Raw genomic sequence first — 110,855 nt, forward strand, 5'->3', positions numbered from 1 at the left:
ACCCCCCCCCCCCTCCCCCCCCCCCCCCCCCCCCCCCCCCCCCCCCCCCCCCCCCCCCCCCCCCCCCCCCCCCCCCCCTCCCCGTGCTCGCTCGGACGCCTGAAGTTCATCCAGATGATCGAGTTCACGGGCTGCGACGTACGGGAGATGACAGAGACGACAGAACTGAAGTAGCGGGGCTCCGGTGCCCGGTGCAGCATCGAAGGCATGATCACTCGGCTCCGGGGACTCGCCACACAGTGGACGGCGGCCGTGCCGGTCCTGGCCGTCGTGCTGCTCGTCCTCACCTGGGGACGCGATCTGCCGGGCGTGGTCGTGGCCCTGGTGACGCTCGTGCTCGCCGGGGCCGTGCTCGCCGCCGTGCACCACGCCGAGGTGATCGCGCACCGGGTCGGTGAACCCTTCGGCTCGCTCGTCCTCGCGGTCGCCGTGACGATCATCGAGGTCGCGCTGATCGTCACGCTCATGGCCGACGGCGGTGACAAGAGTTCCACGCTGGCCCGTGACACCGTGTTCGCCGCCGTGATGATCACCTGCAACGGCATCATCGGCCTGTGCCTCCTCGTGGGCGCCCTCCGCCACCGCGTCGCCGTCTTCCAGTCCGAGGGCACCGGCGCCGCCCTCGCGACCGTCGCCACGCTCGCCACCCTGAGCCTGGTCCTGCCGACCTTCACCACGAGCAAGCAGGGCCCGGAGTTCTCCACGGCGCAGCTCACCTTCGCCGCCCTCGCCTCGCTCGTCCTGTACGGCCTGTTCGTGACGACCCAGACCGTGCGCCACCGCGAGTACTTCCTGCCGATCACCCGCAAGGGCGAGGTGATCGATTCCGAGGAAGCCACAGGTCCCGCCACCCGCACCGCCCTGATCAGCCTGGGCCTGCTCGCCCTCGCCCTGATCGGGGTGGTCGGCCTCGCCAAGGGGGTCTCACCGACGATCGAGTCCGGCGTGGAGAGCGCCGGCATGCCGCACTCCGTGGTCGGCGTGATCATCGCGCTGCTCGTGCTGCTCCCGGAGACCATCGCGGCCGTACGCGCCACCCGCCGCGACCGGGTGCAGACCAGCCTCAACCTCGCCCTGGGGTCCGCGATGGCCAGCATCGGCCTGACCATCCCGGCCGTCGCGGTCGCCTCCGTCTGGCTCTCCGGGCCGCTGGTGCTCGGGCTCGGCCCGACCCACATGGTGCTGCTTGCGCTCACCTTGATCGTCGGCACGCTCACGGTCGTGCCGGGGCGCGCCACTCCGCTGCAGGGCGGCGTCCATCTGGTGCTGTTCGCGGCGTACTTGGAACTGGCGGTCACGCCGTGACGGGCGGCCCCAGGGGGCTACGGAGGCGCGGTCCGCTCCTCAGTACGCTGACCCCATGACCCGCACCCTCGCCACCGCCCCGATCATGATCCTGAACGGCCCCAACCTGAACCTGCTCGGTCAGCGCCAGCCCGAGATCTACGGCTCCGACACCCTCGCCGACGTCGAGGCGCTGTGCGCCAAGGCCGCGGCCGCGCACGGCGGCACCGTGGATCTCCGGCAGAGCAACCACGAGGGGCAGCTGGTGGACTGGATCCACGAGGCGCGCGAGCACCACGCGGGCATCGTCATCAACCCCGCCGCCTACTCGCACACGTCGGTCGCGATTCTCGACGCGCTCAACACCTGTGACGGCATGCCGGTGGTGGAGGTCCACATCTCCAACATCCATCAGCGCGAGGCGTTCCGGCACCATTCGTATGTCTCCCAGCGCGCCGACGGTGTCATCGCGGGGTGCGGTGTGCAGGGGTACGCGTTCGCGGTGGAGCGGGTGGCGGCGCTGGTCGCCGGGGCCTGAGCCCCGGCGACGTACGGCGGTTCACCAGCCGACGTACCCCAGTTCACCAGCCCCGCTGACGCCACTCCGCCAGGTGCGGGCGCTCGGTGCCGAGCGTCGTGTCGTTCCCGTGGCCGGGGTAGACCCAGGTCTCGTCGGGGAGCGTGCCGAAGATCCTCGTCTCGACGTCGTTCAGGAGGCTCGCGAAGGCCTGCGGGTCCTGGTGCGTGTTGCCGATGCCGCCGGGGAAGAGGCAGTCGCCGGTGAAGACGTGCGGGTGGCCGTGCGGGTCGTCGTACACGAGGGCGACCGAGCCCGGCGTGTGGCCCACCAGGTGGCGCGCGGTGAGCGAGATCCGGCCGACCTGGACGGTGTCGCCGTCCACGAGCGGTACGTCCGTGGGCACCGGGATGCCCACCGTGTCCTCGCGGCCCGCGTAGGTCCGTGCGCCGGTCGCCGCGACGACCGCGGCGAGGGCCTGCCAGTGGTCGCCGTGCTGGTGGGTGGTGACGACGGACGCGATGCCGTCGTCACCGATCAGCGTGAGCAGCGTCTCGGCGTCGTTCGCCGCGTCGATCAGGAGCTGCTCGTCGGTGGCCCGGCAGCGCAGCAGATAGGCGTTGTTGTCCATCGGGCCGACGGCGACCTTCGAGATCATCAGGTCCTGCAACTCGTGTACGTCCGCACCGCCGCCGACCTTCACTGCTCCGCTGTACGTCATGCGCCTCAGCCTATAGCGGGGGCAGGGCGGGCAGGAGGCCGCCTTCGGCCGTCAGCGCGGAGCCGTCGCGACGGCCCGCGAGCCACCCCATCACGTCGGGCGCGGGGCCGGAGACGGTGACCTCGGGCTCGCCGTCCCGGCCGGTGCTCCACGCGTGCGTGCCGTCCGTCACCCGCGTGGGCGGGACGTCGGCGTTCCTTGAGAAACGCCCCGCCAGAAACGCGATCTCCCGCCGCACGAACTCCTCCGGCAGATCCTCCAGCTCATACCCGATGCCCAGGTCTACGTGGTGCAGATCCACCTCACCCCACCGCCGGAACGGCACCCGCGACGCGGAGTCGGTCACCCCGTTGCGCATCGTGATGGTGCGGGTCCAGTCGGCGGACACGGCGGCCTGGGTCTCGAAGCGCTCCGCGGACTCGCGTACGTCGAGGAGTTGCTCGGCCAGTGGCCGGGGCGCGTCCCGCTCGATGTCCGCGTCCCGTGCGTCCGCGCTGACGTACATGGGCCGTCCGGCGAGGACATTGACGAGCGCGTCCGCGTTCCGGGCGAGGTGGGCGAGGACGTGACCGCGGGTCCAGCCCGGCAGGCGTGACGGCTCGGCGGTCGAATCGTTGTTCAGTTTCGCGGCTGCTGTGAGCAGCCGGTCAGTCGCGTCACGTACAGACGCCAGGTCGCGCACATGATCAGTCATGCGTCCGACGATAGCCGCGCCACACGTTCGGGTGAAGGTGTCGGAGCGGCACCGCAAATCGAATGCACGTGCTATATGGTCGGGTGCGGCATCGGGCATTCTTGGCGGTCCGGGTTTGTTATCAACCAGGGCATCCGTCCCGGCGTTGTCAGTGGCTCGCCCTAGTCTGTGAATGACAGGGGTCCCGCCCCTGTCACTTCTCTCAAGAAAGGTGCGGACCGGCGTGGCCGACCGTCTCATCGTCCGTGGCGCGCGCGAGCACAATCTCAAGAACGTCTCGCTCGACCTCCCGCGCGACTCCCTCATCGTCTTCACCGGGCTCTCCGGGTCGGGCAAGTCCTCGCTCGCGTTCGACACGATCTTCGCCGAGGGCCAGCGGCGGTACGTGGAGTCGCTTTCCTCGTACGCCAGGCAGTTCCTCGGCCAGATGGACAAGCCGGACGTCGACTTCATCGAAGGCCTCTCGCCCGCGGTCTCCATCGACCAGAAGTCGACCTCGCGCAACCCGCGCTCCACGGTCGGCACCATCACGGAGGTCTATGACTACCTCCGCCTGCTCTTCGCGCGCATCGGCAAGCCGCACTGTCCCGAGTGCGGGCGCCCCATCGCCCGGCAGTCGCCGCAGGCCATCGTCGACAAGGTCCTCGAGCTGCCGGAAGGCAGCCGCTTCCAGGTCCTCTCGCCGCTGGTGCGCGAGCGCAAGGGCGAGTTCGTCGACCTCTTCGCCGATCTCCAGACCAAGGGCTACAGCCGCGCCCGGGTCGACGGCGAGACGATCCAGCTCTCCGAGCCGCCCACGCTGAAGAAGCAGGAGAAGCACACCATCGAGGTGGTCATCGACCGCCTCACGGTGAAGGACTCCGCCAAGCGCCGCCTCACCGACTCCGTGGAGACCGCGCTCGGCCTCGCCGGCGGCATGGTCGTGCTCGACTTCGTCGACCTCCCCGAGGACGACCCCGAGCGCGAGCGGATGTACTCGGAGCACCTGTACTGCGCGTACGACGACCTGTCCTTCGAGGAGCTGGAGCCCCGCTCCTTCTCCTTCAACTCGCCCTTCGGCGCCTGCCCGGACTGCTCGGGCATCGGTACGCGCATGGAGGTCGACCCCGAGCTGATCGTCCCGGACGAGGACAAGTCGCTCGACGAAGGCGCCATCCACCCCTGGTCGCACGGCCACACCAAGGACTACTTCGCACGCCTGGTCGGCGCACTCGCCGACGCCCTCGGCTTCGCCACGGACATGCCCTGGGCCGGCCTGCCGCAGCGCGCCAAGAAGGCCCTCCTGAACGGGCACAAGACCCAGATCGAGGTCCGCTACAGGAACAGGTACGGCCGCGAGCGGGTCTACACCACCGCCTTCGAAGGCGCCGTCCCCTTCGTCAAGCGCCGCCACAGCGAGGCCGAGAGCGACGCGAGCCGCGAGCGCTTCGAGGGCTACATGCGCGAAGTGCCCTGCCCCACCTGTGAGGGCACGCGTCTGAAGCCGATCGTCCTCGCCGTCTCGGTCATGGGGAAGTCCATCGCCGAGGTCTCCGCGATGTCCATCAGCGACTGCGCGGACTTCCTCGCCGAGCTGAAGCTGGGCGCCCGCGACAAGAAGATCGCCGAGCGCGTCCTGAAGGAGGTCAACGAACGGCTGCGGTTCCTGGTCGACGTCGGCCTCGACTACCTCTCGCTGAACCGCGCCGCCGGCACGCTCTCCGGAGGCGAGGCCCAGCGCATCCGCCTGGCCACCCAGATCGGCTCGGGCCTCGTCGGGGTCCTCTACGTACTGGACGAGCCGTCCATCGGTCTGCACCAGCGCGACAACCACCGCCTGATCGAGACCCTCGTGCGCCTGCGCGACATGGGCAACACGCTCATCGTCGTCGAGCACGACGAGGACACCATCAAGGTCGCCGACTGGGTCGTCGACATCGGCCCCGGCGCGGGGGAGCACGGCGGCAAGGTCGTGCACAGCGGCTCCATGAAGGAGCTCCTGGCCAACGACGAGTCGATCACCGGTCAGTACCTCTCCGGCAAGAAGTCCATCCCGGTGCCCGACGTGCGCCGCCCGGCGGACCCCACCCGGCAGCTGACGGTGCACGGCGCCCGGGAGAACAACCTCCAGGACATCGACGTCTCCTTCCCCCTCGGTGTCCTCACCGCGGTCACCGGTGTCTCGGGCTCCGGAAAGTCGACGCTGGTCAACGACATCCTCTACACCCACCTGGCGCGCGAGCTGAACGGCGCCAGGTCCGTCCCCGGGCGGCACACGCGCGTGGAGGGTGACGACCTGGTCGACAAGGTCGTGCACGTCGACCAGTCGCCGATCGGCCGCACACCCCGGTCGAACCCGGCGACGTACACCGGAGTCTTCGACCACGTCCGCAGGCTGTTCGCGGAGACGATGGAGGCGAAGGTCCGCGGCTATCTGCCCGGCCGCTTCTCCTTCAACGTCAAGGGCGGTCGCTGCGAGAACTGCTCCGGTGACGGCACGATCAAGATCGAGATGAACTTCCTCCCGGATGTGTACGTGCCGTGCGAGGTCTGCCACGGGGCGCGCTACAACCGCGAGACGCTGGACGTCCACTACAAGGGCAAGTCCATCGCCGAGGTCCTGGACATGCCGATCGAGGAGGCGCTCGACTTCTTCGAGGCGGTTCCGGCCATCTCCCGCCACCTGCGCACGCTCAACGACGTGGGTCTGGGGTATGTCCGGCTCGGCCAGTCCGCGCCCACGCTCTCCGGAGGTGAGGCCCAGCGCGTGAAGCTGGCCTCCGAACTGCAGAAGCGCTCGACGGGACGGACCGTCTACGTCCTGGACGAGCCGACCACCGGTCTGCACTTCCAGGACATCAGCAAGCTGATCGCGGTCCTGTCCGGCCTGGTCGACAAGGGCAACACGGTCATCGTCATCGAGCACAACCTCGACGTCGTCAAGACCGCGGACTGGGTCGTCGACATGGGCCCCGAAGGCGGCAACGGCGGCGGTCTCGTCGTCGCCGAGGGCACGCCCGAGGAGGTCGCGGGGGTCCCGACGAGCCACACGGGCAAGTTCCTGCGGGACATCCTGGCGGCGGACCGGATCAGCGACGCGCTGCCCTCGCAGGGACGTAAGCCGGTGCGGAAGGCCGCCGCCAAGAAGGCGGTGACCGCAGCTCCGGCGGCGAAGAAGTCGGCGACGGCTGCCGCGAAGAAGGCAGCTCCGAAGAAGGCTGCTGCGGCCACGAAGAAGACGGCCAAGGCTCGTAAGGCCTGACGGAGCGGCGTGCTTCCGCGGGTGCGTCGTGGCTGGGCGCGCAGTTCCTCGCGCCCCTTCGGGCGCTCCTGCGAACGGGCCGCCGGACAAGGGATACCCCTTGTCCGGCGGCCCGTTCCCGTGGTCGCCTGGGCGGCATGACCGTACGTACGGAACGTGAAGGCCCCGTCACCACCATCGTGTTGTCCCGGCCCGGCGTGCGGAACGCGGTCGACGGGCCCACCGCCCGTGCGCTCGCGGACGCCTTCCGGGACTTCGACGCCGACCCCGACGCGTCCGTCGCCGTGCTGTGGGGCGAGGGTGGCACCTTCTGCGCCGGTGCGGATCTCAAGGCCATCGGGACGCCGGCCGGGAACGAGGTGACCGAGAAGGGGGACGGGCCCATGGGGCCGACCCGGATGTGTCTCTCCAAGCCCGTCGTCGCCGCGATCTCCGGGCACGCGGTCGCCGGAGGCCTGGAGCTGGCGCTCTGGTGCGACCTGCGCGTGGCCGACGAGGACGCGGTGCTCGGAGTCTTCTGCCGCCGCTGGGGCGTCCCGCTCATCGACGGCGGTACCGTGCGGCTGCCCCGGCTCATCGGGGAGAGCCGGGCCATGGACCTGGTGCTCACCGGCCGCCCCGTACCCGCCGCCGAGGCGCTGGCGATGGGCCTGGTCAACAGGACCGTACCGCCGGGCACGTCCCGCGCCGCGGCCGAGCGCCTCGCCGCGGAGATCGCCGCGCTCCCTCAGACCTGCCTCCGGAACGACCGGCACTCCGTGCTTGACCAGGGCGGCCTGACCGAGGAGGAGGCGATGGCGGGTGAACTGCGCCACGGCCTGCGGTCCCTCGCCGAGGCGGCGGACGGCGCGGCCAGGTTCGCGGCGGGGGCGGGGCGGCACGGGGCGTTCACGGGCGGCGAGTGAGGCGCTCGGCCGCCTTCGCAGAACTGGCCTTCGCGGAACTGGCCTCGGCAGAACCGGCATCGCTAGAACCGGACTCCGCAGAACCAGCCTCCGCAGAACCAGCCTCCGTCGAACTAACCTTCGGCGGGCGCGGCCTCCGGCTCCAGGAACTGCATGTCCAGCTGGATCTTCACCACGTCACCGAGCAGCCCGGCACCGAAGTCGAGGCCGTACTCCTTGCGGCTGATCTCCCCGGTCGCCTCGAACCCGGCATGCCGTCGCGGGGAGCCGGGGAAGGCCTGGACCCCGCCGAACTCGACGGCGAGGGTGACCGGCTTCGTCACGTCACCGATGGTCAGTTCGCCCTCCAGGGTCCACTCGTCCTCCTTGCCGATGACCCGCGTCGAGCGGAACGTCATCGTGGGACGGCGCTCGACGTCAAGCAGGTCCGGGGCGCGGACATGGGCGTCGCGGTCCTTGTTGCCGGTGTCGATCGACGCCAGGTCGATGGTCGCCGTCACCGATGAGGTCTCGACGCTCTCGCCCACGACGAGACCGGCCGTCACCTCGCTGAAGCGGCCCCGCACCTTCGAGATCCCGAGGTGGCGGATGGTGAAGTTGACGGCGGAGTGGAACGGGTCGATCTCCCAGCTGCCCGCGGGCAACGGCAGGGCGCCCGAAGCGGTCGTGGCGGTGGCTGTGCTGTCAGAAGTGGTCATGCGCTCCACTCTGCGCGGCGGGACGGAGGCGAGGAAGGCCGAGCTGAGACTGGTAGTGACAGGGCCACGATCCGGTCCATCGGCAGCTGGTACGTTCGGCCGGTGAGCGACAACGAGCTGGGCACCTTCCTGCGCACCTGCCGTGAAGCGGTCACACCCGCCGAAGTCGGCCTTCCCACCGGCCCCCGTCGCCGCACGCCGGGCCTGCGCCGCTCCGAGGTCGCCACGCTCGCCGGGGTCAGCGTCGAGTACCTCGCCCGGCTCGAACAGGGCCGGGACCGCCACCCGTCGCCGCAGGTGATGGGCGCGCTCGCGGACGCCCTGCGGCTGACGGTGGAGGAGCGCTTCCACCTGCGCCGCCTGGAGAAGGAGACGAGCGGCGACCCCTGCTGCCCGACGGCGAGCGTGCCGTCCCGGTCGGTGCGCCCCACCGTGCGGGCACTCGTCGACCGCCTGGAGCCCACGCCCGCCGTCCTCTTCAACCGGCTCGGCGACATCCTCGCGTACACCACGGGCTACGAGCGGATCGTGAGGCCCTTCGGTCTGCTCGACGACGAGCGACCGAACCTCATCCGGTTCCTGTTCACAGACGGGCGGGCCCGCACCGCCTACCCCGAGTGGGACGCCGTCGCCGACGAGCAGATCGCCTTGTTCCGGGGCCAGTCCATGCTCGACGACCCGCACGCCGGGGGATTCGCCGACGAGTTGACGGTCATCGCCGGTGCGCCGTTCGCCGACCGTATGACGGTCGTGCCGCGGCTGCCCCGGAGCAGTGGCGTCGAACGTATGGCGCACCCCGAGGTCGGCGCGATGAGACTCTCGTACGAGACGCTGACGCTGCCCGACGCCGACGGTCAGCGACTGGTCGTCCACCTGCCGGCCGACGAAGCCTCGTCGGCCGCACTCGACCGCCTCAACGGCCGCCAGCCGGGCGGTCTGCGCGCGGTGACGGGCTGACCTGCCTCACCCCAACTCCTTCGCGTACGGCGGTTCCGCCCCCGCGCGGGACACGGTGACGGCCGCGGCGCGTGCCGCGAAGTCCAGGACCTCGCCCCAGCTGTCCGCGCCGAGCCCCGCGAGGGACTCCGTGGAAAGGGCGTCCCGTGCGCAGAGTCCGTGCAGCAGGGCCGCGTTGACCGTGTCGCCCGCGCCGATGGTGTCCACCACGTCGACCCGCTCGCCCGGCACCGACCACTCCCCGCCGTCCCGTGTGAAGACGGTGAGCCCCTTGCCGCCCCGCGTGATCACCACCGCGCCGGGGCCGGAAGCGAGCCACTCCCGCGGCGTGCCGCCGAGCCAGCTCGCGTCGTCCTCCGAGAGCTTGAGCAGCGAGACCGACGGCAGCCAGCTCTTGAACCGGGCACGGTAGGCGTCCGCGTCCGGGATCAGGCCCGCCCGGATGTTGGGGTCGAGCGCCGTGAACACGCCCCGCGCCGCCTCCCGGCGCATCAGCTCCTCGTACGCGCTCGCGCCCGGTTCGAGGGCGAGCGAGCACGTGCCGAACGACACCGCCGTCACGTCGTCGGGCAGCCGTTCCGGGGCCGTGAAGAGCCGGTCCGCCGTGCCCTCGACGTAGAAGGAGTATCCGGCGGAGCCGTCCGCGCCGATCGAGGCGACGGCGAGCGTCGTCGGCTCGTCGCCCCGCTGCACGTACGACACCTCGACACCCGCGGCCCGCAACCCGCCGACCAGCGCGTCACCGAACGCGTCCGCCGAGATCCGGGAGAGGAAGGCGACGGGGGAGCCGAGGCGGCCGAGGGCCACCGCGGTGTTGTACGGACCGCCGCCGAGCCGCGGGGCGAGAGGGGGCAGCCCGGTGCCGGTGGACTCCTGCGGGACGAGGTCGATCAGGGCCTCTCCTGCGACGACTATCACGGGTGGTTCCTCTCGGCTCTGCGCTCTCGGCTGTCGACTCCGCGGTCGTACGCCCCGGCTTCCGCCACAGGCTAGGGCTTCCGGGCGGGCTCGGCCCGACACGGGCGGCACTCGGGCACGGCCGCGCCCAACGCGGGCACGCGGCGTCCCACCGGTATGGTCTGATCCGTCACTGAAGCGCCTGACCTGTGGAGATTCCATGCCCGGCACGCCGCCCCCCGCCCGTCGCACCGTGCTGCGCGCCGCCGCCCTCGTACCGGCCGCCGGTCTGGGGATCACGGCCTGCTCGTCCGGCGGCGACGGCGGCTCCAACCGTTCGGCGCCGACCGCGCCGGTGGACATCGGTGCGGCCGACGAGGTGAAGGTGGGTGCCTCGAAGCTCTACACCGACGAGAACGTGGTCGTGAGCCGCATCTCGGACGACGAGTACAAGGCGTTCAGCACGATCTGCACGCACGCCAAGTGCCCCATCAACAAGCTGGAGGGGCACAAGCTCATCTGCCCCTGCCACGGAAGTCAGTTCGACGCCACGAACGGCAAGGTGCTGCACGACCCGGCCGTCAACCCGCTCTCGGAGCTGCCGGTCAAGGTGGCGGACGGCAAGATCATCGCGGGCCGAGGGGCGGCCCAGGGGCGGCTCAGGGGCTGACGGGCTGGGCGGGGGTCCGCTCCCGCTCCCGCGTTCACGTCCACCGCTCCCACCTTCACTCCCAGTCCCACGCGATCCCCAGGATCCCCGCCCGCACCTGGGGCTCCACGAGGTGCACCGACCGATGGCTGCCGCTCAGCGTCAGCTCCTGGCGCCCGCCGCGCGGCGCGGCGGCCGAATGCTGGGTGAAGCGGTGGCAGCGTACGGGCAGCGCACCTTCGTCGAACCGCACCTGGAGCGCGTACTGCCCGCCCGCGAAGGTGAAGCCCCGGAAGTACTCGGTGGCCGTCCCCGCCGTGCCGTCCTCGAAGCCGTACCGGAACAGATGCGTGTCGCCCGTGCGCAGGCGCGCGTCGAAGAGCAGTTCGGCGACGAGCACTCCCGTCTCGTGGTGCCATCGCACACGACCCGTGCGGCAGTTCTCCAGGGCGTGGACGCCGACGCGTTCCGGTGCGCAGCCGGGGTCGCCCCGGTAGATGGCGAGATAGCGGTCCACGGCGTCCCGGTGGGCGCGCACGACGTGCTGCGAGTCGCGGCCGAGCAGCTCGCGGCGCCCGCCGATCCGCACCCGTTCGTGGTGGCCGACGGTGTGCAGGCCGCCGTCGAGCGGTGATCCGAGCCCGGTGATCAGCTCCTGGAGCACGTCGGACCCTTCGAGCAGGGAGCGGTAGGAGCGGGCGGCGGGGCGTTCGCAGGCGGGGTGTTCGGAGGACTTGGCGAGGAGCCGGATCAGTGACTCCTCGGGGAGTTCGAGGATCTCCTCCAGGGCGCGCACGGCACGGAGCGACTCGGTGCGCTGCGGGCGCCGCGCACCCTGCTGCCAGTAACTGAGGCTCGTCACGCCGACGTTGACGCCCTGCCGCGCGAGATGGTGCCGTACGCGTTGCAGGGGAAGACGCCGTGCGGCGATCGCGGCCCGCAGCGCCACGTGGAAGGGGCCGGTGCGCAGCGCGGCCTCCAGGTCAGCGGGTGCGCCGTCCGCGAGCTGTGTGCCGTGCCGCATCGCAAGGCCCTTCTGTGAACATTCACATCGGCCGCCCGGGCATGCGCACCGGTCGGACCGGGCCACCAGGTGGGCGTACGAGGGGTGTTCACATACGTACGCCGCCGTTCACGGCCCAAGTAATCCCGCATTGAACCTTGTTGACCTGCACCGGACAACACTCGATGCTCAATCGCAGCGTCCGGACGCGCTCCTCCACCACCCCACACCCCCCGCTCGGGAGGAACGCGATGCGCCATAGAAGCAGTAAGTACAGCGGACGCAGACGGTTGTCCGCACTCGCCGTCGTGGCGGCGGCCCTGGTGGCCGCACCGGCGGCCACGGCCACGGCCGCCCCCGAAACAGCCTCGCCCTACGCGGTGCGCGCCGTGGCCGTGGCCGATCCCTCGGCCCCCTCGCTCCTCGCCGCCAAGCGCCTGAACATCACGATGCAGGCCCAGCAGAAGACCAACTGGTGCTGGGCCGCTTCCGGGAACACGATCGCCGCCTTCTACGGCAAGAACTACAGCCAGAACCAGTTCTGCAACGCCGCCTTCGGGCGTAACCAGAACACCGAGTGCCCCAACGCGCAGGCCACGCTCGGCGACGTGCAGAACGGCCTGGACCGGGTGGGCATCAGCGCCGGTTCGTACGTTAGCGGCTGGCTGCGCTACCCGACCGTGCAGGCCGAGATCAACGCGGGCCGCCCGGTCGAGACCCGCATCCAGTGGTCGAACGGCGGCGGCCACATGCACGTCCTGTACGGCTATGACGACGCGAGCAGCTGGGTCTACTGGGGTGACCCGTGGCCGTCCAACGACCGCTACAACTGGGCCTCGCACAGCTGGTACGTCAACAACAACACCTTCTCCTGGACCCACTCGCTGTACCGGATCGGGGCGTGAGCGCGATGACCCGTCACCTTCACCTTCCCCTGCCCCATCCTCTTCCCCGACACCTGCTGAGGGCGGCGCTCGCCGGGTCGGCCGCCACCCTGCTGCTCGGCCTCGCGGCGCCGTACGCCTCGGCGGACCCCGGGCCCCGGGACGCTTCCCGGGACGCGGCCCACGAGGCCGCGAGCGCCCCCAGGACCCTCGACACGCTCTCCCGCTTCTTCGCACGCGAGGGGGCCGTCAGCAGGGCAGCGGCGGACCCGCGGGTGCGGGGCGAGGCCGTGCCCGTGCGCTATCTCTCCCCGGAGTTCGTCGCGGGCGAGAAGGGGGCGCCGGTCGCCCGCGTGGAGTTCCTCGCCAGCACGGCGGTCTCCTCCGACGGGCAGAAAGCCTCCTTGTGGATGGTGAAACAGTCAGGCTCCTGGAAGGTCGTGAACATCGCCACCGGGGACGACGAGACGCACTACGCGCGCGTGGGCGCCGACAAGCTCCCCGGGGGCACCGTTTTCCACGAGCCGCAGATCAATGCCTGGTATGTGCGGGGGCGGGGGCGGGTCCTTCCGCTGAACGCGGACGCGGTGCGTGCCGTGGGCTCGGACGGGGTCTCGGTCGCCGCGTATCAGAAGCGTGTGCACGGTGCGTACGCCGACAAGCTGCCCGGCTCGGCGTACGCGAAGTCCGGCAAGGCGGGGGGCTTCGCCCCGAAGGAGCCGGTCGCGCGGCCCCCGGCGGCGCCGACCGAGGCTTCGGCCGAGGATCCCGTCACGGTTGCCTCCTCCGTGGCCGGAGCGGGGGCCCTGGTAGCCCTTGGCCTCTCCGGCCTGGCCGTCCTGCGACGTCGCGCCCGGCAGCGCGGCTGACCTGCCCTCCCGGGCCCCTGCTCCCGGGCCCCTGCTCCTGGCCCCTGCCACCGGCCCTCGCTCCCGGCCGGGAGCTTCCCCACCCACCCGCCCTTCAGGGCGGGTGGGCATGAGGGCGGGGGAGGCGGTGGTCCTGGGTGCGGGGAGCCGGAGTTCCCCGGCAGCGGGCCGTCGGGAGAGGGAGGGGCAGGCCCCCTCAAGACCCTGACTGTCAGCCCCCGCAAGTAGGGTGTGGAGCATGGCAGACCCCTCCAGCTACCGCCCCAAGCCGGGACAGATCCCCGACTCGCCGGGGGTCTATCGGTTCCGCGACGAACACCGCCGGGTGATCTACGTCGGCAAGGCCAAGAGCCTGCGCCAGCGCCTGGCCAGTTACTTCCAGGACCTCTCGAATCTGCACCCGCGCACCGCCACGATGGTGACGACGGCCGCCTCCGTCGAGTGGACGGTCGTCTCCACCGAGGTCGAGGCGCTGCAGCTCGAATACTCCTGGATCAAGGAATTCGACCCCCGGTTCAACGTCAAGTACCGCGACGACAAGAGCTATCCGTATCTCGCGGTGACGATGAACGAGGAGTTCCCGCGTGTGCAGGTGATGCGCGGCCAGAAGAAGAAGGGCGTCCGCTACTTCGGTCCTTACGGCCACGCGTGGGCGATCCGCGACACCGTGGACCTCCTCCTGCGTGTCTTCCCGGTCCGCACCTGCTCGGCGGGGGTCTTCAAGAACGCCGAGCGCACCGGCCGCCCCTGCCTCCTCGGCTACATCGGCAAGTGCGCGGCGCCCTGCGTCGAGCGCGTCTCCCCGCAGGAGCACCGCGAACTCGCCGAGGACTTCTGCGAGTTCATGACGGGCCGCACGGGGACGTACATCCGCCGTATCGAGCGGCAGATGGCGGACGCCGCCGAGGACATGGAGTACGAGAAGGCGGGCCGTCTGCGCGACGACATCGGGGCCCTCAAGAAGGCCATGGAGAAGAGCGCCGTCGTCCTGGCCGACGCCACCGACGCCGACCTCATCGCGCTGGCCGAGGACGAGCTCGAGGCGGCCGTCCAGATCTTCCACGTCCGCGGCGGCCGCGTGCGCGGTCAGCGCGGCTGGGTCACCGACAAGGTCGAGGCCGTCACCAGCGGTGACCTCGTCGAGCACGCACTCCAGCAGCTCTATGGAGAGGAGAGCGGGGACTCCGTACCGAAGGAAGTCCTCGTGCCCGCGCTGCCCGAGCCCATAGAGCCCGTCCAGGAGTGGCTCACCGAGCGCCGTGGTTCGAACGTCTCGCTGCGCATCCCGCAGCGCGGCGACAAGAAGGCGCTCATGGAGACCGTGGCGCGCAACGCGCAACAGTCCCTCGTGCTGCACAAGACCAAGCGCGCCTCCGACCTCACGACCCGCTCGCGCGCCCTGGAGGAGATCGCGGAAGCGCTCGAACTGGACAGCGCCCCGCTGCGCATCGAGTGCTACGACATCTCCCATCTCCAGGGTGACGACGTCGTGGCCTCCATGGTCGTGTTCGAGGACGGCCTCGCACGCAAGAGCGAGTACCGCCGCTTCCAGATCAAGGGCTTCGAGGGCCAGGACGACGTCCGCTCCATGCACGAGGTGCTCACGCGCCGCTTCAAGCGCTACCTCTCCGACAAGCAGCAGACGGGGGAGTGGGACCCCGACGAGTCCGGCGAGACCGGCCAGTCCGGCGAGATCGGCGAGTCGAACGGCGAGTCGAACGGCGAGGTGAGCGCCTTCACCGAGGAGGACGGCCGTCCCAAGCGCTTCGCCTACCCGCCCCAGCTCGTCGTCGTGGACGGCGGCCAGCCGCAGGTCGCGGCGGCCCAGCGGGCCCTCGACGAGCTCGGCATCGACGACATCGCGGTCTGCGGCCTCGCCAAGCGCCTCGAAGAGGTCTGGGTGCCGGGCGACGACGACCCGGTGATCCTGCCGCGCACCAGCGAAGGCCTGTACCTTCTCCAGCGGGTACGCGACGAGGCGCACCGCTTCGCGATCACGTATCAGCGGGCCAAGCGGGCCAAGCGTTTCAAGGCCGGACCGCTGGACGCCGTGCCGGGCCTCGGTGACGCGCGCAAGCAGACGCTGATCAAGCACTTCGGTTCCGTGAAGAAGCTGCGATCCGCGACAATCGAGCAGATCTGTGAGGTTCCGGGCGTAGGCCGCAAGACGGCCGAGTCGATCGTCGCGGCCCTGGCCGGAGCGGTACCCGCGGGACCCGCCGTGAACACGGCGACCGGAGAGATCATTGAAGAAGAGGAGCCCGCGAGCGCGGGAGCCTCGGGCGATGGCGAGGATCCCGTGACCGCGGGCACCTCTGAGGAACGACGGGGGCAGGAGACATGACCACCGAGCACGACGAAGGCGGCGAGCAAGTGAGTACGGGCACGACCATCACGCCAGGTGAGACCGCCGAAGTGGTCCCCGAGCTGGTGATCATCTCCGGCATGTCGGGAGCCGGACGCAGCACCGCGGCGAAGTGTCTCGAGGACCTCGGCTGGTTCGTCGTCGACAACCTGCCGCCCGCGCTGATCCCCACCATGGTGGAGCTCGGCGCCCGCTCGCAGGGGAACGTCGCCCGCATCGCGGTCGTCGTCGACGTCCGCGGCCGCCGTTTCTTCGACAATCTGCGCCAGTCCCTCGCGGACCTGGAGGCCAAGCACGTCACCCGCCGGATCGTCTTCCTGGAGTCCTCGGACGACGCCCTGGTCCGCCGTTTCGAGTCGGTCCGCCGCCCCCACCCGCTGCAGGGCGACGGCCGCATCGTCGACGGCATCGAGGCCGAGCGCGAGCTCCTGCGCGAGCTGCGCGGCGACGCCGACCTGGTGATCGACACGTCCAGCCTGAACGTGCACGAGCTGCGCGCCAAGATGGATGCCCAGTTCGCGGGCGACGAGGAGCCCGAGCTGCGGGCCACGGTCATGTCGTTCGGCTACAAGTACGGCCTGCCGGTCGACGCCGACCTCGTCGTGGACTGCCGCTTCCTGCCCAATCCGCACTGGGTGCCGGAGCTGCGGCCCTTCACGGGGCTCAACGAAGAGGTCTCCGGCTACGTCTTCAACCAGCCGGGCGCCAAGGAGTTCCTCGACCGGTACGCCGAGCTGCTCCAGCTCATCGCCGCGGGCTACCGCCGCGAGGGCAAGCGTTACGTGACGATCGCGGTCGGCTGTACGGGTGGAAAGCACCGCTCCGTCGCCATGTCGGAGAAGCTCGCGGCACGCCTGGTGTCCGAGGGCGTCGAGACCGTCCTCGTCCATCGGGACATGGGGCGGGAGTGAAGTCCTCCCTGCGGCTGAACCGCCTGGGCCGCAAGCGCGGCGCGCAGCCCAAGGTCGTGGCGCTCGGCGGCGGGATGGGCCTGTCCGCGTCGCTGGCCGGGCTGCGGCGCATCACCGGTGACCTCACCGCCGTGGTCACCGTCGCCGACGACGGCGGCTCCAGCGGGCGGCTCCGCGACGAGCTGGGCGTCCTGCCGCCGGGCGACCTGCGCAAGGCGCTCGCCGCCCTGTGCGGCGACGACGACTGGGGCCAGACCTGGGCCCGCGTCATCCAGCACCGCTTCCAGTCCAAGGGTGACCTGCACGAACACGCGGTCGGCAATCTGCTGATCGTCGCCCTGTGGGAGCAGCTCGGCGACCACGTCCAGGCACTCGACCTGGTCGGCAAGCTGCTCGGCGCGCACGGCCGCGTGCTGCCCATGTCCGCGGTCCCGCTGGAGCTCCAGGCGCTGGTCAAGGGGCATGATCCGGAGCGCCCGGACGACGTGGACACGGTGCGCGGACAGGCCACGGTGGCGCTCACCCCGGGTGAGGTGCAGTCCGTGCACGTGGTCCCGCGCGACCCGCCGGCCGTCCCCGAAGCGGTCGCCGCCGTGCTCGACGCGGACTGGGTGGTGCTCGGCCCGGGCTCCTGGTTCTCGTCCGTGATCCCGCATCTCCTTGTCCCCGAACTGCTCGACGCGCTCATCCAGACGAAGGCCCGCAGGGTGCTCTCGCTGAACCTCGCGCCACAACCCGGTGAAACAGATGGGTTCTCTCCGCAGCGTCATTTGGAGGTTTTGGCCCGACACGCCCCTAAACTCGCCCTGGACGTGGTGCTGGCCGACGACGCCGCCGTGCCCGACCGTGAGTCACTCACCGATGCCGCCAAGCGGCTCGGCGCCACGGTCGAGCTGGCGCCGGTGGCCAGGCACGATGGCACTCCGAGGCACGATCCGGAGCTCCTGGCCACCGCGTACGACCGTATTTTTCGGATGCATGGAAGGATCGGCCCATGGCGATGACGGCAGCGGTGAAGGACGAAATCTCCCGGCTTCCCGTCACCCGGACCTGCTGCAGAAAGGCAGAGGTCTCGGCCATCCTGCGGTTCGCGGGCGGCCTTCACCTGGTGAGCGGCCGCATCGTGATCGAGGCGGAGCTGGACACGGCAATGGCCGCACGGCGGCTGAAGCGGGACATTCTTGAGATTTTCGGACACAGCTCGGAGCTGATCGTGATGGCTCCCGGCGGGCTGCGACGCGGCTCGCGCTATGTCGTACGGGTCGTGGCGGGCGGCGATCAGCTGGCCCGGCAGACAGGCCTCGTGGACGGCCGTGGCCGCCCCATCAGGGGCCTGCCGCCACAGGTGGTCTCGGGGGCCACCTGTGACGCCGAGGCGGCGTGGCGCGGGGCGTTCCTCGCGCACGGCTCACTGACCGAGCCGGGGCGCTCCTCCTCCCTGGAGGTGACCTGCCCGGGTCCGGAGGCGGCCCTCGCGCTCGTCGGCGCCGCGCGCAGGCTGCAGATCGCGGCCAAGGCCCGCGAGGTGCGCGGCGTGGACCGCGTCGTGGTGCGGGACGGTGACGCGATCGGAGCCCTGCTCACCCGGCTCGGCGCCCACGAGTCCGTGCTCGCCTGGGAGGAGCGGCGGATGCGCCGCGAGGTGCGCGCCACCGCCAACCGCCTGGCGAACTTCGACGACGCCAACCTGCGCCGCTCGGCCCGCGCGGCCGTCGCCGCCGGTGCCCGTGTGCAGCGTGCCCTGGAGATCCTGGGCGACGAGGTCCCCGAGCACCTCGCGGCCGCCGGACGGCTGCGCATGGACCACAAGCAGGCCTCCCTGGAGGAGCTCGGCGCGCTCGCCGAGCCCGCGCTGACGAAGGACGCGGTCGCGGGCCGCATCCGCCGCCTTCTCGCCATGGCGGACAAGCGGGCGCAGGACCTGGGGATCGCGGGTACGGAGTCCAACCTGAGCGAGGAGCTCGCCGACAACATGGCGGTCTGACCGCCGTCGTACGTCACGCAAGCCGCCGGGGCCGCCGAGGCCCCGGCGGCTTCTTTGCGTCCCTTTCCGTGTCACTCTTCACGCCATATTGACATGATCATGAAGTATCACGAGCCTGGCGTCCGCGCACAAATGTGCCGGACAACCGCAAGGGGGGCTCATGAGACGAAGAGTGAGATCCAGAGCCGGTTTCAGATCGGTCGTCGCCGCGGGAGCGTTACTCGTCGGCGGACTCGTCGCCGTGCCGCACGCCCAGGCCGACAGCGGGGCGAAGGCCCCGGCCACCGGCGATCCGGCGGCCGTGAAGGTCTACGAGGCCCAGGTCACCAAGAAGCAGATCCCGATCCTCATCGAGGCGGGCCAGGACGCCCACGAACTCGCGGGACAGGCCCCCGAGCGCGGCACCGCCCGCGTCGAGGTCTATCTGACCAGGGCGCAGGCCAAGGGCGTCGAGCGTGAGGGCGTCGAGCTCACCGAGCAGAAGGTCTCCGCGAGCACGGAGCGGAAGCTGAAGGCCGCGGGGGACGGCGTCTTCAGGCCGTACAGCGGCAAGGGCGGCCTGAAGGAGGAGATCGTCAAGACCGGTCAGGCCCACCCCGGCCTCACCAAGGTCGTCTCCATCGGCAAGACGCTCAAGGGCCAGGACATCCTCGCTCTGAAGCTCTCCAAGGGCGCGAACAAGTCCAAGGACGGCTCCAAGCCGTCCACGCTCTACATGTCCAACCAGCACGCGCGCGAGTGGATCACCCCCGAGATGACCCGCCGCCTGATGCACCACTACCTCGACAACTACGGCAAGGACCAGCGCATCACCAAGCTCGTGGACTCCACCGAGCTGTGGTTCGTGCTCTCCGCCAACCCCGACGGCTACGACTTCACGCACGCCGCCGACGGCGACCGCCAGTGGCGCAAGAATCTCCGCGACATCGACGGCGACGGCAAGATCGCGGCGGGCGACGGCGTCGACCTCAACCGCAACTTCGCCTACAAGTGGGGTTACGACAACGAGGGTTCGTCCCCCGAACCCTCGTCCGAGACCTACCGGGGGACCGGCCCGATGTCCGAGCCGGAGACCAAGGCACTCGACCGCTTCCAGAAGCGCGTCGGCTTCACGTACGGGATCAACTACCACTCCGCGGCTGAACTGCTCCTCTACGGAATCGGCTGGCAGGTCGCCACGCCGAGCCCGGACGACGTCCTCTACAAGGCGCTGAACGGTACCCCGGAGAAGCCCGCCGTCCCCGGCTACCACCCGCAGGTCTCCTCGGAGCTCTACACCACCAACGGCGAGGCGGACGGCCACGCGGGCAACATCAACGGCATGTCGATGTTCACGCCGGAGATGTCCACCTGCCAGACGGCCTCCGACGTCGACCCGAACGACGCCTGGAAGCCCGAGGACTGCGCCTCCATCTTCACCTTCCCGGACGACGAGAAGCTGATCCAGCAGGAGTTCGCGAAGAACGTCCCGTTCGCGCTCGCCGTCGCCGAGACCGCGCTCCATCCCGACCAGCCGGTCTCCGTACCCGGCATCGAGGCCCCCGACTTCACGCCGGACGCCTTCACCGCCTCCTACGCGCGCGGAGCTGACCAGGAAGTCGCCGTCACCGCCCGCAAGTCGGTGCGCGACAAGGAGCTCAACTACCGGATCAACGGCGGCCGTACACACGACGAGAGCCTCAAGGCCTGGAAGGGCGGCGAGACGTACGGCGGTGAGGACAACCTCCACTTCGACCAGTACCGCGCCGAGGTCGAGGACGCGCGCGTGGGCGACAAGGTCGAGGTGTGGTTCACCGGCCGCAACAAGAAGGGCCGTACCCAGAGCCCGCACTTCACGTACACCGTCACCGAGCGCGCCAAGGCCAGCACCCTCGTCGTGGCCGAGGAGGGCGCCGCGGCGACACAGGCCCAGAAGTACGTCGACGCCCTCAAGGCCAACGGACGTCCGGCCGTGGTCTGGGACGTCGCCAAGCAGGGCGCCCCGCACCCGCTCGGCGTCCTGTCGCACTTCTCCGCGGTCGTGCACTACACCGGTGACCCGGTGCCGGGGGCGGCCACCCAGCTCGCCCTGCGCGCCTACCTCAACGAGGGCGGCAAGCTGATCGAGTCCGGCGAGCGCACCGGCGGAAACGTGGACCTCGGGGGCGCGCTCTCCGACGACTTCGCGCAGTACTACCTGGGTGCGTACGAACGCCTCTCCGCACCCGGCGCCACCAGCTTCGCCGGCAGCGGCGCGCTCGACGGCGTGAAGGCGTCGCTGGGCGCCGCCGACTCCAACCCCCTGGACAAGGCGGGCCGTTTCACCGTCACGTCCGACACCCTGCCCGCCGACGAGTTCCCGCAGTTCAAGAGCGCGGCGGCAGGCAGCTACCCCGGCCTCACCAACCCCTACGCACCCTTCGAGGGCCAGGGCATGGCATCGGCGACCCACGCCGACCAGGACTGGAAGCGGCTGACCCGCACCATCGACCTGACCGGGGTCACGGCCGCGGACAAGCCGGAGCTGCGGTTCGCGCTCAACTGGAACCTCGAGACCGGCTACGACCACGGCGTACTGGAGGCGCACACCACCGGCGCCGACGACTGGACCACGCTCCCGGACACGAACGGCAACTCGTCGTCGGCCGTGCCCGCCGAGTGCGGGGCCGGGTTCTTCATCAACGGCCACCCGTTCCTGCGCCACTACCTGACGCAGTCGGCGACCGGCTGCACGGCGAGCGGCACCAGCGGCGCCTGGAACAGCTTCACCGGATCCTCCGGCGGCTGGAAGCCCGTCGCCTTCGACCTGAGCGCCTACGCGGGCAAGAAGGTCGAGGTGTCGCTCAGCGCCATCACCGACCCCTCCAGCGGGGGCCGCGGATTCTTTGCCGACAACGCGCAGGTTGTGGTAGGGGGCAACGCGACGGAGACCGAGGGATTCGAGGCCTCTCTGGGCACCTGGGCGGTCGCTCCGGCGCCCCCCGGAAGCCCCAACATCACGGGTGACTGGGCCCGCACCGGCGAGCTCTACAAGCCCTATGCGGCCGTCACAGCGCGTGACAGTGTGCTCCTCGGCTTCGGGTTCGAGCATGTACCCAACAGCGCCGAGCGCACTGCTCTTATGGGCGCATCCCTTGCACATCTGCGCCGCTGACGCTGCGTAGTCGGGACCGGAATCCCGGTGGCTCGTACTTCCTACTCGGGGGTACGGGCCGCCGTGCTGTTCGGACCCCCTGTCGATGTCACCCAAAGGCCATCAGAGAGGTAGGGTCGGAGGCGGTCGGGGACATCCCATACATCTCGCCGGCGTCTGAAACCGGCGTACCAACGAGGAGATCGGTTCGTGACGATCCGCGTAGGCATCAACGGCTTCGGCCGCATCGGGCGCAATTACTTCCGAGCGCTGCTTGAGCAGGGTGCGGACATCGAGATCGTGGCTGTCAACGACCTGGGTGACACCGCGACTACGGCTCACCTTCTGAAGTACGACACCATCCTGGGCCGTCTCAAGGCCGAGGTGTCGCACACCGAGGACACCATCACGGTCGACGGCCACACCATCAAGGTGCTGTCCGAGCGCAACCCCGCCGACATTCCGTGGGGCACGCTCGGCGTCGACATCGTGATCGAGTCGACCGGCATCTTCACCAAGAAGGCCGATGCCGAGAAGCACATCGCCGGTGGCGCCAAGAAGGTCCTCATCTCGGCTCCGGCCAAGGATGAAGACATCACCATCGTGATGGGCGTCAACCAGGACAAGTACGACGCGGCCAACCACCACGTCATCTCGAACGCGTCCTGTACCACCAACTGTGTGGCGCCGATGGCGAAGGTTCTCGACGAGAACTTCGGCATCGTCAAGGGCCTGATGACGACGGTGCACGCGTACACCAACGACCAGCGCATCCTGGACTTCCCGCACTCGGACCTGCGTCGCGCCCGCGCCGCCGCCGAGAACATCATTCCGACCACGACCGGTGCCGCCAAGGCCACCGCCCTGGTCCTTCCGCAGCTCAAGGGCAAGCTCGACGGCATCGCGATGCGCGTCCCGGTCCCGACCGGCTCCGCCACCGACCTCGTCGTCGACCTGCAGCGCGAGGTCACCAAGGACGAGGTCAACGCCGCGTTCAAGAAGGCCTCCGACGACGGCGCCCTCAAGGGTTTCCTCACCTACACCGAGGACCCGATCGTGTCCTCGGACATCGTCGGCGACCCGGCCTCCTGCACCTTCGACTCCTCCCTGACCATGGTCCAGGAGGGCAAGACGGTGAAGATCCTCGGCTGGTACGACAACGAGTGGGGCTACTCCAACCGCCTCGTCGACCTCACGGTCTTCGTCGGCGGTCAGCTCTGATCAGCAGAGCAGGCACCTCGATGTGAGCACAGGGTCCGGACCGCGCAATACTGCGTGGTCCGGGCCTTGTTGCACGTCAGCCCTCTAAAGGAGTCCTGGAGTCCAGCCATGAAGACGATCGACGAACTTCTCGCCGAAGGGGTCGAGGGCAAGCGGGTCTTCGTCCGCGCCGACCTCAATGTGCCGCTCGCCGACGGCACCATCACCGACGACGGCCGCATCCGCGCCGTCCTGCCGACCGTCACCAAGCTCGCGGGCGCGGGCGCCAAGGTGATCGTCGCCTCACACCTCGGCCGCCCCAAGGGCGCCCCGGACCCGGTGTTCTCGCTGCTTCCCGCCGCCGAGCGCCTCGGTGAACTCCTCGGCAAGCCCGTGGCGTTCGCCCAGGACACCGTCGGTCCCGCCGCGCACGACGCGGTGGACGGTCTCGAGCCCGGCCAGGTCGCCGTCATCGAGAACCTCCGCTTCAACGCGGGCGAGACATCCAAGGACGACACCGAGCGCGGCGAGTTCGCCGACCAGCTCGCGGCCCTCGCGGATGTCTACGTGGGCGACGGCTTCGGTGCCGTGCACCGCAAGCACGCCTCTGTGTACGACCTTCCGGCGCGTCTTCCGCACTACGCGGGCTACCTCATCGCCACCGAGGTCGGCGTCCTGAAGAAGCTCACCGAGGACGTCAAGCGCCCGTACGTCGTCGCGCTCGGCGGCGCCAAGGTCTCCGACAAGCTGGCCGTCATCGACCAGCTGCTCGGCAAGGCCGACCGCCTCCTGATCGGCGGCGGCATGGCCTACACCTTCCTCAAGGCCCAGGGCTACGAGGTCGGCGCCTCCCTCCTCCAGGAGGACCAGATCCCGCAGGTCAAGGAGTACATCGAGCGCGCGAAGAAGAGCGGCGTCGAGCTGGTCCTCCCCGTCGACGTGCTGACCTCCTCGGAGTTCCCGGACCTGAAGGCCAAGGACCCCGCCAACCCCACCACGGCCGCCGCGGACGCCATCGCGGCCGACCACATGGGTCTCGACATCGGACCCGAGACGTGCAAGCTCTACGCCTCGAAGATCGCCGACGCGGCCACCGTCTTCTGGAACGGCCCGATGGGCGTCTTCGAGCACCCCGACTACGCCGAGGGCACCAAAGCGGTCGCCCAGGCTCTTCTCGACTCCGAGGCCTTCACGGTCGTCGGCGGTGGCGACTCCGCCGCCGCCGTACGGATCCTCGGCTTCGACGAGAACGCATTCGGCCACATTTCCACCGGCGGCGGCGCCTCCCTCGAATACCTCGAGGGCAAGACGCTCCCCGGCCTCGCCGCACTGGAGAACTGACACCTGATGACTACGCGTACCCCGCTGATGGCGGGCAACTGGAAGATGAACCTCAACCACCTCGAGGCCATCGCACACGTCCAGAAGCTCGCCTTCGCCCTTGCCGACAAGGACTACGACGCCGTCGAGGTCGCCGTCCTGCCCCCCTTCACCGACCTGCGTTCGGTGCAGACCCTGGTCGACGGCGACAAGCTCAAGATCAAGTACGGCGCCCAGGACATCTCGGCGCACGACACCGGTGCGTACACCGGCGAGATCTCGGGCCCGATGCTCGCCAAGCTGAAGTGCACGTACGTGGCCGTGGGTCACTCCGAGCGCCGTCAGTACCACGACGAGACCGACGAGATCTGCAACGGCAAGGTGAAGGCCGCCTACAAGCACGGCCTGACCCCGATCCTCTGCATCGGCGAGGGCCTGGACATCCGTGAGGCCGGCCAGCAGATCCAGTACACCCTCACCCAGCTCGACGGCGGCCTGAAGGACCTGCCCGCCGAGCAGGCCGAGACCATCGTCATCGCCTATGAGCCGGTGTGGGCCATCGGCACCGGCAAGGTCGCGACCCCCGAGGACGCCCAGGAGGTGTGCGGCGCGATCCGCGGCCGCCTCGCCGAGCTGTACTCGCAGGAGCTCGCCGACAAGGTGCGCATCCAGTACGGCGGCTCCGTGAAGTCCGGCAACGTGGCCGCGATCATGGCCCAGCCCGACGTCGACGGCGCCCTCGTCGGCGGCGCCGCGCTCGACACGGACGAGTTCGTCAAGATCGTGCGGTTCCGCGACCAGTGAGTATGCGGTAGCGCCGATACGTCGTACCCTTGCGGGGGCCGGGCAGCTTCTCACCCAGAGGCACCGGCCCCCGTCGTCGACAGAGAATCGATTCAGATCCGAGGAAGTTGGTCCAGCTGTGGTTATGGGGTTCTCGATCGCCCTCATCGTCTTCAGCCTGCTGATGATGCTGCTGGTGCTGATGCACAAGGGCAAGGGCGGCGGTCTCTCCGACATGTTCGGTGGCGGCATGCAGTCGTCCGTCGGCGGTTCGTCCGTCGCCGAGCGCAACCTCGACCGCATCACTGTCGTGGTCGGTCTCTGCTGGTTCGCGTGCATCGTCGTGCTCGGCCTGTTGATGAAGGTGAACAACTGACCGCGAAAGCGGCTTGATTGCCACCTTGCGAAAGCTTCGCTTAAAGCCCCATGTACGGTGCGCGCCGCACGGCGCGGATTATCATGGGGCTTGCGTGTCGGGGTGAGGGTGTAACTCCGAACACTGGACGCGCGTTGGGCCTTACGTAGACTGAGGCGCCCGCAGCAGCACCATCACGCAGGGAGTTACGACCGTGGCAAGTGGCAACGCGATCCGTGGAAGTCGGGTCGGGGCGGGGCCGATGGGCGAGGCCGAGCGCGGTGAGTCAGCGCCGCGACTGCGCATCTCCTTCTGGTGCTCCAACGGACACGAGACGGTGCCCAGCTTCGCCAGCGACGCGCAGGTTCCCGATACTTGGGACTGCCCCCGCTGCGGCTTCCCGGCCGGTCAGGACAGGGACAATCCGCCGGACCCGCCCCGCACCGAGCCGTACAAGACCCACCTGGCGTATGTGAGGGAACGGCGCAGCGACGCGGACGGCGAGGCGATTCTCGCGGAGGCGCTGGCCAAATTGCGGGGCGAGATCTAGAGCGTATGAAGGGCCGGACATCGGGCGATGTCCGGCCGCTGTGCTTTTCGCGTGGCGTTTACCGGCGCGTGTCCGGACAGACAGCTTCAGAGATCTCATATCGGGCCCTGATCAATTAGGTTGGAACGTGCAGCGGGGCAAGGTACGTACACAGGTACGAGAGAAGGCTGAAGTCCGAGATGAACGCAGAAAGCCGCGCCAGGCTCAACCAGACGCCCGAATGGGCGGCGCTCAGCAAGCACCGGGAGCAGCTGGGGGAGGTGCAGCTGCGTGAGTTGTTCGCCAAGGATCCGGCGCGCGGCACGCAGTACACGCTCCAGGTCGGTGACCTGCACGTCGACTACTCCAAGCACCTCGTCACCGACGAGACGCTGACGCTCCTGCGCGAGCTTGCCGCGGCCACCGACGTCTTCGGCCTGCGGGACGCCATGTTCCGCGGCGAGAAGATCAACACCACCGAGGACCGCGCCGTCCTGCACACCGCGCTGCGCGCCCCGCGCGACGCGGAGGTCGAGGTCGACGGCGAGAACGTGGTGCCCGCCGTGCACGCCGTGCTCGACAAGATGGCCGCCTTCGCGGACAAGGTCCGCTCCGGCGAGTGGACCGGGCACACCGGCAAGCGCATCAAGAACATCGTGAACGTCGGCATCGGCGGCTCGGATCTCGGCCCCGCCATGGCGTACGAGGCGCTGCGGTCCTTCACCGACCGCGATCTCACCGTGCGTTTCGTGTCGAACGTCGACGGCGCCGACCTGCACGAGGCCGTGCGGGACCTGGACCCGGCCGAGACGCTGTTCATCATCGCCTCGAAGACGTTCACCACGATCGAGACGATCACGAACGCGACCTCCGCCCGCGACTGGCTCCTGACCGGCCTGCGCGCCGACCAGAGCGCGGTCGCCAAGCACTTCGTGGCCCTGTCGACGAACGGCGGGAAGGTCTCCGACTTCGGCATCGACACGGCCAACATGTTCGAGTTCTGGGACTGGGTCGGCGGCCGCTACTCGTTCGACTCCGCGATCGGTCTCTCGCTGATGATCGCCGTCGGCCCGGACGCCTTCCGCGAGATGCTCGACGGTTTCCACCTCGTCGACGAGCACTTCCGTAACGAGCCCGCCGAGTCGAACGTGCCGCTGCTCCTCGGCCTGTTGGGCATCTGGTACGGCAACTTCCACGACGCCCAGTCGCACGCCGTCCTGCCGTACTCGCACTACCTCTCCAAGTTCACCGCCTACCTCCAGCAGCTGGACATGGAGTCCAACGGCAAGTCCGTCGACCGTGACGGCGAGCCGGTCGACTGGCAGACGGGTCCTGTGGTCTGGGGCACGCCGGGCACCAACGGGCAGCACGCGTACTACCAACTCATCCACCAGGGCACGAAGTTGATCCCCGCCGACTTCATCGGCTTCGCCGAGCCCGTCGCCGATCTGCTGCCCGGTCTTGTCGGCCAGCACGACCTTCTGATGGCCAACTTCTTCGCGCAGACGCAGGCGTTGGCCTTCGGCAAGACGCCCGACGAGGTGCGGGCCGAGGGTGTGCCGGACGAACTCGTCCCGCACAAGACGTTCAAGGGCAACCACCCGACGACGACGATCCTCGCCAAGGAGCTGACGCCGTCGGTTCTCGGTCAACTCATCGCACTCTACGAGCACAAGGTGTTCGTGCAGGGCGCCGTGTGGAACATCGACTCCTTCGACCAGTGGGGCGTCGAGCTCGGCAAGGTCCTCGCCAAGCGCATCGAGCCCGCCCTGACCGAGGGCGCGGACGTGCCGGACCTCGACGGTTCGACGACGGCGCTTGTCGCCAAGTACCGCACCCTGCGCGGGCGTTGAGTCGCTGAGAGCAGTTGAAAGCACTAAGGCCCGGCCCGCCGAGAGGCGGACCGGGCCTTAGTGCTGTGCGAGCCGTTCAGGGCCGTTCAGACTGAAGCGGCTCAGGGAGAAGCCGGCGGATACAGATCGCGCGGCAGCTGCGAGGCCGCGGCGGCGTCGAGCAGCCACAGCGTCCGCGACCTGCCGTACGCACCCGCGGCGGGCGCCTGTACCTCGCCCGCGCCCGACAGGGCGATCGCCGCGGCGTTCGCCTTGTCCTCGCCCGCGGCGAGCAGCCACACCTCACGCGCCGACCGGATCGCCGGGAGCGTGAGCGTGATGCGTACGGGCGGCGGCTTGGGCGCGCCGTGCACGCCGACCACCGTCCGCTCCGTCTCGCGGACCGCGGGCAACTCCGGGAAGAGCGAGGCGACATGGGTGTCCGGGCCGACGCCGAGCATCAGCACGTCGAACGTCGGCACCGGGCCGTGGTCCTCGGGCCCCGCAGCCGCGGTGAGCTCGGCGGCGTACATCCCGGCCGCCGCGTCCACCTCGTAGGCGCCGTCCGACGCGGGCATCGGATGCACCCGGGCCGGGTTGAGCGGCACCGAGTCGAGCAGTGCCTCCTTGGCCTGGGTGTAGTTGCGCTCCGGGTCGCCGTCCGGCAGGAAGCGCTCGTCGCCCCACCACAGGTCCAGGCGCGACCAGTCGATCGCGTCCTTGGCCGGGGACGAACTCAGCGCCGCCAGAAGGCCGTTGCCGTTGCGGCCGCCGGTGAGGACCACCGACGCGTAGCCGCGGGCGGCCTGCGCGTCGACGATCTTCGTGATGAGGCGGGCCGCCGCGGCCTGCGCCATCAGCTCCTTGTCGCGGTGGACCACCAGCTGCGGGGCCGCGCTCACTTCGCCGCCGCCTTCTTGGCCGCGGTCTTCTTCGCGGGAGCCTTCTTCGCCGCCTGAGCGGGCTCCTCCACGTCGGGAACCGTGGTTTCCTCGGCGGACTCGCCCAGGCGGTCCACGCCGTACTTCAGCGCGGACGCATAGGTGTCGTCCGGGTCGAGACGGCGCAGCTCCTCGGCGATCAGCTCGGCCGTCTCGCGGCGCTTGAGCGCCACCGCGCGGTCGGGCTGCCCCTGGATGGAGAGCGTGGCGAGCGAGCCGTCGGCCCGGCCGAGCACGATGGGACCGCAGTCGGTGTCCATGCGTACGCCGGTGAGACCGGGACCCGCGGAGAGCGAGCGCTTCACGGGGACGGAGAGCCGGTCGGCGAGCCACATGGCGAGCAGCTCGCAGCTCGGGTTGAACTCCTCGCCCTCCACCTCGACCGAGGTGACCTTGCAGGTGACCTGGTCGAGAGCCGCCGCGAGCATCGAGCGCCACGGGGTGATCCGGGTCCAGGACAGGTCCGTGTCGCCGGGGTGGTAGGCCTCGGCGCGCGCGGTCAGCTCGTGGATCGGCTGCTCCGCGGCGTACGTGTCCGTGACGCGGCGCTGGGCGAGCGCGCCGAGCGGGTCCTTGGCCGGGTTGAGCGGCGCGTTGACCGGCCACCACACGACCACGGGGGCGTCGGGGAGCAGCAGCGGCAGGACGACCGACTGGGCGTGGTTGATGACCTCGCCGTAGAGACGCAGGACCACCGTCTCGCCGGTGCCCGCGTCCGCGCCGACCCGTACCTCGGCGTCGAGGCGCGACGTCGTGCGGTCGCGGGGCGAGCGCGCGGCGCGCTTGATGACGACCAGGGTGCGCGAGGGGTGCTCGCGGGACGCTTCGTTGGCCGACTTCAGGGCGTCGTAGGCGTTCTCCTCGTCGGTGACGATGACGAGGGTGAGCACCATGCCGACGGCCGGGGTGCCGATCGCCCTGCGCCCCTTGACGAGGGCCTTGTTGATCTTGCTGGACGTGGTGTCCGTAAGGTCGATCTTCATGGGCGACGCCAGCTCCGTCCGTCTCGTGCGAGCATTTCGTCCGCCTCGGACGGGCCCCAGGTCCCGGACGGGTACTGCGCGGGCTTGCCGTGCTTGTCCCAGTACTCCTCGATCGGGTCGAGGATGTTCCAGGAGAGCTCGACCTCCTCCGTGCGCGGGAAGAGGTTGGCGTCGCCGAGCAGGACGTCCAGGATCAGGCGCTCGTACGCCTCCGGGCTGGACTCGGTGAAGGACTCGCCGTACGCGAAGTCCATCGACACGTCGCGGATCTCCATCGAGGTGCCGGGCACCTTGGAGCCGAACCGGACCGTGATGCCCTCGTCGGGCTGGACGCGGATGACGATCGCGTTCTGGCCCAGTTCCTCCGTCGCCGTGTGGTCGAAGGGGGAGTGGGGAGCGCGCTGGAAGACGACCGCGATCTCCGTGACGCGTCGGCCGAGGCGCTTGCCGGTGCGCAGGTAGAACGGGACGCCCGCCCAGCGGCGGTTGTCCACGCCGAGCTTGATGGCCGCGTAGGTGTCGGTCTTCGACTTGGGGTCGATGCCCTCTTCCTGGAGGTAGCCGACGGCCTTCTCGCCGCCCTGCCACCCCGCGGCGTACTGCCCGCGGACCGTGCTCTTGCCGAGGTCCTTGGGCAGCCGCACGGCGCCGAGGACCTTCGCCTTCTCCGCCACGAGCGCGTTCGCGTCGAAGGAGGCGGGCTCCTCCATCGCGGTCAGCGCCATCAGCTGGAGCAGGTGGTTCTGGATGACGTCACGGGCGGCGCCGATGCCGTCGTAGTAGCCGGCGCGGCCGCCGATGCCGATGTCCTCGGCCATCGTGATCTGGACGTGGTCCACGTAGGAGCGGTTCCAGATCGGCTCGAACATCTGGTTGGCGAAGCGGAGCGCCAGGATGTTCTGGACGGTCTCCTTGCCGAGGTAGTGGTCGATCCGGAACACCTGGTCCGGGGCGAACACCTCGTGCACGATCGAGTTGAGGTCCTTGGCGGACGCCAGGTCGTGCCCGAAGGGCTTCTCGATGACCGCACGGCGCCAGGATCCCGCGGGGGCGTCCGCGAGCTCGTGCTTCTTGAGCTGCTGGACGACCTGCGGGAAGAACTTCGGCGGCACGGAGAGGTAGAAGGCGAAGTTGCCGCCCGTGCCCTGTGCCTTGTCGAGGTCCTGGATGGTGGCCTTGAGCTGCTCGAACGCGGCGTCGTCGTCGAAGTTGCCCTGGACGAAGCGCATCCCCTGGATGAGCTGCTGCCAGACCTCTTCACGGAACGGCGTACGCGAGTGCTGCTTGACCGCGTCGTGGACGACCTGGGCGAAGTCCTCGTCCTCCCAGTCGCGGCGGGCGAAGCCGATGAGCGAGAAGCCCGGTGGCAACAGGCCTCGGTTGGCGAGGTCGTAGACAGCGGGCATCAACTTTTTACGGGACAAATCGCCCGTGACGCCAAAGATGACCAGGCCCGACGGCCCCGCGATACGCGGGAGCCGTCGGTCTGCGGCGTCACGCAGCGGATTGCTGCTTGACAAAGTGTTCAGCCCTTCGAGGGAGCGAGGCGCTTGAGCTCCGCCTCGGTCGACTTGAGCAGGTCGTTCCAGGAGGCCTCGAACTTCTCGACGCCTTCGTCCTCCAGCAGCTGTACGACCTCGTCGTACGAGATGCCGAGCTTCTCGACGGCCTCGATCTCGCCGCGCGCGGCGTCGTACGTGCCGGCGATGGTGTTGCCGGTGATCTGGCCGTGGTCGGCGGTGGCCTCGAGGGTCGCCTCCGGCATCGTGTTCACCGTGTTCGGCGCGACCAGGTCGTCGACGTACAGGGTGTCCTTGTACGCCGGGTCCTTGACGCCGGTGGAGGCCCACAGCGGACGCTGCTTGTTGGCCTGCGCCTTGTCGAGCGCGGCCCAGCGGTCGGAGGAGAAGACCTCTTCGTACGCCTCGTAGGCCAGACGGGCGTTGGCGAGGGCGGCCTTGCCCTTGGCGGCCTTGGCCTCGTCCGTGCCGATGCCGTCGAGGCGCTTGTCGATCTCGGTGTCCACGCGGGACACGAAGAAGGACGCCACCGAGTGGATCTTGGAGAGGTCCAGGCCCGCGGCCTTCGCCTTCTCCAGGCCCGCCAGGTACGCGTCCATGACCTCGCGGTAGCGCTCGAGGGAGAAGATCAGCGTCACGTTCACGCTGATGCCCTTGGCGATGACCTCGGTGATCGCGGGCAGGCCCGCCTTCGTCGCCGGGATCTTGATGAGTGCGTTCGGGCGGTCCACCAGCCAGGCGAGCTGCTTGGCCTCGGCGACCGTCGCCTTGGTGTTGTGCGCCTGGCGCGGGTCGACCTCGATCGACACGCGGCCGTCCTGGCCGCCCGTCGCGTCGAAGACCGGGCGCAGGATGTCGGCGGCGTCACGGACGTCCGCCGTCGTGATCATGCGGATGGCCTCTTCGACGGTGACCCCGCGGGCGGCGAGGTCGGTGAGCTGCTGGTCGTAACCGTCGCCCTGCGAGATGGCCTTCTGGAAGATCGACGGGTTCGTCGTGACGCCCACGACGTGGCTCTGGTCGATCAGCTCGGCGAGGTTGCCGGACGTGATCCGCTTGCGCGACAGGTCGTCCAGCCAGATCGCGACGCCTTCGTCGGAAAGGCGCTTGAGTGCGTCTGTCATGAGGATTACATCTCCTACTAGGTCGTATGTCGGCGTCAGCGCTGAGCGGCGTCGATCGATTCCCGGGCGGCGGATGCCACGTGATCGGCGGTGAAGCCGAACTCACGGAAGAGCACCTTGCCGTCCGCCGATGCACCGAAGTGCTCAAGGGAGACGATGCGACCTGCGTCGCCCACGAAGCGGTGCCAGGTCAGGCCGATGCCCGCCTCGACCGCCACGCGCGCCTTCACGGACGGCGGAAGGACGCTGTCGCGGTACCCCTGGTCCTGCGCCTCGAACCACTCGACGCACGGCATCGAGACGACACGGGTGGGAACACCCGCGGCCTGGAGCTGCTCGCGCGCCTCGACGGCGAGCTGCACCTCGGAGCCGGTGCCGATGAGGACGACCTCGGGCTTGCCGCCGTCGGCCTCGAACAGGACGTAACCGCCCTTGACCGCGCCCTCGGTGACCTCGCGGTCGTACGTCGGCACGCCCTGACGGGTCAGCGCCAGACCGTGCGGGGCGCCCTTGCCGAACTCCTTGGTGTAGCGCGCCAGGATCTCGCGCCACACGATCGCGGTCTCGTTCGCGTCCGCGGGGCGGACCACGTTCAGGCCCGGAATGGCGCGCAGCGAGGCCAGGTGCTCGACCGGCTGGTGCGTCGGGCCGTCCTCGCCGAGACCGATGGAGTCGTGCGTCCACACGTACGTCACCGGGAGGTGCATCAGCGCGGAGAGGCGGACGGCGTTGCGCATGTAGTCGGAGAACACCAGGAAGGTGCCGCCGAAGATGCGGGTGTTGCCGTGCAGCGCGATGCCGTTCATCTCCGCGGCCATGGCGTGCTCGCGGATGCCGAAGTGGACCGTTCGGCCGTACGGGTCGGCCTCCGGCAGCGGGTTGCCCGCGGGGAGGAACGACGACGTCTTGTCGATCGTGGTGTTGTTCGAGCCCGCGAGGTCGGCGGAGCCGCCCCACAGCTCGGGGACCACGGCGCCGAGGGCCTGGAGGACCTTGCCGGACGCGGCACGCGTCGCGACGCCCTTGCCCGTCTCGAAGACCGGGAGCTTCTCCTCCCAGCCCTGCGGGAGCTCACCCGCGGCGATGCGGTCGAAGTCGGCGGCGCGCTCGGCCTCGGCGGTGCGCCAGGAGGCGAAGCCCTTGGCCCACTCGGTCTTGGCCTCGCTGCCGCGGTCCAGGGCCGCACGGGTGTGCGCGAGGACCTCGTCCGAGACCTCGAAGGTCTGCTCCGGGTCGAAGCCGAGGACGCGCTTGGTGGCCGCGACCTCTTCGTCGCCGAGCGCCGAGCCGTGCGCGGCCTCGGTGTTCTGCGCGTTCGGTGCGGGCCAGGCGATGATCGAGCGCATGGCGATGAAGGAGGGACGCTCGGTCTCCGCCTTCGCGGCCTGGATCGCGCGGTAGAGGGCGGCCGGGTCGAGGTCGCCGTCCTCCTTGGGCTCCACGCGCTGGACGTGCCAGCCGTAGGCCTCGTACCGCTTCATGGTGTCTTCGGAGACCGCGGTCTCGGTGTCGCCCTCGATGGAGATGTGGTTGTCGTCCCACAGCAGTACGAGGTTGCCGAGCTTCTGGTGCCCGGCCAGGGACGACGCCTCGCTGGAGATGCCCTCCTGGAGACAGCCGTCACCCGCGATCGCGAAGATGTGGTGGTCGAACGGCGACTCGCCCGCGGGGGTCTCGGGGTCGAAGAGGCCACGCTCGTAGCGGGCGGCCATCGCCATGCCCACGGCGTTCGCGACGCCCTGGCCCAGCGGGCCCGTCGTCGTCTCGACGCCCGTGGTGTGCCCGTACTCCGGGTGTCCCGGGGTCTTGGAACCCCAGGTGCGGAACGCCTTCAGATCATCGAGCTCCAGGCCGAAGCCGGCCAGGTAGAGCTGGATGTAGAGGGTCAGGGACGAGTGGCCCGCGGAGAGAACGAACCGGTCGCGCCCGGTCCACTCGGCGTCCGCGGGGTCGTGCCGCATCACCTTCTGGAAGAGGGTGTACGCGGCAGGCGCGAGGCTCATGGCCGTACCAGGATGGCCGTTGCCGACCTTCTGTACGGCGTCCATGGCCAGGACGCGGGCAGTATCAACAGCCCGCTGGTCCAGTTCGGTCCACTCGAGGTCTGTGGTGGTCGGCTTGGTGCTCACCCTGAGTCAGGGCTCCTCTCCACATGTCGAATGCCGGCGATGTAGATCTCACCGGCCGATGTCGAGCCTACCGCTGTAAAGACGTGCATTTTTTCGAGTGATTCCAGACTGCCGGGGTGCGCCGGGATCCGCCTCCCGAAAGGGATCCATGGTGTTCACCATGTGATCCCCGAGCCGCTCATCTGGACCTTTAGAACGAGTGCCGCACCGCTCATCTGAATGGGTGTCGGGCCGACTTTCGGGCGGCTCAACACGCCGCCCAACACGACCCCACCCCCGCGAAGGGCGAGGTATGGGCAACGTCTACAGTGGCGTGGTACGCGCGAGCCTTTACCGGATCTTCATTTCTGAACGTCCGACGCGGCTTGCTGGGAAGTCTCTGTCAGGGGTGTGCGTGACGGCCGTTGAATCCCGTCCAGCGGGAGCGATTGGGGCGAGCTCTGGCCCAAGCCACCGGCCGCTCGGGGCCCGTGTCATGGCGTTCGTGGCGCTGACCAAGCCGCGAATCATCGAACTCCTCCTCATCACCACCGTTCCGGTGATGTTCCTCGCCGAGCAGGGGGTGCCCGACCTGTGGCTGGTCTTCGTGACCTGCCTCGGCGGCTACCTGTCGGCGGGCGGCGCGAACGCGCTCAACATGTACATCGACCGTGACATCGACGCCCTCATGGACCGTACGTCCCAGAGGCCCCTGGTCACGGGAATGGTCAGCCCCCGCGAGTGCCTCGCCTTCGGCATCGCGCTCGCGATCGCCTCCACGCTGCTCTTCGGGCTCGTCGTCAACTGGCTGTCCGCGTGGCTCGCCCTCGGTGCCCTGCTCTTCTACGTGGTCGTCTACACGATGATCCTCAAGCGCCGCACCTCGCAGAACATCGTCTGGGGCGGCATCGCGGGCTGCATGCCGGTGCTCATCGGCTGGTCCTCGGTGACCAACTCCCTGTCCTGGGCCCCGGTCATCCTCTTCCTCGTCATGTTCTTCTGGACGCCGCCGCACTACTGGCCGCTGTCCATGAAGGTCAAGGAGGACTACGCCCGCGTGGGCGTGCCGATGCTGCCGGTCGTCGCGTCGAACAAGGTGGTCGCGCGTCAGATCGTCCTCTACAGCTGGGTGATGGTCGCCGTCTCGCTGCTGCTCCAGCCGCTCGGCTACACCGGCTGGTTCTACACAATCGTGGCGTTCGTGACCGGCGGCTGGTGGCTGTGGGAGGCGCACGGTCTGCAGAACCGCGCCAAGGCGGAGGTCACGGGCGGCAAGCTCAAGGAGATGCGGCTCTTCCACTGGTCGATCACTTACGTCTCGCTGCTGTTCGTGGCGGTCGCGGTGGATCCCTTCCTCCGCTAGGCCTGCTGGGCCTGCTGGGCCTCAAGGCCAGGTCGACGGAGTTCACAGCACAGCCCCCTGCCGCCCTTGCGGGCGGCAGGGGGCTGTCTGCTTCGAGAGCGTCGCTGTGCCGCCGCGCCCATGCGCGGCAGCTGCGTGGTCGACGCCACGGCACCCGGCCGTCGCCAGACGATCTACCCATCGGTAGCATCCTGCTCATGGCAGAGACGCAGCAGGTTGAGGACAGCAAGCAGGCCGCTCGCGCCGAGCGGAAGGCCGCCAAGCTCGCCAAGGAGATCGGCGCCTTCGCGAAGGCGCACGGCGGTGCCGAGGGGCAGGTCGCGTACATCGGGTACGAGGGCACCCGCATCGTCCTGGTCGGTGAGGACGGCGGCTGGGGCGACCTGGTGGCGCCCACCTACGCGATCGCGCAGAGCGCTGTCGAGAAGGCCGGGATCACGGTCCACGAGGACTTCGACGGTGACTTCGCGGCCAAGGTGAAGACAGGACCCTACGAGTGGTCGCGCATGGCGGGCATTCAGCTCGGCGGTCCGAGCAACGGCTGAGGGCCGCTGTTCCCGGCACTCTTTTCGGCACTGTTTCCGAGCGCGTCCGAAGGCCACACCTGATGCCCGGGTCACCCGTTAGACCGTAGGAGCACGGTCCGCCTAACGGGAGCCCGGATGATCGAAACGCCGTCCCTGGTGGACCAGTACTGCCACGGTGTGCTCCGTACGGAGCTGGGCCTCGGCACCTTCGAGGCCCACCTCGGCCGGGGCGAGGGGCCTCCCGCGCCCGGCACCACCTTCTTCGACACCCAGACGGGCTTCGCCGTACGCCGCTGGTGCCCCCCGCTGCTCGGCCTCGAACCGCACTGCCCGCCCGCCCGCTACCTCGCCCGCCGCCGCGAACTCGGCGTGCTGGAAGTGGGGCGCAGGCTGCTGCGGGGGAGCGGCATCACGACCTACCTCGTCGACACGGGGCTGCCCGGCGATCTGACCGGGCCCGGCGAGATGGCGTCCACCGGCTGCGCCGACGCCCACGAGATCGTCCGCCTCGAGCTGCTCGCCGAACAGGTGGCCGACACCTCCGGCACGGTCGACTCGTTCCTCGCCAACCTCGCCGAGTCCGTGCACGCGGCCGCCGCGCACGCCGTCGCCTTCACCTCCGTCGCGGGCGTCCGGCGCAGTCTCGCCCTGGCCCCCGAACCGCCGGGGCCCGGCGAGGTGCGGGGCGCGGCGGGCCGCTGGCTCGCCCGGCGGCAGGTGGGCGGTGCGCTCCAGGACCCCGTACTGCTCAGGCATCTGCTGTGGATCGCCGTCGCGTCCGGGCGGCCGTTGCAACTGCACGCGGGGGCCGGGGACCCGCAGGGGTACTTCGGCGGCTTCGCGCGGGCGACCGCGGGGCTCGGCACCGATCTGGTCCTGCTGCACGGCTATCCGTACCACCGCAATGCCGCGGACCTCGCGGGCGTCTTCCCGCACGTGTACGCCGACCTGGGGCCCGCCCTGGTGCGCACCGGCGCCCGCGCGGCCGCCGTACTCGCGGAGATCCTGGAGCTCGCGCCCTTCGGCAAGCTGCTGTTCTCCAGCGGCGCGCACGGTCTTCCCGAGCTGCACGTGGTGGGCGCCAGGCTCTTCGGGGAGGCGCTCGGGCGCGTGTTCGGCGGGTGGGTCACCGAGGGCGCGTGGTCGCTGCCGGACGCGCAGCGCGTGGCGGGCCTCATCGCGGCAGGCAATGCCCGCCGCGTGTACGGACTCGCGGAGGGCTGACGCGCGGAGGGGGAAGGCCTCAGACGGCCGACAGCCGGGAGTCGCCGCTCTGGGACGGGACCTCCGCCGTGCTGTACGGACGTTCACGCAGCGACAGCAGGACGCGCATCACGCCGATCCAGACCACGCACGAGCCGAACATGTGCAGGCCGACCAGGACCTCGGGCAGGTCCGTGAAGTACTGGACGTAGCCGATGGCGCCCTGGGCGAGCAGGATCAGGAACAGGTCGCGGGTGCGGTGCAGCGGGCCCTTGGGGGCGTCGACCGCCTTGAGGACGAACCACAGGGCGAACGTCAGTGTCACCACGATCCACGCGAGCACGGCGTGCAGCTTGCTGACGGTCTCCCAGTCGAAGCCCATGCGCGGCACCTCGCTGGAGTCACCGGCGTGCGGCCCGGAGCCCGTCACCACCGTGCCGACCGCGATGAGGAGCACGGTCGCCGCGACCAGGAACCACACCAGCTGCGCCACGGCCTTGCCGACCAGCGGACGTAGCTCGCCGTCGCCTTCGCGGGTGCGCTGCCACATCGTGACGGCGACCGCGATCAACGCGGTGGAGAGCAGGAAGTGCGCCGCGACCGTGTACGGGTTCAGGCCGACGAGGACCACGATGCCGCCGAGCACGGCGTTGCCCATGACCAGCCAGAACTGGATCCAGCCGAGCCGGGTGAGGCTGCGCCGCATCGGCTTCTGGGAGCGCGCCGTGATGATCGCCCAGCCGACGGCCGCGCACAGCACGTACGTCAGCATGCGGTTGCCGAACTCGATGTACCCGTGGAAGCCCATCTCGTGCGTGGCGGTGAGGGACTCGTCCGTGCACTTGGGCCAGGTCGGGCAGCCGAGGCCCGAGCCGGTCAGCCGGACGGCGCCGCCGGTGACCACGATGCAGACCGTCATCGCCAGCGAGATGAGGGCCGCGCGCTGGACGGTCCGCTGCTGCGGGGTCCAGCGTTCGGCGATGAAGGCGAGCGGATTGCGCACGGCTTGAGCGGCGTCGGCTCGGGTCACGTTTGGCACGGGCCCATCGTAGGGGGCCGCTTGTGCACGGCTTCACGAGGGGGACGTATCCGGTGCTTCTGTGACGCGAGTTACGCCCATCCCCGCTCGATTCACTCCCAGCGGAAGAACTTCCCGGCCGCCCCTAGCCCCAGCACCGCCCAGACCGCCAGGATCCCGAGGTCGCGCCACGGCATCCCCGCGCCGTCCTGGAGCACGTCCCTCAGGCCGTCGGAGAGCGCCGAGATGGGAAGCAGGCCGAGCACCGACTGGGCCGCGTCCGGGAACTTGTCCAACGGCACGATGACCCCGCCGCCCACGAGCAGGAGGAGGAAGACCAGGTTGGCGGCGGCGAGCGTGGCCTCCGCCTTCAGGGTTCCCGCCATCAGCAGGCCGAGCCCGGAGAAGGCCGCCGTGCCGAGGACGAGCAGGAGGAGTACGGCGAAGGGGTTGCCGTGCGGTGACCAGCCGAGCGCGAACGCGATCACCGTGAGCAGGACGATCTGGAGGACCTCGGTGACCAGGACCGACAGGGTCTTCGCCGCCATCAGGGCCCAGCGGGGCAGCGGTGAGGCGCCGAGCCGCTTCAGGACGCCGTAGCGACGCTCGAAGCCCGTGGCGATGGCCTGGCCGGTGAACGCCGTCGACATCACGGCGAGGGCGAGGATGCCGGGCGCGAGGAAGTCGACGGCTTCGCCCTTGCCCGTGTCGACGATGTCGACCGCGCTGAACAGGACCAGCAGGAGCGTGGGGATGACGACCGTGAGCAGCAGCTGTTCGCCGTTGCGCAGCAGCATCTTCGTCTCTAGCGCCGCCTGCGCGCCGATCATGCGGGGGAGCGGGGCGGCGCCTGGCTTCGGTGTGTACGTACCGGCGGCGCTCATCCGCGCAGCTCCTTGCCTGTGAGCTCCAAGAACACATCTTCCAGGGTGTGGCGTTCGACGGCGATCTTCTCCGGCATCACGCCGTGCTGGGCGCACCAGGAGGTGACCGTGGCGAGCAGTTGCGGGTCGATCGTGCCGCTCACGCGGTAGGCGCCCGGCGTGAGTTCGGCCGCTGCGGAGTCCGGCGGGAGGGCCTTGAGGAGGGAGCCGACGTCGAGCCCGGGGCGCCCGGAGAAGCGCAGGGTGTTCTCGGCGCCGCCGCGGCACAGCGCCTCCGGGGTGCCCTCGGCGATGACCTTGCCCGCGTCGATGATCGCGACCTCGTCCGAGAGCTGCTCGGCCTCGTCCATGTGGTGCGTGGTCAGGATGACGCTGACGCCGTCGGTGCGCAGATCGCGTACGAGATCCCAGGTGGCCCGGCGTGCCTGCGGGTCCAGGCCCGCGGTCGGCTCGTCCAGGAAGACGAGCTCGGGCCGTCCCACCACGGCCATCGCGAGCGCCAGGCGCTGCTGCTGGCCGCCGGACAGGCGCCGGTAGGTGGTGCGGCCGCAGCTCTCCAGGCCCAGGCGCTCGATCAGCGCGCCCACGTCAAGGGGGTGCGCGTGCAGCTTGGCCATGTGGCGCAGCATCTCGTCGGCGCGGGCGCCGGAGTAGACGCCGCCGGACTGGAGCATCACGCCGATGCGGGGGCGCAGCGCGCCGGCCTCGCGGACCGGGTCGAGGCCGAGGACGCGGACGGTGCCCTCGTCCGGCCTGCGGTAGCCCTCGCAGGTCTCGATCGTGGTGGTCTTCCCTGCGCCGTTCGGGCCGAGGACCGCGGTGACGGTGCCCGCGCGGACCCGGAGGTCGAGGCCGTCCACCGCGGTCTTCTTGCCGTACCGCTTGACCAGTCCTGTGACCTGGACGACGGACTCATTTCCCATGGCGGGAAGTCTAGAGAGGGGGAGGCGGGCGGCAGGCAGGGGGATGTCAGCCCGCCCACTCGGCCCGTGAGCGGTGGGTGTCCAGCCACTTCTGTGCGTAGGCGACCGCGTCGGCCACCGGGAAGAGCCGGGCCGTCGCCGCGCCCACCGTGCCCCGCACCACGGGGCGGTCCCGCTCGAAGTCCGAGCCGAGTTCGTCGAAACGCTCCTCGGAGATCGAGGTCTCGCGCACCGTGGTCCAGCGGCGCCCCTCGGGTGTCATGACCGCGAAGGAGTTCTCGACCTCGGGAGCCGGAAGCCGGTACTCGGCCAGGTGGAAGGAGGTGCAGGAGTCGAATCCCGCGCCGAGGAGCAGCACCCGGGCGCCCGATTCCTCCAGGCGGGCCAGTGGGCTTCGCTCGCCGAGTCGGCAGTCCAGCGCGTGCCCCTCCAGGAGCGCCCCCGCGCGAGGGCCGATCGCGGCGAAGGAGGTCTGCGGGTGGGCGCTGCGCAGGGCGCCGGGCCAGGTCCGTACGGTCTCGGGGATCACACCCATGGCGCGCGTGGGGGTGGTGCGCGGGTCGTACGCGGGGATGGAGGCGCGGATCTGGGGCCACCAGGACTCGGGGACGGGCGGATTTCCCCACTCGGCCGGGTCGGAATTGTCGCTGGACTGCGTGGGGACGACCAGCGTGCCCTTTTGGCCCAGTGCGTCCAGAAGTGCCTGGACGGCGGCTACGGGGCCGCCGCTGACCCACCCGATGGCGCTCAGCGAGGAGTGCACGAGGAGGGTCTCCCCGGGGCTCACGCCGAGCTCGCGCAGGTCGGCCGCGAGGGAAGCGCGCGTACACAAAGGGCCGGTCGGAGGGGGTGTCGGCATGGTCGGAGAGTCTCCTGGACCCAGCCTGTCCGCGCCACTGATTTGATCGATCAGTGATCATTTCCGCAGGTCAGCTTAGGTATGCCTAAGTGATGTACCGCACCGGGTCTTGATCCGGACGCGGGTTGTCAGTCTCTGAGGAATTACGCAACAATGGCGTTGTGAAAAACGTTGGCGAGGCTCCGCAGGAGGAACTCGCGACCGGGGAGCGCTCGACGCGCAACCGGGTCGCGCGCTCCGTCCTGGACCACGGCCCGTCCACCGTCGCCGATCTCGCGAAGCGCCTCGGCCTCACCCAGGCCGCCGTGCGCAGGCACCTCGACACACTCGCCCATGAGAACGTCGTCGAGCCCCGTGAGCAGCGGGTCTACGGCGCTCGTACGCGCGGTCGCCCCGCCAAGGTCTTCGCACTCACCGACTGCGGCCGGGACGCCTTCGACCAGTCGTACGACAAGCTCGCCGCCGACGCCCTGCGCTGGATCAGCGAGCGGCACGGCGAAGGTGCGGTCGTCGAATTCGCCCGTGAGCGGATGGCCGCCCAGGCGGTGGCCTACCGCGAGGCGGTCGAGGCGGCGCCCCCCGAGCAGCGCGCGGAGGCTCTCGCCAAGGCGTTGACCGCCGACGGGTACGCTGCTACGGCCCGCACGGCGCCAGTAGGCGAGCAGCTGTGCCAGCACCACTGCCCGGTCGCCCACGTCGCCGAGCAGTACCCACAACTTTGCGAGGCGGAGACGGAGATCTTCTCCGCCCTCCTGGGGACGCACGTCCAGCGGCTCGCCACCATCGCCCACGGCGACGGCGTCTGCACGACGTTCATCCCCCGCAACGCATCACAGTCTTCACAGACCACTGATAAAGCATCCGCAAGCACGGCCGGGAGGAACCCCGCATGACGCTCCCCACGGAGACTGCCCACCCCGAACTCGAGGGTCTGGGCACGTACGAATACGGCTGGGCCGACTCCGACGTGGCCGGGGCGTCCGCCAAGCGCGGCATCAACGAGGACGTCGTCAAGGACATCTCGGCCAAGAAGTCCGAGCCCGAGTGGATGACGAAGCTGCGCCTCAAGGGCCTGCGGCTCTTCGACAAGAAGCCCATGCCCAACTGGGGCTCGGACCTGTCGGGCATCGACTTCGACAACATCAAGTACTTCGTGCGGTCCACGGAGAAGCAGGCCCAGTCCTGGGAGGACCTGCCCGAGGACATCAAGAGCACGTACGACAAGCTCGGCATCCCCGAGGCGGAGAAGCAGCGCCTCGTCGCCGGTGTCGCGGCCCAGTACGAGTCCGAGGTCGTCTACCACCAGATCCGTGAGGACCTGGAGGAGCAGGGCGTCATCTTCATGGACACCGACACGGCGCTGAAGGAGCACCCGGAGCTCTTCAAGGAGTACTTCGGGACCGTCATCCCCGTCGGCGACAACAAGTTCGCGTCGCTGAACACCGCCGTGTGGTCCGGTGGCTCGTTCATCTACGTCCCCAAGGGCGTACAGGTCGAGATCCCGCTCCAGGCCTACTTCCGTATCAACACGGAGAACATGGGCCAGTTCGAGCGGACCCTGATCATCGTGGACGAGGACGCCTACGTCCACTACGTCGAGGGCTGCACGGCGCCGATCTACAAGTCGGACTCCCTGCACTCCGCCGTCGTCGAGATCATCGTGAAGAAGGGCGGCCGCTGCCGCTACACGACGATCCAGAACTGGTCGAACAACGTCTACAACCTGGTCACCAAGCGCGCCGTGGCGTACGAGGGCGCGACCATGGAGTGGATCGACGGCAACATCGGCTCCAAGGTGACGATGAAGTACCCCGCCGTCTACCTCATGGGCGAGCACGCCAAGGGCGAGACGCTCTCCATCGCCTTCGCGGGTGAGGGCCAGCACCAGGACGCCGGTTCCAAGATGGTCCACATGGCGCCCAACACGTCCTCCAACATCGTCTCGAAGTCCGTGGCGCGCGGCGGTGGCCGCACCTCCTACCGCGGTCTCGTCGAGATCGGCGAGGGCGCTGCCGGATCGAAGTCGAACGTCCTGTGTGACGCGCTGCTCGTCGACACGATCTCCCGCTCGGACACGTACCCCTACGTGGACGTCCGCGAGGACGACGTGTCCATGGGCCACGAGGCGACCGTCTCCAAGGTCTCCGACGACCAGCTCTTCTACCTGATGAGCCGCGGTCTGACGGAGTTCGAGGCCATGGCGATGATCGTCCGCGGCTTCGTCGAGCCGATCGCCAAGGAGCTGCCCATGGAGTACGCCCTGGAGCTGAACCGGCTGATCGAGCTGCAGATGGAGGGCTCGGTCGGCTAATTCCGCCGACCGTCCCCGCAGCGACCGACTTCTTTACCCAGAGAGAGAGCACGACGACAGCCATGGCTGAGGCTCAGAACATCCCGGTGGGCTCCACCACCGCCGGATCGATCGCGGTGGCCGCCGAGTCGACCGTCGCCACCCGCATGAGCGCTCCCCCGTCCTTCGACGTCGCGGACTTCCCGGTCCCGCACGGTCGCGAGGAGGAGTGGCGGTTCACGCCGCTGGAGCGTCTGCGCGGGCTGCACGACGGCACGGCGGTCGCCACCGGCGGCATCCGCGTCGAGGTGAGCGCCCCGGCGGGCGTGACCCAGGAGACCGTCGGCCGTGACGACCCGCGCGTGGGCAAGGCGGGCAAGCCCGTCGACCGCGTCGCCGCGCAGGCGTACTCGTCCTTCGAGAAGGCCTCGGTCGTCACCGTCCCCAAGGAGACGGTCCTGACCGACCCGATCCGCATCGCCGTGCACGGCGAGGGCGGCACCGCCTTCGCGCACCAGGTCATCGAGGTGGGCGCGTTCGCCGAGGCCCTCGTCGTCATCGACCACACCGGTGACGCCGTGCTCGCCGCCAACGTCGACTACCTCCTGGGCGACGGCGCCAAGCTCACCGTCGTCTCCGTCCAGGACTGGGACGACACGGCCGTCCACGTCGCGCAGCACAACGCCCTCGTCGGCCGCGACGCCGCCCTCAAGTCGGTCATCGTGACCTTCGGCGGCGACCTCGTCCGGCTCCACCCGCGCGTCACGTACGCGGGCACGGGCGGCGAGGCCGAGTTCTTCGGTCTGTACGTCACCGACGCGGGCCAGCACCAGGAGCACCGCCTCCTGGTCGACCACAACCAGCCGCACTGCAAGTCGAACGTCGTCTACAAGGGCGCGCTCCAGGGCGACGACGCCCACGCGGTGTGGATCGGCGACGTCCTCATCGAGGCCGCCGCCGAGGGCACCGACACGTACGAGATGAACCGCAACCTGGTTCTGACCGACGGCGCCCGTGTCGACTCCGTGCCGAACCTCGAGATCGAGACCGGCGAGATCGTCGGAGCGGGCCACGCCTCGGCGACCGGCCGCTTCGACGACGAGCAGCTCTTCTACCTGCAGTCGCGCGGCATCCCGCAGGACGAGGCGCGCCGCCTCGTCGTCCGCGGGTTCTTCGCCGAGCTGATCCAGCAGATCGGCCTGCCCGACATCGAAGAGCGCCTCCTCGCCAAGATCGAAGAGGAGCTGGAGGCGTCGGCCGCATGACATTCGTACGCGCCTGTGGCCTGAGCGAGCTGGCGGAGGACACCCCCAAGCGGGTGGAACTCGACGGCACGCCGGTCTCGGTCGTCCACACCGAGGGCGAGGTGTTCGCGATCAACGACATCTGCTCGCACGCGAACGTCTCCCTCTCCGAGGGAGAGGTGGAGGACTGTCAGATCGAATGCTGGCTGCACGGCTCCGCCTTCGACCTCCGCACCGGCAAGCCGTCCGGTCTCCCCGCGACGCGCCCCGTCCCCGTATACCCCGTAAAGATCGAAGGGGACGATGTGCTCGTCTCCCTCACCCAGGAGTCCTGAGGCACATGGCAACGCTTGAAATCCGCGACCTGCACGTCACCGTCGAGGTCGAGAACGGCACCAAGGAAATCCTCAAGGGTGTCGACCTGACCGTGAAGCAGGGCGAGACGCACGCCATCATGGGCCCGAACGGCTCCGGCAAGTCGACGCTCGCCTACTCCATCGCGGGTCACCCCAAGTACACGATCACCAAGGGCACCGTCACGCTCGACGGCGAGGACGTCCTGGAGATGTCCGTCGACGAGCGCGCCCGCGCCGGCATGTTCCTGGCCATGCAGTACCCGGTCGAGGTCCCCGGCGTCTCGGTCTCCAACTTCCTGCGTACGTCGGCGACGGCGATCCGCGGCGAGGCCCCCAAGCTGCGCACCTGGGTGAAGGAGGTCAAGGGCGCGATGGAGACGCTCCAGATGGACCCGGCCTTCGCCGAGCGCAACGTGAACGAGGGCTTCTCCGGCGGTGAGAAGAAGCGCCACGAGATCCTGCAGATGGAGCTCCTCAAGCCGAAGATCGCGATCCTCGACGAGACGGACTCCGGCCTGGACGTCGACGCCCTGCGCCAGGTCTCGGACGGCGTCAACCGCGTCCGTGAGACCGGCGATGTCGGCACCCTGCTGATCACGCACTACACGCGCATCCTGCGCTACATCAAGCCCGACTTCGTGCACGTCTTCGCGAACGGCCGCATCGCCGAGTCCGGCGGCGCCGAGCTCGCCGACAAGCTGGAGGCCGAGGGCTACGAGGCCTACACGAAGGGTGGCGCATCCGCGTGACAGTGGCCCATCAGGGGCTTTCCGGCCTCCTCGACACCGAGGCGATCCGCAAGGACTTCCCGATCCTGGATCGCAGGATCCACGACGGCAAGAAGCTCGTCTACCTGGACAACGCGGCGACCTCGCAGACGCCGCGCCAGGTGCTCGACGTACTCAACGAGTACTACGAGAAGCACAACGCCAACGTCCACCGCGGCGTGCACGTCCTCGCCGAGGAGGCCACGGCGCTGTACGAGGGCGCCCGTGACAAGGTCGCCGCGTTCATCAACGCGCCGAGCCGCGACGAGGTGATCTTCACCAAGAACGCCTCGGAGTCGCTCAACCTCGTGGCCAACATGCTCGGTTGGGCCGACGAGCCCTACCGCGTGGACCACGAGACCGAGATCGTCATCACGGAGATGGAGCACCACTCCAACATCGTGCCGTGGCAGCTGCTCTCGCAGCGCACGGGCGCGAAGCTGAAGTGGTTCGGCCTCACGGACGACGGCCGGCTCGACCTGTCCAACATCGACGAGATCATCACGGAGAAGACGAAGATCGTCTCCTTCGTCCTGGTCTCGAACATCCTGGGCACGCACAACCCCGTCGAGGCGATCATCCGCCGTGCGCAGGAGGTCGGCGCGCTGGTCTGCATCGACGCCTCGCAGGCCGCCCCGCACATGGTGCTCGACGTGCAGGCGCTGCAGGCCGACTTCGTGGCCTTCACCGGCCACAAGATGCTGGCCACGACGGGCATCGGCGTCCTGTGGGGACGGCAGGAGCTCCTTGAGGACCTGCCGCCGTTCCTCGGCGGCGGCGAGATGATCGAGACGGTTTCGATGAACTCGTCGACGTACGCTCCCGCGCCGCACAAGTTCGAGGCGGGCACGCCCCCGGTCTCCCAGGCCGTCGGCCTGGGCGCGGCCGTGGACTACCTCTCCGCGATCGGCATGGACAAGATCGCCGCTCATGAGCACGCGATCACCGAGTACGCGGTCAAGCGCCTCCTGGAGGTCCCCGACCTCCGGATCATCGGCCCGGCATCGGCCGAGGACCGCGGCGCCGCGATCTCCTTCACGCTCGGCGACATCCACCCGCACGACGTGGGCCAGGTCCTGGACGAGGAAGGCATCGCGGTCCGCGTGGGTCACCACTGCGCCCGCCCCGTCTGCCTCCGTTACGGAATTCCTGCGACCACGCGAGCGTCGTTCTATCTGTACTCCACGCCCGGCGAGATCGACGCGCTGATAGACGGCCTGGAGCACGTACGGAACTTCTTCGGCTGAGGGGCTGGCTGGGATCGTGAAGCTTGATTCGATGTACCAGGAAGTCATCCTGGACCACTACAAACACCCTCACGGGCGCGGTCTGCGCGACGGTGACGCCGAGGTGCATCACGTCAACCCGACGTGCGGCGACGAGATCACGCTGCGCGTGAAGTACGACGGGTCGACGATCGCCGACGTGTCGTACGAGGGCCAGGGCTGCTCCATCAGCCAGGCCAGCGCGTCCGTCCTGAACGACCTCCTGGTCGGCAAGGAGCTCGCCGAGGCGCAGAAGGTCCAGGAGGTGTTCCTGGAGCTGATGCAGTCCAAGGGCAAGCTGGAGCCGGACGACGCGATGGAGGAGGTCCTGGAGGACGCCGTCGCGTTCGCCGGGGTCTCGAAGTACCCGGCGCGTGTGAAGTGTGCTCTGCTGAGCTGGATGGCGTGGAAGGACGCGACGGCGCAGGCACTTGGTACCGACGACGTCGCTGAGAGGAAGACCGCATGAGCGAGAACGAGACCCTGATCAAACCGGCCTCCGAAGAGGAGGTCCGTGAGGCGCTGTACGACGTGGTCGACCCCGAGCTGGGCATCGACGTCGTCAACCTCGGCCTGATCTACGGCATCCACGTCGACGACGCGAACATCGCGACGATCGACATGACGCTCACCTCGGCGGCCTGCCCGCTGACGGACGTCATCGAGGACCAGGCGAAGTCCGCCACCGACGGCATCGTCAACGAGCTCCGGATCAACTGGGTCTGGATGCCGCCGTGGGGCCCGGACAAGATCACGGACGACGGCCGCGAGCAGCTTCGCGCGCTCGGGTTCAACGTCTGAGGCGTATGACAACAGTTCGGCCCCCCGCGCTCACCGCGCGGGGGGCCGAACTGTTTTACGGGGCGGGCTCCTCGGCCGACGAGGCCTCCACCAGTGTCCGCGCCAGGCCCTCCTTGCGGATGCGCTGGTCGATGTAGAGCACGGCGGTCACCAAGGGCAGGAACACGCTGGCGGCCAGTTGCGTGACGAACGAGCCGACCAGGCCGAACAGGGCGTACAGGACGAATTGGGAGCGCAGTTGGTCGAGTATGACCGTGGACGCGGAGGTGTCCGGGTCCACCCGGGGCGGGGCCGGCGTGGCGAACTGCAGGGGGAGACGCACCACGAGGGACACGACGACCACGATGATCCCGGCCAGCAGTGAGATGCCGAACGTGCGCCACCAGGCGCCGCGGACCAGGCGTACGGAGCGGCGCAGCGCTTGGAGCGGGCCCGCTGTCTCCAGGGCCGCGGCGGCGGGGGCGAAGGCGAAGAGGACGTACAGCCAGGCAGCCAGCGGGGTCACGATCAGGAGCAGCAGGAAGATCAGGCCGAAGGGGGCGGCCGACTGGGTCAGGACCGTGACGAAGAAGGACACGAAGAGCAGCACGCACGCGACCATCGGCAGCAGCAGGATGAAGGCGAGCAGCAGGGTCACGCCCATCACGGACGGCGTCCGTGACCACGCCCTGCGCCAGACCGCCGCGAACGTCGCCGGTCGGCCGAGCACCGCCTCGTGCAGCGTGGCCGCGCACGAGGCCTGGATGAACGAGTTGACCGCGAGCGTGGCGAGCAGGCCCACCAGCCACACCGCGCCGAACGCGATGAGCAGCGGCCTCCCGTGGCCCCAGGAGAACGACGCGTCCGCCTCGGACAGCGCCTGGAAGTGCTCACGCACACTGACGTAGGCGAGGACGCCCGTCGCGATCATGACCGCGGCGAGCAGGCCGTACGCCGCGACCGCGGTGCCGAACAGTGGCTTCGCGTACCGCCGCATCGTGGCGAACGTGCCGCCGAGGATGTGGTCGACGCCCAGCGGGGCGAGGGGTATGACGCCGGGCTTGGGCGGCGGGGGCGGTGGCGGCGCCCAGCCGCCGTTCCAGCCCCAGCCGGGCGGTGGCCCGCCATAGGGACCTTGCGGCCCTTGCGGCCCCTGCGGCCCGCCATAGGGCCCCTGCGGTCCCTGTGGCCCGCCATGAGGCGCTTGTGGTCCCCACCCCGACGTGTCCGGCATCGCTCTTGTGCTCCGTAGTTCCGTGCGGTGTCCCGCGTGCGCCCTCTGTGGCCCCCCCACAGCGATCGCGTCACCCTATCCGGTTTGATCAGCTTCGTTATGTACGACCGTACGCAGCGTTGTGTACACTCGTACGCATGGGATATGGACTGCTGGCCGGGGCGATCCTGGCGGAGGTGGCCGGGACGACGGCCATGAAGTACAGCGAAGGGTTCAGCAGACTCTGGCCCTCGCTGATCACGGTCGCGGGGTATCTGATCGCCTTCACGCTGCTCGCGCAGACGCTGAAGACGCTGTCGATGGGGACCGCCTACGCGATCTGGGCGGGCATCGGGACCGCCGCCGTCGCCGCCATCGGGATGCTGTTCATGGGGGAGTCCGCCAGCCTCGTTAAGATCTCCGGGGTCGTCCTCGTGATCGCGGGCGTCATCGTGCTCAATCTGGGAGGTGCCCACTGATGGTTCGCCGGTACGACCCCGAGCGGCGGCAGCGGATCATCGACGCGGCGATCCGGGTGGTCGGGGAGAAGGGGATCAAGGGGCTCAGCCACCGGTCCGTCGCCGCCGAGGCCGATGTGCCGCTCGGGTCGACCACCTACCACTTCAAGACGCTCGACGAGCTGATGGTGGCGACGCTCCGGCAGGCCAACGAGGGGTTCGCCAAGGTCGTCGCCGGGAGGGGCGCGCTCGAGGATCCGCGCGCCGATCTCGCCGGTGAGCTCGCCGCGCTGCTCGGGGACTGGCTCGGCGGAGACCGCGCGGCCGTCGAGCTGGAGTACGAGCTCTATCTGGCCGCCCTGCGCAGGCCCGCCCTGAAGCCCGTCGCCGCCGAGTGCGGCGTGGAGCTCGGCGAGGTCCTGGAGCAGCGCACCGATCCCGTCACCGCGCGGGCGCTCGTCGCGCTCATGGACGGGATCTGCCTGGAAGTGCTGCTCACGGACGCGCGGTACGACGAGGCGTACGCCCGCGAGGCCTTCAGCAGGCTTGTTCCGTCGAGCCGATGACCGGTCGATGACCCGACGACGCCAAGTCGATGGCAAGTCGATGAGCGCGGCCCCCGACGGGCCTCCGACGGCCCCCCGACAGTCTTCCGATGGACCGCCGCGCCGGGGCCCGGTCCCTGAGACCGGTTCGCCCGCGCGCCGCACCGCCGGTTAGGTTTTCCCCATGACCGACACGAACGCTTCCCGCACCACCGGCGCCGTCGCCGCAGGCCTCGCCACCGTCACCGCCGACGGCACCGTTCTCGACACCTGGTTCCCCGCGCCCGAGCTCGTCGCCGAAGCGGGCCCCGCAGGCACCGAGCGGCTCACCGCCGAGCGCGCCGTGCAGCTGCTCGGCGACGGCGCGGCCAAGGCCATCGGCCCGGACGCCCGCCGTGGCGTGGAGATCGTCGCTGTACGTACGGTCATCGCGTCCCTCGACGAGAAGCCGGTCGACGCCCACGACGTCTACCTGCGGCTGCACCTGCTCTCGCACCGCCTGGTCAAGCCGCACGGCGTGAGCCTCGAAGGACAGTTCGCCTTCCTCGCCAACGTCGCCTGGACCTCGCTCGGCCCGGTCGCCGTCGACGACGTCGAGAAGGTCCGGCTCAACGCCCGCGCCGAGGGCCTGCACCTCTCGGTGACCTCCATCGACAAGTTCCCGCGCATGACGGACTACGTCGCGCCGAAGGGCGTCCGGATCGCCGACGCCGACCGCGTACGGCTCGGCGCGCACCTCGCCGCGGGCACGACCGTGATGCACGAGGGCTTCGTGAACTTCAACGCGGGGACGCTGGGCACCTCCATGGTCGAGGGCCGCATCTCCGCGGGTGTCGTCGTCGGTGACGGCTCCGACATCGGCGGCGGCGCCTCCACGATGGGCACCCTCTCCGGCGGCGGCAACGTCCGCATCGTCATCGGCGAGCGCTGCCTCATCGGCGCCGAGGCGGGCGTGGGCATCGCGCTCGGCGACGAGTGCGTCGTCGAGGCCGGTCTCTACGTCACCGCGGGGACCCGGGTGACCATGCCCGACGGGCAGATCGTCAAGGCCCGCGAGCTCTCCGGCGCCTCGAACATCCTCTTCCGCCGCAACTCGGTCACCGGCGCCGTCGAGGCCCGCCCGAACAACGCGGTGTGGGGCGGCCTGAACGACGTGCTGCACAGCCACAACTGATCACCGCCACACCGAAGAGCGCCCTCCGGCCCCCGGAGGGCGCTCTTCGCGTCGTGCCCTGCGTATGCTGCCCTGCCACGCGTGCGTGTGCCGCGTGGGACGACGGGAGAGCGACATGCAGCGAGCGGGTATCCGGGCCCTGGCCCTGAGTGGAGTGGCGGCACTCGGTCTTGTCGCCGCGTGCGGTGAGAGCGCCGGGCGGAGCCAGGACGCCGGCGCCGGGGCGGCGCAGCAGGTGAGCCGGGCCTCCACGGGCGACCACCGCTATCCGCTGGAGAAGAGCGACATCCACTGGAGCGGCAGCCCGAGCCCGTTCAACGCGCAGGTCAAGCTCCCCGACGGGCGTCGCGTGGCCATGCACTACATGAAGGGCAAGGGGCTCCTCGTGCAGGACTACAGCCCCAAGGCCAAGGGATGGTCCAAGTCGGCCCTCGTCCACAAGACCAGGACCGACGCCTGCCAGGGGATCACGCTCAAGGCCAAGGACGGCACCGTCGCCGCCTTCGGGGACTTCGGCGTGTACTGCGCGGACGGTGAGCCGCCGACCGAGTCGGTCGCCGCGGTCGCCACCGGCCCGCTGACGAAGTGGGCCACGCACCTCACGAAGAACTTCGACGGCTGGGAGAAGATCGCCGTCGCCACCGGGGGAAAGAAGGTCACGTTCAGCCGGGGCGCCGACAAGCTCCTGTGGACCAAGGCCGCGGGCTTCCCCGCCGCGAGCTGAATCCCGGGCACAGGCATAGCGGGGGGCACCACGGACCGTCTACCTGCGTGAGGGGGGTACCAGGCCCACCAGGGAGCGAAGGTGACGATGGATGCCCAGGCTCAGGAGAGCTTCCGGGACTTCGTGGAGACCCGGACACCGGCGCTGCTGAAGACCGCCGTCCTGCTCAGCGGCGGGGACCGGCACGCGGCCGAGGACCTGTTGCAGAACGCGCTGGTCAAGGCCGCGGGCCGCTGGCAGCGGATCGACGACCCGGAGGCGTACGTCCGGCAGATCCTCTACCGGCAGCAGGTCAGCCGCTGGCGCCTCAAGTGGCCGCGGCGCGAACTGGCCGTCGCCGAACCGCCGGAGAGCGCCGTACGGGACGGTGCGGGCGCCGCCGAGCTGCGGATCGTGATGCGGGCGGCGCTCGCCCGGCTCACCGTGCGGCAGCGCACCGTACTGGTCCTGCGCTATTTCGAGGATCTCCCGGAGGCCGACGTGGCCCGGCTCCTGGGCTGCTCGGTCGGCACCGTGCGCAGCACCACGCACCGTTCGCTCGCCAAGCTGCGCGGCCTCGCCCCTGAACTGGCGGCGCTGGACGGGCCGGGCCCCGGCGCCGGCCGGCAGCTGTCCCGCGACCACCTGCCCGTGTCGTCCGTGGAGGTACAACCGTGAACGTGGAAGAGCTGGTGCGTGATGCGCTCCGGGAGCAGGCGGACGACGGCGTACGGCCCCCGGCCGGGTTCGCCGACCGGGTGCTGACCGTCAGGCGGCGCCGCAGGACCCGGACCGTCGCGGGTCTCGCGGTCGCGACGGCCGCGGTGATCGCCGCCGCGGTGGCCGTGCCCGCGCTCGACTCGGGCGGCGAGGACGTACGCCCGGCGAGCGACAGTCAGACCGCCGACGTCGTCGCCCACCCCGACCAGTCCCCGCCACGGGACCTGATCGCGGCGGGCAACACCGCGCTGGCGGCGTTCTACACGATCGGAACCACCGATCAGCCGAACGGCGACCAGCTCGTCACCCGCACCTACGGGCTGCTCGATCAGAAGAGCGGAAAGTACGAGAAGGCATCCAAGGAGTGGGCCTGGATCGACGTCGCGCCCGGCATGCGGACCGCGGCCGTCCTGGAGGGCGAACTCCCCGCCCGGCGCATCGGCGTCCTCGACCTGATCACCGGCAGGGTGGAGCGCTGGATCCCGGTCAAGCACCCCGTGGCGGGCGTCAGTTGGTCCCCCGACGGCAGCAAGCTGGTCGCCACCGCGTACAGCGAGAACCCCGACCGCCTCATCGACGTGCCCGGCGTCAGCGCGGAGAGCGAGCCCCAGCCGCACGGCAGCCGGACCGGGTTCTACGTCGTCGACGCCGGGTCGGGCGAGACGGGCACCTTCCGCGAACTGCCGCAGAAGGGCGACAACGAGTTCGGCTCCTTCGACGGCAACCCGCGCCAGGACCTGGAATGGAGCCACGACGGCAAGCTGCTCGACGCCGAGAACCGCGCCTGGTACACGCTGAAGGGCGACAAGGCGAAGGCGCCCGCCGCCGAGAAGTACGCGGGCTGGTCCGAGGCGGGCCTGTCACCCGACGGCAAGCTGCTCGCCACGGACGGCGACGAGAAGGGGGCGCCGGTCCGCGACTCGAGGACCGGCGAGGAGATCACGAAGGTGCCGGGGCAGCAGTTGCTCGCCTGGGTCGACAACAAGCGGCTCATCGCGTGGGGCTGCGACCCGAAGAAGTGCAGCGGCGAGAACGAGTTCCGCAATCAGCTCCTGCTGGTGACCGTCGGCAGCGAGAAGGCCGTGCCGCTCAGCGGCTTCCGCAAGGCCTCGTCGACCTACCCGGGCCGCTGGTCACCCGTGTTCGCCGGGCGCTGACACCGGCTGCGCCCGCCGCAGCGCCTCGAACGCGGCGAGCAGCCCGTCGGTCGCCTCGCGGCCGGCGGGGCGCAGCGGTGCGCGGACGGGGCCGCCGGGCAGACCGAGCGCGCCGAGCAGTGCCTTGGTGGTGACTGTGCCCGGGAGGCCCGAGCCCATCATCAACTCGATGAGGGCGATGGCCTGTCGCTGAAGTCGCCGCGCCTCGGCCGTGTCGCCCGCGTCGAACGCGTCGATGATCGAGCGGAGGTGACGCGGCACGACGTTGGACACGGTGCTGATGTATCCGACGCCGCCCACCGCGTACAGCGCCAGGATGAGTTCGTCGCAGCCCGTGTAGTACGCCAAATCGGTCTGGGACAGTACCTTCTGAGTGCCCATCAGGTCGTACGCGCAGTCCTTCACGGCGACGATCCGCGGGTGCTCCGCGAGCCGCGTCATCGTCTCCGGCTCGATGCGGGTCCCGGTGCGCCCCGGGATGTCGTACAGCGCGACCGGGAGCCCCGAGGCCTCGGCGACCTCGAGGAAGTGCGCCTCGACGGCGTCCTGTGGCGGCTTGCTGTAGTAGGGCGTGACCACCAACAGGGCGTCCGCGCCCGCCTTTTCGGCCCGCAGCGCCATCTCGACGGTGTGCCGCGTCGCGAAGCTGCCGACGCCCGCGACGATCGTGGCCCGGTCGCCCACCGCCTCGGCGACCGCCCGTACGAGCGTGGCCTTCTCGTCGTCGGACGTGGTGGGGGACTCGCCGGTGGTGCCGGAGAGCACGATCCCGTCGCAGCCTTCGGCCACCAGGCGCTCGGCGAGCAGCTGGGCGCCGTCGAGGTCGAGCAGGCCGTCGTCCGTGAAGGGCGTGACCATCGCGCAGAGGGCGCGGCCGAGAGGGGGAGGCGCCGATGAGGGAGAGGAGAGGGAGGAGGGGGAGGTCATGGCAGGCGTCATGGGGGAGGTCATGGAGGCAGTGTCGGTACGCCGACGCTGAAGCTCCACTTAAATCTGCTACGAGATATGCGACAGGAACGCTACGAGGTGCCGGTGAGCGGGGCGGAGCAGGCCGCTGGAGCAGGCCGGATTTCAGTGCCCACTCGCCCCCGTATGCGCCACCATGGGTGGACGGTATTCGACGGGTGGCCGCGTCGTGGCGGCCGGTTCACAGGAGGCGTCATGAGGCTGGGCAAAGCACTCGCCACCGGGATCGCCGAGGAAGCTCCGCAGGATCGGCCGCGGCGACAAGATCTTGAGCGGCGGCAGCAGCAGCGGCAGCAGCACGCGGAGCCGGAGCCCGAAGGAGCGGTGCCCGCCGAGCAACCGACGGCGGACCAGTCGACGGCCGAGCAGCCGACGGCCGAGGCCCCGGCAGTCCGATGAGGCTGCGGCTCCCCGCGGAACGCCCGAAGGAGCCGCCGACCGGATACAAGATCGCCCGCTTGGCCCTGTCCCAGGACGGGGCCAGGGCCGGGTTCACCGGCATCTCTCTGGGCGCGGCCCTGCCCTACGGCGCGCTCGACGCGGCCCGCTGCGTCTACGGGCGACGGCACGCGGCCCCACACCGCCGCTGCGACTGCGGCTTCCACTGCGTCCACGAGCGCGGCGCGGCGGAGGCTCTCCTGTGCACCGGCGAGCACCGCGGGGCCGCGCTCCTCGAAGTGACGGTGCTCGGCGCGTACATCCGCTTCGAACGCGGCTTCCGGTACGCGCGGCAGCGGGTGCGGGCGGTGACGGTGCGGCCGTGCGGATGCGGCGCGCGGGCCTCGGTCCTCGCGGACGCCGGGTGGGGCAGGCCGGGGTGGCGCGTGATCGAGGGGATGTGCGGTTTCTGCGTAGGCAGGCGTATGTCGCTGCGGTTCACGGAGTTCGCCCGCCTCGCGGGTGAGGGACTCACGGTCACCGCGGCGCGCCCCGATTCCGTGCCGGGGTCTCCCGCCGAGGCCATGGGGGTGCCGGAGCTGCTCGCCGAGGCGGCGCTGCTGCAGGCGCGACTCGACCTGTTCCAGGGCGAGTTGGCCCGACTTGCGGGGGAGCAGAATAGCTGACGGAGGCTGTTCCTCCGGGGATGCTTGGAGGGCTGGCTCGAATCCGGGGAGGGCTGGCCCGAATCCGCCGTGCCGCGCAACCGGCGCACCGCACAGAACGGCGCGGCACAGCACCCCCTAAGGAGTCGCCATGGCCACCGGCAAGGAGTTTGAAATCGAGCGGGAGTTCGAGGTCGATGCCTCTCCTGCCGAGGTCTGGGAGGCGCTCACCACCGGCACGGGCGGCTGGCTGTGGCCCATGGAGTACGAGCCCCGCGAAGGCGGCACCGCCCCCTTCGGCGGCACGGTCACCCGCTGGGAGCCACCCCACCGCCTCACCGGCCGCGTCGAGAACCCCGAAGGCCTCCCGCCGGGCCACGTCCGCAATCAGCTCGACCTCGCCGTCGAGCCCCGCGACGGAGGCCGCCGCTCCTGGATCCGCTACGTGCACAGCGGCGTCCTCACCGGCGACTGGGACAGCCAGTACGACGGAGTCGGCAAGCACACCGACTTCTATCTGCACACCCTGCGCCAGTACCTGACGTACTTCCGGGGCCTCGCCGTCACCTTCACCACCCTCGAAGGGCCCGCCCCCTCCACCGCCCCGGACGCCTTCGCCAAACTGGGCCGCCGCCTGGGCCTCCCCGACGACGCGTCCGAGGGCGCCCGCGTACGCGTGGACGCCCCCGGTAAACCCCTCGACGCGATGATCGACTTCCGCAGCCGGCACTTCATAGGCCTGCGCACGGACACCGCGCTCTACCGCTTCCTCGGCCGCAACCACTTCGGTGCCCCCGTGTGCGTCAGCATCCACGACTTCGCCCCGCAGGCGGACGCCAAGGGCACCGAACTCGCCTGGCGGGACTGGCTGCTCAGGCTCTACGCGTGAAGTTCCATGCGTGAAGTTCCACGTGTGAAGGTCCACGCGTGACGAGGGAACGCTACGGCCGGAACCGCAGCACCTGCGGATCGTGGTCGCTGTTCTGCTCCGCGAACTCGGCGTTGATGTGCACGCTGTCGTACGAGAAGCCGCCCTTACCCGCGCCACCCACCCCGGGACTGGTCAGGATCTGGTCGAGGACCTGGGTGTTCCCCTGGTAGACGTACGAGTAACGCTCCGAACGGGGAAGAGACTTGACGGCGGACTTCAGCGCGCCACCCGCTTCGAGCGCGGCAGTCGTCGCCGAGAACTCGAAGTCGTTCACGTCCCCCACGACCACCACGTCCGCGTTCTTCTGCACCTTGCGGACGTCGCGCACGAAGGAGTTCACCGCCTGCGCCTGCCGCACCCGCTTCTCCTCCGACGACCGCACCGGGGGCTGATGCCGCGACACGAGACTCTCGTCGCCGCCCTTCGACCCGAAGTGGTTGGCGACCACGATCACGCTCCGCCCACGGAAGACGAACTCACCGGCCAGCGGCTTGCGGCTGTCCGCCCACGCGGTGTTCGTGGGGTCGACGCGACCGGGGGAGAGGGTCAGTGCCGCGCGCCCGCCGGAGGAACGTACGGCACTCGTGCCCGTCGTCGCGTCCCCGTGGCCGCGGTCCGTGAAGGAGACCCGCTCGGGGTTGAAGAGGAACACCTGGCGGATGTTCCCGCCCGGCTCTCCGCCGTCCTTGTTGTTCTGCGGGTCGATGGACCGCCACGCGTACCGCGGACCGCCCGCGGCGACGATCGCGTCCGTGAACTTCTTCAGGGTCGCCTCCGCCGAGACGGTCCCGTCGTTCTTCGCGCCGTTGTCGTCCTGGATCTCCTCAAGGGCGAGGATGTCGGGCGAGGCGAGATTCGAGACGACGGCCCCCGCGAGCGCGTCGAACTTCGTCTGCGGATCAGTGGGGTCGAGGTTCTCCACGTTGTACGTCGCCACAGCGAGCTCACGCTTGGCCTGCCGCCGCGTCTTCTCGCGCTCAAGGCCCTTGTCCGTGACCTTGCCGAGCGTCCGCGCGGCCAGCGTGTAGCCGCCGAACTGGTTGAAGTCCAGCGGCCCTTCGGCGCCGCCGGACAGCGCGTCACCGACGTTCGCCTTCGGGAAGGGCTGCTCGGAGAGCGGAGCGAGCTGCTGGATCTGGAGGCGCCCGGTGTTCTGGTCGGCGTAGGACTCGTACACCGTGCCGCCGCGCCGGTTCGGGTTCTCGTGCGGCTTCACGGTGATCCACAGCTCCGCGTAGGGATCCGTGGCACCGACCACGCGCGAGGTGCCGACGCGTACGTTCATGCCCTCGAGGGACTCGTAGAGGTCCAGGGCGTACGCGCGGGGCTCGAGGCGGAGCGCGTCGATGCTGCCGCCGTCCGCGGGGTCGCCCGCGGGCGCGTACGCGGAGGGCACCGACTTGGCGTTCACCGTGACGGGCGCGGGCAGCGCGTTGCCGGACGACTCGACCGTCACCGTCGGCTTCGTGAGCTGGGTCAGGGACTGGTTGCCGGACGCCTCGCCGCCCGGAACGTACTCGCTGACCGTCCCCGAGACGCGGACCGCGTCACCGGCCCGCACGGTCGGGGCGGCGGAGCCGGTGTAGACGAAGACGCCCTCGCTGGTCGCGGGGTCGCCGTCGCCCTTCGGGTCCTGGATCCAGAAGCCCTTCGAGCCGTACGAGCGGACGCCGGTCACGATGCCCGTGACGTCCGTGACCTGCCGGCCCGCGAGGGGCGAGAGGCGGGTGGTGCCCTGGATGTCGTGGACGCGCACCTCGGCGGCGGACGCGGACGAGGAGCCCGCTGCGAGGAGACCGGCCGCGAGGGCGGTGGCCACGACGGTGGAGACGGCGGCGGATCTCACGGTGGGCCGGGCGGCACGGGATATGTACGGCATGGAGAGACTCCGGATGAGGGTGAGTGCGTGTATGAGGGGTGAGCACGTGTGGAGCGGGCGGAGCGGACCGGCGGGTGCCCGGCGCTCTACGCGCGTCAATCTCTTGCGTGGCCAGGGGAGTTGTCAAGGTTCGGCGGGTGTTCTCGCCGTGTATGTCTTCTGACAGGGACATGAACCGGGCGGCATGGGGCCAAATCCGTCTAGGCTTTGGTCCAGCGCCCCCTTCCCCAGGCTCGTGACTTCGCTCGGGCAGGGGAGACCCCATCCTTCGGAGGAGAACCAGCCGATGTCCGTAAGTCCCGCCACCCTGCCGCCGGTGCTGCTGCACTCCGAAGCGGAACTCGCGCGGGCCGCGCTCGCCACGCCGCTGCTCTCCCGCGCCGCGCGGCTCGCCCGCTGGGCGGGGCCCGACACGCGGGTCGGGGCGGGCGGTGAGCTCGTCGAGGAGCAGCTGCCGGGCGCCGTCGCGGAGCTGGGCCTGGAAGCGGACGACCCGGACTCCGTCGCGTATGCGAGCGAGGCCTGGCGCGTGGCCGTCGACACGGGCCTGGTCGACGTCACGGACGCCGACGAGGCGGAGGGTGAGGACGCGCCGGGCACGGTGACCGCGGGCGAGGACCTCGCCGCGCTCACGTCCGGCAGCCCGCAGGACATCCTCGGCGTCTGGCTCGGCGCCCTGGACACCGTGTACGGGGACGCGACCGTGCCCGACATGGACAACCTCCTCGACGTCCTCGAGGAGAACGGCGAGATCGACTTCGAGGAGCTCGGCTGGGACCCGCAGGCGGAGGCGGACTTCCTCGACGGCGTGCTCGGCAATCTGTACCTGCTCACCGCCGGGGACGCCGGGGACGCCGGGGCGAGCGAGGGCCCGGTGCCGCTGCCCGCGCTCGCCGCGTCCATGATCGTGCCCGACGACATGGGGGAGCCGACGGACGACATCCTGGAGCAGGTGTCGGACGCGATGATGAAGCTCGACGACCAGTTCCGGCTCTTCGAGCCGCTGGGGCTCGTCGAGTACCAGCCGGTCGACGAGGCCCTCATGGCGGACATCGACGAGGCCGAAGCGCCGCTGCCGGACGAGGACGAGGACGTCACGCGCTACGGGATGGTCCGCCTCACGCCGCTCGGTGTGTACGGCATCCGGGCGCGGATGCTGGAGGCGGGCGTGGACGCTCCCGCGGTCGGCGATCTCGCGGACAAGGGTGCCGACGCGCTGCTCGAAGGCACGGCGGGCTTCCCGCAGGCCGCCGCGCAGGCCGAGATCGAGCAGTGGCTCGCCGGGCACGAACCGCTGGACGCGGCACGGGAGCTCCTGTCCGCGGCACGGGGTGGGGACGAGGGGGCGCCCCTGCGGCGGCTCCGCTGCCAGCAGGCGCTCTCGCTGGTGGGCCGGACCGCGGAGCCCGCCCTGCGGGAGGTGCTCGACGACGCCGAGCTCGGTGGGCTCGCCCGGGTGTGGCTGGCCGAGCACGGGGCGGCCGACGTGCCCGCGCCCTCCGAGGCCCTTGTCTTCTGGCTGACCATCGACACGATCGCGGCCCAGCTCGCCGCCGAGGGCAACTCGGACGAGCTGCAGGGTCTGGTGGAGGGGCTCTCCGAGCAGCACAGCGGGTTCTTCGCGGCGGCCTGGCGGGTCGAGCACCCCGCCACCGCGGACGTCCTTGAGGCGATGGGGCGGCTGCACCCCGACAAGAAGGTGGCCAAGGAAGCCCGGAAGGCGGCCTTCAAGGCGCGCTCGCAGCAAGGCATTTGACGCCCGTGTGATGCCGGGAACCGGCCGGGGCGGACCTTCCGCCCCGGCCGGTTCTCCGCTTCTCCGGCCGCCTGGCTGCCCGGCAGTCCGGTTGCCCGGTCGCCCGGCAGTCCGGTTCAGCTCAGCACTTGTACAGCGTCGTGTGCTTGAACGACGACGTCGCGCCGTCGAACCCGTACGTTCCCCGGTACGCCGGGGGGTTCTGGAACTCGCCGACGATCGTGATCGTGTTGGCGCAGGAACCCTGGCCCGTGCGCTTGGCGTCCAGGCGGATGGTGTCGCCGACGAAGCCGCCCGTGATGTCCCACGGAGCTCCGCAGATGCCGGAGGTGATCTGCCCGCCCACCACCACGTGCGGGTAGGTGTTCGGGTTGAACTTCACCTCCATCGCGAAGGTGATGGCGCCGTTGTGCAGCTCCAGCTTGGAGGTGGTGGCGACCGCCTCCGCGGACACGTCCTGGGGCGCGGCGAACGCCTCGTCGCGCGTCTTGACCTCGGCGCCCTGCGGATTGTGGAAGCGGTGCTCCCCGCGGGCCTGGCCCTTCTGCTTGCGTGCCTGAGTGGTCATGAATGCCCTCCTCTCGTGGTGCGACCGGTCAGGCCAGCTGTTCGGAGACCTCGACCCGCAGCAGCGCGCGGACGTTCTCGAAGTGGTTGAGCACGGTGACGGTCGAGGAACCCGCGAACAGCAGGCCGAGCGCGACGTCGTCGAGCGAGGTCACCAGGGACCCCGAGTCGCCGCCCGCCGAGATGTTCGTCGTCAGGATCTGGTCCTTGAAGCGGGCCGTGCCCGCCGTGCCGTAGTTGACGTCGATGGTCGCGTCGACGGCGATGATCCGGCCGAAGGAGATGTTGGTCGTACGGCCGGTCTTCTTCACCAGGTCGCCGACCGCGACATTCGCCTTGCGGCGCCAGGCGCGCGGCGCACCGCTGAAGTACGTCTCACGGGTCGCGTCCTGGAAGTCGACGGTGCCGAGCGCCGCGTCGACGACGTTGTTGTGGCGCTCCAGCGGAATCTGCGGCGCGAACTGGATCGTGATGAAGCGCTCCAGGGTCGCGATGCGGTCGGCCGGGTCCTGACCGCCGTCGAAGACGCCGGGCTGCACGATCGGGCTGCCCAGCTGCGCGCGGTTGGAGTCGGCGAGCACGTGGTTGTTGGACAGGATGTAGAACTTCGCCGGTGTGCCCAGGCCAGGGCCCGGCGGGTCGACGGAGGCGCCGGGCAGGAAGTCGTAGACCACGCTGCCGAGCGTGCCGGCCGTCACGCGTACGTTGCCGACCGAGAAGCCGGAAGGGCACGGGCGCATCCGCCGCTTGAGGAGCTGCGGCTCGAACGCGCCGAGCCCGCTGAGCTCTTCCAGCATGGGCTGCGAAAGGCCCGCGAGCTGATCGCTCACACCGCCGTCGGGGCCGTACGTCACCGAGCGGTCCTCGGCGCGGCTCGACCTGCGCTGTTGCCGCTGTGCGGCGACATGGCCGACGGCGACGACGTCGGTGGGGGTGCCGTCGTCCATCTGGGACGGGATGACGTCCCGCTCCGGGAGCATGGACTCCGGAACCTTCTGGGTCACGAACACGATGACCGCGGGTTCGCCGGTGGGCTCTCCGTCGGTCCACTTCACTCCGTGGCCGAAGCCGACGACATTGGCCAGCGACGTCTGGGGACCCAGGAAGTCCCCTTTCGCCTGCTGGCGCGAGCTGTCGCTGAGCTGACCGCCGGTGGGTCCTCGCATCAATTCGGGCTGGCTCACCACGCCAGACCACCTCTTCCCCTTGGTTGAAGGGTGGAGTTCCGGTCCGCTTGAGCAGGTCGTCCTACTGCGCCGTGGGCTCGCCGATGGCGAGGACGCGCACGGGGACACCTTCGAGCACTTCCGGAACCACGTCTGCGTCCCGGAGCCGGTCGCGGGGCACTTTGCGGGTGACGAACACGACGATCACGTCCGCCCCCGAGTTCTCGTCCCTGCCGATACCGACGCCGGTGACATTGGCCAGCTTCATCAGCCGGTCCTCATGGCGGCCGCGTGCCTGTGACGCATCCACGCGGCTCGCCTCCCCCTACGGGTGATGCAGGTAGGGGGATGTCTATTGCCCTGTGGAGGGCGGGTCAAGGCGTTCTGCACTAAATCTTGGCTTTACGGGTGATCCGTGCCTGTTGACCTTGTTTACGAAGTCTCTTCCCCCTGCGACATATGTGCGCGACATGTGCGCGGATGCCTGTGACTCAGGTGTGCGCATGCTTGCGACTCATGTGCGCAGATGTGAAGCGCCGTTGAGGTCCAGGACCGTGCCCGAGGCCCACTCCGCGACCGGTGAGGCCAGCCACAGCACCGCCGCTGCGATCTCGTCCGCCGTGCCCGCACGCCCGAACGGGCTCTGCGCGCGGATCGCCGCCCCCTCGTCCCCGCTCAGGCGGTGCGCGACCCGCTCGGTCGCGAAGAATCCGGGCGCCACCGACGCCACGGCGATTCCGTACGGCGCGAGCGACACCGCGAGGGACTGGCCGAGCGCGTGGACGGCCGCCTTGGTCGCCCCGTACGCCGGGTGGTCGGGCTCCCCGCGGAACGCCCCGCGCGAGCCGATGTTCACGATCCGGCCACCCGTTCCCTGGTCGATCATCCGGCGGGCCGCCAGGTGGCTGAGATTCGCCGTGGCCAGGAGATTCACCGACACGTGCCGCTGCCAGAGCGCCGCCCAGTCCTCGTACGACGTGTCGGCGAGGGGGTGCGGCAGGTTCACGGCGGCGTTGTTGACCAGGACGTCAAGCCCGCCGAGGCCGCCGACCACCGCGGCGGCCCGCTCCGCGACGTCCGCGGCCCCTGCCGGGTCCGACAGGTCCCCGCCCACCAGGACATGGCCCTCGCCCTTGAGCGAGGAGAGCGTCGCGCGCGCATCGTCCTCACGTGAGCCGTAGTGCACCGCGACGCGGTCGCCGTTCTCCGCGAAGGCCTGTGCGAGGGCTCTTCCCAGGCCTCGGGAGGCTCCGCTGATCAGTACACGGCGGCCGGTGGCTTGCAGGTTCATGGAAGGAGGCCCCTTGATGTCGGACGGCGTTCAACCGCCGTTTATACGTGAGCGGGAACGTGACGCCGACAGCAGCCCGGCCGGAACTGCCCAGCACGTACACAGTCAGCCCGTAGCCCGCTCGTACGCGCCCCAGGAGACATCATGCCGCTCACCCGCAGGGACTTCGCCAGACGCTCCGCGATCACCGGTGCGGGGGTGGTGCTGGTCGGCACTGTCGGCGCACTCGCCACCGCGCCCGGCGCGCTCGCGGCCGATGAGACGACGGCGGGCGGCGACGACGGGGCCGACGCGCTCGGCGGCGACTTCGGCTACGGCCCCCTCGTCCCCGACCCGGACGGCCTGCTCGCGCTGCCCGCCGGATTCTCGTACCGCGTGCTCACCCACAGCGGAAAGACGAAGCTGGAGAGCGGCGAGTTCACGCCGTCCAACCACGACGGCACGGCCACCTTCGAGGGGCCGCGCGGCGCGACCCTGCTCGTCAACAACCACGAGCTGGGCGGCGCCCGCTCCAAGTGGGCGCACCCGGTCCCGCTGACCGAAGGCCTCGTCTACGACCCGGCAGCCTCCGGCGGCTGCACCGTCGTCGAGGTCCGCCGTGACGGACACGTCGCCGAGTGGGTCGGCATCGCGGGCACCGCCACCAACTGCGCGGGCGGCAGCACCCCGTGGAGCACCTGGCTGACCTGCGAGGAGACCGAGGACCGGGCCGGTCAGAACGGCATGACCAAGGACCACGGCTACGTCTTCGAGGTGGACCCGCACGACCTGCGCGCCAACCGCGCCCCCAAGCCCGTCAAGGCGCTCGGGCGCTACGCCCACGAGGCCGTCGTCGTGGACCCCAAGCGCGGCCACCTCTACCTCACCGAGGACGCGTCCGGGCCCAACGGCCTGCTCTACCGCTGGACCCCGCCGCACGGCTTCAAGCACGGCCGCGGCAAGCTGCGCACCCTCTCCGACGACGCGGGTGTCCTGAAGGCGCCCAAGTGCTACGACTCCGGCGGCCGTTTCGTGGACGACCTCTCCCGCGCCACCAGGACCGGGACCGTCTACGGCGTGGACTGGGTCGAGGTCCCGGACCGCGACGCCCGTACGGTCCCGGTGCGCAAGCAGTTCGGCGACGGTGACATCACGCGCGCCCGCAAGCTCGAAGGCATGTGGTGGGGCGACGGCGGCGTCTACATCGTCGCCTCGTTCGCCCGCGACGAGAGCCCCGTCCAGCACGACGGGCAGGTGTGGTTCTACCACCCCTCGCGCCGCACCCTCACCCTGAAGGTGCTCCTGGGCGTCAACCCGGACCCTTCCAAGGACGGCGCCTTCGACGGCCCCGACAACATCACCGTCTCACCGTACGGCGGCCTCGTCATAGCCGAGGACGGCGAGGGCGTCCAGCACCTCTTCGGGGCGACCGAGCGCGGCCGTACGTACCCGATCGCACGCAACGAACTCAACGCAGGCACACCCGAGAAACCCTCCTACAGCGAGTTCACCGGCGTCACGTTCTCACCCGACGGCAAGACGCTCTACGCCAATATCCAGACCCCCGGCATCATGCTGGCGATCACCGGCCCTTGGCGGCGCAGGCGTCACTGATGTCCGGCCTTGACCCGGCCACACCGACAAGGGCGCGCGGAGGGGCAGGGTCCGCCGTGGATGCCTCTGCGCGACCCTGTCCGCCGTATTCCGTCCGCTCAAGCCCCTTGTCCGTGGCGGGAATTGGTATCTAACATTTCAGTTCATGGGAGCCATGCAACCGGTGCGCCGCACCCTCCTGCGGGACCAGGCGTACGCATCGATCCGTGACGCGATCGTCGGCGGGGACATCCCGCCGGGCAGCATCGTGCGGGACACCGACCTCGCCGCGTCGCTCGGACTGTCCCGCGCGCCCGTCCGCGAGGCGTTCTCGCGGCTCGTGGACGAGGGACTCCTGGAGACCAAACCGCAGAGCCACACCCGTGTGACGCCGCTCGACGCGGCCGATGTCAGGGACGCTGCGGCCGTGGTGCGCGCCATGCACGAGCTCACCGCCCGCAGCGCGGTGCCCCGCCTGGAGCCCGCGCACCTCTACGCGATGCGCGAGGCCAACCGCCGGTTCGCGGCGGCCGTCGCGTCCGGCGACGTGGAGGGCGCCCTGCGGGCCGACGACGACCTGCACGGCGTCCTCGTCGCGGCCTGCGGCAACAGCGCGGCGGCGGCCACCATCAGCCGCTACACCCCCCTCATCCGCCGCCTGGAGAGACAGCGCTTCGGCGAGGGCCTGACCTGCGGCTCCGCCGCACTGCACGAGCGGCTCATCGACGCGTGCGCGGACGGCGACCCGGACGCGGCGGCGGCCGTCACCACCGAGATCTGGCGCGCCCTGGAAGAGCTCGCACACCCCTGAACCGCCCGGAGGCCCCCGTGTCCACACCTCTCGACTCCTACGCCCGCTACCCCCTCCTCTTCGGCCCCTCGCCCGTCCACCCCCTGGACCGCCTCACCCATCACCTGGGCGGTGCCGCGCTCTGGGCCAAGCGGGAGGACTGCAACTCCGGCATCGCGTACGGCGGCAACAAGACGCGGAAGCTGGAGTTCCTGGTCGCCGACGCGCTCGCCCAGGGCTGCGACACCCTCGTGTCGATCGGCGGCGTCCAGTCGAACCACACCCGTCAGGTCGCGGCCGTCGCCGCCCGGGCCGGTCTCAAGTGCGTCCTTGTCCAGGAGAGTTGGGTCGACTGGCCCGACTCCGTCTACGACAAGGTCGGCAACATCCTCATCAGCAGGCTCGCGGGCGCCGACGTACGCCTCGTGCGCGCCGGATTCGGCATCGGCGTCAAGGACAGCTGGGAGCAGGCTGTGCGCGAGGTCGAGGAGGCGGGCGGCAGGCCGTACGCGATACCGGCAGGGGCGTCCGAGCATCGGCTCGGCGGTCTGGGTTTCGCGCGCTGGGCGTACGAAGTGGCCGAGCAGGAGGAGGAGTTGGGGGTCTTCTTCGACACCGTCGTGGTCTGCTCGGTGACCGGGTCGACGCAGGCGGGGATGGTCGCCGGGTTCGCCGCGCTCGCGGAGGAGGGCGGCCGTCCCCGCCGGGTCCTCGGCATAGACGCCTCCGCCGACCCCGACCGTACCCGCGAGCAGATCGCCCGGATCACGCGCGGCACTGCGGACCTCATCGGCGTACAGGCAGAGGTGAAGGACTCCGACATCGAGCTGGACGCGCGCTATCACGCGGGCACCTACGGGCTCCCCGACGAGGCGACCCTCGACGCGATGCGGCTCGCGGCCCGCACGGAGGGCATGCTGACCGATCCGGTCTACGAGGGGAAGTCGATGGCCGGGATGATCGACCTGGTCGACAGGGGAGAGATCGCGCGCGACGCGACCGTCCTGTACGCCCACCTCGGCGGGCAGCCCGCCCTGAACGCCTACAGCGCCTTGTTCTGATTCTCCTGGCGGCCGGGACCCGGTCGGGACCCGGCGGGGTCCCCTGGGGCACACATGTGCGCGCGGTGCCACGGAGCAACTACGTACCGCTACGGGGATACCGAGATTGTGTGTCGGTTTGATGCCGATGTGAGGACCGTGTGAGCTCGGAGCATGGTGCGCCGGGGTCCGGAGGGCGCATACTCAGAACATGACGAGGCCCCCCGGTACCCGACGCCACCTGCCGAACAGTCCTTTCAACGTTCCGCCGCCGCCCGCACCGCCCATCGAGCAGTTCGCCGTGGGCGACCGGGTGTCACACGACCAATACGGACTCGGACGGATCGTCGGAGTCGAAGGCGAAGAAGCAGTGGTCATCGACTTCGCGGGACGTCAGGGAAGGTTCCTGAGTCCCTACGCGAAGCTGTCCAAGCTCTGACCCGACGTACGCCTCAGGGCGCGTCCGCACGCACGACAAAGGGCGGTCGGCGGGAAGGTTCGCCCCTTCCCCGCCGACCGCCCCTGCGTGTCCCCAGGCGCGTTCTCGCGGCCCCCGCGGACCTCTGCCCGGTGACTGTGGCGGCTACAGCGCCTGCGCCGCGGGCTTCACCATTCCGCGCACGGTCCGTGACTTGACGAAGTCACCCATGGCGGTCATTTCCCACTCCCCGCTGAACTGCTTGATCATCTTGGCCATCATCACGCCCGTCTGCGCCTCGGCGTTGGTGAGGTCGAAGCGGACCAGCTCCTCGCCCGTCGCCGCGTCGAGCAGGCGGCAGTACGCCTTGGCGACCTGGGTGAACTTCTGGCCCGAGAACGAGTTCACCGTGAAGACGAGACCCGTCACGTCCTGCGGCAGACGCCCCAGGTCCACGACGATCACCTCGTCGTCACCGCCGCCCTCACCCGTGAGGTTGTCGCCGGAGTGCTTGATCGCGCCGTTCACGATCGACAGCTTGCCGAAGTAGCAGCTGTCCACGTGGTTGCGCTGCGGGCCGTACGCGATGACGGAGGCGTCGAGGTCGATGTCCTTGCCGCCGTACGCGGGCTCCCAGCCGAGACCCATCTTGACCTGCGAGAGCAGCGGCTTGCCGCCCTTGACCAGGGACACGGTCTGGTTCTTCTGGAGGCTGACCCGGCCCTTGTCCAGGTTGATCTTCCCGGCACCGGGGGCGGGGGCCGCGGGCGCCGGGGGAGCGGCGGGCGCGGCCCCCGCCGCGAGGCGGGGGTCCGCGACCGGCGGGGGCGGACCCTGGACCGGGGAGCCGGTCGGGGGCGCCATCGGGGCGGCGGGTGCGGCGGCGGCCGGAGCGGCCGGGGCCGCGGGCTCCTCGACCGAGACACCGAAGTCCGTCGCGATGCCGGCCAGGCCGTTCGAGTACCCCTGGCCGACGGCGCGCGCCTTCCACGCGCCGTTGCGGAGATAGACCTCGACGATCACCAGGGCGGTCTCGCCACCGAGCTGCGGGGGAGTGAACGTGGCGAGGACGGTCCCGTCGTCCGCGTTGCGGATGGTGGCGGTGGGCTCGACGCCCTGGAAGGTCTGGCCCGCCGCGTCCGGGCTCGCGGTGACGACGATCTTCTCGATGCCCGCGGGCACGGCCGCGGTGTCCACCGTGATCTTGTCGGGGGTCGTGCCGCCACCCGACTGGTAGGTCACACCAGGCCCTGCGGGCTGGTTGAAGAAGATGAAGTCGTCGTCGGATCGCACCTTGCCGTCGGCGGTGAGCAGCAGGCCCGATACGTCGAGCCGCACCGGTGCGGCGACGTCCACCGCTACGCGAGAGGCGGTGAGAGGGATGTTCGAGCCGGGTGTCATAGCGGTCATGTCCGGGGTAACGAACGTCCCGGCTTTGCCGTTCCCTTACCTACGGAGATTTCTTTCCCGTGTTCCCCGAACGCCGGACGGACCGCGATGTCGCCCGTCCGGCGTCTGTGGCCGCTCTACGGAACCACCACGATCTTGCGCCCCACGCCGGAGGCGAACCGCTCCAGCGCCTGCGGGTAGGAGTCCAGCGGCAGCCGGTCGCTGATGAACACATCAGGGTCGAGCACACCGGCGGCGAACAGCTCCGCGGCCCGCTCATAGCTGTGCAGGACCGCCATCGACCCGGTGATGGTGATCTCCTGGTTGTAGATCCTGTACGGGTCGATGCTGACCCGCGTCGCGTAGTCGGCCACCCCGAACTGCAGGAACGTACCCGCTTTGGCGACCCGGCCGAGGCCGTCCTGGATCGCCGCCGCGTTGCCCGTGGCGTCGACGACGATGTCCCACCCCTGCGGCCGCTCGAGCTCGTCCGCACCGGCGGCCGACCCCGAGACGCCCAACTGACGGGCCGTGGCGAGGCGGTCCGCGTTGAGGTCCACGATGTCCACGCTCGCCGCGCCCGTCCGCTTGGCGAGCTCCAGCATCATCAGGCCCATCGTCCCGGAGCCGTAGATCAGGACGTGCGAGCCGAGCTGGGCGCGGAGCACGTCGTAGCCGCGCACCGCGCAGGACAGCGGCTCGATGAGGGCCGCGTCCTGGGTGCGTACGTTCTCGGGGAGCCGCACGCAGTTGGCGACGGGCGCGACGGCGTACTGGGCCGCGCCGCCCGCCGTGGTGACGCCGATCGCGTTCCAGCGCTCGCAGAGGTTGTTGTGGCCGGTGCGGCAGTAGCGGCACTCGTAACAGTAGAGCGAGGGGTCGACGCCGACCCGGTCGCCGACCGAGAGCTCCGTGACGTCGCGGCCGAGGCCCACCACCTCTCCGGCGAACTCGTGCCCCGGGACCACCGGCAGCGTGGGTGCGAACTCGCCCTGCAGGATGTGCAGGTCGGTTCCGCACAGACCGCAGGCGGCGACCTCGACGACGACATCGCGCGGCCCCGGGGTGGGGTCGGGCACCTCGCCGACGACGGCTTTGCCAACGGACTCGATGATGGCGGCCTTCACTTGACTGCTCCCAACGACAGGCCCTGGACCAGCTTGTCCTGGGCGGCGAACCCTGCGGCGAGCACCGGCAGGGAGATCACGAGAGACGCGGCGCACACCTTCGCCAGGAACAGGCCCTGGCTGGTGATGAAGCCGGTCAGGAACACGGGCGCGGTCTGGGCGACGACGCCCGTGAGCACCCGTGCGAAAAGGAGTTCGTTCCAGCTGAAGATGAAGCAGATCAGGGACGTCGCCGCGATCCCGGGCAGCGCGATGGGGGCCACCACGCGCGTGAGGATGGTGGGCAGGCGCGCCCCGTCGATCTGCGCGGCCTCGATGATCGCGACCGGCACCTCGGCGAGGAAGGACTGCATCATCCACACCGCGATCGGCAGGTTCATCGACGTGTAGAGGATGACGAGCAGCCAGATGTTGTCGAGCATCTCGGTGTTCTTGGCGAAGAGATAGATCGGAAGCAGGCCTGCCACGACCGGCAGCATCTTCGTCGACAGGAAGAAGAACAGGACGTCCGTCCACTTCTTCACCGGCCTGATGGAGAGCGCGTACGCGGCGGGCAGCGCGAGGAGCAGCACAAGGAGGGTCGAGGCGACCGACGCCACCGTCGAGTTGATGAGCGAGGGCCAGGGGCTCGCGCCGCCGCCGGTGCCGAAGAAGTCGCGGTAGCCGTCCAGGGTGAGCGAGGCGGCGAGCGAGGGGGGATTGGTCGCCGCGTCCGACTCCGAGTGGAAGGACGTCAGCGTCATCCAGGCGATGGGCAGGAAGAACAGGATTCCGGCCAGCCAGGCGGCCAGGCCGAGGCCGGCGGAGCCGCGAATACGGAAGCGGCTCCCGGGCTGTGTACGTACACGCGTATCGGCGGTGCTCATGCGCGGGACGCCTCCTCACGGAACAGGGACGAGACGACCCGCAGCGCGAAGGTCGCGATGATGATGGAACCGATGACGACGAGGACACCTGCGGCGGACGCGAGGCCGTTCTCGTGGGCCTGGTAGAAGCTCTGGTAGACGGTGTAGGGAAGGTTGGCGGTGCCGAGGCCGCCCGAGGTGATCGTGAAGACGGCGTCGAAGTTCTGCACGATGTAGATCGAGCCGAGCAGCGAGCCGAGCTCCAGATAGCGGCGCAGATGCGGCAGCGTCAGATAGCGGAACACCTGCCAGTTGCCCGCGCCGTCCATGCGGGCCGCCTCGATGAGCTCGTTGTCGCGGCTCTGCAGACCTGCGAGCAGGATCAGCATCATGAAGGGCGTCCACTGCCAGATCAGGGAGGCCTCGATGGCGAGCAGCGGGGTGTTGGAGACCCAGTCGGGCTGGGCCGCGCCGTCACCGCCCACCCAGTGCAGCAGGCCGTTGAAGAGGCCGTACTCGGGGTTGTAGAGCACGTGCTTCCACAGCAGCGCGGCGGCCACCGGCACGAGCAGGAACGGCGCGATGAGCAACGTACGCACGAATCCGCGGCCCCGGAACTTCCGGTCCAGGAGCAGGGCGAGGCCGAGGCCGATGACGAGGCTGGCTATCACGACGGTGGCCGTGAGCACGATGGTCGTCAGGACGGACTTGCGCAGGTCCGGGTCGGTGAGGACCTCGGAGTAGTTGCCGAATCCGGCGAAGCTGCGGGCGTCGGGGTAGAGGGCGTTCCAGTCGAAGAAGGAGATCACCAGCGTGGCCACGAACGGCAGCTGGGTCACGACGACCATGAAGATCAGGGCGGGCAGGAGCGGGGCCCTGGTGGCCCAGGCGCGCAGCTTCCCTGGTGCCTTGGGTCCTGGGGCGCGCACGGTCTTGGGCGCGACATCGGGGGTACTCGCGGTGGCGGTCATCGTCCCTCGTACTCCTCGGCGATCTTCTCGGCGAGCTTCTGTGACGTCTTGAGGGCCGATTCGACGGACTGGCGCCCGGCGATGGCCGCGCTGATCTCCTGGGAGACCTTCGTGCCGAGGTCGGTGAACTCGGGGATGCCGACGAACTGGATGCCGGGCGCGGGACGCGGCTGCACGCCCGGATCGGTCGGCCGCGCGCCCTCGATGGCGTTGTGGGTGACGTCCTGGAACGCGGCGGCTTCCTTGCGGTACTCGGGGTTCTCGTACGTCGACGAGCGCTTGCCCGCCGGGACGTTGGACCAGCCGATCTTCTCGCCGACCAGCTGCTCGTACTCCTTGCTGGACGCCCAGGAGACGAACTTCCACGCCTTGTCCGGGTTGCGCGAGGCCTTCTGCAGGCCCCACGCCCAGGTGTAGAGCCAGCCGGAGCTCTTGGTCTTCTCCACGGGTGCGGGTACGTAGCCGATCTTGCCCTTGACCGGGGACTTGGCGGCTTCGAGCGAACCGGCGGCGGCCGTGGCGTCGTACCACATGGCGGTCTTGCCCTGGGTGAGGTTGTTCAGGCACTCGGCATAGCCGGACTGGGCGGCTCCGGACTCGCCGTGCTTGCGGACGAGGTCCACGTAGAACTGCGTTGCCTTCTTGAACTCGGGGGAGTCGAGGCGGGCGGTCCAGTCCTTGTCGAACCAGGTCCCTCCGAAGGTGTTGACCACGCTCGTCAGGGGTGCGATCAACTCGCCCCAGCCCGGCAGTCCGCGCAGACAGATGCCCTTCATGCCGGGCTCGGCGCCGTCCACATCGGCCGAGAGCTTCGCCACCTGCTGCCAGGTGGGGTTCTTCGGCATGGTGAGCCCGGCCTTCTTGAACACGTCCTTCCGGTACATCAGGAAGGACGACTCTCCGTAGAAGGGCTGCCCGTAGAGCTTGCCGTCGTCGCCGGTGAGGGACTGGCGCATGGACGGCAGTACGTCCTTCTCGTCGTACGCCTTGTCCTTCTTGGTGTACGAGCCCAGTTCGTGCAGCCAGTCGTTCTTGGCGTAGATCGGGATCTCGTAGTTGGAGAGCGTGGCGACGTCGTACTGCCCTGCCTGGTTGGCGAAGTCCTGGCTGATCTTGTCGCGGACGTCGTTCTCGGGCAGCACGGTGAAGTTCACCTTGATGCCCGTTTCCTTGGTGAAGTGGGCGGCGGTGAGCTTCTGCAGTTCGACCATCTGCGGGTTGTTCACCATCAGTACGTTGATGGAGTCGCCGGAACCGGTCCCGCCCGCCCCGGCCCAGCAGCCGGAGAGCAGCGGGGCAAGCAGCGTCCCTGCGGCTGCCGCGGCGAGTGCGCGCGACCTCCGTCGGCTCTGGGTTCGCATGAATGCTCCTGGACGTATGGGGACTTATGGGATGTGTGGGGGTGCGTCGGGGTGGATGTGGGCGTGCGGAATCACGAGAGGTGGGCGGGGGAGTGGGAGGTGAGCTGGAGAGGAGGGTGAGCGGGTGGGGTGGTGTCAGACGCGGATGACCTGCGGGCCCTGGAGCGAGTAGCGGTGCGCCTCGGATGCGGGCAACTGCGTGCTCGTGACGATCGACTCCAACTCGCCGACGTGCGCGAACCTGCAGAAGCTCGTCGCCCCGAACTTGGTGTGCACGCCCGTGAACACGGTGCGCCGTGACGCGCGGATGGCCTGCGTCTTCACCTCGCTGACCGCGGGGTCGGGCGTGGTCAGGCCGTGCTCGCGGGAGATGCCGTTGGCCCCTATGTACGCGAGGTCGATCACGAATCCGGCCAGCATGCGGGTCGTCCAGTGGTCGACGGTCGCGAGGGTGCCCGGACGGACACGGCCGCCCAGGAGGAGGACGGACATGTTGTCGGCCTCGGCGAGGGCGCCCGCGGTGGCCAGGGACGCGGTGACGACGGTCAGGGGGCGGCCCTTGGCCGCTTCGGGGAGAGCCTCGGCGATGAGCTGCGGGGTGAAGCCCTCGTCGACGAAGACCGTTTCGGCGTCGCCGAGGAGGTCGGCGGCCGCGGTGGCGATCCGCCTCTTCTCGGGGACGTGCATGGTGGTGCGGAACGCGAGGGTCGTCTCGAAGCCCGCGCTCTCCACGGGGTAGGCGCCGCCATGGGTGCGGCGGACCAGGCCGTGGTCCTCCAGGGCGCGCAGGTCACGGCGGACGGTCTCTTTGGCGACACCCAGTTTGGCGGCGAGTGCGGTGACGTCCACGGAGCCGGAGTTCCGTGCCGCCCGGACGATCTCCCGCTGGCGCTCTTCCGCGGTCATGGGTGCCGCCGCCTTCCCTCGCTGTGCCCGTTCGGGCCCTGTGGGGAAGTTCTACAGCGGGGGACGGTGTGTGAACAGGCTCGGAGTGGAGACGATGGTGCCCGCATGTGCCCGCTTGGCAGGGCTGCGGCCTCTGCTTCGGGCGGGAGGGGTGCCCGTTCGGGGTGTTCCAGGTGCCCGTTTGATGCCCGGGTGGGGTGCGGACGGCTGTTCTTCCCCCACCGGAAGGGCTGGTTTCGGTCTGTCCGGGTGCCGCTACGGCCGAGTGCTCAGTACGGCCAGACTGGAGGGTTCGTGCAGAAGTGACCCCCCAGGTTCGCGTGGTCAGGGTTCGCGGGGTCCAGCTCTCCCTGCTCGGCGACCAGCTTCCGCGCGTACTGCTCGGAGTCGTCCTGTGGCTCGTAGCCGAGCGCGCGGGCCGACGAGAGGTCCCACCACAGCCGCGTGTTCGCGGACGATCCGTAGACCACCGTGTGCCCCACGGCGGGCGCGGTCAGCGCCGCGTCGAAGAGCCGGGCGCCGTCCCCGGGGCTCATCCAGACCGACAGCATCCGCACGCTCGTCGGCTCGAGGAAGCACGAACCGATCCGCACCGAGACGGTCTCCATCCCGTGCTTGTCCCAGTAGAACTGGGCGAGATCCTCACCGAAGGACTTCGACAGGCCGTAGAAGGTGTCGGGGCGGCGCGGCGCGTCCACCGCGATCAGCGGATCGTCCCCGACGGGCCGCGGGGTGAACCCGAGCGCGTGGTTCGACGACGCGAAGACGACCCGGCGGACGCCCTCCTCGCGGGCCGCTTCGTAGAGGTTGTACGTCCCCTCGATGTTGGCCCGCAGGATCTTGTCGAAGGACGCCTCCAGGGAGATGCCCGCGAGGTGGATGATCGCGTCGACGCCCCGCACGGCCTCCCGCAGCGCCTTCTTGTCGGCCAGGTCCGCCGTGATCGCGTCGGGCTCGCCGTCGATGGGCAGTACGTCGAGCAGCCGCAGCCGGTAGCCGTAGGCCGGAAGCAGCCCCCGCATCAAGGTGCCGAGGCCGCCCGCGGCGCCGGTGAGCAGGATGGTGCGGGGAGCGGGCATGAGGGGGTCTCCTCGGATCAGGGGCCGACCAGGGGTCGATCAGGGGCCGATCAAGGCTGCTCGGCGACTGTTGTTCGCGTGCGCGTACAGCATTCACATCTGTGGACAAGCTAGAGATCAATACCTCTTCGCGTCAAGTGTCGTACGGAGGCGGCGAATCCGCTCTTGAATCACTCTTCTCTTGCCGATCTCTTGCCGAACTCCCGTTGATCCCCGGCGGGCCTCGGCGCTTGACCGGGGCTCCGGAGGCGGCTTAGCGTGGGTGCGTTCAGAAATATGGACGTGGATCAGAAACGTGCACGCTTAGGGAGAGCCCGTGACGTCAGCAACCCTCGCCGATCGACTCAATGTCCCCAGCGGGCCGCTGTTCTTCCCGGTCACCGCCTACGGTCCTGACGGGTCCGTCGACCTCGACGTCTACCGCGCGCACGTGCGCGCGGGCATCGAGGCGGGCGCGGCTGCCGTGTTCGCCTGCTGCGGCACCGGCGAGTTCCACGCCCTGACGCCCGAGGAGTTCCGGGCGTGCGTCGCCGCGGCCGCCGAGGAGTCGGCGGGCCGGGTGCCGGTCGTCGCGGGCGCCGGGTACGGCACGGCGCTCGCCGTACGGTACGCGAGGCTCGCCGAGGAGGCCGGTGCCGACGGGCTGCTCGCGATGCCGCCCTACCTCGTCGTCGCCGGGCAGCAGGGACTGCTCGCGCACTATGCCGAACTGGCCGCGGCGACCTCGCTCGACATCATCGTCTACCAGCGCGACAACGCCGTGTTCACCCCGGAGACGGTGGTCGAGCTCGCCCGTACCGAGGGCGTCATCGGCTTCAAGGACGGCCTCGGCGACATGGACCTGATGCAGCGCATCGTCAGCGCCGTGCGCGCGGAAGTCCCCGGGGAATTCCTCTACTTCAACGGCCTGCCCACCGCCGAGCTGACCGGGCTCGCCTACCGCGGTGTGGGCGTCACGCTCTACTCGTCGGCGGTCTTCTGCTTCGCGCCCGACATCGCGCTCGCCTTCCACCGCGCCTTCAACGCCGGGACCGCCGAGGGCGACGCCCTCGTGAACCGGCTCATCGACGGCTTCTACCGGCCCTTCGTGGAGCTGCGTGCCGAGGGCCGCGGATACGCCGTCTCCCTCGTCAAGGCGGGCGTACGCATGTCCGGGCTCGACGTCGGCGGCGTGCGGACGCCGCTGCACGAACCCGCCGACGAACACATCAAGCGCCTCGCCGAACTGACCGAGCGCGGGCGCGCCCTGGTGCGGGAGGAGGGCGCGTGAGGACCTCCGCCTTCCTGTACCCCTGGGACGTCGTCGGCGACCCCGAGGCGCCCGCGCGCGTCGCGGACCTCGGCGTCCAGCAGGTCACCCTCGCCTCCGCCTACCACTCCACGCGCGCGCTGACGCCCCGCCACCCCCGCCACCGCATCGTCACCGCCGAACACGCGGCGGTCCTGTACGAGCCCGGTGACCGGTGGCAGGGACGCGAACTGCGCCCGTACGCGGCCGGGGACTGGGCCCCCGGCGACGCCTACGGAGAGGCCGCCGACGCGCTGGCGGCCGCCGGGCTCGACGTGCACACCTGGGTCGTCCTCGCCCACAACTCCCGTATGGGCGCCGACCATCCGGACACCTCCGTCGTCAACGCCTACGGAGACCGCTACCCCTGGGCCCCCTGCATCGCACGGCCCGCCACGCGCGCGTACCTCGTCGACCTCGCGGCGGAGGCCGCCGTACGCCCCGGAGCGCGCGGCACCGAGCTGGAGTCCCTCGGCTGGTACGGCCTCGCCCATCTGCACGCCCACGACAAGATCGCGGGAGTGGCGCTCGGCGAGGCGGCGCAGTATCTGATGTCGCTGTGCTTCTGCGCGCACTGCCGTGCGGGGTACGCCCGACAAGGGCTCGCCCCCGATGAGCTCGCGGCCGGGGTCCGGCGCGCCCTGGAGCCCGTCTGGCGCGGCGACGAGCCGCCCGGCGGCTGGGAGGGGGTGGAGAAGCTCATCGGCGCCGAGACGGCGACCGCCACGCGCGCGTGGCGCGAGGAAACCGCCCGCACGCTCCAGGAGGCGGCGATCGCCGCCGTGCGCGCCGCGGCGCCGGACGGCTTCCAGGTGCTGCTGCACGCCGACCCGGTGGCGTACCACTGCGGCGCCAACGCTGGAGTCGACCCGGAGCACATCCTCTCCGTGGCCGACGGCGTGGTCGTGCCCTGCACGGGCGGCGCCCAGGCCCTGACCCCCTTCGACGCCCACCGCACGGCCCGCACCACCCTCGCCGCGAACCTCACCGTCGTCTCCGGCATGGGCGGAAGCCCCGCGACCCTCGCCGCCGACGCCGCGCACGCGATCACGCTGGGCGCCGACGAACTGCGGCTCTACCACGCCGGTCTGGCCTCCGACGCGGATCTCGCGCACGTGACCAAGGCCCTGGAACACCTCAAATAGCCTCTGTCGCAGCGGAAGTGGAAGCGGTTACCATCCGCGCACCACAACACCGTCGCGTCGGCCACGAGCGGACAAGACGACGGCGGGCCGACGGCAAGACGACAAGGGGACAAGGTGCGCAACAAGGGGATATCCGCGCTGGTCTGTGCCGGATTCATGGCGGGCGCCGCAGTGCTCGGCGGGGCAGTGCCAGCGTCCGCGCAGGGTGACGCGAGACCGTCCGCCGCGGATACCAGGGCCGACATCCGGGAGCAGTTGGAGAAGATCCCCGGCATGAAGGTCGTCTCCGTGGTCGACAGGGAGGGCTACCCCTTCTACACCCTCACGTACGCCCAGCCCGTCGACCACCGCGACCCCGGCGCCGGCACGTTCACCCAGCGCGCCACGCTCTGGCACAAGGCCACGGACAAGCCGACCGTCCTCTACACCGGCGGCTACACCCTGGCGTCCAACACCACCGCCCTCACCAAGCTGATCGACGCCAACCAGGTCAGCGTCGAGCACCGCTACTTCGAGCAGTCACGCCCCTCGGGCCCTGCGGCGTCGGACTGGTCCAAGCTCACGATCCAGCAGGAGGCCGCCGACGAGCACCGCCTGACCCAGGCGCTGCGCGGCATCGAGAAGGGCAAGTGGCTCGGCACGGGCGCCAGCAAGGGCGGCATGACGGCCACGTACCACGAGCGCTTCTACCCCGGCGACCTGGACGCGGTCGTCGCGTTCGTCGCGCCGAACGACGCGAACAACCGCGACGACAGCGGCTACGAGCGGTTCTTCAGGACCGTCGGCACGGCCGAGTGCCGGAGCGCGCTGAACGCCGTGCAGCGCGAGATGCTCGTACGGCGTGAGGCGCTGCTGCCCAAGTTCGAGGCGGACGCGAAGGCCGCCGGCGACACCTTCGAGGAGACCCTCGGCACCACCGACCGTGCCTATGAGTTCGCGGTGCTCGACCAGGTGTGGAACTTCTGGCAGAGCGGCACCGTCGACAACTGCCCGACCGTGCCCGACGCCAAGAAGGCGACCGACGACGAGCTCTACGACTGGTCGAAGAAGCACGGCTTCAGCGTCTACCAGGACGAGACCCTCGGCACGAACGGCACCGGCCCCTACTACCGGCAGGCCGCCACCCAGCTCGGCTGGGCCGACCTGAAGTTCAAACACCTCAAGGACGTCCGCCACTACCCCGACATCTACCAGCCCAACTCGGTCCTTCCCGAGTCGATGCGCGGCTCGTACGACAACAGGACCACCGCCGACGTCGACCGCTGGGTGAAGACCCGAGGTCAGCGGATGATGTTCGTCTACGGCCAGAACGACCCGTGGAGCGCGGAGAAGTTCAAGCCGAGCCACCGCGACTCCTACCGCTACGAGGTCCCGGGCTCCAACCACGGCGCCTCCATCGCCAAGCTGCCCGCCGCCGAACAGGCCGAGGCCGTCGCGACCATCAAGCGCTGGGCGAACGTGAAGTAGCCGCCACCGAAGAGTTCTTGAGCAGGGGCGCGGCGATCAGCAGCCGCGCCCCTGCGAGGACCGGCAGCAGGACGCGGTGGTCGACGCTCTCCACGAGTCCCGCGCCCAGAGCGATGCCAAGGGCGGTCGGCGTGAACATCAGGGTGTTCGCGGTCGCCGCCGCGCGGCCGAGCAGCGCCCGCGGTGTCTCGCGCTGCACCGCCGTCATGCCCGCGATCAGCACGCAGGGCAGGCCGAGGCCGTTGGCGAAGCTGCCCGCCAGAGCCGTGGCGTCGTACGGCAGCGCGTGCAGGACCACGGCGAGCGCGGTGAGCGCGATGCCCGCCCCGCCGAACCGGCGCCCTCCGAAGCGCCGCATCAGCGCGCCCGAAGAGACGCCGACCGCGACAGAACCGGCGCCCTGCACGACGTACAGCACGCCGGTGTACGCGGGGGAGCGGCCAAGACCCTCCACGACCGCGTAGACGGTCGCCCCGCTGATCCCCGAGGTCAGCATGGTCAGGCCGCCCGCGAGGACCAGGGGGCGCAGCTGCGGACTGCCCCACAAGTGGCGTGCGCCTTCGGCCGTCCGGGCCCGCCATCCCGACGCGTCGCGCGCGGGTGCGTCCTCGCGCACGCGCAGCAGCGTGAACATTCCGGCCGCGAGTACGAAGGTGGCGGCGTCCAGGAGCGCCACCCGGGCGCCTCCGTAGGCGGCGAAGAGGCCCGCTCCCGCGAGTGGGGCGATCAGCTTCATGCCCTCGTTCGCGGACATCCGCAGGCCGTTGAAGTCTCCCGTCAGGTCCTTGCCGACGGCCGCCGTCACCAGCGCCGCCTCCGCCGCGTCGGTGACGGCGCCGCACGCCCCGTACAGGAAGAGCACCGCGTAGAGGATCCACAGGGTGCTCGTGGAGTCGACGAGGAGGAGGGCGGTCAGCAGGGCGCCCAGAGCCAGGTTCGTGCCGATGAGCAGGGATCTGCGGCGGGTGCGGTCGGCGATCGTGCCCAGGACGGGGCCGGTCAGGGCCGGGGCCCAGAGGGCGAACGTGCAGAGGGCCGCCAGACCGTCCGAGCCGGTCAGCTGCTTCACCCAGATCCCGGCCACCAGCCACATCGCGGAGCTCCCGAAGCCGGAGACCACCACCGCGCCCAGACAGAGGCTCGCGTCGCGGTTGCGCAGGATCCGCGTGATCGTCGATGTCATGGCAGGTGATGGTGGTTCTAAGGCCCCCAGGTCGGCATAGGGCAGGTGCGGTAGATCCCGTGGATATCGGTGGACCCGTGCGCCGGTCGGCGATGAGTTCCGGGCCGCGGGGCGGTCCCATACGCAGGAGCGCGGCCCGCGGGGCAGGCAGGGCCGCCGAGATTCGGGAGGATCCCATGACGGACATGGTCGACTTCGCGCCGCAGGCCCGGCTTGTGGCAGGCATCGCGGAAGGCGTCGGTGACGAGCGGCTCGAAGGGCCCACGCCCTGTCCGGAGTACCGGGTGCGCCATCTGCTGGGCCATCTGATCCAGCTGGCCGGCGCGTTCCGGGACGCCGCGCGCAAGGAATTCGGGCCCCACCTCGACCAGAACCCGGGCAGCGCCGTGCCGGACATCGGCCCCGAGTGGCGTGCCGCCCTGCCGAAGCTGCTCGACGAGCTGGCCGAGGCGTGGCGCGACCCGGCCGCGTGGGAGGGCATGACCCGGGCGGGCGGCCTCGATCTGCCGGGTGGCGTCGCGGGCGCCGTCGCCATGGACGAACTCGTCGTGCACGGCTGGGACCTGGCCCGTGCGACGGGACAGGCGTACGCCCCTGACGAGGCGAGCCTCGGAGTGGCCAAAGGGCTGCTCACGCCCCAGGAGGGTGACAGCTCGGGGAACAGCCTGTTCGGGGCCGTGTTCCCGGTACCGGACGACGCCCCGCTCCTCGACCGTGTGATCGGCCTCAGTGGCCGTGACCCGGGATGGACGCCGGGCGCGTAGGACTCAGGTTTTCTCCGGATCAGGTATCGATCGGGCAAAGAGTCTCGCGATGTGCTGTGTGATGCGCGTAGACAGTGCGCGTAGACGGGCATTGACCTGCTCGAACTTGTTGCCCGTGCACGGACCCTGACCCAGGCCCGGGCCCAGACCCTGATCCGGAGAGAGCGACCTATGCGGAAGTCCCTACGGGTGGCGGGCATCGCCACCGCCTGTGCCGTCGCCGGAGCCGCGCTGTACGGCACCGGCGCCATCGCCGACTCGGCCTCGGCGCGGCACACCGCCGAACCCCAGAACATCGGCGTCCTCGTCGGCGAGATCGACGACTACTACGGCGCGTACCAGGACGCCGACGGCGTCTGGCGCTCCTCGCCCGACAGTCCGTACGCCAAGGACCTGGCGCGCGTCCAGGCGAAGGCGAAGAAGGACATCAGGAAGGCCGCCGCACGCGGCGCGAAGAGCGACGGCCACGGCGTGCAGGGCGGCGCTCACGGCAAGAAGCCCGCGATCGTCCTCGACGTGGACGACACCGCGCTGCTCAGCTTCGACTACGAGAAGTCGACCAACTACACGTACAACGGCGCCACGTGGGACGCCTACGTGAAGGAGGCCAAGCGCCCCGCCGTCTTCGGCATGCCCGAACTCGTCAAGTACGCCAAGGGCAAGGGCGTCGAGGTCTTCTTCCTGACCGGCCTGAGCGAGACGCAGCGCGAGGGCGCGGTCACCAACCTCGCCAGGGCCGGGTACGACACGAAGCTCGACACCACGCACGTGTTCACCAAGAACAAGACCGCCCCGCCCGCCTATCTGAGCCACTGCGCCACGCCCGCCAAGTGGGAGTGCACCACCGTGCAGTTCAAGGAAGGCACCCGGAAGTACATCGAGTCGACCGGCTACAACATCGTCGGCAGCTTCGGCGACCAGGTCTCCGACCTCGCGGGCGGGTACGCGGACAAGACGTACAAGCTCCCGAACCCGACGTACTTCGTGGAGTAGTCCGCTGCTCGATGCCGCTGTCGGCATCGCGAGATAGGTTGCATTCCTGACTAGGTCGTTCTACGGTCTAGGTAGCTCACATGCTCATGGGGTCGTGCGGCACGCGTCGTGCGGCCCCTTCGGGAAGGGGGATTCCCATGACCGTCTCGCCGGACTTCTCAGCCGCTTCCACGGCCGTCACAGCCGTACTCGGCGCCTATCTGCTCCTCGGTGAGCCCTGGCTCGGCCGCCGCCTCTACGGCTCGCTGGCCCGCCGCCGCGACACCGAACCACGCGCTCTCGTGCGCTACTTCAGCTTCATACTCGTCTTCTGGGGCGTCCTCGCCGCGCTCGCGGTGGCCGCGCTGCTGCTCTCGCCGGGCATGGCCGCCGCCGACCTCGGCATCGCGGCGCCCGCGTCGCCGCTGACCGCCGCCGTCATCATCGTCATGATGGGAGCGGTCTCGGTGGTGTCGGGGCGCAAGATGCGCGCCCTCGCCGAAGGCGGCAGGAACGTGCCGGGGCTCGCCTCCATCCAGGCGATGCTGCCGCGCACGGCACAGGAGCGCCGCCTCGCGATCGCCGTCGCCGTGACCGACGGCGTCTGCGCCGAACTCGTCTACCGCGGGCTCCTGATCGCCTTCGGCGTCGGCGTGCTCGGCCTCAACCTCTATGCGGCGGCGGCCCTTTCGGTGCTCGTGTACGCCGTCGCCGGCATCTATCAGGGCCGCAGCGGCGTCATCGCCTTCGGTTCCGTCGGGGTGCTGTTCGCCGGGCTCTATGTGGCGAGCGGGAGCCTGCTGGTGCCCATCGCCATCCACATCGCCCTCTCCGTACGGGACTTGACGCTCCCCGTGCCGGAGCCGATCGGCAGCGTTCCCGCGCACGAGCCGTCCCAGCCGTCCCAGCCGTACGAGTCGACCCCGAAGGGCAACTGACCATGACCCCACCCGCCTCCGGGGGTGCGAAGGCCGACCGCCGGGCCAGCTGGTTCAAGGGCGTACTCGATCTGCTCGTGCTCGCCGCCCTCACCGACGGCGAGAGCTATGGCTATGAGATCGCCAAGCTGCTCGACGCCTCCGGTTTCGGCCAGATCAAGGGCGGCACGCTCTACCCCGTGCTCAACCGCCTTGAGGAGGCGGGCCTCGTCGCCGCCGAGTTCCGGGCCACCGAGAAGGGGCCGGGGCGGCGCTACTACTCCCTGACGGACGAGGGGCGCACCACCCTCGGCGAGCAGGGCGGGCTGTGGCTCGCCTTCGACGGATCCGTACGTGAGGTCCTGGCGAAGGCGGGTGTGCGGTGAGCGTGACCTACTTCGTCGACCTCGCCGAGCGGCTGCGGGAGCACGGGGCGCCCGCCGACCAGGTGGCGGCGACCGTCGCGGATCTTCAGGCGCACCTGGAGGAGTCGGGCGGCGCCGACCCGGAGGCCGAGTTCGGGCCCGCGGAGGAGTTCGCCCGCGAGCTGGTGCCCGCCGCGCCCGCCGGGCCGGAGGCGCCCGAGGCCTCCGGGGCGCACGTCGAGACGTGGCGGTGGACCGCCGACACCTATGTCGACGAGGAGCTTCTGAACCGCTTCGGCGACGAGGGGTGGGAGGTGGAAAGGGTCGACGCGCTCGGCCGTTTCGTCAGCCACCGCGACCTGGAGAGCCCGCAGCGCTGGGAGTACCGGCGTGAGCTGGTCACACGGGGGCGTGAAGGGCTCGACGAGCGCCTTGCCCCCGACGGCTGGGAGGCCTGCGGGAACTGGATCGTCTACGCGTGGTTCAAGCGGCCGAGGGCCGCGAGCCTGGGGCCGGGCGCGGAGATCTCGGCGCCGCCGCTGGTACCCGATCGGTGGCGCTTCTTCAGCCGGCGTTTCTATGTCCTCGTGGCTGTCGCGGCGGCGGTCGTCGTCCTGGCGGGTGTGGCCGTCGCCGTCGACGACGGCCGGCCCGACAGCGGGCTCGGCTTCGTCGCGGGGGTCCTGGTGGGGCCCCTGGGGCTGTTCGCCGGTCTCTGGGCCGTGCAGGTGTGGCGCTCGCGACGCTGACCGTCTCACCGCTTCTGCCTCCGCGGGGTGCCGTCTCGTTCGTCGGCACCCCGCGGTCGTGCGCGAGCGGATGCGGCTACTGGTTCAAGGCCGCCGACATCATCGCCTTCGCGATGGGCGCCGCGAGGCCGTTGCCGCTGACCTCCGACCGCGCCGCGCTCGACGACTCGACGATGACCGCCACCGCGACCTCCTTGCCGTCGCTGCCCTTGGCGTACGAGGTGAACCAGGCGTACGGCGTCTTGCTGTTGTTCTCGCCGTGCTGTGCCGTGCCCGTCTTGCCGCCCACGTGCGCGCCGCTGATCCGCGCGTTCGTACCCGTGCCCTTCTCGACGACCGTCTCCATCGCCGATTGCAGCTGACTCGCCGTGTCCTCGCTCATCACACGCTGAGATTCCGCGTCGTCGTACGACTCCAGGACGTCGCCGCCCGAGTCGGTGATCTGGGAGACCATGTGCGGCGAGACCAGCTTGCCGCCGTTGGCGATCGCCCCCGAGACCATCGACATCTGCAGCGGCGTCGCCGTCACGTCGAACTGGCCGATGCCGGTCAGGGCCGTCTGGGCCTTGTCCATGTCCGAGGGGTACACGCTCTCGGACGCGCGCACCGGCACGTCGAGCTTGTCGGTGTTGAAGCCCATCTTCTCGGCCATCGCCTTGACCTTGTCCTGGCCCAGGTCGACGGCCATCTTCCCGAAGACGTTGTTGCAGGAGTACTGCAGCGCCGTACGGATCGTCGCGTCCTCGCAGGGCGCGGAGGCACTCTCGTTCCTCAGGGGCTGGGTCGAGCCGGGCAGCATGTACGGGTTCGGGCTGTCGGTCTTCGTGTCCGCCGAACCGTAGAGCCCGTCCTCCAGGGCCGCCGCCGCGACGACCAGCTTGAACGTCGAACCCGGCGGCAGCGGCTGCCGCAGCGCGCGGTTGACCATCGGCTTCTCCTCGTCCTTCAGGAGCGACGTCCACTCCTTGGAGTCGGTGGAGCCGCTGATGTCGGAGGGGTCGTACGAGGGAGTCGACACCATGCCGAGGATCTTGCCCGTCTTCGGGTCCAGGGCGACCGCCGCGCCCTTGGTGTCGCCGAGCGACTTGTACGCGGCCTTCTGCACCGCCGGGTCGATCGTCGTGACCACGTCACCCGGATCGGCGCGCTTGTCGGTGACCGTGTCCAGCGGGTTCTTCAGCCGCGTGTCGGTGCCGTCGAGGACGTCCTTGTAGATGCCCTCGAGCTGCGTCGCCCCGTACACCTGTGAGCTGTAACCCGTGACGGCCGAGTACAGATCGCCGTCCTTGTAGGTGCGCTTGTACGCGAGGTCGCCGCCCTTCGTCCGCTCGGAGCCGGTGATGGACTCACCGCCCACGATGATGTTCCCCAGCGGGTTCGCGTACTGCTCGATCGCGTTGCGCCGGTTCAGCTTGTCGTCCGCGAGCGCCTTCGAGTCGTAGAACTGCACCCAGGTCGCCCGCACAAGGAGGGCGACCACGAGCAGCAGCGTGAAGACCGCGGCGCGCCTGATCGTCTTGTTCATCCCGTGAAAAGACGAGCGGCGCGGATGTATTCGTTCCGTTCTGCGGGGTTTCTCAGACATTCCTCATACTGCGGGCGCTGTGACACGGTGCGGGCGCTGCGACGGTACGGGTGCTGCGACAGTGCGGGCGGGTCAGTCGGCGTTCATGAAGCCCGCCTCGTACGCCGCGATCACCGCCTGCGTACGGTCCCGCGCCCCCGTCTTGGCGAGCACCGAGGCCACGTGTGTCTTCACCGTCGCCGGGCCCACGCCCATCCGTCCGGCGATCTCCGCGTTGGTCAGGCCCGCGGCCATCAGCCTCAGCACCTCGCTCTCGCGCCCCGTCAGCCTGGCCACCCAGGCGGGCGCCGCGGGCTTCGCGCGCGCGTGCTCGGCGGCCAGGGCGCGCACCGCCGCGGGGAAGAGCAGCGAGTCGCTGCGCGCGACGAGCCGCACCGCCTGCACGAGCGAGTCCGCGTCGGACCGCTTGAGGAGGAACCCGGAGGCCCCCGCGCGCAGCGCCTCGTACACATAGGAGTCGTTCTCGAAGGTCGTCACGACCACGATGCGCGGCGGATCGGCATGGGTCCGCACGATCTGCTCGGTGGCCCGGATGCCGTCGATCTCCGGCATGCGTACGTCCATGAGCACCACGTCGGGCCTCAGCTCGCGCACGACGGACACCGCGTCGGCGCCGTTCGCCGCCTCGCCGACGACCTCCAGGTCGGGCTCGGCGGAGAGGATCGCGCGCAGGGCGGTGCGCACCATGCGCTCGTCGTCGGCGAGCACGATGCGGATGGGGGGAGTCATACGGGGCCCTTCAGGGGGAGTCGTACGTTCACTCGCCACACCCCGTCGGCGGGGCCGGCCAGGACCGTGCCGCCGAGGAGCCTGGCCCGGTCGGTGATGCCGCGCAGGCCGTGGCCGCCGCCGGGACGGGACGCGGGAGGCGCGGGGGAGCTTTGGGGCAGCGGGTTCTCCGTGAGGATCTCCAGGACGGTGCCGTCCAGGGCGATCCGGAGGGTCACCGGGGCCGCGGGGCCCGCGTGCCGGAGCGCGTTGCTCAGGCACTCCTGGACGATGCGGTAGGCCTCGCGGGACACCAGCGGCGGCAGGGCGTCCGGGCCTTCGGGGCCGAGCTCGACCGCGGCCTTCACCCGCAGGCCGCCCGCGCGGGTGCGCTTGAGGAGCCCGTCGAGGTCGGCGGAGAGGGTGGGGGCGGGCGCGGTCGGGCTCGCCCGGTCGTCGCTGCCCCCTTCCCTCAGCACACCGAGAACCGCGTCGAGTTCGCCCACCGTGCGCCGGGTCGTCTCCTCGATGGCGGCGAGTGCCTCGCGGACGAACTCCGGGTCGCGGTCGAGGACTCTGCGAGCGGCGCTCGCCTGGAGCGTGACCGCGCTCAGGGCGTGGCCCACCGAGTCGTGCAGCTCCCGCGCGAGCCGGTTGCGTACGGCGAGGTCCGCGGCGCGCTGTTCGGCCGCCGCGAGCCGGTCGGCGGGCGAGGGGCCGAGCAGTCCGGGCGCCCAGCGCGCGAGCAGGCCCCCGGCGGCGGCCGCGCACCCCGCGAGCGCGAGGAGGGCGAGGATCCCGGCGACGGGGGAGAGCGCCAACACCCATCCCTCGTCGAGGACTTCGGGCATCCCGACCCGGCTGTCCCGCAGCGCGGCGACGAACGGCAGCGCGATGAGGACCGCCGCGAACGGCGGCAGCGCGAGGGACATCCCGCTGATGATCCCGCCGAACCCCAGGTGCAGCGTGAACCACGCGACGGTGCGCCCGCGCGCCTGCCGGGACCGCGCGGGCCCGTCGGCGAGCGTGTCGCCCGGCACATCGCACAGCGCCCGCACGGCGGCCACCGACATGGGCCGCGTGAGCGGGAAGAGCGCGGTGACGGCGGCGAGCGGCAACCCCACGGCGAACGAGCCGAGTTGGGCGACGGTCGAGCCGAAGACGTTGTCCTCGCCGAGCAGCGGACCGATGACGACGGAGCCCACGAAGACGTACGGCATGGCGAGCGCGCCGCCGAGGATCAGGTGGATCCACCGGCGCCGCGCCCGGCGCCCGAACAGGGCCGTCAGGGACCGCGGGACGACCGCGGCGGTGCCTGCCCGCTCCTTGAAGAAGCGCACTCCGAGAGCGGCCACACGCCCTCCGATGGTCATCCGCACAGAGTAGGTCGGGCTCATGGCCCCTACGTTCCCGGGGCGGGGGTGGGGAGGGGCGGGGAGATCGGGCAGAGGAACCCGCCCCTACGCCAGCACCAGCACCGCCTCATCGATCTCCTCGCCCCGCGCATGCGCGAAGCCCCGCGCAGCGGCAGTGACCCGGAACCCGCACTTCTCAAGCACCCGCAGGGACCCCGCGTTGTCCGACGCCGCACGCGCGTAGAGGGGCCGCTCCGGCACCTCGGCCAGCAGCGCCCGCAGAGCGGCCGTGGCCAGACCACGGCCCCAGTACGCGCGGTCGATCCAGTACGTGACCTCGCGCTCCCCCGGCTCCCCGTACACCGCCGCGCTGCCCACGACATCGCCGTCCGCGAGAACCGTACGGGCGACGACGTCGTCCGAGACTCGGAGCTTTTTCCAGTGGGCCTCGAAGAGCGTCCAGTCCGCCGACTTCGGCGAGGTGAACGCGGCGACGTGGTTCGACTCGGGATCGTTCATCTGCCGGTAGAAGACCGGGAGATCGCTGTCGTGCACCGGGCGCAGAATGACATCCATACCGACCATGGTCAGAGCCTACGAGTCGCCAGTGACAACCGGTCCCGCGCGTCGAACAAGGCGTCCTTCACCATCTGCTCGTGCGCGGGCGTGAGCCGTGCCACCGGCACGGAGCAGCTGATGGCGTCCCGCGCGGGCGTGCGATACGGGATCGCGACGCCGAAGCAGCGCAGGCCGAGCGTGTTCTCCTCGCGGTCCACCGCGATGCCCTGCTCGCGGACCGTGCGCAGTTCCTCGATCAGCTTCTCGCGGTCGGTGATCGTGTGCTCGGTCAGCGCGGGCAGCGTCTCCGGGAGCATCTTGCGGACCTGCTCGTCGGTGTGGGTGGCGAGCAGGGCCTTGCCCAGGGAGGTCGAGTGCGCAGGGAGGCGGCGGCCCACGCGCGTGAAGGGGCGCAGGTAGTGCTGCGACTGGCGCGTGGCGAGATAGACGACGTTCGTGCCGTCGAGGCGCGCCAGGTGGATCGTCTCCGTGGTGTCGTCCGAGAGGCGGTCGAGCGTCGGACGCGCCGCCGCCACCACCTCGTCGCCGTCGATGTACGAGGTGCCGACCAGCAGGGCCCGCACCCCGATCCCGTACCGCGTGCCCGTCGCGTCCGTCTCCACCCAGCCCAGCTCCACCAGCGTACGAAGGAGCATGTAGAGGCTGGACTTGGGGTACCCGACGGCTTCCTGGACGGCGGCCAGAGAGTGCATTCCGGGGCGCCCCGCGAAGTATTCGAGCAACTCCACGGTCCGCACCGCGGACTTGACCTGTGCCCCGCCAGTCTCGCCAGCCGACATCGCCCTTGACCCCTTAGTTCGACGAGAAATAGTCTCCGAAGTCTCCGCTATTCATCACCGGAGACAGCGTTCAGCATATCGAACAGCCCAGGTGGGTGGCAGCACATCTGTGGCATCACCCTTGGAGGGACCCCGCGGTGGCAGCAGCACCAGTCTGGAGTGTCGACCCCCGAACCGGGAAGCAGCGCGAGCAGGTCGCTGTCGAAGCCTCGGCCCAAGAGGTGGATCAGGCGGTACGTTCCGCCCTGGCCGCCAAGGACGCCCTCGCCGACCGCGCCGTACGCGCCGCGTTCCTGCGCTCCGCGGCCGAACTGCTCGACGGGGCCAAGGACCACCTGGTGGAGGCCGCGGACGCGGAGACCGCGCTCGGTCCCGTGCGGCTCACCGGTGAGCTCGCCCGCACCTGCTTCCAGCTGCGGGCCTTCGCCGACGTGGTCGACGAGGGCGGGTTCCTCGGCGTCGTCATCGACCACCCCGACAGCAGCGCGACCCCGCCCATCCCGGACCTGCGGCGCTACAAGATCCCGCTGGGCGTCGTGGCCGTCTACTCCGCGTCCAACTTCCCGTTCGCCTTCTCCGTGCCCGGCGGTGACACCGCGAGCGCGCTCGCCGCGGGCTGCCCCGTGGTCGTCAAGGCGCACCCGGACCACCCGGCCACCTCCGAGCTCGTGGCGGCGACGCTGCGCCGGGCCGCGGCCCGGCACGACATCCCCGAGGGCGTCGTCGGCCTCGTGCACGGCTTCGACGCGGGGGTGGAGCTCGTCAGGCACCCGCTCGTGTCCGGCGCGGGCTTCACCGGTTCGATCCGGGGCGGCCGTGCCCTCTTCGACGCGGCGGCGGCCCGCCCCGTGCCGATCCCCTTCCACGGCGAGCTCGGCTCCCTCAACCCGGTCGTCGTGACCGAGGCGGCGGCTCTGGAGCGCGCGGAGGAGATCGGGACCGGTCTCGCGGGCTCCATGACGCTCGGCGTCGGCCAGTTCTGCGTCAAGCCGGGCCTGGTCTTCGCGCCGGCCGGCGCGGGCGGCGACCGGTTCGTCAAGTCGCTGACCGAGGCGGTCAGCGACACCGAGGCCGGGGTGCTCCTCGACCACCGGATGCGGGACAACTTCGTCGCGGGCGTGCGCGAGCGGGGCGAACTGCCGGACGTGGACGCGCCGGTGACGCCGGGCGCGGGCGGCGAGCACACGGTGAGTGCGGGCTTCCTGACGGTTCCCGCGGCGCGGCTCGCCGCCTCCGGTGAGCACGATCTGCTCCTGGAGGAGTGCTTCGGCCCGGTGACGGTCGTCGCACGCTACGAGAACGAGGCGGAGATCACCTCCGTGCTCACCCGGCTGCCCGGCAACCTCACGGCGACGGTTCAGCTGTCCGCCGAGGAGGCCGCGGGCGAGGGAGGCGGCGCGGCACTGGTCGCCGAACTCACGCCGCTGGCCGGGCGCGTGCTGGTCAACGGGTGGCCGACCGGGGTCGCGGTGGCGCCCGCACAGCACCATGGCGGTCCCTACCCCGCGACGACGTCCACCTCCACCTCCGTGGGCGGTACGGCGATCGAGCGCTGGCTGCGCCCTGTCGCGTACCAGAACACGCCCGAAGCGCTGCTTCCGGCCGAGCTGCGGGACGACAATCCGCTGGGGCTGCCGCGTCGCTACGACGGGCGCCTGCAACACTGACGCCCATGGACGTCGACATCCCCCAACTGCCCTTCTCCCTGCGCACGTACGGTCCCGACGGCAACTGGTCGTACGAGAAGGGGGCGCTCACCGGCTGGGCGGGCGCCCGGCAGGACCGCTTCGTGCCGCCGACGGGCGAGGCCCTTGACCCCGCTTCGGACGCGCCGCGTCTTCTCGGCGCGCCCGAGGGGGACTTCCAGCTGATCGCGCGGGTGACGGTCGGTTTCGCGGCGGCGTTCGACGCGGGCGTGCTGTACCTCCACGTCGGCGACCGGGAGTGGGCGAAGCTCTGCCTCGAACGGTCACCGGACAAGGCGACGGTCTGCACGGTCGTCACCCGCGGTCACTCCGACGACTCGAACGCGTTCGTGGTGGACGGCAGCAGCGTCTGGCTCCGGATCAGCCGCACGGGTTCGGCGTTCGCGTTCCACGCGTCGTTGGACGGGAAGGAGTGGACGTTCGTCCGGATCTTCTCCCTCGGCGAGGAGAAATCGGCGGGAGCGGCCCTGGTCGGCTTCATGGCGCAGTCGCCGGTGGGGGAGGGGTGCGTGGTGACGTACGAGGAGATCGAGTTCCGTCCCAACTGGCCCCGGGGCCTGAGGGACGGGTCCTGACACCGCTCCTCAGACGTCACAGCCGGGAAGGTGCGGGGGCGGGGGCGGGGAAGATCAACGCCCCCGCCGCAACCCCAGCGTCGCCACCCCCGAGGCTGTCAGCAGCCCCGCCGCGATCAGCAGGCTCACCCGCATCCCGGAGACGAAGTCCCCGGCCACAAGCCCCCCGAAGGCCGCGATCCCCAGGCCCCCGGACACCTGCCGGGCCGAGTTGAGGACTCCCGCGGCCAGGCCCGCCCGGTGGGCCGGCACCGCCTCCCACGTGACGACGCAACGGCGCTCACCGCCTGTCACGTCGCCGATGGGCATCTCATGCTCCTCGGAAGCTGGGAGAAGCCTGAAGGGCCTGAGGGCGATGGCTAGCAGGTTGACCGTGAGTCGGTTGACGCTGCTGTCGCGCGAGCCTTCGAACGCTTCGAAAGTCATGCGGTTATCCACCAAGATCCAACGCAGTGAACCTCCAGGCCCAGAGTTGGGGCCTGGAGGTGGTGTTTGTGAGCACACAGCGCGCAACTATCGCGGTGGTGCAGCTGGTCAGCCCGTGGGAAGACTGGACCGCGCGGAGGAGGAAACAGGTCGCTGCCTGTAGTCGACCCACGCTTGCGCCGTCGCTTCCATGGCGCTCAGCCACGTCTGATCAGGGAACCGCTTCGCACGCTTGCGGTACATCCGAAGGTTGGCCACCGCGAACGCGTCGATTGCCGCAGGATCGGACTTCGACCACGCCGCACACTGAGACACCCACGACTCTGCGTCCTCCGGGCTGTGGCCCGCTGCAATGAACTGCAGTACGAGGAGTGCAGGGTCGATCAACGCGCTTCCCCTCGTCGGCCATGCCCAGTCGACGACCCAAGACCCGGCCTCCCCGACAAGGAGGTTGCTGGGGTTGATGTCGCCGTGAACAAGGCTGTCACCCTTGAAGAGCGCGGCCTCGTCCTGGTCCGCCGCGAAGCGGTCCCATCGGGTCTCCGGCCAGTCTTCGGCCACGGTCGGCAGTGGGACTTCCCCGATCCTGTTGACGAGCTGAGCAACGGCAGGAAGATCTACGGAGCTTGGTGCGAAGTCGCTGGGGCGACCGCTGACCAACTCGTATCCGAGTGCGATCCATTGAGCGTCCTCCGCGTGCCAGAGGAGGCGCGGGGAGAGCGGATGCACAGCTTCGTTGATCAGCCGCTCTCTGACGATCGAGTCCCGACGCCCCCCAGCCCGGTTTGCGATCCCCTTGACGAAGAAGCGTCCCAGAGCGCCATTGATCAACATCAAGACGTCAGAGCTGAATCCGCGCTCTGTGATCTGTGAGTCGGAGATGTCTCCCGTGTAGGAGTGGATGAGGTCCAGGAATTCGAGACTGGGGAGGCGACGGTTCATTCCGGCTTCCTTCTAGTTCCGAGGAGTGCACTCACTGCCCGGATACCCGGGTGAGCACTCGTCGTCGTTGTCATCGTCGTCATCGTCTCCGCCGTTGCCACCGTTGCGGATGATGGATGAGTTGATGAGGGCGCCCGCTGCAGTCATGTCATCGCCAGTGAGGATGTCCTCCAGCGAGCCAACAAGGACGTTGCCGACATTCAGCCACGTGGAGAAGACGCACGGTGACACGTCGCCGTTAGGGCCGACCGACGCACGGCCGTCACCGCATCGGCCACAGAGGCCGGCAACGCTCGGCTCTTGCCCGCACGCAGCGCGCCCAAAGGGGCGAACCGTGTCCGTCTTGATCCTCTGCACGCCCATGGCGATGAGTTCCCGACGCGCCTCTTCGACACGCTGGCCTCCGCCACAGTCGATGATCCCCACACGGATCGGAATGCCGAGTCTGACGGCCTGAGCGATGTTGGCCCTCGTCCGGGCGTGGCTCTGACGGCCCGTGATCGCGTTGTGCTCGTCTGGGTCGTCCGAATAGTACGACGTGGCGAGATAGGCGCCTCCGATCATGAAGAGGGCCCACCAGGGATCCGGGACGTGGACGAAGTTGCTATAGACCTCCACCGCCATACCGTAGGTCAGGGCGTGATTCGCGATTTCGATCGAGTCAGGGTGGAGAAGCGGCTCGCCGCCGAACAGCTGCACCGCACGAACGCCGCTTCCGGCGGCCTCGTCAATGACCCTGATCCAATCCGTGAGGACCATCTCCCCGTGCTGCCCCGCAGGACCCGAGTCGTTGAGGCAGTGAAGGCACTCCAGTTGGCACTTCCGGGTCAGGTCCAGCCACAGGAAAGCCCCTTCCGTTCGGCGTGCGGGTAAGGGAATGCTCGTGATCACCGGTGCTGTCATGGCTCCTCCTAGTCTCATCTACGGAGAACGCGTTTCTGCTCTGCGGTTGCAGGCTTCAGCGCGTCCGGGTTCGCAGCCCACTGCCGTCCCGAAGGCCGTTGAAGGATGACCTCAGTTGCAGTCACCAGGCGCACGCGTCCGACAAGGACGTTGGCCAGGTCGTACACCGCCAGGCCGAACGTCAGTTCGTCAGGCTTCATCGGCGCCCCCTGTGTCAGGCAATGGACGGCCCGCTCTGCTCGTTGACCTCAGCCGGGAGTGGAAGTAGGAGGGCGAGCAGAGCGGGCCTTAACCGTTGGCGTTGCAGAACTCCGACGTGCAGTACCAACGGGGCTTTAAGGCCGTACCGTTCCTCCGTCGCGGGGTCCGGGCGACGTAGCGGGCCGACGGCTTGGCGGCATGCTCAACGCCTCCGCCAAGAGGACGCACGAGCGCAAGCGGGGCGGGGAGGCAACGCTCTGCGCCGCACGACTGACTGGGGACGGCCCGCGATCACGTCAGCCGTGCCGCACTTCTGGCGTTGACAGTCGACACCCGCACGTGAAGCAAGCGATGCGGCTCGATATGGCGAATGTGTTCAGGCCTGGCGTCCCACTCGCGGCCCCCCTTAGGGGGGGGCGGAGCTGGTAGATCCCGCCTTCGTTGCCCATGACGACGCCCACAAGGTTCCTGCGCGAATCCAAGACAGTTTCGCCTAGTGCGGGGGTGTGCGGCGCGTCCGTGTCTGTTTCTTCTGGCTCTGGCCCTGCCGTCTCCATGCACCCGACGTTATTGGTGCTGCACAGAGGATCACAGACACGTAGCGTTGTAGTTCGCTGACGGACCGCATGGAACTACAACGTGGCGTGGTAGTTAGCCAGTAACGCCCAGGTGAGCGGCCATGATGCGCATTTCCTGAGTCAACGTGCGCTTCCGGTGGGAAAGGATATCGTGCATGACGTGGCGAGCCATGGACTGATGCTTCAGCCACTCAGGGGATGTGCGGAGGATGGTGTTCAATTCCTCCATTGAATCTTGGTGCGATCCGAGCCGCGCGTGAGCGTAGGCAACGTCCAGGCGATGACGGTCCCAGTTGTTCGCACTTGGCCGGCCGAACCTCTTCAGTGCCTTACGCCCTACCGGTCCTTCGTCAGACCTGCGAATGACCCCGCGAGCATCACCGATCAGGGCGAGATCCTCAATTGCCTTCGTCTCAGCTGTCACCGGCCCGAAGGTAGTCCAGTGCTGACGGAAGTCGACGTGTTCCTCATTCAGCGCGCTCGCCGCCGTCGCAGTCATTCGACGTGCTTCCTTGGCCACGTCCGGGCGGTTGTTGCGCATCGCCGCCGAAGCGACGCGCTGGAGGAGTTCCCCCCATACCGCCAATTCCCCAGGGGAGGCGCTGGAGATCCGCGGCTCCACCTCTGCAGCGGTGACAGTGGCCAACCGCTCCGCCTCGTCGAAACGGTCCTGCCTCAAGAGCAGCCAGCCCATTCCCACGACGCCGGTTGCGGCAATCTGCACCTGCCCGGCCTCGCGGGCGTCGCGGATCCCTTGCGAAAGAGCGTGATAGGCCATGTCGTATCGGCGGACCTGCGTCAAGTATTTGCCTGCAAGGAGGAACGCACCGGCCCGCGTGATGATGGCCTTTTGCTGCGCCTCGCCCTCCGCGCTGAGGGCCACAGCAGCCTCAGCGGCTCGCAGGATTCCGGGCAGCCTCTTCGCCACGGAGTCGTACCGGTCCGCGTGATACAGGCTGTGGGAGTCGTCGATGTCGCGCTGAATCGAATGAAGGTCGGCCATCTGGTGTGGCTCAGTGAGCACTTCAGCCAGGCCGATAGGAGGCATGAGAGCACGCCTGAGTTCCATCAGCTTTGGGCCGTCCCCTGCGCTCGCGTGCACGGGGTCAGGGGATTCCGTCACGAAGAGGCTGGAGGTAGACGTACCGAGCGCCCGCGCGATCATGTGAAGGGTCTCGACCCTGGCGTCTCCGCCTTGCTCAATCTTGCGGATCGTGCCCACGGAGAGGTTCGCCGAGTCGGCTAGCTCCTCCTGGCTCAGGCCCGCCCCACGGCGAAGGTCTCGGACGTTCTCTTGCAGCGACGACATCGAATCACCTCCCGTCCAGCGTACGTCCGTTGGGCATGCTGACGAGGCCTCCCAGGAGGGATGGTCCGCTACCGGTCAGAGCAACAAATATGACCTGATGGTTCGTTCAGCTAGTGAAGGCGAGCGTGTAGGCGTCCACGACCCACTGGAGCCCGGACATGCCGCCGCCCAGGGAGTCGCCGATCGCGGGCAGCGCCACGTTCACCACGGAGGCGTCGAGCGTGATCAGGGCGAAGCCGAGCATGGCGGCGGTGAGTGTGAGGCCGGGGGAGGGGTGGCGCTTGCCGCTGCCGCCGGGCACGGGGTGGGGTGCCGACGTTGCCACATGCCCGGTGGGGTGGGAGTCCTCGGTGAGGGAGTTCGTTGCCATGTCCATGAGTCTGCTGACGGCGGCGCGGCTACAGTAGTGGCCTGGATGCCATACCTCCGGAGGTTCTGGCCATGCCCCGCCCGAAGCCCGCCCGTCGGCCGGACCAGCCGCACCGACCGCACCGCGTCGCCGTCATCGCGCCCTCACCCGTGTCGATGTTCAACCTCGCGATCCCCGAGATGCTCTGAACTGCTGGAGACGACGTCGCTCTCCATGGACCAGGTCGCACAGGCCTGTGGGCTCGGCACGGCCGACTCGCTCCGCGGCCATCTGGTACGCCGCACCGGGCTCACGCCGAGCGCCTACCGCACCCAGTTCAACCGCCTCGGAACCCAGGGCTCCCGGAACACGTCTGTCGCAGCGTGATCCACTCAGCCTTCCCCACGACGATGCGGACCGTGATGCCGACCGTCATACGCACCGCCCTCACCGCCGACGCCCCGGCGCTCGCGGCCCTGCACGCCCGTGCCCGCGCCACGTACTACCCCGAGGGGCTGCCGGAACAGCGCGTCGACGCACTCGTGATGTGGCGGGGAGCCGTCGAGCGCCGTGACGGGCATGTGCTGTGCGCGGTCCGCGAGGGCCGGATCGTGGGCCTGGCCTCCTTCCGTACGCCCGAGGGCGAGGCGGCGGACACCGTGGCGCTCTTCCAGTTCCACGTCGACCCCGACCACTGGCGCGCGGGGGTCGGCGCGGCCCTGCACGCCGCGTGCGTGGAGGAGTGGCGGGCCGACGGCATCCGGCTGGCCACCCTGGACGTCCACCGGGAGAACCGGCGCGCCCAGGCCTTCTACGCCCGCCACGGCTGGCAGCAGGCCGCACCGGGCGAGGGCGCGGGCACGCACCTGCGGATGCGGCTCTCGGTGACGCCCGGGGGTCCTGGGGCAACCGGGGAATGACCGGATCAGGCCGTACGTTCTTCCAGTGACCGGAGGGATCCTCCGCACCACCGTCAACGTTCGACCTGAAGAGAGCTGGACACATGCGCGTCGAGATCTGGAGCGACATCGCCTGCCCCTGGTGCTACGTGGGCAAGGCCCGCTTCGAGAAGGCACTCGCCGCTTTCCCGCACCGCGACGACGTCGAGGTGGTGCACCGCTCCTTCGAGCTCGACCCCTCGCGCGCCAAGGGCGACAGCGGGCTTGTGATCCCGATGCTCGCCAAGAAGTACGGCATGAGCGAGGAGCAGGCCCAGGAGGCCGAGCGGAACCTCGGCGTCAACGCGTCGTCCGAGGGCCTGGCCTATCTCACCGAGGGCCGCGACCACGGCAGCACCTTCGACATGCACCGCCTCCTGCACTTCGCCAAGGAGCAGGGCAGGCAGGACGAGCTGCTCGGGCTCCTCTACCGCGCCAACTTCGCCGATGAGCGGTCCGTCTTCGACGACGACGAGCGGCTCGTGGAGCTCGCGGTCGAGGCCGGTCTCGACGCGGACGGTGCCCGCGCGGTCCTCGCCGACCCGTCCCGTTACGCCGACGACGTACGCGCCGACGAGCGCGAGGCCGCCGAACTCGGCGCGAACGGCGTGCCGTTCTTCGTCCTCGACCGCAAGTACGGCGTCTCCGGCGCCCAGCCCGCCGACGTCTTCGCCCAGGCCCTGGAGCAGGCGTGGGACAGCCGCTCGCCGCTCACCACCCTCGCGGACGGCGACGCCTGCGGCCCCGACGGCTGCGCGGTTCCGCAGGCCTGATGCGGCGGCGCGCCAGCACCGCTGACCGGTCGCCTCCACGCATGCGTGATGGACGTGGGCGTGAACGGGCGCGAGAGTTGATCCCATGGGGATCATCAACGGCGCCGAGTTCGCGCCCACGTCGACGTATCTGGACACGGCGAAGAGCGGCCTGCTGCCTGCGCGCGCCGTCGAGGCGATCCAGCGCCTCGCGGCCGAGAACGGCATGGGCGCGGGCGGTGGCTCGGGTGACTTCGGGATCGTGAACGCCGCCCGTGAGGCCTTCGCGCGCCTTGTCGGCGTGGACCACTCACGGGTGGCCACCGGCGGCTCGGTCGCCGTCCACTGCGGCCTGATCGCGGCGGCGCAGCGTCCGGGCTCCGAAATCCTGCTCCCCGAGGGGGAGTTCAGCTCGATCATCAACCCCTTCGTGGTGCGCGGCGACCTCAAGATCCGCTACGTACCGCTTGAGGAACTCGCCGAGTCGGTCCGCCCCACCACGGCCCTCGTGGTGTACTCCGCCGTGCAGTCGGCCGACGGCCGTCTCGCCGACGACACGGCGGTACGTGCGGCCGCGGCCGCCCACGGCGCCCGCATCCTCAACGACGCCACGCAGGCCGCGGGCTGGCTGCCCTTCGACGCGAGCCCGTACGACTACACCGTCACCGGCGCCTTCAAGTGGCTGCTCTGCCCGCGCGGCACGTCGTTCCTGACGGTGAGCGAGGAGGCGCAGGAGTCCCTCGTCCCACTGCACGCGGGCTGGATGGCGGCGGCGGACACCTGGAACTCCACGTACGGACCGCTCTCGGAACTGGCCCCCGACGCGCGCCGTTTCGACGAGCCCCCCGCCTTCCTCGCGTACCACGGAGCGGCACAGTCCCTGGCCCACCTGGAGGAGACCGGAATCGAAGCGGTGCACGCCCACGACACGGCGCTCGCGGCCCGCTACCGTGCGGGACTCGCGGACCTGGGCCACGAGCCGGTGCCCGGCGGGTCCCCCATCGTCTCCGTCCCCGGCCTCGCCGACAAGGAGCCCGAGCTGAGGCGGGCCGGGGTCATCACGGCCGCGCGCGCGGGACACCTGCGAGCCTCGTTCCACCTGTACAACACGGAGGCGGACGTGGACCGGATCCTTGACGTGCTCTCCGGCTGAACCCTGGCGCGCCGGGCGGCGGGGCACTAGGAATGCAGGACGGGGTGGCCTCACGAGGCGGTGGTGTCAGTGTCAGCGGCGGAACAGCCATATTGGGACACCGACCTGCATCAGCGCCTTGTGTACGGCGACGAGACGGCCCTCGCCGAGGTCTACGACAGGTACGGCACCCTCGTCCACCGCATCGCGGGACGCGTCACCCGCAGCCCCGGCGGGGCGGAGGACGTCGCCCAGGAGGTCTTTGCCCATCTCTGGTCGAGGCCCTACGCGTTCGACGCGCGGCGGGGAAGTCTGCGTACCTGGCTGAGCATGCTGGCGCATCGGCGGGCGGTGGACTGGGTACGCGGCGAGGAGCGCCACCGCAAGGCGGCCCATGCCGACGACACGACCCTGCACACGATCCCCACCCCGGATCCGCCCCCGGAAGACGTGGTCATGGCACGAGAACGCTCCCTGCTCCTGCACTCCGCGCTGGCGAGGCTCCCGCTCCCGCAGCGCCAGGTGGTGCACCTGGCGTACTTCGCGGGCTGCACGTACCGCCAGGCCGCGGTGGAACTCGGCATTCCCGAGGGCACGGCGAAGACCCGATTGCGTACGGCCCTGCGCACGCTGGCCGAAGCGCTGACCGACCCACCCGACCCACCCGATGCGGCACTTGCCGACGCTCCAGGCGAAAGAGGCGCGTGATGACCACGGATCACGAAGCCGTACGTGAGCTTCTCGGGGCCTGGGCCGTCGGCGCGCTCATGCCGGGCGACGAGCGGACGGTCGCTCCGCATCTGGCGGACTGCGATCCGTGCGCGGCGGAGGCGTCGCGGCTGCGCGCGGCGGTACGGCACCTGGACGGCCCGCCCGTCACCGACGGGCCCGCTCCCGCCGCCGACCGGGGCCTCGCCCTGGCCCTGCGCGCCCGCCCGGCTGTTCCCCGTACGGCCGCGCACGCGGCGCCGTACGCCGCTGCCGTGTCCGGACTCCGGGCGCTCCTCGGGGAGTTGGACGAGAAGGGTCTCTGGGGAACTCCCGTCGTGCACGACTGGAACGTGCACGACACGGTCGCGCATCTGGTGGCCGCCGATGAGCCGCTGGCCGTGCGGCTCGGCCTGCGGGCGGCCGGGCCGTGGGACGGCGTGGACGGGACTCCGTGGCGTACGGCCTGGGCGGGGCGTACGCAGGAGGTCCTTCGCCGTGAGCGCGGACGCGCTCCCGCCGAGACGGTCGCGTCCTGGCAGGAGCAGGCGACCGCGCTCCTCTCCGCCCCCGAGGCGCACGATCCGGAACTGGCCGGGCGGGCCACGACGCTGATGGGCGCGCGGCTTCCGCTCGCGGACCACTTCCTGGTCAGGGCCTTCGAGGCGTGGGTGCACACGGACGACATCGGCAGGGCCCTGGACAGGCCGGTCCCGCCGCCCCTCTCCCCCCACCTCTGGCAGCTGGTGCGCCTTGCCGTACGGATCCTGGACCTGGCCCTCGGCTCCGAGGCGCCGGCCGTCGCGCTGACCGTCGCGGATGAGGGGGACGAGGGGAACGAGGGGGACGAGGTGTCGTGGGTCCTGGGCAGCGGGGCGGAGCCGGTGAGCGCGGAGCTGGTCCTGGGGCCGGTGGACTTCTGCCTGCTCATGGGCGGGCGGGTCGATCCCGCGGAGGTCCCCAGGGGAGTCTCCGGCAGTCTGTCCGCCGCGGACCAGGTCCTGGCCCGAGCGGCGTCGCTGGCCTGGCTCTAAGCCTCACCAGACCCCGTCAGCAACCCGCAGCTCGCCTCCGTGGCCTCCACGAGGACCCCGCGGCGATCGTCCGGGTCCGGGCGGCGCTGTACGTGTCCGGCCTGCTCAAGGCGCTGCGGCAGCTACGAGCCCGAGGACGTCGGCGGTACGGAGAAGGGCTACACGGACTACCCGGTGCTGTAACCGCGACCCGGACGTCACAACCAAGCTTGGCCCGGCACTCCAAGGTGCCGGGCCAATTCTCATACGAGACTGCTTACTTCACCGGAGTGAAGTCCCGAGCCCCGATGTAATCCGGCCGCCGGATCGGCGCCGCGAACGGCTCCACCGCCGTGTTCTCCACACTGTTGAACACGATGAAGACGTTGCTGCGCGGGAACGGCGTGATGTTGTCCCCCGAACCGTGCATGGCATTGCAGTCGAACCAGGTCGCGGAACCCGCCTCACCGGTGAAGAGCCGGATGCCGTAATCCGAGGCGAGGTCCGTGAGCGTCTCGTCCGAGGGAATGCCCGCGTCCTGCATCTGCAGGGACCGCTTGTAGTTGTCCTTCGGCGTCGCGCCTTCACAGCCGAGGAACGTCTTGTGCGACCCCGGCATGATCATGAGGCCGCCGTTGGTGTCGTGATTTTTGGTGAGCGCGATCGAGACCGAGACGGTCCGCATGTTCGCGAGGCCGTCCTCGGCGTGCCAGGTCTCGAAGTCCGAGTGCCAGTAGAACCCCGAGGCCCCGAAGCCAGGCTTGACGTTGATCCGGGACTGGTGGACGTAGACGTCGGAACCCAGGATCTGCCGGGCCCGCCCCACCACCCTCGGATCGGCAGCGAGCTTCGCGAACAGCTCGCTGATCTTGTGCACCTCAAAAATTGTCCGGATCTCCTGGGAACGCGGCTCCACGATGGAGCGCTCGTCCGCCCGCATCGTGGGGTCATCGATCAACCGCGTGAGCTCGGCGTGGTAGACGCCCACCTCGTCCGGGGTGATGAGCTGGTCGATCGCCAGGAATCCGTCCCGTTCGAACCCCGCCAGTTCGTCGGCCACGATGGGCCCCGGTGTACCCGGCTCGGACCACACGACGGGGTCCTTGCGTTCGATGAGGACCTCTTCGGCGCCTCGTGTCGGGTACAGATCGGCGGTGCGTTCGGGTGCGGTGGTCATGGTGTTGCCTGCCTCTCCTCTCGTACGGCCCTTTCCGGGATGTACACCCCCGCCGCCCAGAGGAAGAGGGCGGCGGGGGAGATTCAGGGGGCGTGTTGCTTCAGCCCTGCGACGCGGAGCCGGGGCAGAAGCTGCCCCGGCTCCGGCACTTCAGTTTTTCAGGCCGACTCGGGCTCCGTCAGGAGCGGGTACACGCCGTTCTCGTCGTGGTCCTCACGACCGGTGACGGGCGGGTTGAAGACACAGATGCAGTGGAAGTCCTCCTTGATCCGCATCGTGTGCTTCTCGTTCCCGTCGAGCAGGTACATGGTCCCGGGCGTGATCGTGTACTTCTTGCCGGTCGTGTCGTCGGTCAGCTCGGCCTCACCCTTGGTGCACACGACGGCCTCGATGTGGTTGGCGTACCACATCGACGTCTCCGTACCCGCGTACAGGATGGTCTCGTGGACCGAGAAGCCCACCCGCTCCTTGGCGAGGACGATGCGCTTGCTCTCCCAGGTGCCCGACGCGGACTTGACGTGCCGGTCGGTGCCTTCAATGTCCTTGAACGAACGGACGATCACGGTGAATCGGTTCCTTTTCTCTTACGGGGGTGACGACGCGGCGCGGGGGCCGCTCAGGCGGTCTCGCGCACCGCACGGGCGAGCGTGCGAAGGCCTTCGTCCAGCTCGTCGGCGGTGATCGTCAGCGCCGGAAGGAGCTTGACGACCTCGCTCTCGGGGCCGGATGTCTCGATGAGCAGACCGAGTTCGAAGGCGCGCTTGGCGATGGCGCCCGCGCGCGCCTTGTCGATGAACTCCATGCCCCAGACGAGACCGCGGCCGCGGTACTCCCTGATGGCGCCGGGGTTCTCGTCGGCGATGGCGGCGAAGGCCTCTTCGACCTGCTCGCCGCGGGCACGGGTCTGCTTCTCCATGGCCGGGCCGTCGGACCAGTAGGTCTCCAGGGCGGCGGCGGCCGTGACGAACGCCGGGTTGTTGCCGCGGAAGGTGCCGTTGTGCTCGCCCGGCTCCCAGACGTCGAGCTCGGGCTTGAACAGCGTCAGCGCCATCGGCATGCCGTAGCCGCTGATGGACTTGGACACCGTCACGATGTCCGGCGTGATGCCCGCCTCCTCGAAGGAGAAGAACGCGCCGGTGCGGCCGCAGCCCATCTGGATGTCGTCGACGATGAGCAGCATGTCCCAGCGCTCGCACACGTCGGCGAGCTTGCGGAGCCACTCGGCGCGGGCGACGTTGATGCCGCCCTCGCCCTGGACCGTCTCGACGATCACGGCGGCGGGCTGGTTGAGGCCGGAGCCCTGGTCCTCGAGCAGACGCTCGAACCAGACGAAGTCGGGGGTCGTGCCCTCGAGGTAGCGGTCGAAGGGCATCGGCGTGCCGTGCACCAGCGGGATGCCGGCGCCGGCGCGCTTGAAGGCGTTGCCGGTCACCGCGAGCGAGCCGAGCGACATGCCGTGGAAGGCGTTCGTGAACGACACGATGGACTCGCGGCCCTTGACCTTGCGCGCCAGCTTCAGCGCGGACTCGACGGCGTTGGTGCCCGTCGGGCCCGGGAACATGACCTTGTACGGCAGGTCACGCGGGCGCAGGATGATGTTCTGGAACGACTCGAGGAACGCACGCTTGGCGACCGTGGACATGTCCAGGCCGTGGACGACGCTGTCGCGCTCCAGGTAGTCGATCAGGGCGCGTTTGAGGACCGGGTTGTTGTGGCCGTAGTTGAGCGAGCCGGCCCCGGCGAAGAAGTCGAGGTACGAGTGGCCGTCCTCGTCGAACATGCGGCTGCCCTGCGCACGGTCGAAGACAGTGGGCCAACCGCGGCAGTAGCTGCGCACCTCCGACTCCAGGGTCTCGAAGACGCTCAGGTCGGGCTGGGTGATGGTCACAGCAGATCTCCTGGGAGATGGAAAGACTTGGGAGGTGGGGGGTGACAGGTGGTGCTTGGGGGGAAGGGCGGCGCAACTCAGCCGACTGGCTCGACCGGCTTGTTCCGCGCGGCTTTCCCTGACTCGGTGACAGGCTCTATGAGGAACAGGACCTCGGGCTCGTGCCCCTCTTCGGGGAAGAGCCCCGCGTCGAAGAGCACGGTGCGCTCGACCGACGCGCCGTGGCGCTGTGCGTACGAGGTGAACAGCCGCTCGGACGGCTTGTTGTCCGGCGTGATGGTCGTCTCGACCGAGACCAGCTCCCGGTCGGCGGCGACCTTCGAGGTCAGCCCGTCCAGCAGCGCACCGGCGAGGCCGCGGCCCCGATGTGCCTGGTCGACGGCCACCTGCCAGACCACCAGGGTGCGTGGCCGCTCGGGCCGGATGTAGCCGGTGATGAACCCGGCGGGCTCACCGTTCGCGTCCCGGGCCACCACTGAGGTCGCCGCGAAGTCGCGACACCACAGCAGGTAGCTGTACGAGGAGTTGAGGTCCAACACCTTCGAGTCGCGCGCGATCCGCCAGATTGCGGCGCCGTCGGCGACGTCGGGGGTGTCGAGGCGCAGCCCCTCGGGCATTTTCAGGGAATTCGCTTCCAGGTCGGACGGTACATCGGCTTGTGCAGCGGTCATGCGGATTGAATTTACCGAGCAATTTCTTTAATTGCATCGCCGGAAGGGGTTACGTAAGAGGGCCCTATGTGTTATCACGCGTGGGTGCGCGCCCGCAGGAATCCCCGGCGAAATGGCCTGATTTGATGGGGTCATACGGTGCATAACGGACGCTATGTGGAGTACGTCACAGAACCGTAACTCCCTCGAAGCGTGTCCGAATTGTGAGACTTACTGTTGCCGAAACCTTAGTGTTTAGGTCTCCGAAAAGCGGGAAGAAGAATACGGAAAGCTGTGCCGATAAAGTGGATAATGAAGCGGTGAGAATGCGTCCGTGAATTTACGTAGACCATTTAAGGCCCCGTCACCCCGTCGATTCCCTCCCTGAGGAGATCGGCGTGGCCGTTGTGCCGCGCGTACTCCTCGATGAGGTGGACCAGGATCCAGCGCAGGCTGACCTCGGCACTGCCCGTCACGGCCGCCTCCCGCTCGCTCAGCCGCCCCACCCCGTCCAGTGGCCGCCCCTCGCAGAGCTTGCGGCTCACCGCCACCTCGCGCCGCCACACGGCCAGGGCCTGGGCGTACGTCCGCTCCGGGGCCAGGGCGAAGCCTGTGACCCCGTCCTCGTACACCGGCGGGACGTCCTGACCGGCGAGCACACGCTGGAACCAGTTCCGCTCCACCTCGGCCAGATGCTGCACGAGGCCGAGCAGGGTCAGTGACGAGGACGGGACAGTGGCGACACGGGTCTGTGCGTCATCGAGCCCCGAGCACTTCACCGCGAGCGTCTCGCGATGGAAATCGAGCCAGCCCATCAGCATCGCGGGCTCGCCGGCGGTCGGATCGGGCACGGGGCGGCCGTCCGGGAGCGTGGTCATGGCGCTCACGCTGCCACTCCCGCCCTGCGGGGCGCTCGCTGTTCGCTGTGAGCTTGGCGCGGCCGCTGTGGGCATGACGGGCCGGGACGGTGGGCAGGAGTGAGCGGCCACCCACCACCCGTCCACCGCTCGGCTACTGCCAGGCGGCCGTCACCGCACGTCGTGCCGCTTCGAGGTCGACCGCGAGTCCGGCCTCGCCCATCGCGGCGCCCAGGGCGGCGAGCGAGGCGTGCACCACGCCACGGGTCGCGTCAGGGCCGTAGTGGTTCACCCGGATCATCTCCTTGGCCAGCGCACCGCCACCGGCGACCAGCGGAAGCACCGGGTCGGCGGCGAGCGCCTTGGCGACGAGCACCGAGGCGTCGACGCCCTCGGGGGCGCGCAGCGTCGTGGCGACCGGAGCGGCGTCCCCCGCCTGAAGGACGTACGGCTCGAGGCCGCCGCCGAGCGCGATCGCACCCGCGCGGGTCGCCGCGGCGGCGGTGGCGTGCCGCGCCATCAGCGCGTCGAGACCCTCGGCCTCGATGCGCTCCACGCACGCTTCGAGGGCGAGCATCTCCAGCTGCGCCGGGGCGTGAAGCAGCGCCTTGCGCCCGCCGTCGATCCACCGCTCCTTCCAGTCGAGGAGGGAGAGGTACGAGCGGCGCGGCGCCTGCGGATTGGCGGCGAGCCGGGTCCAGGCCCGCTCGCTCACGGAGACGGCGGAGACGCCCGCGGGGCCGCCCATCGCCTTCTGGGCGCCGATCACGCACAGGTCCACGCCCCACGCGTCCGGGAGCAGCGGCTCGGCGGCCACCGAGGCGACGGCGTCGAGCATGAACAGGGCGCCGTGCTCGCGGACGACCTCACCGATCTCGGCGACGGGATTGGTGTTGCCGGTCGCGGCCTCGGCGTGGACGAGCGAGACGAAGTCGATCTCGGGGTGCGCGGCGAGGGCCTCGCGGACCTGCTCGGCGGTCACGGCGGTGTGGAAGGGAACGGCGAGATCGACGACGGTCGCCCCGCAGTCGCGCAGCCAGTTGCCGAAGGTCTGCCCGTAGGGCCCGGTGATGACGTTCAGCGCGGTCGTGCCGGGTTGCGCCGCACCCCGGATACAGCCCTCCAGAGGAAGCAGCGCCTCGCCCTGCATGATCACGACGTCCTGCGAGGTGGAGAGCAGTCCGGCGACGCGCTCCTCGATGGAGGCGAAGTGCCGGGCGCTCAAGGGGGCCAGGTCAAGGAATGGATGCGTCGTCACGGTGCTGCTCACTTCGCTCACGAGTTCGTTCGGGCTGCCGGACCGAGCGTACCGACCGGCTCCTAAGCTGCTGTACATGAGCGATCACACGGTGCTGCACGTGAAGGGGCGGGTGCTCGTCGGCCCGGACGAGGTGCGGGACGAATTGTGGGTGGTCGGGGGCAGAGTCACCTACGACCGCCCGTCGGCGGCGCCGGACGTCACGGTCCAGGGCTGGACACTCCCCGGCCTGGTCGACGCGCACTGCCACGTGGGCCTGGACACGCACGGCCCGGTGGAGCCGGACGTGGCCGAGAAGCAGGCGCTGACCGACCGCGAGATCGGCACCCTCCTGATCCGCGACGCGGGCTCCCCGTCCGACACGCGCTGGATCGACGACCGCGAGGACCTCCCGAAGATCATCCGCGCGGGCCGCCACATCGCGCGCACGCGCCGCTACATCCGCAACTACGCCCACGAGATCGAGCCGTCCGACCTCGTCGCGTACGTCGCCCAGGAGGCCCGGCGCGGCGACGGCTGGGTCAAGCTGGTCGGCGACTGGATCGACCGCGACGCGGGAGACCTGACGGCGTGCTGGCCCCGGCCCGAGGTCGAGGCGGCGATCACCGAGGCGCACCGCCTCGGCGCGCGGGTGACGGCGCACTGCTTCGCCGAGGACTCCCTGCGGGACCTGGTGGAGGCGGGCATCGACTGCGTCGAGCACGCCACGGGCCTGACCGAGGACACCATCCCGCTCTTCGCCGAACGGGGTGTGGCGATCGTCCCGACACTGGTGAACATCGCGACGTTCCCGCAGTTGGCCGACGGCGGCGCATCGAAGTTCCCCAAGTGGTCACGGCACATGCGGCGCCTGTACGAGCGCCGCTACGACACGGTGCGGGCCGCGTACGACGCGGGGGTGCCGGTGTACGCGGGCACGGACGCGGGCGGCTCGCTGGCCCACGGCCTGGTCGCGGCCGAGGTGGCCGAACTGAGGCACGCCGGGATCCCGGCGGTGGACGCGCTCTCGGCGACGACATGGGGGGCGAGGTCCTGGCTGGGGCGCCCGGGCCTGGTGGAGGGGGCACCGGCGGACCTGGTGGTGTACGGGGCCGATCCCCGGGAGGACGTGGGGGTGTTGGCGGCGCCTCAGAGGGTGGTCCTCAACGGGCGGGTCGTGGGGTAGGTCGTGGGGTAGGCGCGGCGGGTTCCGCAGGGGAGCCACGTTGACGGAGCGTTACGTGGAGGGCCGTCGGTTCGTTGCACACGATTCGGCCATGCCGGTCGCGTCAACCGGTGTGTTCGAGCCAGGGAGTTACTCGGGTGGCTGTGGGGAACGTACGTGCCGGAAGATTCGAAAGCGGGGGCGGAAACCTCCCTTTGGAGTGAACTCACGCTTCGTCGCTGGCTATTCACTCTCAGTGCGTAAAGATTCCCCCTGTCGATGTTGCCGGTGTCGCGCTCAAGCGATGTCCCCATCCAGCGAAGCGCGAGGCTTCCGGCGGCTCCGTAACTCTTGTGGGGGTTCCACCACCTTGAACAGCAATGCCTTCCGCCTGCCCGCACGCCGCCTCGGCGTGATCGCCACCGCCACGGTTCTCGTCGCGGGTCCCGCGGCGCTCGCCACCGCGGGGTCCGCCTCGGCCACGGGCGGCGACAAGGGCCGCGCGAACGCCGTCGTGCTGCGTACCGGGCTCGATGTGTCCCTGCTCAACAAGACCCTGAACGTCCCGCTCAAGGTCGCGCTCAACGAAGTACAGGCGCCGGCCAGCGCCGACAAGACCGCGCTCACCGCCGAGCTGAACGGGGTCAACGGCGGGCAGCCGTTCAGCGTGCTGCGGGCGGACGTCGCCACCGCGAAGGCGACCGTCGAGGACGGGAAGGCTGAGGGCTACAGCAACATCGCACGGGCGAAGGTGCACGTGCCGGGGCTTCCGCTGCTGTCCCTGATCGAGGTCGAGCAGGTGACGTCCAAGGCGGTCTGCGCGGCGGGCGAGCGACCGGTGGCCGAGGCGAACCTGCTGGGCGGTGTGACGGTGCTCGGCAAGAAGGTCACGCTGTCGGCGGGGGGTACGACCCATGTGGAGGTGCCGGGCGTCGGAGAGGTGCGGCTCGACCTGTCGAAGACGCACACGACATCGCGTACGGCGGCGGCTTCCGCGCTGGAGCTGAAGGTCTCCGTGAACCCCTTGAAGCTGAATGTCGCGGAGGTCGAGGGGACGGTGACCCTCGCGGGCGCGTCGTGCGAGGCGCCTGCGGCTTCACCGGCGAAGCCTTCGGATCCGCCGGTGAAGCCGCAGGGTGGCACCGGCGAGAAGCCGGTGGTCGCGAAGCCGGAGAAGCCCGCACAGGCGAACCTCGCCGAGACCGGGGGCAACTCGTCGACGCCGTACCTCGTGGGTGGTGGCGTGATGCTGCTTGCCGCGGGTGGTGGCGCGGTGCTCATGGCCCGGCGGGTGCGTAAGGGCTGAAGGGCCGGGCCCTGGTCCTCGATCGCCGGACGGCTGAAAGATTTCAGCCGTCCGGCGATCGAGGACGAACTTGGCGAAGCCAGTGATGACGGTACGCACAAGGCGCAAGGCGCAAGGCACAAGGCACGAGGCACAGGGCCCCGGGCCCAGCGGGTATATGGGAAGGGGCGGGGTCGGGGAAAGGAAAGGCCTCAGCCCCCCAGCAAGGCCCGCACCGTTCCCAGCAACCGATCCGTCGTCCCCGGATCACGCACCGCCACCCGCAACCACTCGGCCCCGAGCCCCGGAAACGTGTCCCCCCGCCGCAACGCGAACCCCCGCTCCCGCAGGCGTTCGCGCAGGGCCGGGGCTTCGGGGGCCCGGAGCAGGACGAAGGGCCCCTCGGCGGGCTCCACGACCCGCACTCCGTGGGAGGCGAACTCCCTGAGTCCGTCCAGGAGATGGGCCCGATCGGCGGAGATCCGCAGGGCCGCGTCGGACGCCTCGGCCAGCGCCGCGGGCGCCACGCATGCCTCCGCCGCCGCGAGCGCGGGAGAGGACACCGGCCACAAGGGCTGAGTCGCGGCCAGCGTCGCGATCGTCTCCGGGTCGGACAGGACGTAGCCGATCCGCAGCCCCGCCAGACCCCATGTCTTGGTGAGGCTGCGCAGCACCACGAGGCCGGGTACGTCCGTACGGCCCGCCAGCGCCTCCCGCTCACCCGGTACCGCGTCCATGAAAGCCTCATCCACCACCAAGTACCGCCCGGGGCGGGCGAGTTCGGAGATCGAGGCGGCCGGGTGAAGGACCGATGTCGGGTTCGTCGGGTTGCCGATCACGACCAGATCGGCGTCCTGGGGGACCGTCGCCCCCGAGAGACGGAACCCGTCCTCCTCCCGCAGCAGCACCCGCCCCACCACGTGCCCCGCATCCCGCAGCGCCGCCTCCGGTTCGGTGAACTGTGGGTGGACCACCACGGGCTGACGCACCTTCAGGGCGCGCGCGAGGAGCACGAACGCCTCCGCCGCGCCCGATGTGAGCAGCACCCGGTCGGGGGCCACGCCGTGTCGCGCCGCCACCGCCGCCCGCGCCGCCCGGCCGTCCGGGTACGCGGCCAGACCGTCGAGCGAGGCGGCCAGGTGTCGCTTGAGCCAGGCGGGCGGGGTGTTCGCGCGGACGTTGACCGCGAGGTCGGTGAGGTCGGCGGCGCCGCGGACCTCCGCGTCCCCGTGGTGGCGCAGATCCGGCCCGCCGTCGTACTCGGCGTCGTACTCAGTGGGCATGTGCGTCATCGCCGCCGACCGCCTCCCGGTAGCGCTCCATGACGAGGTCGAGCAGCTCCTCCTCGGGGCCGATCACCTCCGCCGAGCGCACCTCGATCCCGGGGTGCGCCGCCGCCCAGCCCTCCGTCTGCTGGAGGACCCGCTCCGGCAGGGTGCCGGTGAAGAGGAAGTAGGGCAGGACGACGATCCGCTGCGCGCCCAGACGGACGCAGCGGTCGAGCCCCGACGGCACGTCCGGCGCCGCGAGCGACACGAACGCCGTCTCCACACCCGCGTAACCGCGCCCCTCCCACAGCAGCCGAGCTGCCTTGTGCACCTCGGCGTTGGCCTCCGGGTCGCTCGAACCGCGGCCCACGAGCAGCACCGTGACGTTCGCGCGGTCCTGCGGCGTGCGGCGGGCCGAGCCGCCGAGCGCCTCGTCCAGGCGGCGCCCGAGGACGTTCAGGAGCGAGGGGTGCGGTCCGAGCGGGCGGCCGTGGGTGTACGAGATGCCGGGGTGGCGCTCCTGCTCACGGGTGAGCGCCACGGGGATGTCGCCCTTGGCGTGCTCGTCCGGCGCCAGCGTCAGCGGTACCGAAGCGAAACGTTTCACGCCCCGGTCGACGAGGTCGGTGACCGCGTCGGCCAACGGGGGCGGCGACGGCGGTGACGCGGGTGACGGCGGTGCCGGTGGCGGCGAAAGCCCGATCAAGCCGCCCGCGACCGGGAGTTCGGGGTTGCGGCGGGCGATTTCCTGTACGAAGCCCCGGAAAGCGGCCGCCCCGGCCTCGTCCCGGGTGCCGTGTCCGGCGATGAGCAGTGCGGGGAGCGGTGCGGGCGGGGTGGTCACTCGGACTCCTTGATTGCTTTGCCTGTTTCGTTCGGATCAGGTGCGGACACCCGCGGCGCGCTCACCGCGTTCTTCACCGCATTCTTCGCCGCGTTCGTCGCCGGGCTCGGCGCGGGCCCGCAGCGCACGATCGCACAGGTCACCATGGGTGCACGGCCGCCGGG

General features: G+C 70.0%; 107 protein-coding genes and 4 pseudogenes (1 of these 111 running past the window's edge). 62 read left to right on the forward strand and 49 right to left on the reverse strand.

Annotated elements, in window-relative coordinates:
• Positions 1 to 207: 207 nt before the first annotated feature.
• Positions 208 to 1,305 carry a calcium:cation antiporter gene (locus ACZ5CR_RS30380; RefSeq protein WP_468863236.1) on the forward strand — a complete coding sequence of 366 codons (1,098 nt, stop codon included), beginning with the start codon at positions 208 to 210 and terminating at the stop codon, positions 1,303 to 1,305.
• A gap of 55 nt (positions 1,306 to 1,360) precedes the next feature.
• Entirely contained in the window at positions 1,361 to 1,822 is a 462-nt protein-coding gene (gene aroQ, locus ACZ5CR_RS30385; protein ID WP_389910176.1) for a type II 3-dehydroquinate dehydratase, read from the forward strand.
• Between the two features lie 43 nt (positions 1,823 to 1,865).
• Here the strand turns inward: aroQ and ACZ5CR_RS30390 are convergent, their stop codons facing one another.
• Positions 1,866 to 2,522, reverse strand: a complete 657-nt coding sequence (locus tag ACZ5CR_RS30390) for an MBL fold metallo-hydrolase (RefSeq protein ID WP_468863239.1) — start codon at positions 2,520 to 2,522, stop codon at positions 1,866 to 1,868.
• A 10-nt stretch (positions 2,523 to 2,532) separates the two neighbouring features.
• Positions 2,533 to 3,216, reverse strand: coding sequence for a maleylpyruvate isomerase family mycothiol-dependent enzyme (locus tag ACZ5CR_RS30395; RefSeq protein ID WP_468863241.1), 684 nt, complete (start codon positions 3,214 to 3,216; stop codon positions 2,533 to 2,535).
• A gap of 223 nt (positions 3,217 to 3,439) precedes the next feature.
• On the opposite strand from ACZ5CR_RS30395, the gene uvrA reads away from it, so the two are divergent.
• Both uvrA and ACZ5CR_RS30405 read left to right on the forward strand, forming a co-directional pair.
• Complete coding sequence (uvrA, locus tag ACZ5CR_RS30400) at positions 3,440 to 6,457, forward strand: excinuclease ABC subunit UvrA (protein WP_468863243.1); 3,018 nt, start codon at positions 3,440 to 3,442, stop codon at positions 6,455 to 6,457.
• A gap of 137 nt (positions 6,458 to 6,594) precedes the next feature.
• Entirely contained in the window at positions 6,595 to 7,362 is a 768-nt protein-coding gene (locus ACZ5CR_RS30405; RefSeq protein ID WP_468863245.1) for a crotonase/enoyl-CoA hydratase family protein, read from the forward strand.
• 113 nt (positions 7,363 to 7,475) lie between these two features.
• Here the strand turns inward: ACZ5CR_RS30405 and ACZ5CR_RS30410 are convergent, their stop codons facing one another.
• On the reverse strand, positions 7,476 to 8,060 hold the full coding sequence (locus ACZ5CR_RS30410) for a YceI family protein (RefSeq protein WP_468863248.1): 585 nt from the start codon (positions 8,058 to 8,060) through the stop codon (positions 7,476 to 7,478).
• A gap of 102 nt (positions 8,061 to 8,162) precedes the next feature.
• Between ACZ5CR_RS30410 and ACZ5CR_RS30415 the strand changes: the two genes are divergently transcribed.
• Positions 8,163 to 9,017: a helix-turn-helix domain-containing protein gene (locus ACZ5CR_RS30415; protein ID WP_468863250.1), complete on the forward strand. Its 855-nt coding sequence runs from the start codon at positions 8,163 to 8,165 to the stop codon at positions 9,015 to 9,017.
• 6 nt (positions 9,018 to 9,023) lie between these two features.
• Here ACZ5CR_RS30415 and ACZ5CR_RS30420 read toward each other — a convergent pair whose 3' ends face one another.
• Entirely contained in the window at positions 9,024 to 9,935 is a 912-nt protein-coding gene (locus tag ACZ5CR_RS30420; protein ID WP_468863252.1) for a carbohydrate kinase family protein, read from the reverse strand.
• A 199-nt stretch (positions 9,936 to 10,134) separates the two neighbouring features.
• On the opposite strand from ACZ5CR_RS30420, the gene ACZ5CR_RS30425 reads away from it, so the two are divergent.
• A complete protein-coding gene (locus ACZ5CR_RS30425; RefSeq protein ID WP_468863254.1) occupies positions 10,135 to 10,584 on the forward strand; it encodes a Rieske (2Fe-2S) protein in 450 nt (149 codons plus the stop codon).
• 55 nt (positions 10,585 to 10,639) lie between these two features.
• Here the strand turns inward: ACZ5CR_RS30425 and ACZ5CR_RS30430 are convergent, their stop codons facing one another.
• Entirely contained in the window at positions 10,640 to 11,587 is a 948-nt protein-coding gene (locus ACZ5CR_RS30430; RefSeq protein WP_468863256.1) for a hypothetical protein, read from the reverse strand.
• A gap of 230 nt (positions 11,588 to 11,817) precedes the next feature.
• Here ACZ5CR_RS30430 and ACZ5CR_RS30435 point away from each other — a divergent pair, with 230 nt between their 5' ends.
• The 13 genes from ACZ5CR_RS30435 (at position 11,818) to pgi (ending at position 27,731) form a co-directional block, all read left to right on the forward strand.
• Positions 11,818 to 12,471 (forward strand): papain-like cysteine protease family protein, encoded by a 654-nt coding sequence (locus ACZ5CR_RS30435; protein ID WP_468863258.1) that lies wholly within the window; start codon positions 11,818 to 11,820, stop codon positions 12,469 to 12,471.
• A 5-nt stretch (positions 12,472 to 12,476) separates the two neighbouring features.
• Positions 12,477 to 13,319: a hypothetical protein gene (locus tag ACZ5CR_RS30440; protein ID WP_468863259.1), complete on the forward strand. Its 843-nt coding sequence runs from the start codon at positions 12,477 to 12,479 to the stop codon at positions 13,317 to 13,319.
• Between the two features lie 238 nt (positions 13,320 to 13,557).
• Positions 13,558 to 15,663, forward strand: coding sequence for an excinuclease ABC subunit UvrC (uvrC, locus tag ACZ5CR_RS30445; protein WP_468863261.1), 2,106 nt, complete (start codon positions 13,558 to 13,560; stop codon positions 15,661 to 15,663).
• Positions 15,660 to 16,595: an RNase adapter RapZ gene (gene rapZ / locus ACZ5CR_RS30450; RefSeq protein WP_468863264.1), complete on the forward strand. Its 936-nt coding sequence runs from the start codon at positions 15,660 to 15,662 to the stop codon at positions 16,593 to 16,595. Before uvrC ends, rapZ begins: the two co-directional genes overlap by 4 nt.
• The gene (locus tag ACZ5CR_RS30455) at positions 16,592 to 17,599 is read left to right on the forward strand and encodes a gluconeogenesis factor YvcK family protein (protein ID WP_468863266.1); all 1,008 of its coding nucleotides are present in this window, start codon (positions 16,592 to 16,594) and stop codon (positions 17,597 to 17,599) included. Before rapZ ends, ACZ5CR_RS30455 begins: the two co-directional genes overlap by 4 nt.
• Positions 17,590 to 18,579 (forward strand): DNA-binding protein WhiA, encoded by a 990-nt coding sequence (gene whiA, locus ACZ5CR_RS30460; RefSeq protein ID WP_383282218.1) that lies wholly within the window; start codon positions 17,590 to 17,592, stop codon positions 18,577 to 18,579. The genes ACZ5CR_RS30455 and whiA overlap by 10 nt, the downstream gene beginning before the upstream one ends.
• Positions 18,580 to 18,739: 160 nt before the next feature.
• Entirely contained in the window at positions 18,740 to 21,712 is a 2,973-nt protein-coding gene (locus tag ACZ5CR_RS30465; protein WP_468863268.1) for a M14 family metallopeptidase, read from the forward strand.
• 189 nt (positions 21,713 to 21,901) lie between these two features.
• Complete coding sequence (gene gap, locus ACZ5CR_RS30470; protein WP_468863270.1) at positions 21,902 to 22,912, forward strand: type I glyceraldehyde-3-phosphate dehydrogenase; 1,011 nt, start codon at positions 21,902 to 21,904, stop codon at positions 22,910 to 22,912.
• Between the two features lie 108 nt (positions 22,913 to 23,020).
• Positions 23,021 to 24,232, forward strand: a complete 1,212-nt coding sequence (locus ACZ5CR_RS30475) for a phosphoglycerate kinase (RefSeq protein WP_468863273.1) — start codon at positions 23,021 to 23,023, stop codon at positions 24,230 to 24,232.
• A gap of 6 nt (positions 24,233 to 24,238) precedes the next feature.
• Positions 24,239 to 25,015, forward strand: coding sequence for a triose-phosphate isomerase (gene tpiA / locus ACZ5CR_RS30480; RefSeq protein WP_468863275.1), 777 nt, complete (start codon positions 24,239 to 24,241; stop codon positions 25,013 to 25,015).
• Positions 25,016 to 25,139: 124 nt separating this feature from the next.
• Positions 25,140 to 25,370 (forward strand): preprotein translocase subunit SecG, encoded by a 231-nt coding sequence (gene secG / locus ACZ5CR_RS30485; RefSeq protein ID WP_383283369.1) that lies wholly within the window; start codon positions 25,140 to 25,142, stop codon positions 25,368 to 25,370.
• A gap of 193 nt (positions 25,371 to 25,563) precedes the next feature.
• Positions 25,564 to 25,899 carry an RNA polymerase-binding protein RbpA gene (locus ACZ5CR_RS30490; RefSeq protein WP_078077905.1) on the forward strand — a complete coding sequence of 112 codons (336 nt, stop codon included), beginning with the start codon at positions 25,564 to 25,566 and terminating at the stop codon, positions 25,897 to 25,899.
• A gap of 179 nt (positions 25,900 to 26,078) precedes the next feature.
• Entirely contained in the window at positions 26,079 to 27,731 is a 1,653-nt protein-coding gene (gene pgi, locus ACZ5CR_RS30495; RefSeq protein WP_468863277.1) for a glucose-6-phosphate isomerase, read from the forward strand.
• Between the two features lie 101 nt (positions 27,732 to 27,832).
• Here the strand turns inward: pgi and pgl are convergent, their stop codons facing one another.
• The 5 genes from pgl to tkt are packed head-to-tail and all read right to left on the reverse strand — an operon-like array spanning position 27,833 to position 34,407.
• On the reverse strand, positions 27,833 to 28,612 hold the full coding sequence (gene pgl / locus ACZ5CR_RS30500; protein WP_468863279.1) for a 6-phosphogluconolactonase: 780 nt from the start codon (positions 28,610 to 28,612) through the stop codon (positions 27,833 to 27,835).
• On the reverse strand, positions 28,609 to 29,634 hold the full coding sequence (gene opcA, locus ACZ5CR_RS30505; RefSeq protein WP_468863281.1) for a glucose-6-phosphate dehydrogenase assembly protein OpcA: 1,026 nt from the start codon (positions 29,632 to 29,634) through the stop codon (positions 28,609 to 28,611). The genes pgl and opcA overlap by 4 nt, the downstream gene beginning before the upstream one ends.
• Complete coding sequence (zwf, locus tag ACZ5CR_RS30510; protein WP_389910236.1) at positions 29,631 to 31,154, reverse strand: glucose-6-phosphate dehydrogenase; 1,524 nt, start codon at positions 31,152 to 31,154, stop codon at positions 29,631 to 29,633. The genes opcA and zwf overlap by 4 nt, the downstream gene beginning before the upstream one ends.
• Positions 31,155 to 31,159: 5 nt before the next feature.
• Positions 31,160 to 32,278, reverse strand: a complete 1,119-nt coding sequence (tal, locus tag ACZ5CR_RS30515) for a transaldolase (RefSeq protein ID WP_468863283.1) — start codon at positions 32,276 to 32,278, stop codon at positions 31,160 to 31,162.
• A 35-nt stretch (positions 32,279 to 32,313) separates the two neighbouring features.
• On the reverse strand, positions 32,314 to 34,407 hold the full coding sequence (gene tkt / locus ACZ5CR_RS30520; RefSeq protein WP_468863285.1) for a transketolase: 2,094 nt from the start codon (positions 34,405 to 34,407) through the stop codon (positions 32,314 to 32,316).
• Between the two features lie 388 nt (positions 34,408 to 34,795).
• Here tkt and ACZ5CR_RS30525 point away from each other — a divergent pair, with 388 nt between their 5' ends.
• The 3 genes from ACZ5CR_RS30525 to ACZ5CR_RS30535 all read left to right on the forward strand — a co-directional run bounded on the left by ACZ5CR_RS30525 (position 34,796) and on the right by ACZ5CR_RS30535 (position 37,500).
• Positions 34,796 to 35,749: a heme o synthase gene (locus tag ACZ5CR_RS30525; RefSeq protein WP_468863287.1), complete on the forward strand. Its 954-nt coding sequence runs from the start codon at positions 34,796 to 34,798 to the stop codon at positions 35,747 to 35,749.
• Positions 35,750 to 35,946: 197 nt separating this feature from the next.
• A complete protein-coding gene (locus ACZ5CR_RS30530; RefSeq protein WP_468863289.1) occupies positions 35,947 to 36,294 on the forward strand; it encodes a hypothetical protein in 348 nt (115 codons plus the stop codon).
• 117 nt (positions 36,295 to 36,411) lie between these two features.
• Entirely contained in the window at positions 36,412 to 37,500 is a 1,089-nt protein-coding gene (locus ACZ5CR_RS30535) for an amidohydrolase family protein (protein WP_468863292.1), read from the forward strand.
• A 19-nt stretch (positions 37,501 to 37,519) separates the two neighbouring features.
• Here the strand turns inward: ACZ5CR_RS30535 and ACZ5CR_RS30540 are convergent, their stop codons facing one another.
• From ACZ5CR_RS30540 to ACZ5CR_RS30555, 4 genes are all read right to left on the reverse strand, one after another.
• Positions 37,520 to 38,509, reverse strand: coding sequence for a COX15/CtaA family protein (locus ACZ5CR_RS30540; protein ID WP_468863576.1), 990 nt, complete (start codon positions 38,507 to 38,509; stop codon positions 37,520 to 37,522).
• A gap of 101 nt (positions 38,510 to 38,610) precedes the next feature.
• The gene (locus ACZ5CR_RS30545) at positions 38,611 to 39,381 is read right to left on the reverse strand and encodes an ABC transporter permease (protein WP_468863294.1); all 771 of its coding nucleotides are present in this window, start codon (positions 39,379 to 39,381) and stop codon (positions 38,611 to 38,613) included.
• A complete protein-coding gene (locus ACZ5CR_RS30550) occupies positions 39,378 to 40,304 on the reverse strand; it encodes an ABC transporter ATP-binding protein (protein ID WP_389910256.1) in 927 nt (308 codons plus the stop codon). The genes ACZ5CR_RS30545 and ACZ5CR_RS30550 overlap by 4 nt, the downstream gene beginning before the upstream one ends.
• A 46-nt stretch (positions 40,305 to 40,350) precedes the next feature.
• The gene (locus tag ACZ5CR_RS30555; RefSeq protein WP_468863296.1) at positions 40,351 to 41,163 is read right to left on the reverse strand and encodes an AAC(3) family N-acetyltransferase; all 813 of its coding nucleotides are present in this window, start codon (positions 41,161 to 41,163) and stop codon (positions 40,351 to 40,353) included.
• Positions 41,164 to 41,324: 161 nt separating this feature from the next.
• Between ACZ5CR_RS30555 and ACZ5CR_RS30560 the strand changes: the two genes are divergently transcribed.
• From ACZ5CR_RS30560 to ACZ5CR_RS30595, 8 genes are all read left to right on the forward strand, one after another.
• Entirely contained in the window at positions 41,325 to 42,056 is a 732-nt protein-coding gene (locus ACZ5CR_RS30560) for a helix-turn-helix transcriptional regulator (protein ID WP_468863298.1), read from the forward strand.
• Complete coding sequence (gene sufB, locus ACZ5CR_RS30565; RefSeq protein ID WP_468863300.1) at positions 42,053 to 43,474, forward strand: Fe-S cluster assembly protein SufB; 1,422 nt, start codon at positions 42,053 to 42,055, stop codon at positions 43,472 to 43,474. Before ACZ5CR_RS30560 ends, sufB begins: the two co-directional genes overlap by 4 nt.
• Before the next feature lie 62 nt (positions 43,475 to 43,536).
• Positions 43,537 to 44,718 carry a Fe-S cluster assembly protein SufD gene (gene sufD, locus ACZ5CR_RS30570; protein ID WP_468863303.1) on the forward strand — a complete coding sequence of 394 codons (1,182 nt, stop codon included), beginning with the start codon at positions 43,537 to 43,539 and terminating at the stop codon, positions 44,716 to 44,718.
• Positions 44,715 to 45,032 (forward strand): bifunctional 3-phenylpropionate/cinnamic acid dioxygenase ferredoxin subunit, encoded by a 318-nt coding sequence (locus tag ACZ5CR_RS30575; RefSeq protein ID WP_389910270.1) that lies wholly within the window; start codon positions 44,715 to 44,717, stop codon positions 45,030 to 45,032. The genes sufD and ACZ5CR_RS30575 overlap by 4 nt, the downstream gene beginning before the upstream one ends.
• 5 nt (positions 45,033 to 45,037) lie before the next feature.
• The gene (gene sufC, locus ACZ5CR_RS30580) at positions 45,038 to 45,802 is read left to right on the forward strand and encodes a Fe-S cluster assembly ATPase SufC (protein WP_468863305.1); all 765 of its coding nucleotides are present in this window, start codon (positions 45,038 to 45,040) and stop codon (positions 45,800 to 45,802) included.
• Positions 45,799 to 47,067: a cysteine desulfurase gene (locus tag ACZ5CR_RS30585; RefSeq protein WP_389910274.1), complete on the forward strand. Its 1,269-nt coding sequence runs from the start codon at positions 45,799 to 45,801 to the stop codon at positions 47,065 to 47,067. The genes sufC and ACZ5CR_RS30585 overlap by 4 nt, the downstream gene beginning before the upstream one ends.
• A gap of 16 nt (positions 47,068 to 47,083) precedes the next feature.
• Positions 47,084 to 47,554 carry a Fe-S cluster assembly sulfur transfer protein SufU gene (gene sufU / locus ACZ5CR_RS30590; protein ID WP_160504341.1) on the forward strand — a complete coding sequence of 157 codons (471 nt, stop codon included), beginning with the start codon at positions 47,084 to 47,086 and terminating at the stop codon, positions 47,552 to 47,554.
• A complete protein-coding gene (locus ACZ5CR_RS30595; RefSeq protein WP_468863308.1) occupies positions 47,551 to 47,886 on the forward strand; it encodes a metal-sulfur cluster assembly factor in 336 nt (111 codons plus the stop codon). The genes sufU and ACZ5CR_RS30595 overlap by 4 nt, the downstream gene beginning before the upstream one ends.
• Positions 47,887 to 47,941: 55 nt before the next feature.
• Here the strand turns inward: ACZ5CR_RS30595 and ACZ5CR_RS30600 are convergent, their stop codons facing one another.
• Complete coding sequence (locus tag ACZ5CR_RS30600) at positions 47,942 to 49,099, reverse strand: DUF7847 domain-containing protein (RefSeq protein ID WP_468863311.1); 1,158 nt, start codon at positions 49,097 to 49,099, stop codon at positions 47,942 to 47,944.
• Between the two features lie 137 nt (positions 49,100 to 49,236).
• On the opposite strand from ACZ5CR_RS30600, the gene ACZ5CR_RS30605 reads away from it, so the two are divergent.
• From ACZ5CR_RS30605 to ACZ5CR_RS30630, 6 genes are all read left to right on the forward strand, one after another.
• Positions 49,237 to 49,557, forward strand: a complete 321-nt coding sequence (locus ACZ5CR_RS30605; protein ID WP_383277776.1) for a DMT family transporter — start codon at positions 49,237 to 49,239, stop codon at positions 49,555 to 49,557.
• Positions 49,557 to 50,102 carry a TetR/AcrR family transcriptional regulator gene (locus ACZ5CR_RS30610; RefSeq protein WP_468863314.1) on the forward strand — a complete coding sequence of 182 codons (546 nt, stop codon included), beginning with the start codon at positions 49,557 to 49,559 and terminating at the stop codon, positions 50,100 to 50,102. The genes ACZ5CR_RS30605 and ACZ5CR_RS30610 overlap by 1 nt, the downstream gene beginning before the upstream one ends.
• Positions 50,103 to 50,265: 163 nt before the next feature.
• Positions 50,266 to 51,255 (forward strand): 2,3,4,5-tetrahydropyridine-2,6-dicarboxylate N-succinyltransferase, encoded by a 990-nt coding sequence (gene dapD / locus ACZ5CR_RS30615; protein WP_468863316.1) that lies wholly within the window; start codon positions 50,266 to 50,268, stop codon positions 51,253 to 51,255.
• Positions 51,256 to 51,370: 115 nt separating this feature from the next.
• Positions 51,371 to 51,979, forward strand: a complete 609-nt coding sequence (locus ACZ5CR_RS30620) for a hypothetical protein (protein WP_468863319.1) — start codon at positions 51,371 to 51,373, stop codon at positions 51,977 to 51,979.
• An 87-nt stretch (positions 51,980 to 52,066) separates the two neighbouring features.
• Positions 52,067 to 52,636, forward strand: coding sequence for a SigE family RNA polymerase sigma factor (locus ACZ5CR_RS30625; RefSeq protein ID WP_468863579.1), 570 nt, complete (start codon positions 52,067 to 52,069; stop codon positions 52,634 to 52,636).
• Positions 52,633 to 53,835, forward strand: coding sequence for a WD40 repeat domain-containing protein (locus tag ACZ5CR_RS30630; RefSeq protein ID WP_468863321.1), 1,203 nt, complete (start codon positions 52,633 to 52,635; stop codon positions 53,833 to 53,835). The genes ACZ5CR_RS30625 and ACZ5CR_RS30630 overlap by 4 nt, the downstream gene beginning before the upstream one ends.
• On the opposite strand, the gene dapA is transcribed toward ACZ5CR_RS30630, so the two are convergent.
• Positions 53,812 to 54,774, reverse strand: coding sequence for a 4-hydroxy-tetrahydrodipicolinate synthase (gene dapA, locus ACZ5CR_RS30635; protein ID WP_468863581.1), 963 nt, complete (start codon positions 54,772 to 54,774; stop codon positions 53,812 to 53,814). The two genes, ACZ5CR_RS30630 and dapA, sit on opposite strands and share 24 nt — an antisense overlap.
• Positions 54,775 to 54,996: 222 nt before the next feature.
• Here dapA and ACZ5CR_RS30640 point away from each other — a divergent pair, with 222 nt between their 5' ends.
• From ACZ5CR_RS30640 to ACZ5CR_RS30650, 3 genes are all read left to right on the forward strand, one after another.
• Entirely contained in the window at positions 54,997 to 55,200 is a 204-nt protein-coding gene (locus ACZ5CR_RS30640) for a hypothetical protein (protein ID WP_468863323.1), read from the forward strand.
• Complete coding sequence (locus ACZ5CR_RS30645; protein ID WP_468863326.1) at positions 55,197 to 55,865, forward strand: hypothetical protein; 669 nt, start codon at positions 55,197 to 55,199, stop codon at positions 55,863 to 55,865. The genes ACZ5CR_RS30640 and ACZ5CR_RS30645 overlap by 4 nt, the downstream gene beginning before the upstream one ends.
• 130 nt (positions 55,866 to 55,995) lie before the next feature.
• Entirely contained in the window at positions 55,996 to 56,733 is a 738-nt protein-coding gene (locus tag ACZ5CR_RS30650; RefSeq protein WP_468863328.1) for an SRPBCC family protein, read from the forward strand.
• Between the two features lie 52 nt (positions 56,734 to 56,785).
• Here ACZ5CR_RS30650 and ACZ5CR_RS30655 read toward each other — a convergent pair whose 3' ends face one another.
• Positions 56,786 to 58,654 (reverse strand): endonuclease/exonuclease/phosphatase family protein, encoded by a 1,869-nt coding sequence (locus tag ACZ5CR_RS30655; protein WP_468863330.1) that lies wholly within the window; start codon positions 58,652 to 58,654, stop codon positions 56,786 to 56,788.
• 286 nt (positions 58,655 to 58,940) lie between these two features.
• On the opposite strand from ACZ5CR_RS30655, the gene ACZ5CR_RS30660 reads away from it, so the two are divergent.
• Complete coding sequence (locus ACZ5CR_RS30660) at positions 58,941 to 60,410, forward strand: hypothetical protein (protein ID WP_468863332.1); 1,470 nt, start codon at positions 58,941 to 58,943, stop codon at positions 60,408 to 60,410.
• Positions 60,411 to 60,531: 121 nt separating this feature from the next.
• Here the strand turns inward: ACZ5CR_RS30660 and ACZ5CR_RS30665 are convergent, their stop codons facing one another.
• The 4 genes from ACZ5CR_RS30665 to ACZ5CR_RS30680 all read right to left on the reverse strand — a co-directional run bounded on the left by ACZ5CR_RS30665 (position 60,532) and on the right by ACZ5CR_RS30680 (position 63,434).
• Positions 60,532 to 60,978 (reverse strand): hypothetical protein, encoded by a 447-nt coding sequence (locus tag ACZ5CR_RS30665; RefSeq protein WP_468863334.1) that lies wholly within the window; start codon positions 60,976 to 60,978, stop codon positions 60,532 to 60,534.
• A gap of 28 nt (positions 60,979 to 61,006) precedes the next feature.
• Positions 61,007 to 62,161, reverse strand: a complete 1,155-nt coding sequence (locus ACZ5CR_RS30670) for a chymotrypsin family serine protease (protein WP_468863335.1) — start codon at positions 62,159 to 62,161, stop codon at positions 61,007 to 61,009.
• Positions 62,162 to 62,225: 64 nt separating this feature from the next.
• Positions 62,226 to 62,453 (reverse strand): hypothetical protein, encoded by a 228-nt coding sequence (locus tag ACZ5CR_RS30675; RefSeq protein ID WP_468863337.1) that lies wholly within the window; start codon positions 62,451 to 62,453, stop codon positions 62,226 to 62,228.
• A 204-nt stretch (positions 62,454 to 62,657) separates the two neighbouring features.
• Positions 62,658 to 63,434, reverse strand: a complete 777-nt coding sequence (locus ACZ5CR_RS30680) for an SDR family NAD(P)-dependent oxidoreductase (protein ID WP_468863339.1) — start codon at positions 63,432 to 63,434, stop codon at positions 62,658 to 62,660.
• Positions 63,435 to 63,578: 144 nt separating this feature from the next.
• On the opposite strand from ACZ5CR_RS30680, the gene ACZ5CR_RS30685 reads away from it, so the two are divergent.
• The 4 genes from ACZ5CR_RS30685 (at position 63,579) to ACZ5CR_RS30700 (ending at position 67,275) form a co-directional block, all read left to right on the forward strand.
• Positions 63,579 to 65,027, forward strand: coding sequence for an alkaline phosphatase PhoX (locus ACZ5CR_RS30685; protein ID WP_468863341.1), 1,449 nt, complete (start codon positions 63,579 to 63,581; stop codon positions 65,025 to 65,027).
• 145 nt (positions 65,028 to 65,172) lie between these two features.
• Positions 65,173 to 65,817 (forward strand): GntR family transcriptional regulator, encoded by a 645-nt coding sequence (locus ACZ5CR_RS30690; protein WP_468863343.1) that lies wholly within the window; start codon positions 65,173 to 65,175, stop codon positions 65,815 to 65,817.
• A 17-nt stretch (positions 65,818 to 65,834) separates the two neighbouring features.
• A complete protein-coding gene (locus tag ACZ5CR_RS30695) occupies positions 65,835 to 66,857 on the forward strand; it encodes a 1-aminocyclopropane-1-carboxylate deaminase (protein WP_468863345.1) in 1,023 nt (340 codons plus the stop codon).
• Positions 66,858 to 67,047: 190 nt separating this feature from the next.
• Positions 67,048 to 67,275, forward strand: a complete 228-nt coding sequence (locus ACZ5CR_RS30700) for a CarD family transcriptional regulator (RefSeq protein ID WP_468863347.1) — start codon at positions 67,048 to 67,050, stop codon at positions 67,273 to 67,275.
• 144 nt (positions 67,276 to 67,419) lie between these two features.
• Here ACZ5CR_RS30700 and ACZ5CR_RS30705 read toward each other — a convergent pair whose 3' ends face one another.
• The 7 genes from ACZ5CR_RS30705 to ACZ5CR_RS30735 form a co-directional block, all read right to left on the reverse strand.
• Positions 67,420 to 68,655: a TerD family protein gene (locus tag ACZ5CR_RS30705; RefSeq protein ID WP_468863583.1), complete on the reverse strand. Its 1,236-nt coding sequence runs from the start codon at positions 68,653 to 68,655 to the stop codon at positions 67,420 to 67,422.
• 125 nt (positions 68,656 to 68,780) lie between these two features.
• Positions 68,781 to 69,770, reverse strand: a complete 990-nt coding sequence (locus ACZ5CR_RS30710) for a zinc-dependent alcohol dehydrogenase family protein (RefSeq protein ID WP_468863349.1) — start codon at positions 69,768 to 69,770, stop codon at positions 68,781 to 68,783.
• Complete coding sequence (locus ACZ5CR_RS30715) at positions 69,767 to 70,636, reverse strand: carbohydrate ABC transporter permease (protein WP_468863351.1); 870 nt, start codon at positions 70,634 to 70,636, stop codon at positions 69,767 to 69,769. Before ACZ5CR_RS30715 ends, ACZ5CR_RS30710 begins: the two co-directional genes overlap by 4 nt.
• The gene (locus ACZ5CR_RS30720) at positions 70,633 to 71,586 is read right to left on the reverse strand and encodes a carbohydrate ABC transporter permease (RefSeq protein ID WP_468863353.1); all 954 of its coding nucleotides are present in this window, start codon (positions 71,584 to 71,586) and stop codon (positions 70,633 to 70,635) included. Before ACZ5CR_RS30720 ends, ACZ5CR_RS30715 begins: the two co-directional genes overlap by 4 nt.
• Positions 71,583 to 72,947, reverse strand: coding sequence for an ABC transporter substrate-binding protein (locus tag ACZ5CR_RS30725; RefSeq protein WP_468863355.1), 1,365 nt, complete (start codon positions 72,945 to 72,947; stop codon positions 71,583 to 71,585). The genes ACZ5CR_RS30720 and ACZ5CR_RS30725 overlap by 4 nt, the downstream gene beginning before the upstream one ends.
• A 135-nt stretch (positions 72,948 to 73,082) precedes the next feature.
• Positions 73,083 to 73,853 carry a DeoR/GlpR family DNA-binding transcription regulator gene (locus tag ACZ5CR_RS30730; RefSeq protein WP_468863358.1) on the reverse strand — a complete coding sequence of 257 codons (771 nt, stop codon included), beginning with the start codon at positions 73,851 to 73,853 and terminating at the stop codon, positions 73,083 to 73,085.
• Positions 73,854 to 74,122: 269 nt separating this feature from the next.
• Positions 74,123 to 74,932 (reverse strand): NAD-dependent epimerase/dehydratase family protein, encoded by an 810-nt coding sequence (locus tag ACZ5CR_RS30735; RefSeq protein WP_468863360.1) that lies wholly within the window; start codon positions 74,930 to 74,932, stop codon positions 74,123 to 74,125.
• A 316-nt stretch (positions 74,933 to 75,248) separates the two neighbouring features.
• On the opposite strand from ACZ5CR_RS30735, the gene ACZ5CR_RS30740 reads away from it, so the two are divergent.
• The 3 genes from ACZ5CR_RS30740 (at position 75,249) to ACZ5CR_RS30750 (ending at position 78,832) form a co-directional block, all read left to right on the forward strand.
• Positions 75,249 to 76,202 (forward strand): 5-dehydro-4-deoxyglucarate dehydratase, encoded by a 954-nt coding sequence (locus tag ACZ5CR_RS30740; RefSeq protein WP_468863362.1) that lies wholly within the window; start codon positions 75,249 to 75,251, stop codon positions 76,200 to 76,202.
• On the forward strand, positions 76,199 to 77,365 hold the full coding sequence (locus tag ACZ5CR_RS30745) for a hypothetical protein (protein ID WP_468863364.1): 1,167 nt from the start codon (positions 76,199 to 76,201) through the stop codon (positions 77,363 to 77,365). The genes ACZ5CR_RS30740 and ACZ5CR_RS30745 overlap by 4 nt, the downstream gene beginning before the upstream one ends.
• Before the next feature lie 114 nt (positions 77,366 to 77,479).
• A complete protein-coding gene (locus tag ACZ5CR_RS30750; RefSeq protein ID WP_468863367.1) occupies positions 77,480 to 78,832 on the forward strand; it encodes a S28 family serine protease in 1,353 nt (450 codons plus the stop codon).
• On the opposite strand, the gene ACZ5CR_RS30755 is transcribed toward ACZ5CR_RS30750, so the two are convergent.
• Positions 78,807 to 80,015, reverse strand: a complete 1,209-nt coding sequence (locus ACZ5CR_RS30755) for an MFS transporter (RefSeq protein WP_468863369.1) — start codon at positions 80,013 to 80,015, stop codon at positions 78,807 to 78,809. The two genes, ACZ5CR_RS30750 and ACZ5CR_RS30755, sit on opposite strands and share 26 nt — an antisense overlap.
• A 176-nt stretch (positions 80,016 to 80,191) precedes the next feature.
• On the opposite strand from ACZ5CR_RS30755, the gene ACZ5CR_RS30760 reads away from it, so the two are divergent.
• The 5 genes from ACZ5CR_RS30760 to ACZ5CR_RS30780 all read left to right on the forward strand — a co-directional run bounded on the left by ACZ5CR_RS30760 (position 80,192) and on the right by ACZ5CR_RS30780 (position 83,782).
• Positions 80,192 to 80,779: a TIGR03086 family metal-binding protein gene (locus tag ACZ5CR_RS30760; RefSeq protein WP_468863371.1), complete on the forward strand. Its 588-nt coding sequence runs from the start codon at positions 80,192 to 80,194 to the stop codon at positions 80,777 to 80,779.
• A gap of 171 nt (positions 80,780 to 80,950) precedes the next feature.
• The gene (locus ACZ5CR_RS30765) at positions 80,951 to 81,772 is read left to right on the forward strand and encodes an HAD family acid phosphatase (RefSeq protein ID WP_468863373.1); all 822 of its coding nucleotides are present in this window, start codon (positions 80,951 to 80,953) and stop codon (positions 81,770 to 81,772) included.
• Between the two features lie 137 nt (positions 81,773 to 81,909).
• Positions 81,910 to 82,689: a CPBP family intramembrane glutamic endopeptidase gene (locus ACZ5CR_RS30770; RefSeq protein ID WP_468863376.1), complete on the forward strand. Its 780-nt coding sequence runs from the start codon at positions 81,910 to 81,912 to the stop codon at positions 82,687 to 82,689.
• A gap of 2 nt (positions 82,690 to 82,691) precedes the next feature.
• Entirely contained in the window at positions 82,692 to 83,054 is a 363-nt protein-coding gene (locus ACZ5CR_RS30775) for a PadR family transcriptional regulator (RefSeq protein ID WP_468863378.1), read from the forward strand.
• Positions 83,051 to 83,782: a hypothetical protein gene (locus ACZ5CR_RS30780; RefSeq protein ID WP_468863380.1), complete on the forward strand. Its 732-nt coding sequence runs from the start codon at positions 83,051 to 83,053 to the stop codon at positions 83,780 to 83,782. The genes ACZ5CR_RS30775 and ACZ5CR_RS30780 overlap by 4 nt, the downstream gene beginning before the upstream one ends.
• 76 nt (positions 83,783 to 83,858) lie before the next feature.
• Here the strand turns inward: ACZ5CR_RS30780 and ACZ5CR_RS30785 are convergent, their stop codons facing one another.
• From ACZ5CR_RS30785 to ACZ5CR_RS30805, 5 genes are all read right to left on the reverse strand, one after another.
• Complete coding sequence (locus ACZ5CR_RS30785) at positions 83,859 to 85,307, reverse strand: peptidoglycan D,D-transpeptidase FtsI family protein (protein ID WP_468863382.1); 1,449 nt, start codon at positions 85,305 to 85,307, stop codon at positions 83,859 to 83,861.
• A gap of 132 nt (positions 85,308 to 85,439) precedes the next feature.
• A complete protein-coding gene (locus tag ACZ5CR_RS30790; protein WP_468863384.1) occupies positions 85,440 to 86,096 on the reverse strand; it encodes a response regulator transcription factor in 657 nt (218 codons plus the stop codon).
• On the reverse strand, positions 86,093 to 87,472 hold the full coding sequence (locus tag ACZ5CR_RS30795; protein WP_468863387.1) for a sensor histidine kinase: 1,380 nt from the start codon (positions 87,470 to 87,472) through the stop codon (positions 86,093 to 86,095). The genes ACZ5CR_RS30790 and ACZ5CR_RS30795 overlap by 4 nt, the downstream gene beginning before the upstream one ends.
• Positions 87,473 to 87,535: 63 nt before the next feature.
• Positions 87,536 to 88,006: a GNAT family N-acetyltransferase gene (locus ACZ5CR_RS30800; protein ID WP_468863585.1), complete on the reverse strand. Its 471-nt coding sequence runs from the start codon at positions 88,004 to 88,006 to the stop codon at positions 87,536 to 87,538.
• A gap of 11 nt (positions 88,007 to 88,017) precedes the next feature.
• Positions 88,018 to 88,788 (reverse strand): IclR family transcriptional regulator, encoded by a 771-nt coding sequence (locus ACZ5CR_RS30805; RefSeq protein ID WP_389910369.1) that lies wholly within the window; start codon positions 88,786 to 88,788, stop codon positions 88,018 to 88,020.
• Positions 88,789 to 88,925: 137 nt separating this feature from the next.
• Here ACZ5CR_RS30805 and ACZ5CR_RS30810 point away from each other — a divergent pair, with 137 nt between their 5' ends.
• Entirely contained in the window at positions 88,926 to 90,455 is a 1,530-nt protein-coding gene (locus tag ACZ5CR_RS30810) for an aldehyde dehydrogenase (NADP(+)) (RefSeq protein WP_468863390.1), read from the forward strand.
• A 5-nt stretch (positions 90,456 to 90,460) separates the two neighbouring features.
• Positions 90,461 to 91,069: a DUF1349 domain-containing protein gene (locus tag ACZ5CR_RS30815; protein WP_468863392.1), complete on the forward strand. Its 609-nt coding sequence runs from the start codon at positions 90,461 to 90,463 to the stop codon at positions 91,067 to 91,069.
• Between the two features lie 54 nt (positions 91,070 to 91,123).
• Here ACZ5CR_RS30815 and ACZ5CR_RS30820 read toward each other — a convergent pair whose 3' ends face one another.
• The 5 genes and pseudogenes from ACZ5CR_RS30820 to ACZ5CR_RS30840 all read right to left on the reverse strand — a co-directional run.
• Positions 91,124 to 91,378 carry a hypothetical protein gene (locus tag ACZ5CR_RS30820; RefSeq protein WP_468863394.1) on the reverse strand — a complete coding sequence of 85 codons (255 nt, stop codon included), beginning with the start codon at positions 91,376 to 91,378 and terminating at the stop codon, positions 91,124 to 91,126.
• A 225-nt stretch (positions 91,379 to 91,603) separates the two neighbouring features.
• The gene (locus tag ACZ5CR_RS30825) at positions 91,604 to 92,437 is read right to left on the reverse strand and encodes a protein kinase (protein WP_468863396.1); all 834 of its coding nucleotides are present in this window, start codon (positions 92,435 to 92,437) and stop codon (positions 91,604 to 91,606) included.
• A 12-nt stretch (positions 92,438 to 92,449) separates the two neighbouring features.
• The gene (locus tag ACZ5CR_RS30830; protein WP_468863399.1) at positions 92,450 to 93,340 is read right to left on the reverse strand and encodes a radical SAM/SPASM domain-containing protein; all 891 of its coding nucleotides are present in this window, start codon (positions 93,338 to 93,340) and stop codon (positions 92,450 to 92,452) included.
• A gap of 852 nt (positions 93,341 to 94,192) precedes the next feature.
• A complete protein-coding gene (locus ACZ5CR_RS30835) occupies positions 94,193 to 95,428 on the reverse strand; it encodes a helix-turn-helix domain-containing protein (protein WP_468863402.1) in 1,236 nt (411 codons plus the stop codon).
• 109 nt (positions 95,429 to 95,537) lie between these two features.
• Positions 95,538 to 95,798, reverse strand: a pseudogene (locus ACZ5CR_RS30840) (MFS transporter); the annotation flags it as partial.
• 168 nt (positions 95,799 to 95,966) lie between these two features.
• On the opposite strand from ACZ5CR_RS30840, the pseudogene ACZ5CR_RS30845 reads away from it, so the two are divergent.
• From ACZ5CR_RS30845 to ACZ5CR_RS30870, 6 genes and pseudogenes are all read left to right on the forward strand, one after another.
• Positions 95,967 to 96,164: pseudogene (locus ACZ5CR_RS30845) on the forward strand (AraC family transcriptional regulator); the annotation flags it as partial.
• 35 nt (positions 96,165 to 96,199) lie between these two features.
• Positions 96,200 to 96,697, forward strand: a complete 498-nt coding sequence (locus tag ACZ5CR_RS30850) for a GNAT family N-acetyltransferase (RefSeq protein WP_468863404.1) — start codon at positions 96,200 to 96,202, stop codon at positions 96,695 to 96,697.
• An 83-nt stretch (positions 96,698 to 96,780) separates the two neighbouring features.
• Positions 96,781 to 97,488 carry a DsbA family oxidoreductase gene (locus ACZ5CR_RS30855; RefSeq protein WP_468863407.1) on the forward strand — a complete coding sequence of 236 codons (708 nt, stop codon included), beginning with the start codon at positions 96,781 to 96,783 and terminating at the stop codon, positions 97,486 to 97,488.
• An 85-nt stretch (positions 97,489 to 97,573) separates the two neighbouring features.
• Positions 97,574 to 98,620 carry an aminotransferase class V-fold PLP-dependent enzyme gene (locus ACZ5CR_RS30860; RefSeq protein ID WP_468863409.1) on the forward strand — a complete coding sequence of 349 codons (1,047 nt, stop codon included), beginning with the start codon at positions 97,574 to 97,576 and terminating at the stop codon, positions 98,618 to 98,620.
• A 69-nt stretch (positions 98,621 to 98,689) separates the two neighbouring features.
• The gene (locus ACZ5CR_RS30865; RefSeq protein ID WP_468863411.1) at positions 98,690 to 99,307 is read left to right on the forward strand and encodes a sigma-70 family RNA polymerase sigma factor; all 618 of its coding nucleotides are present in this window, start codon (positions 98,690 to 98,692) and stop codon (positions 99,305 to 99,307) included.
• Positions 99,307 to 100,341, forward strand: a complete 1,035-nt coding sequence (locus ACZ5CR_RS30870) for a maleylpyruvate isomerase family mycothiol-dependent enzyme (protein ID WP_468863414.1) — start codon at positions 99,307 to 99,309, stop codon at positions 100,339 to 100,341. Before ACZ5CR_RS30865 ends, ACZ5CR_RS30870 begins: the two co-directional genes overlap by 1 nt.
• 20 nt (positions 100,342 to 100,361) lie before the next feature.
• Here ACZ5CR_RS30870 and ACZ5CR_RS30875 read toward each other — a convergent pair.
• From ACZ5CR_RS30875 to ACZ5CR_RS30905, 7 genes and pseudogenes are all read right to left on the reverse strand, one after another.
• Positions 100,362 to 100,457 (reverse strand): annotated as a pseudogene (locus ACZ5CR_RS30875) (MarR family winged helix-turn-helix transcriptional regulator); the annotation flags it as partial.
• A gap of 140 nt (positions 100,458 to 100,597) precedes the next feature.
• Positions 100,598 to 101,497, reverse strand: coding sequence for an ectoine hydroxylase (gene thpD, locus ACZ5CR_RS30880; protein ID WP_468863417.1), 900 nt, complete (start codon positions 101,495 to 101,497; stop codon positions 100,598 to 100,600).
• A 158-nt stretch (positions 101,498 to 101,655) separates the two neighbouring features.
• Positions 101,656 to 102,060 carry an ectoine synthase gene (locus tag ACZ5CR_RS30885; RefSeq protein WP_468863419.1) on the reverse strand — a complete coding sequence of 135 codons (405 nt, stop codon included), beginning with the start codon at positions 102,058 to 102,060 and terminating at the stop codon, positions 101,656 to 101,658.
• A 53-nt stretch (positions 102,061 to 102,113) separates the two neighbouring features.
• Positions 102,114 to 103,385, reverse strand: coding sequence for a diaminobutyrate--2-oxoglutarate transaminase (gene ectB / locus ACZ5CR_RS30890; protein WP_468863421.1), 1,272 nt, complete (start codon positions 103,383 to 103,385; stop codon positions 102,114 to 102,116).
• Between the two features lie 77 nt (positions 103,386 to 103,462).
• Positions 103,463 to 104,056 (reverse strand): diaminobutyrate acetyltransferase, encoded by a 594-nt coding sequence (gene ectA, locus ACZ5CR_RS30895; RefSeq protein ID WP_468863423.1) that lies wholly within the window; start codon positions 104,054 to 104,056, stop codon positions 103,463 to 103,465.
• A 332-nt stretch (positions 104,057 to 104,388) separates the two neighbouring features.
• On the reverse strand, positions 104,389 to 104,913 hold the full coding sequence (locus ACZ5CR_RS30900) for a DinB family protein (RefSeq protein ID WP_468863425.1): 525 nt from the start codon (positions 104,911 to 104,913) through the stop codon (positions 104,389 to 104,391).
• Positions 104,914 to 105,046: 133 nt separating this feature from the next.
• On the reverse strand, positions 105,047 to 106,171 hold the full coding sequence (locus ACZ5CR_RS30905) for a pyridoxal-phosphate-dependent aminotransferase family protein (RefSeq protein ID WP_468863428.1): 1,125 nt from the start codon (positions 106,169 to 106,171) through the stop codon (positions 105,047 to 105,049).
• Positions 106,172 to 106,226: 55 nt separating this feature from the next.
• Here ACZ5CR_RS30905 and ACZ5CR_RS30910 point away from each other — a divergent pair, with 55 nt between their 5' ends.
• Both ACZ5CR_RS30910 and ACZ5CR_RS30915 read left to right on the forward strand, forming a co-directional pair.
• Positions 106,227 to 107,315: an amidohydrolase family protein gene (locus ACZ5CR_RS30910; protein ID WP_468863430.1), complete on the forward strand. Its 1,089-nt coding sequence runs from the start codon at positions 106,227 to 106,229 to the stop codon at positions 107,313 to 107,315.
• A 349-nt stretch (positions 107,316 to 107,664) separates the two neighbouring features.
• Positions 107,665 to 108,600, forward strand: a complete 936-nt coding sequence (locus tag ACZ5CR_RS30915) for an SCO1860 family LAETG-anchored protein (protein WP_468863432.1) — start codon at positions 107,665 to 107,667, stop codon at positions 108,598 to 108,600.
• Positions 108,601 to 108,791: 191 nt separating this feature from the next.
• Here ACZ5CR_RS30915 and cobC read toward each other — a convergent pair whose 3' ends face one another.
• From cobC to ACZ5CR_RS30930, 3 genes and pseudogenes are all read right to left on the reverse strand, one after another.
• On the reverse strand, positions 108,792 to 109,862 hold the full coding sequence (gene cobC, locus ACZ5CR_RS30920; protein WP_468863434.1) for an Rv2231c family pyridoxal phosphate-dependent protein CobC: 1,071 nt from the start codon (positions 109,860 to 109,862) through the stop codon (positions 108,792 to 108,794).
• Positions 109,852 to 110,691 carry a sirohydrochlorin chelatase gene (locus tag ACZ5CR_RS30925; protein ID WP_468863436.1) on the reverse strand — a complete coding sequence of 280 codons (840 nt, stop codon included), beginning with the start codon at positions 110,689 to 110,691 and terminating at the stop codon, positions 109,852 to 109,854. Before ACZ5CR_RS30925 ends, cobC begins: the two co-directional genes overlap by 11 nt.
• Positions 110,692 to 110,813: 122 nt before the next feature.
• Positions 110,814 to 110,855: pseudogene (locus ACZ5CR_RS30930) on the reverse strand (cobalamin biosynthesis protein) (its annotated part continues 330 nt past the right edge of the window); the annotation flags it as partial.

This window comes from Streptomyces sp. NPDC031274 (genome assembly GCF_055570235.1).

Excerpts from the sequence above, each read along its gene's own strand:
- aroQ (WP_389910176.1), top strand. The coding sequence starts at position 1,361 with ATGACCCGCACCCTCGCCACCGCCCCGATCATGATCCTGAACGGCCCC.
- ACZ5CR_RS30855 (WP_468863407.1), top strand. The coding sequence starts at position 96,781 with ATGCGCGTCGAGATCTGGAGCGACATCGCCTGCCCCTGGTGCTACGTG.
- cobC (WP_468863434.1), bottom strand. The coding sequence starts at position 109,862 with ATGCCCACTGAGTACGACGCCGAGTACGACGGCGGGCCGGATCTGCGC.
- ACZ5CR_RS30755 (WP_468863369.1), bottom strand. The coding sequence starts at position 80,015 with ATGACATCGACGATCACGCGGATCCTGCGCAACCGCGACGCGAGCCTC.
- thpD (WP_468863417.1), bottom strand. The coding sequence starts at position 101,497 with ATGACCACCGCACCCGAACGCACCGCCGATCTGTACCCGACACGAGGC.
- ACZ5CR_RS30435 (WP_468863258.1), top strand. The coding sequence starts at position 11,818 with ATGCGCCATAGAAGCAGTAAGTACAGCGGACGCAGACGGTTGTCCGCA.
- rapZ (WP_468863264.1), top strand. The coding sequence starts at position 15,660 with ATGACCACCGAGCACGACGAAGGCGGCGAGCAAGTGAGTACGGGCACG.
- tal (WP_468863283.1), bottom strand. The coding sequence starts at position 32,278 with ATGACAGACGCACTCAAGCGCCTTTCCGACGAAGGCGTCGCGATCTGG.
- ACZ5CR_RS30390 (WP_468863239.1), bottom strand. The coding sequence starts at position 2,522 with ATGACGTACAGCGGAGCAGTGAAGGTCGGCGGCGGTGCGGACGTACAC.
- opcA (WP_468863281.1), bottom strand. The coding sequence starts at position 29,634 with ATGAAGATCGACCTTACGGACACCACGTCCAGCAAGATCAACAAGGCC.
- ACZ5CR_RS30820 (WP_468863394.1), bottom strand. The coding sequence starts at position 91,378 with ATGCCCATCGGCGACGTGACAGGCGGTGAGCGCCGTTGCGTCGTCACG.
- ACZ5CR_RS30680 (WP_468863339.1), bottom strand. The coding sequence starts at position 63,434 with ATGAACCTGCAAGCCACCGGCCGCCGTGTACTGATCAGCGGAGCCTCC.
- ACZ5CR_RS30725 (WP_468863355.1), bottom strand. The coding sequence starts at position 72,947 with ATGCGAACCCAGAGCCGACGGAGGTCGCGCGCACTCGCCGCGGCAGCC.
- ACZ5CR_RS30850 (WP_468863404.1), top strand. The coding sequence starts at position 96,200 with ATGCCGACCGTCATACGCACCGCCCTCACCGCCGACGCCCCGGCGCTC.
- ACZ5CR_RS30715 (WP_468863351.1), bottom strand. The coding sequence starts at position 70,636 with ATGAGCACCGCCGATACGCGTGTACGTACACAGCCCGGGAGCCGCTTC.
- ACZ5CR_RS30600 (WP_468863311.1), bottom strand. The coding sequence starts at position 49,099 with ATGCCGGACACGTCGGGGTGGGGACCACAAGCGCCTCATGGCGGGCCA.
- ACZ5CR_RS30835 (WP_468863402.1), bottom strand. The coding sequence starts at position 95,428 with ATGTCGTCGCTGCAAGAGAACGTCCGAGACCTTCGCCGTGGGGCGGGC.
- ACZ5CR_RS30700 (WP_468863347.1), top strand. The coding sequence starts at position 67,048 with ATGACGAGGCCCCCCGGTACCCGACGCCACCTGCCGAACAGTCCTTTC.
- sufC (WP_468863305.1), top strand. The coding sequence starts at position 45,038 with ATGGCAACGCTTGAAATCCGCGACCTGCACGTCACCGTCGAGGTCGAG.
- ACZ5CR_RS30475 (WP_468863273.1), top strand. The coding sequence starts at position 23,021 with ATGAAGACGATCGACGAACTTCTCGCCGAAGGGGTCGAGGGCAAGCGG.
- dapA (WP_468863581.1), bottom strand. The coding sequence starts at position 54,774 with ATGACGCCTGCCATGACCTCCCCCTCCTCCCTCTCCTCTCCCTCATCG.
- ACZ5CR_RS30805 (WP_389910369.1), bottom strand. The coding sequence starts at position 88,788 with ATGTCGGCTGGCGAGACTGGCGGGGCACAGGTCAAGTCCGCGGTGCGG.
- dapD (WP_468863316.1), top strand. The coding sequence starts at position 50,266 with ATGACCGACACGAACGCTTCCCGCACCACCGGCGCCGTCGCCGCAGGC.
- ACZ5CR_RS30730 (WP_468863358.1), bottom strand. The coding sequence starts at position 73,853 with ATGACCGCGGAAGAGCGCCAGCGGGAGATCGTCCGGGCGGCACGGAAC.
- ACZ5CR_RS30650 (WP_468863328.1), top strand. The coding sequence starts at position 55,996 with ATGGCCACCGGCAAGGAGTTTGAAATCGAGCGGGAGTTCGAGGTCGAT.
- sufB (WP_468863300.1), top strand. The coding sequence starts at position 42,053 with ATGACGCTCCCCACGGAGACTGCCCACCCCGAACTCGAGGGTCTGGGC.
- ACZ5CR_RS30595 (WP_468863308.1), top strand. The coding sequence starts at position 47,551 with ATGAGCGAGAACGAGACCCTGATCAAACCGGCCTCCGAAGAGGAGGTC.
- ACZ5CR_RS30860 (WP_468863409.1), top strand. The coding sequence starts at position 97,574 with ATGGGGATCATCAACGGCGCCGAGTTCGCGCCCACGTCGACGTATCTG.
- ACZ5CR_RS30795 (WP_468863387.1), bottom strand. The coding sequence starts at position 87,472 with ATGAGCCCGACCTACTCTGTGCGGATGACCATCGGAGGGCGTGTGGCC.
- ACZ5CR_RS30545 (WP_468863294.1), bottom strand. The coding sequence starts at position 39,381 with ATGAGCGCCGCCGGTACGTACACACCGAAGCCAGGCGCCGCCCCGCTC.
- ACZ5CR_RS30575 (WP_389910270.1), top strand. The coding sequence starts at position 44,715 with ATGACATTCGTACGCGCCTGTGGCCTGAGCGAGCTGGCGGAGGACACC.
- ACZ5CR_RS30800 (WP_468863585.1), bottom strand. The coding sequence starts at position 88,006 with ATGGATGTCATTCTGCGCCCGGTGCACGACAGCGATCTCCCGGTCTTC.
- ACZ5CR_RS30380 (WP_468863236.1), top strand. The coding sequence starts at position 208 with ATGATCACTCGGCTCCGGGGACTCGCCACACAGTGGACGGCGGCCGTG.
- ACZ5CR_RS30870 (WP_468863414.1), top strand. The coding sequence starts at position 99,307 with ATGACCACGGATCACGAAGCCGTACGTGAGCTTCTCGGGGCCTGGGCC.
- ACZ5CR_RS30825 (WP_468863396.1), bottom strand. The coding sequence starts at position 92,437 with ATGAACCGTCGCCTCCCCAGTCTCGAATTCCTGGACCTCATCCACTCC.
- ACZ5CR_RS30425 (WP_468863254.1), top strand. The coding sequence starts at position 10,135 with ATGCCCGGCACGCCGCCCCCCGCCCGTCGCACCGTGCTGCGCGCCGCC.
- ACZ5CR_RS30910 (WP_468863430.1), top strand. The coding sequence starts at position 106,227 with ATGAGCGATCACACGGTGCTGCACGTGAAGGGGCGGGTGCTCGTCGGC.
- ACZ5CR_RS30550 (WP_389910256.1), bottom strand. The coding sequence starts at position 40,304 with ATGGGAAATGAGTCCGTCGTCCAGGTCACAGGACTGGTCAAGCGGTAC.
- ACZ5CR_RS30790 (WP_468863384.1), bottom strand. The coding sequence starts at position 86,096 with ATGACTCCCCCCATCCGCATCGTGCTCGCCGACGACGAGCGCATGGTG.
- ACZ5CR_RS30395 (WP_468863241.1), bottom strand. The coding sequence starts at position 3,216 with ATGACTGATCATGTGCGCGACCTGGCGTCTGTACGTGACGCGACTGAC.
- sufD (WP_468863303.1), top strand. The coding sequence starts at position 43,537 with ATGGCTGAGGCTCAGAACATCCCGGTGGGCTCCACCACCGCCGGATCG.
- whiA (WP_383282218.1), top strand. The coding sequence starts at position 17,590 with ATGGCGATGACGGCAGCGGTGAAGGACGAAATCTCCCGGCTTCCCGTC.
- ACZ5CR_RS30815 (WP_468863392.1), top strand. The coding sequence starts at position 90,461 with ATGGACGTCGACATCCCCCAACTGCCCTTCTCCCTGCGCACGTACGGT.
- ACZ5CR_RS30735 (WP_468863360.1), bottom strand. The coding sequence starts at position 74,932 with ATGCCCGCTCCCCGCACCATCCTGCTCACCGGCGCCGCGGGCGGCCTC.
- ACZ5CR_RS30760 (WP_468863371.1), top strand. The coding sequence starts at position 80,192 with ATGACGGACATGGTCGACTTCGCGCCGCAGGCCCGGCTTGTGGCAGGC.
- ACZ5CR_RS30610 (WP_468863314.1), top strand. The coding sequence starts at position 49,557 with ATGGTTCGCCGGTACGACCCCGAGCGGCGGCAGCGGATCATCGACGCG.
- ACZ5CR_RS30555 (WP_468863296.1), bottom strand. The coding sequence starts at position 41,163 with ATGCCGACACCCCCTCCGACCGGCCCTTTGTGTACGCGCGCTTCCCTC.
- ACZ5CR_RS30640 (WP_468863323.1), top strand. The coding sequence starts at position 54,997 with ATGAGGCTGGGCAAAGCACTCGCCACCGGGATCGCCGAGGAAGCTCCG.
- ACZ5CR_RS30625 (WP_468863579.1), top strand. The coding sequence starts at position 52,067 with ATGGATGCCCAGGCTCAGGAGAGCTTCCGGGACTTCGTGGAGACCCGG.
- ACZ5CR_RS30430 (WP_468863256.1), bottom strand. The coding sequence starts at position 11,587 with ATGCGGCACGGCACACAGCTCGCGGACGGCGCACCCGCTGACCTGGAG.
- ACZ5CR_RS30405 (WP_468863245.1), top strand. The coding sequence starts at position 6,595 with ATGACCGTACGTACGGAACGTGAAGGCCCCGTCACCACCATCGTGTTG.
- ACZ5CR_RS30655 (WP_468863330.1), bottom strand. The coding sequence starts at position 58,654 with ATGCCGTACATATCCCGTGCCGCCCGGCCCACCGTGAGATCCGCCGCC.
- pgi (WP_468863277.1), top strand. The coding sequence starts at position 26,079 with ATGAACGCAGAAAGCCGCGCCAGGCTCAACCAGACGCCCGAATGGGCG.
- ACZ5CR_RS30465 (WP_468863268.1), top strand. The coding sequence starts at position 18,740 with ATGAGACGAAGAGTGAGATCCAGAGCCGGTTTCAGATCGGTCGTCGCC.
- ACZ5CR_RS30605 (WP_383277776.1), top strand. The coding sequence starts at position 49,237 with ATGGGATATGGACTGCTGGCCGGGGCGATCCTGGCGGAGGTGGCCGGG.
- ACZ5CR_RS30765 (WP_468863373.1), top strand. The coding sequence starts at position 80,951 with ATGCGGAAGTCCCTACGGGTGGCGGGCATCGCCACCGCCTGTGCCGTC.
- ACZ5CR_RS30785 (WP_468863382.1), bottom strand. The coding sequence starts at position 85,307 with ATGAACAAGACGATCAGGCGCGCCGCGGTCTTCACGCTGCTGCTCGTG.
- ACZ5CR_RS30830 (WP_468863399.1), bottom strand. The coding sequence starts at position 93,340 with ATGACAGCACCGGTGATCACGAGCATTCCCTTACCCGCACGCCGAACG.
- ACZ5CR_RS30530 (WP_468863289.1), top strand. The coding sequence starts at position 35,947 with ATGGCAGAGACGCAGCAGGTTGAGGACAGCAAGCAGGCCGCTCGCGCC.
- ACZ5CR_RS30410 (WP_468863248.1), bottom strand. The coding sequence starts at position 8,060 with ATGACCACTTCTGACAGCACAGCCACCGCCACGACCGCTTCGGGCGCC.
- ACZ5CR_RS30770 (WP_468863376.1), top strand. The coding sequence starts at position 81,910 with ATGACCGTCTCGCCGGACTTCTCAGCCGCTTCCACGGCCGTCACAGCC.
- ACZ5CR_RS30645 (WP_468863326.1), top strand. The coding sequence starts at position 55,197 with ATGAGGCTGCGGCTCCCCGCGGAACGCCCGAAGGAGCCGCCGACCGGA.
- ACZ5CR_RS30720 (WP_468863353.1), bottom strand. The coding sequence starts at position 71,586 with ATGACCGCCACCGCGAGTACCCCCGATGTCGCGCCCAAGACCGTGCGC.
- ACZ5CR_RS30665 (WP_468863334.1), bottom strand. The coding sequence starts at position 60,978 with ATGACCACTCAGGCACGCAAGCAGAAGGGCCAGGCCCGCGGGGAGCAC.
- ACZ5CR_RS30705 (WP_468863583.1), bottom strand. The coding sequence starts at position 68,655 with ATGACACCCGGCTCGAACATCCCTCTCACCGCCTCTCGCGTAGCGGTG.
- ACZ5CR_RS30690 (WP_468863343.1), top strand. The coding sequence starts at position 65,173 with ATGGGAGCCATGCAACCGGTGCGCCGCACCCTCCTGCGGGACCAGGCG.
- ACZ5CR_RS30440 (WP_468863259.1), top strand. The coding sequence starts at position 12,477 with ATGACCCGTCACCTTCACCTTCCCCTGCCCCATCCTCTTCCCCGACAC.
- ACZ5CR_RS30535 (WP_468863292.1), top strand. The coding sequence starts at position 36,412 with ATGATCGAAACGCCGTCCCTGGTGGACCAGTACTGCCACGGTGTGCTC.
- secG (WP_383283369.1), top strand. The coding sequence starts at position 25,140 with ATGGGGTTCTCGATCGCCCTCATCGTCTTCAGCCTGCTGATGATGCTG.
- ACZ5CR_RS30775 (WP_468863378.1), top strand. The coding sequence starts at position 82,692 with ATGACCCCACCCGCCTCCGGGGGTGCGAAGGCCGACCGCCGGGCCAGC.
- ectA (WP_468863423.1), bottom strand. The coding sequence starts at position 104,056 with ATGACCGCTGCACAAGCCGATGTACCGTCCGACCTGGAAGCGAATTCC.
- ACZ5CR_RS30660 (WP_468863332.1), top strand. The coding sequence starts at position 58,941 with ATGTCCGTAAGTCCCGCCACCCTGCCGCCGGTGCTGCTGCACTCCGAA.
- ACZ5CR_RS30620 (WP_468863319.1), top strand. The coding sequence starts at position 51,371 with ATGCAGCGAGCGGGTATCCGGGCCCTGGCCCTGAGTGGAGTGGCGGCA.
- uvrC (WP_468863261.1), top strand. The coding sequence starts at position 13,558 with ATGGCAGACCCCTCCAGCTACCGCCCCAAGCCGGGACAGATCCCCGAC.
- ACZ5CR_RS30685 (WP_468863341.1), top strand. The coding sequence starts at position 63,579 with ATGCCGCTCACCCGCAGGGACTTCGCCAGACGCTCCGCGATCACCGGT.
- tpiA (WP_468863275.1), top strand. The coding sequence starts at position 24,239 with ATGACTACGCGTACCCCGCTGATGGCGGGCAACTGGAAGATGAACCTC.
- ACZ5CR_RS30900 (WP_468863425.1), bottom strand. The coding sequence starts at position 104,913 with ATGACCACGCTCCCGGACGGCCGCCCCGTGCCCGATCCGACCGCCGGC.